Here is an 81,259-nt window from a genome sequence, read left to right on the forward strand (position 1 = left end):
TTAAACAAAACAAAATTCAGATAAATGCTGTTTTTTAAGGAAACAGGGGGTAAACGGTTTTAGTTCTCTATTTTATAGGACTAAGACCGTTTAATCGTTTGGCTTTGTTTAAAGGAATCTAACGTTCTACCGGTACTATACTGTAACAATCAAAAAAGTTCTTCTTTTTCATTGACTCTAACGTTGCGTGATACTTTTTTGTGAAAGTAGAAAGGAGGTAGCGTTGCATGAAGGTTAAAGAACTTGCGGATTTAGTTGGTATTAGTGTTCGTACGCTACACTACTATGATGAAATTGGATTATTATCACCAAAGGAAACAACTGAGTCAGGTTATCGTCTTTATTCAGATGAGGATCTTGAGTTGTTGCAACAAATTTTGTTTTTTAGAGAACTTGATTTTCCGTTGAAAGAAATAAAGCAAATTGTCAGGAGCTCTTCCTTTGACAGGCAAGAAGCGTTAATTCAACACCGAAAGATGCTTGAAAAAAAACGAAGTCAACTTGATACATTAATTAACACGGTCAATAAATCAATTCAGCAAATGAGAGGGGAAGTTAAGATGACAAATAAAGAAAGGTTTGAAGGATTTGACTTTAGTCATAATCCTTACGAACAAGAGGCTAGAAAACTTTGGGGAGATAAAGCTGTTGATGAATCAAAGGCTAAAATAGCAAGCATGTCTAAAGAAGCTCAAAATGCGGTATCGGAAATCTATTCAAAACTTTCCTTAATCCGAGATCGCTCACCTAAGTCCGAAGAAGCGCAGGCCACAATTAAAGAATGGTTTAACTGTTTGAATAACAACTTTGGACATTACACACTTGATGCTTTCAAAGGATTAGGACAATTATACGTTGCTGATGAACGGTTCACCAAAAACATTGATCAATACGGTGAAGGGTTAGCCAAGTTTATGTGTGAGGCGATGGAGTATTTTGCAGATCAGCAGAAACAACAAAAGTGTTAAAGATGGGCTGTTCAGCTACTGGACAGTCCTTTATTCATAAGCCGAGAATGCTATATTACCTCAAATATGGCTGTAACAATTAAACTTTGGACAAGAAGAATCCCAACAAAACCCCAACTGATGATCCTACCTTTTTTCTTTATGATTAAAGCTTGAGTTAAGTAATTAATAATGAACATTATGATGAATACGAAGGTCAATGAAAACCAAAAAGGAGAGGTGTACGTAATCGTCGTCATTTTTGTTTCCTCACTTTCATTCCAGTTTTTTGTTCATATGATGATAATTGTCTCTTAATACTCTACCATGAATATCCATTTGGTTTCTCGGAGAATTATTAAAAGTTAAAACTTTATTTTAATAAAAAAGAAGTGGACCACAAATTTATTGTGAGAGCTACTTCTTTTTACATGTAGGTCCAATCCGAACCGTTATAAGTTTTCAACTAATCAACCATCTTTGCGACATTTAAATCAATAGGCAATTTAATCGTAAAAGTAGAACCTTTTTTAAGCTCGCTTTGAATTTCTAGCGTTCCTTGGTGATTATGTTTAATGATGTTATTTGTAATCATCATCCCCAAGCCAGTCCCGCTATTTTTCGTTGAAAAAAATGGATTTCCGACTTTTTCTATTTGTTCCGCTGTCATCCCCATTCCATCGTCTCTCACTTGTAGAATGGCTTTACTGTCTTGTTTATTTAATTTAATCGAGATAGTCCCTTTATCCATAATCGCCTCTAAAGCATTCTTAACTAAGTTGATCAAAACTTGTTTAATCTGATGATCAATACAAGTAATGAAAATGGGTGTAGATGGTAGATTTGTTTTGATTTCAATGTTTTTTAAAGTTGCATGTGGTTCCATAAGCATAACAACTTGTAAAATGAGCTGATTCAGATCATGTTTCTGATAATTAGTTAGTTGAGGTTTGGAGAAGGAGAGTAATTCTTGAATGATAGATTCCATCCGGTTAAACTCTGAATCCATAATGTTAAAATATTCTTCTTTAAACTCGTTGTGGGATCTAATTAACTGAACAAAGCCTTTTAAGGATGTAATGGGATTACGGATTTCATGGGCAATGCCTGCAGACATTTGACCAACTAGCGATAACTTTTCCCACTCTTGCAGAATGGCTTCTGTTTTCTTTTTCTCTGTCATATCTCTAAATGTAATTACAGTGCCCACATGTTGGTTTTTTTCCAACATAGGATTAACTGTAAATTCAACAGGAAAAGAACTACCATCTTTTCTCCAGAAAAGATCATCTTCAATAAATAAGCTCTCGCCATCTTTGAGCGCATGGTAAACCGGACATTGGTGAATCGGGACGTGTTCGCCTTTATTGTTAGTATGGTGAATTAATTCGTGAAGGTTATTACTTTTAAAATCTGTAATGGAAAAGCCTGTTAACTGTTCAGCAGCTTTATTCCAGAAAATAACGTTAGCTTCTAAGTCAATGCCGTAAATTCCCTCTGCTACAGAGTCTAAGACAAGTTGATTGATATGATGGAGTTTTTCAATTTCATTTTGGAGATTGTCTACAGCTGATTGTTCATTAGGCATTTGTAATTTCCTTTTTTACATTATTATAACTGATTATACGTGAAGTCGAAATACTTTTGCTTATCCACTAGATAACAGGATGAGTGCTGTTAGGAATTGAATATTCACTTATGGGTGATAATATACTTAACAATTTTTGCAAATAAACATGGGTTGTCATTGTTGAGTAGGGGGAAGGACGATGAGGTCAGCTGAGAGCAAGTTTAATAACAGTTACTTATTATACACATTGATTAGAGGAATCAATTTCGAAATAGAACAAGACATTAGGAATACATTAAAAAAAAGCAATTTTAGTTTCCCGAGTTTCCGCATACTATGGATTCTTTATTTTCAAAATGAGACGACTATGACAAATTTAGCTCATATAGCTCAAACGAACATTTCAAACATATTTAGACAGTTAATCATTTTAAGAGATGATGGGTTTGTTTTGATTGAAAATGCTGCAGATGCGAGAATGAAGAAAGTTAACTTAACTGCAAGAGGAAAAGAAATGGTTAGTGATTTTATCCGAGAAAACCAGAGACAATCTGAACTAAAGATTGTTGAAACCATAGATAAAATATCGGAAGAGGAATTGAAAGTAGTCTTTAAAGTGGCGTCATTGCTCAGTTCTGAGCTTGTAGGAGACAAGTTCACGAGTTTTGTCATGAAGTCTCATAAAGATCTTTAAAGGTTAGATTTAAATTATTTGCAAACGCAAATAATTTTAGGGGAACTCCGCCATAATAAGACAGACATATCCAATAGGGCTAATTTGAAATATTGAAGTCTGGATGTCGGAGGTGTTAGTAGCTATGGCTAGTCATATTAAAGAAAAAGGAATTGTATATTCAGCGGTAGTCATGACAATGGTGTTATTACTAAGGTTTGTCCCAAGACAAAAAATAAGAGAAGCTCAGGTGTCATTTTTATTTCAACAGGCAATCACGTGGTTTTTTGGTTTATTAGTGGTTGAGAAGAAGTTAATTAAATATCCGTATAGGCGTTATTTTAAAAGGGCCGTTAAATCAAGTTTTGCCTTTGAATATTTCATTTGTCCTGCCATTTCCGCGCTCCATAACCTATACTATCCCGAGAAGAAAGGTATCTTACGTAGATTTCTTTATACGTGTTCGTATAGTGGAATGATTACGTTTTTAGAATTTTTCATTGAAAAATACACAGACCTAATTGAATATCGAAAGTGGAGTTGGTATTGGAGTTTTCTCTCACTTTCATCTGTTTTTTACCTTTCTTGGCTTTATTCGCGATGGTATTTTAAGAAAGAAGAATGAGCGATAGTTTCCTTTTTTTCTTAGGCTCTTTTTCATTATATTAGTGAAACGGATCAGTAGCTTACTTGAACGAACTTATCCTTACACAAACCCCATATAAGCACCTTCTCATAAGACTATTTACTTCTATCTGTCATTTGAGCGATAAAATGATAAAATAGTATAGATGAATAGAATGAGGAGATGTTACTTATAATGGAACAATTAAGTTTGTTTGGAGATATTGAGCCTAGAAAAGAAGAAAAAGTTGAAGTGAAACCACAGGAAATAACATCATCAGTTCCAACAATGGCTAAATCATTACTTCCTTATCATGAATTCATTTTAAACGAAGTGAAAGCTGGTTTATCGGTTAAACAAATATGCCAAAAACTAATCAATGAAAAAGGATTATCGAGTGAAACATATAGTCAAGGCACGCCTAAACTTTACCCGCAACTAATGATTTACTTGTCGCATCAAGAAAATGTTAAGTTAGATAAAATTGATCCAAATGGAAATGGAGATTTTATAGATTATCAAAAAGAAGAAAGTGGACGGAAGTTTGATGCGATATTTAAAGTATTGTAATGTCATTTAAAAGGGTGTACTAAAAGTCTGGTTAAGACTTATTAGAACACCCTTTTTGATTTATCCTTTTTTTTGTTCATAAGCACGAAGATAAGGTGATTGGTTCAAGCTTTCAGGTAGCTTTAAGATCGACTGGTTAACCAAATCTAGTTTTGTCTCTATTCTATTTAATAGGTAGAGCGTCACCATAACTGGAAATCCATACTCACTTAAGAGCGGAAGCCACATCTCCATTATTAATCCTCCTTAAAAAAAGAAGGAGGCACTTAGCACCTCCTCCTTTCAGATTAAATATCAATCACTTCAACAGTACGGTCTACGATACGAGCAGCTTTCTTTGCTTTGATTTCTCCACCTGTTGACGTAAACACATTCTGAGCGACAATTGAATCCATCGCAGAGCTGATCACAACAGGATTAGCAGGGTAAACGGGGTTATCTAGTGTAAGTGTGACATTACCACCCATTTCATTTTCAAAAATTAATTCTAAGCGTTTAGTCATTATTGATTCCTCCTTTCCCAAAAGGGTATTTTAGACATTAAGCTAAGCTGTGAATGTTGGTACGGTCGGCTTTGATAAGTGTCCACTCTTGAAGTGGAGCTAGGGCACTAACTACGGCTGTAAGCTGTAGGTCAGTGGCAGTTGGCTTGATGTTGTTAAAGCTTTTTGATTTTGAAATGTCTTTCCCATCCATATCCACACCATTTGTAAAAACTAAGACTAAGCGAGAATCAATTAGCATCGTAACACCTCCTTTCACTTTGTATATATAGAGCTCCTCTGAAATTGTCATAGTTCATTCACAAAAAAAATAGGTAGGTAAATAGCGCTAGATTAGGCTCGTACATAAGTTGTTTTTTTGTCTAAAAGTGTGGTATCTTACGAGATTGAATCGAAACTTAGCAGAAATGTTGTATAATAGTAGAAGTGAAAAAAATAATAGATTTACGTGAGGGAGGATCATAACATGATGGAATGGGCGCTATCCATTTTGTTTGGTGCAGCAGTGTTGTTATTGGTATGGTCATTTGTAAAAGCAAGGAAAGCAACTCAAATAGAAAAATCAGAAATTGAACAATTCTCTATTTCAGTGATGGAGGAAATGCAACAAGTTCAACAACAAATGCGAAATCTTGAGCTTGATCAAGAGATTATCGCTCAAGAAGCTGGACTAAAACCAGGTGCAGAGCAAAGAGAGTTATTGCGTGTAGTTATTGATTTATATAGACGCGGCTATTCTATAGAAGGAATTGCTGCCGAAACAAAAAGAACAGAATCAGAAACCAAGCTTATGCTAGCTCCTTATATGGAACGAAAGAGTGAAAGGAGAAAAGTAGCAAAATGAAAGTAAATACGATACGTAGCTTTGCTGGCGGGTTAATCGTCGCAGCAACGGTTTGTGGTGCCGTTTATTTCTTTGGATCAAGTGAGGCAACGACGACACAAGCACAAGAAAAACCAACCGTGGATGAGATGATCACATTGCTTGGTTCAGAAGGCTATGTCATTCAAACCGAAGAACAATGGCAAGAGGCACTTGCTGTCGTTGAGTCAGAGCCTGAAGAGGAAGAAATAGTAATAGAAGAAGAACCTGAAGAAGTTAAAGAAGAACCAGAAGAAAAAGAAGTAGAAGTGAAAGAAGTCATTATTTATCGCACAATGCTGACGGTTACTCCTGGAATGACGAGTATTGATGTAGGACAAGCACTTGTAAAAGCAAACGTTACAGATAGCGCAATGGACTTTTTTAAAGAAGTAGAAAAACGCGGGCTTGCGAATAAACTAAAGCCGGGAACATTTGAAGTAGATAGTGAGATGTCTTTAGATAAAGTGATTTCGATTATTTTTAAATAAAGATTTTTCCGTAATTTCCTTAATAGTTGTTGCTGTTAGTGAAATGGAGCGAAAGCCGTTACACCTCTAACCATTAAAAGCAACGAAATAGCCCTAAATAAAGATGAAGAATGTGAGGTGAGTGTTCAATAGAACGCTCACCTTTTTCATTTTCTGGGAAAAATAGTAAGAATAAGACGAGAAAAGCTGATCATAAATTGAACAGGTAAGCTACTTAACTTTTGGGGGTTAGCATAATGAATAGAGCGAATGGCACGAATGTACCAAGTGGTCCTGCGCAAGTAGTCGTCTTAGAACCTTATGTGTATACAGCCCTTTATAATCTGATTGGAGAACGAATTGTCATTGATACGTCACGTGGTCCCGTAAACGGAGTGGTCAAAGATGCGAAGCCTGATCATGTTGTCGTTCAAGAACACGATTCTACTTTTTATGTTCGTTTAAGTGAAGTGGTTTGGTTTATGCCGGTTTAATTGCTACCTATCAAAATACCAAAAGTTTTTCCTACTGGCTTCGTTCATTACGCTTCAGGCACTTGCTTTCCTCTTTTCCCGCAGGAGTCAAGTGCCTTCCGCTCCATTCCACTTTAATTGTTATTAACACATTGTAAAGGACATCCGATTTCCTGAAAATAATTCACTCAGGTGTGATGAATATGCTTATATAACAAAAATATCAAAAAAAGTTCGGCGCTTGGCACCGAACTTTTTCATATTTTCTTATCTAAGTATTCCTTGAAGTAAAAACATGGCTTGTTCTTTTTTGCGAAAGGATTCGAATGCAGATCTTTCTAGTTCGCTGATTCGAAGACGCGTAACAAAAGGTTGATTGGATAAGATTCTTGATGGATCGGCAACGATCAGGTCTGTTTTTGAAATACCGGTTTCTACTTGCTGTAGCTCATTGTATTCGAGGCCGAGAGTGACAAATCTTTGTTCGATGAAACCGTTATTGGCTACGAGCACGAAAGGCCTCTCAACTTCAAGCTCTTGGTCTACATCAAGCTCTTGGTCTACATCAAGCTCTTGGTCTACATTAAGCTCTTGGTCTACATTAAGCTCTTGGTCTACATCAAGCTCTTGGTCTACATTAAGCTCTTGGTCTACATCAAGCTCTTGGTCTACATCAAGCTCTTGGTCTACATCAAGCTCTTGGTCTACATCAAGCTCTTGGTCTACATCAAGCTCTTGCTCTACTTCAAGATCCTGCTCTATTTCAAGTTCCGACTCTAGAACTGATTCTACTTCTACTTCATCAAAAGAAATAGCCTCTGGAAACAGCACGAGTGCGTTTGGAATTTCATTTTGAATAATGTTTAACGTGACATGATACCCCAACTTGAGTTCCACTTCTGAGTCGATAATATCTACCTGAAAGGGATAAGTTGTTTCAACATCTAGGGCAGGGTCTTTCGCTGGAAGGTTGGAAATATGACTGAGTGATCCTTCTAGTGGCTCATTTTCATGAACCGTTACTTCAACGGGTAAGCCCTCGTATAATTTTAGTGATTCAAGTTCAGTTAATTCTCCTTTTGCAATAAAAGGAGAGGTGATTAATGTTATAAATGGTTGTCCTGGATTTTGATTTATTTCTTTTACGATCCCAGTAACTGGACTTTGAATCTCAAGCTCGTCCTCTTGGTTGTTAAGTGAAGTGAGAGATTGTTCATAGAGCTCTTTTTCTTTTTTCAGGGCGGTGACTTGATGATGTTTTTGGACAATTTGTAAGTCGTATTGACCGATAACAGCCTCTGATACAGGTGCTCATCTTCGTCTGTCGTTTTTAAACGATTCAGGATAGAAGTTATTGTTTTAATCTCAGAGAGTAGTTGGTCAGACCTTAAGTAACTTGTTCGATTTTTAATTCTAGTTCGTTTTTTGCAGAGTCAATTTGCAGGTTGGTGTAGTTGAAAAGAGCATCACCAGCTTGTATTTCTTGGCCGACTTCGACGAAAATAGAATCAATCGAGCCAAGGCTTTCGTTTACATAGATAAATTCTTCACTTGAGGTGGAGATTACCCCAGGCTTTTCAGTAGACTCAACAATGTCGACAACATTTGCAGATACAAACTGGTCAATGATTTGTAAACGGGAAATGTTGCTGTCTTTATGAACAATTATAATAATGTTTACTAGAAAAAGGAGTGTAGCAAATCCAAATAATGTGTATTTCACCCAAGGCTTGAACATAATTTCCCACCTTTAAAGAACTAAGTATATAGCAAGATACGTTTTTAATACAGAAAAGAAAAGGAAAACTAAATGAATCGTTAAGGCGAGTAAGATGATAAAGCGAACTTTGTTAAAAGCTAATTTCGAAAAGGCATACACTTGTATGATGAGAGCCCAAATATAAAAGACTGAAACGCCGCTAAATAAATGACTCACATATGTGTTAGATGTTAATGAACTAGCTATTACTCCTAGTGCAAAGGGAGAAGTGATGGCATCAATACCTAACCATAACTCAAAAGGAAGAAGAGCTATGTCCCCAAGTATAAAAATAAACAGACTTACGGTTGAGACGATAAATGATTGGCGGAAGCTGACGTCATCTAGAAAGATAGAAAAACAAAAGCTGGCAAACAGTAAGTAAATGATCGGTGAGAAAAGAGCTTCTAGTATACTGCCTATTCCAACAAGCAGTTTGATCAATTCAAGTTCACTAACAGAATAGAAAGTAAGTTGTTGTGAAAAAACGGCCGTATCAAGACCATGAAAAGACCTTATGATGGAAATGACCATCCCAATAGAAATAAGAATGGCAACATGTTTGATCGGAAAAGGGACTACCTCAGCTATATTAAGCTGGTAAAATTTTGTTTCAGGGTCTTTCAAGCTTCGTATTAATTCAAATTGATATTTCATTGGTGAGCCCCCAAGCGATAATGTAAACTCTATTCTCTTATTCTATCGAAAAACATGGAATTTTGAAAGAATTTCCATATAAATCGAGAAATAAAAACAGGAATGAAATCCAACATTGTTGAAGTAAGTAGAACCGTGATGGCTTTTAAGCAAGTTTCTATAAAAAACGAGCCAGAAATTATTTGCTCACTCGTTTGGTTAAAATAACAATGACTGATAGAATTGAAACCAGCTAACGGTTTTCACGTATATACTTTTGGGAGGTGTTAAAAACATGAAACCGAAAACGGATAAGTTACTGAAGGGATTACTAAGCTCAAGTGTGGCGTTGATGGGTCTAACTGCCTGCTCACCTGCGATGCAGGAAGAGTTATTCCAGACACCGGCTGAACCGGATCCGACTGTTCAACCAGATCCGGATCTTCTACCATCACCTGAAGAAGCTGATTGCGACACTTGGACGTGGGACGAGGAAGCAGAAGGCTATCAGTGTGTCGAACAAGGCAATCAAAATTACGGACATTATTATTATGGCGGAAGTTGGTTCCCGACGATCGCAGCCTTTATGGCAGGGCGTGCCATGGCTGGCGGTGGTGGTGGCACACGAACGAGGCAACCTGCGGTGACTCAACCAGGAAGAGACACAAATGTTAATCAGCCGAATCCGAATCAACAACAACCTAGATCACCTAATCAAGCTGGTAATCCGCGCTCAGGTATGGGTGGTGGAGGAACTTTTGGTGGTTAATCGCGATTTGTTTTACGCTACAATTCCTGATTTTTGGGATCGTTTATACGGAACGGAATATGCTCTTTATGATTGCATAACGATTGATCAACACACTGTTGAAGAAGTGAAGCAAGCAACGAACGTAGCCTACCATGTTTTTAATAAAATGAATGATTTACTCCGGGAAGCAGCAGATGAAACGTTGCTCGAACTTGGTTTTCCGTCTAAAGGCTTGCCGTTTTTACGAATGAATTCGATTCCTTATGAAACGGTGATCGGGCGCTTTGATTTTGTTCAAACAACAGATGGTCTGAAGCTACTAGAGTTCAACTCAGACACCCCAACCTTCATACGTGAGTTGTTTGAAGTGAACGGTTTGCTCGCTAAACAATTTCAATTGGAGAACCCGAACTCAGACGAGGAACTAGTTTTAGGGAAAGCGATTCGTAATAGCGTGTTTCACTGTGCCAAGCGTATTGGAGTAAGTGGTCATCCGTATGTTGTCTTTACTGCGCATGAAGAGGATATTGAAGACCGGGAAACGATGAAGTATTTAATGAGAGCAGCCTCAATTAAAGGAGCTGCATTTGTCCCGCTCGAGCACATTCAAATCTTAGCAGGAGAAGGAGTTTACGACCCAGCTGGCAATAAAATTGATGTTCTCTATCGTCATACATATCCGCTAGAAGCCCTTTTAGAAGATGTTTCAAGTGATCAGTTTCCAATTGGAATCGAGTGTATGAATCTTGTATTAGCTGGAAAAGTCGGGATGTTAAACCCAACGTCAGCTTTTTTAATGCAAAGCAAAGCCGTCATGGCGGCAATCTGGGGGATGCATGAACATCACCATCCTTTATTTACAGAAGAGGAACATGCGTGGATCGAACAAATTTTTCTACCGACCTATTTAGACGAAGAGCCTTTTTCTTTAAGTGGTGATCAATATGTAAAAAAACCTGCCTTTGGCCGTGAGGGCGATACGGTTGAAGTCAGGAAAAACGGCGAGATTCTTTTTTCACCGAAAGAAAACTCGTATCAGCAATATGTGCCGATTTATCAGAAGTACGTCGATTTGCCGGTTCAGACAATCCAAACAGAAAAAGGACCTGCAAAAGCTCATCTTTTAATCGGAAGTTTTGTGATCAATGGCAAGGCAAGTGCATTTGGCTTCCGTGCTGGGGCTCAAATTACCGATAACCTATCTTATTTCCTACCTTGTGGAGTGAAAGGAGCAACGAAATGGATGTAATGTATTATCTTCAAACGTTTGATCATTTTCTAATCTATCTAACGGTGTCTCTTTTGTTATTTGTGATTGGAACGTATATTTTCAAGTTACTGACTCCGTATTCGGAACGAGCTCAAATTAAAAATGGCAATACCGCTGTTGCGTTAAAATTATTAGGGAAAATGGCTGGTTTAGTCGTAGTTTTGCAATCTGCTGTTAGGCATTCTATCAATTTAGTCGACTTAATTGTTTGGGCGTTCATTGCGATTATCATTCAAATTGTTCTTCATTTAGTGATTGAATATGTCCTAACTCGCAACACGAGCTTAGCAAAAGAAGTAGAAGGTGGCAATGTTGCTGTCGGCTTATTTCTTGGTGGTGTGTCGGTGTTAGTCGGATTGATTGTTGCAGCGAACATAAGCTTCTAATAAGGGGGATGAATGATGCTTCCGTATAAATCATTAACGGAACCTTTTGAGCCAGACGCCTATTTAAAAAGGTGGGAACAGCTTGAGCGAAAGGTGGCAGCAAAAGGTTTTACATGGGCGACTCTCTATGAAAATTATGAGGATAATCAATATATGAGTGATTCCCTTTTAATGGTCCCATCCTCACTCGCACGCGAAGTCGAAAATGCTTCAAGAGCGGTTCATGATGTTTTTCAAAAAACATATGAGCAAATTTTAAAAGATCGTTCCATTGTTCATAAAACCGGAATCTCCGTTTTCTTATGGGACCTCCTGTTAGAAGGCGGAAAAACGGCTTTTTCTTATTTTACAAGATATGATTTCATTGCCTCAGCGAACGGTCTAAAGTTAATCGAAGGCAATACCGATACACCTGTTGGTTTAATAGAATCTGCGATTGCCCAGCCGCTGATTTGCGAAGAGCATGGGAGCAAAAATCCAAGTGACCGAATGACAACTCATGTCAAGAATGCTTGGAATCAAATCATCAGAGACTACAATATCGGAAGCACCGATACTCTCTATTTTACTTGTGCAGATTGGCATGAGGAGGACAAACAAACGGTTCAATTTTTAATGAACCTTTACCCTCAACGAGCTAAGTACATACCACTTGAGAAAATTGTTGTCGAAAAAGACGATGTTCGCACACCTGAAGGCGAGCGGATCGACTTTTTATATCGCTTGTACCCGCTTGAGTACTTCCTAGCTGAAGAAGGGCCAACTGGCGAAAAAATTGGCGAACAACTCGTCGTTCACATCATGAACAAAAAAATTAAAGTGATTAACCCACCATCTGCTTTGCTGATGCAGTCCAAAGCGATCCTTGCGTTGATTACGGAAAAAAAGACAGAATGGTTCACGCGCCAAGAACAAGCTGCAATAGAGAAATACTTTTTACCAACCTATGATACGGCCCATTCCTTGCAGTCGTATGTGAAAAAGCCCGTGCTTGGCCGTGAAGGTGGAGGCATACAAATTGTCGCAAACGGACAAGTGTTGGACGAAGACCGCGACTATTATCAAGATCAACCTGTTGTGTTCCAGCAATATTTCCCTATGCCAGATCAAACAATTGATACGTGGGACGGACCGTATACAGGAAAGCTTTTAATTGGTTCTCATGTCATTAACGGTGAGCCAAGCGGCTTGTTTTTTCGAGTCGGCGAACGAATTACCGGCAATTTGTCGATGTTTGTGGCTTATACGACGGGATGAGATGGGAGAGGCGACAGTCGGGGCCTAAATAGGATATCGCTAATTATTAGCGAAAACGCGATTTTATTAGTGATCTTCTCTATTTTAATAGCGAATTTTCCTTTTTAATTGCAATTTTATTTTTTAATAGCAAATTTAAAATGGTTAAAAGCAAACAAAGCAATTTAATCGCGAATTCTTACGTTTAATAGCAATACAAAACAGAGGCGGGGAACACCCCCTCCTCCCACGTTAGAAAGGAGGTAACTCACCTATGCATTTTTTTCTGAGAATTAGTCTCGGGTTGATCAAAATGAAAAATCTTACCTTGATCGTGACAACGGCCTTATTTATTTTTATGAGCACAGCCATTATGTATGGCTTGGAGCCTGAGACGTTTGAGAGTTTTGCTAATACGTTTTATTTTGTTATGACTACTTTTACGACAGTGGGATACGGCGATTATTCACCTGTTACCATCCCTGGCAAAATGTTTGCTGTTTTTATGTTTTTATTTGGAATTGGTTTACTTGGGGTTGTGATTGGCAAGATTGTGGACTCATTTACGATATTTAGAAAGATGAGAGAGGAAGGGAGGTTAAGTTACATGAAAGAAAAACATATCATCGTAATCGGATGGGGGAAAAAATCGGAGTCTGCCGTCAAAGAAATTCTGGATTCTGATCCTCACATCGAAGTTGTCATTATTGACACTCTGCCTAAGGCACCGATTGATGTTAGCGATAATCGTGTACACTACGTCCAAGGTGATCCAACAAATGAAGAGCCTTATCAAAAAGCAAATATTACATCAGCGAGCGCGGTTATTATTTTTGCTGATGATACGATTCAAGACCCGGCCTTAAAAGATGCCAAAACATTGCTTGTCTCGATTACGATTGAACGCCTTGCTCCTGACGTACATACAACAGTTGAAGTGATGACAGAAAAACAAATCGCAAACTTTGCTCACAGTAAAGTCGATGAGTTTATTTTGTCTCAAGAAACAATCTCGCGTCTTGCTGTTCGCTCAGCCCTATACAAAGGCGTCTCGCAGGTGTACTCACAATTAATTAGCCGTCAACATGGCGAAGATTTATATAAAATTGCGAAACATCCTAGTTGGAACACCTACAATGATGCGTTCCAAAGCTTGTTGAAACAGGGAGCTACATTAATTGCTGACCGAAATTTGCTAGATATTAACCGTCGGTTGGACGAAACAATTCCAGCAGAAGCTGAGTTGTACATTATTTGTAATAGAGAGACGTTTGATCAAATTAAAAGCAATTAAGGAGAAAAGGATATCTATAGCCTTTTCTCGAATCTGTCTCATAAGCCATTTATGAGGAGGAGTCAACTTGAACACTTTTGCTTTTCATCTCCCAACTAAAATCCACGCTGGAAACGGTAGTTTTATGAAAACGGGAGAATACATACAAGATATTGTTAAAGGAAAACGTCTTTTTATTGTGACCGATCCTGGAATTGTTGATTTAGGACTCGTCACTCAGTTGGAAGACATGTTAGCTAACCAAAGCTTTGAAACTCATGTTTTTACTGAAGTGAAACCGAATCCGCGGGACTACGACTGCATTATGGGAGACGAACTTGCTCGCGAGTTTCAAGCTGACTGCATCATCGCGCTTGGTGGTGGATCTGTCATTGATGCTGCGAAGGCGATTGCTATTTTGCAAGTGTTAGGAGGGAGACCGCAAGACTATGCTGGACGCGATCAAGTTCCTGCACCCGTCACGCCTATTGTAGCAATTCCAACGACAGCCGGTACGGGAGCTGAAGTCACGCGCTCCTCTGTTATCACGGATACAGAAAAAAAGATTAAGTTAACGATTAAGGACGTGAAGATTGCTCCTGCAGTAGCAATCGTGGATCCAGAGCTTACGTATCAGCTCCCTGCACATTTGACTGCATCAACAGGAATGGATGCACTCGTCCATGCAGTCGAAGCTTTTACATGTAAACGTAGCAACCCGGTTGCAGATGGACTCGCAATTGAGGCAATGAAACGAATTTACCCAGCACTCCGGCCAGCAGTGACAGAAGGTGGTTCTAATCAAGAAGCACGGTATGAGTTAATGATAGGAGCAACGATTGCCGGAATGGCTTTTTCCCATGCAGATGTTGCATCCGTGCACTGTATGGCTGAAGCAATCGGTGGTTTGTATGACACGCCTCACGGGGTAGCGAACTCGATGTTTTTACCATACATCATTGAATTTAATGCGGAAGCCGACATTAAAAAACATGCGACCATTGCTAGAACGTTAGGGTTGGTAGGCGAAGACGCATCAGAAACGGATGCAACAGCCGCACTCGTAGCGGAGATGAAACATCTAGCATTCGACCTCGCGATTCCAACTTTCTCCTCTCTTCCACAAGTGAAAGAAGAGGACTTCGAGTATTTAGCTGAATCTGCCTTTCAAAATGGATCAACACCGAGCAACGCGAGGAGATCCAGAAGCAGGACTATTTGATGTTGTTTGAAAAGGCATTTAGGGCTAAAAATGAGAGATAGAGCGTAGGATTAGTGGGGTGAGCGAGTAGGCGGAGTGTTTTATCAACTAATCGGGGTTACTTATCTACTATTTTTTGCGTATATCTACTAAATTTTGATTTTATCTACTAATTGAGGGTGTATATCGACTACTTTACGAATATATCTACTAATCTAAGGAAAACGTAACGAAACACCTACACTGTCATTGCCAATATCAAAAGCACTGGAGCAAGCAAAACTCCAGTGCTTTTTCGCATTTAACTAAAAAATGAATGAATTCCTATAATTTGTAAACGATAAACGAGAGCATAGTCGAACAATAAACGAGGGAATGCATGTGAACAACTTCAAGCCATCAAATAACGAAAGACGCTTTAAAGCACATGTTAGTACGTTAGGAACAACACAATTACATTTGCGCAATCCGTATATTATTGCTTGGTGGTCAGCGGCCTTTCCTGGTTTTGGCCATTTACTCTTATCGAAATATTTAAGAGGCTATACCTTGTTTCTTTGGGAAATCCTTATAAACGTTATGTCGAAACTTAATCTTGCAATGGTTTATTCTTTTACGGGTAACACGGAGATGGCAAAAGAAATTCTAGAGCCTAGATGGTTTCTTTTGTATATTCCTGTTTATTTGTTTTCCATTTGGGATAGTTACCGGACGGCTGTTGATATGAATAGATTGTGTTTATTAGCAGAAAGAGAAAATGCGGATTTTAATACATTTGCGATCGGATCTTTTGAAATCAATTACCTTGATAAGCGGAGCCCTCTAATGGCTGTTGTTTGGTCGCTTTTTATGCCAGGAATGGGCCAACTGTATATACATAGAATTGTTACGGGAACGTTTAATTTAATTTGGATTATTATTTTTGTCTACTATTCCAATTTATTATTAGCTGTACATTCTCTCTTTTTAGGGAATATAGCTCAAGCAACAGAAGTCGTAAATCCACAATGGTTGCTGTTTATTCCGTCTCTTTATGGGTTTTCTGTTTATGATGCTTATGTGAATACGGTGGAAAATAATAAATTATACGAAAATGAGCAAAGGAAGTTTCTTCAGAAACATTATCAACAATACCGAGTGAAAATTCCGAGTCAAATCGTGAGGTGAGCAAGTTGCAAGTTTTCTCCACCTATGAACATTCCTCCTATTTAGAACTAGCGATTAGTGCACTTGAGCAAACCGGAATTGATAAATCGAACATTCTCGCCGTGCCACTTAATAACCGAACAGAAGAAAGAAAGTTATTTGACACATTGCATCGTTCAGATGGAGTGAGTTTATTTGATAAAGGTGCTGCAATCGGAACGGCTTTTTCTGTCATTGGGGGAAGTGTTGGATTTGTCTTAGAATGGGGACCGATCTACTGGGGACTGATTGGAGCAGCAAGTGGGTTTATTTTAGGGATCCTCATTGATTATTTTTTATACAAAGTCAACCACAAAAGAAAAAGACTTATCAGAGGGAAAACGTCAGAGGTAGTTCTTGTAATTAATTGCCAAAAAGAACAAGTCGAAAAAGTAGAAAAAATCTTATGGGACAACCTAGCTCTCGGTGTAGCAAGGTTGGGAGGTAGTCCAGAGAAAGAAGGTGTACAACTTGAATAAGAATAGCCAGAGAATCTTCCTAAGAATCTTATTCATTGTCACTCTAGGTGTTTTACCTTTTTTACTAAAAAAAACTCCTAGACGAGACTGGATCATCGTCTTTGTTTATAATGCTGTGACGAACGGGATTCTTGACCGGATGATAGTAAAACGCAAAACGGTTCAATATCCAGTTCGCCCTTTACCAAAGCTCTTTAAAATTCATGTGTTGTTTGATTTTTTAGTTTATCCAACCATCACAATCATCATCAACCAACTGACATATAAGGATAAACCTCTAATGATCTTTTTTAAATTGTTTTACATTACAATTCCAATGTTATTCATCGAGCTCTGGGCGGAACGAAAAACAGATTTGGTCAAATGGAAGAAGGGCTGGGAGTGGTATCATACCCTTGCTAGTTTAACCGCTAAGTCACTTTTAACGAGATTGGTCATTGCGGTCATTAGGTATGTAAGAGAGAAAAAAGAGGGGGCACGAAACGAAAAAGAAAAGAATTCCACTAAAGAACTCTTTTCATGATGGAGCACCACTTATTGAACAGGAATCGCGAGCGTAAACGTCGTACCAGAATCTTTATCACTTTCAACAATTATTTGTCCACCGAGCTTGTCAATCGTGCTATAAACCATGACCATTCCGAGGCCAGTTCCTTCTTTTTTTGTAGAATAATAAGGTTTTCCAATTGAAGCCATTTCGACATGAGTCATACCGACTCCTGAATCTTTTATGGTTATTTCAATGCGGTCTGTTAAACCGAGAACATGAATTTGGAGGATTCCACCTTTTTCTTTCATGGCTTCTATTCCATTTTTATATAAGTTAATTAAACATTGCTGAATTTGTTGTTGGTCAAAATCGCGCTCGTGTTCGTTATCAAATTGGAATTCTAAATCAACTTGATGTAAGTTTGCATAAGCTTGCATGATATTGTTCACATATTCTGTTTCTTGTTTAGATTTGATCGCACCATGTTATGGGCTTGGGGCTTGGCCAAAGCGAGAAAGTCGCTAACGATTTGTTCAGCCCGGTTTAACTCTTTTAACGACAAATCAATGTAACGCTTTTCTTGTTCTTCTAATCGTTCAGATTTGCCTAACAACTGTAAAAATCCATTTGTAACGGTTAACGGATTCCTAATTTCATGGGAGACGCTTGCGGAAAGTTCGCTGATTACATGTAAGCGATCCGAATGGGCAAAAGCTTCTCGGTTTTTCGCGTTGGCAATAATTTTTTCAATGAACACCATTATAATGATAGCTCCAAGAACATGAATTGTGACAACATTTACAGCAATGAGCCAGTAATCACGGTTCAATGTAGGGAAAAACATCGATAGCGTTGTTAAAAATAAAAGCATGACTAAAAAGGATACAAAGCCCGCAAACACCACCCGCTTATTAGATGTTTGTTTGATAAAATATTTATGTCCGAGCGGGACTAAAATGAAAATAATGGTTGAAACCAAAAACGACATGAATACGCCATCACCACCGATGATAAATCGGTAAATATTTAACACTATGTAAAGGGGGAACGCAACTTTATATCCCGTAAACAAAGCTGCAATAATAAAAGGAACATAACGTAAATCAAACAAAAAGCCAAGGTGAGCAATTTGAATAGGGAATGTCATGCACAAAATCATAGACAAGGTAGATAAAAGAAAAACAACCAGTTTGCTCTCCGCTGCCGCTGCTCTACTTTCAAAAAATAGTAGGTAGATCAAAACAGGAAGTAATAGAAAAAGGAAATTAATTAATAACGTTTCAGTCAAGGGAGTCGACCTTCCCATCTTTGTGGTTTTTTTATATGTAGTTTAACATACTGTCTTATAAGAAACAGCAAACTAGTAAAGAGGAAAAGTTTACTAGTTTGCTGTTTAGATAGTTCTAGATTTAAACGCGTTCGATCACAATGCTATCGGCTTGACCAAGGTTTCGGCTGACTGCATTTAAAATATTTTGGTGCTCGCGGTAAGCTCCTTCCTGTGTGCCATCGACAATGACTCGGTAAACAGTATCATTGTCCTGATCTTGATCCTCATCCTGCTCGCTTCTTTGTAAGTTAAACGCTCTTGCTAAGCCATTAACATGTCCTTCTGCGACGGTTTGCAACCAGTTGGAATCTTGCATTTTCTCTGCGTCGTTGGTGTTGTCGATAAATCCGTTTTCTGTTAAGAGAGCGGGCATGCTCGTCTCACGTAAGACGTGAAAGTTGGCTTTCTGTTTACCACGGTTAGATAGCTCATTCACACTTGTAATTTCCTCGTGCATAATATCGCGGTACTGGGCCGTTTGCGAAGAATCAGATAAGCCGCTGTAAATATAATCCTCGTAGCCTTGGGCTGAGCCATCGAAACCGTTAATATGAATCGACAAAAAGTAATCAGCCCCCCAGTTATTCGCGTCACTTGAGCGATCACTTAAACTTCGGTCAACATCGTCGGTTCTACTCATACGAACATCAACATCTTGAAAATCACGCTCTAGCAAGTCACGAATTCGTAAAGCAATATCTAAAGTCAGATCTTTTTCTTGAAGCCCATTTCCAGTAGCTCCAGTATCAGAACCACCATGCCCAGGATCTAAATACAATTTAAACAATAAAATTCACCTCCAGGTTATAGAATATTCAAAAGTAGTATGCGAGGTATAGACAGGTCACTAGATCAAAGTAGAATAGGTAAAAGTTGTGCAAGTCCAAATGAAACTTTTGAAAAGAATAATTTCCAATTTATTTGAAATTAAGCTAATGAAACCCCCTTTTTTGCGCAAACTAGCGATGAAAGGAGGGAAGAAAATCATGCCAAATATAATTGAAGCGGTAAAAGCTGCTTTTAATGCAATCATTGATGATGAACCGAAACCACCTTTAAATATTATTGAAGCCTCTTACTCCTGGCTTTATTATAGTATTGTCAAAGAAGCAATTGCTTTTGAAGAAGTTGGATTAAACACAACTAGTGATGATGAACTTAAAGGGATTTTAACCGATGCGATTAAAATGTGTGCCGCTCATGCTGAGGAAATTGAAACACTATTACGCAATGAAGGAGTAACTCTTCCGCCTGTATCTGAGCCTAAGCCACATACAGATCACAATGATATTCCACCAGGTGTAAAGTTAACGGATGAAGAGATTACGAATGGATTAGCGATGAAAATCTTGGCGATGACGACCAAGTCCGCGTTAGCTGCAGCCGAGTGTGTGAGAATGGATGTTGGAGCTAGATACGTGCAATTTTTCAACGAAGCGGCGGTGTTCGGAGCAACGTTAAAATCGAAGATGAGAAAACGTGGTTGGGCGAAAATACCACCAGCTTATAATCCGCCAGGAACATAAAATAAAAACCGACTCAACACGTGAGAGTCGGTTTTCATGTTTAGATTTTAAATTTACCAATTAATAATTGAAGCTTCTCAGACATCTGTGCTAAGTTCTTAGACGAAGAAGAGATTTCTTCGATCGAAGCAAATTGTTCCTCAGAAGAAGCAGCGACGGTTTGGCTACTTGAAGCCGTTTCTCTTGAAATATGAGCTAATTCTTTAAAAGAACCGGAAACTTGCTCGGCCCCATTATGAATTTCTTCAGAAGAAGCAGAGATTTCATGAATTTGTTCACTTACGGCTTGAATCGCTTTTGATATTTCGGCAAAAGCTTGGCCAGCTCTGTTAACTGCGACAATGCCGTTTTCGACTTCTGTCGTTCCTTCAACCATAAACTCCACCGTTTCACTAGTATTGATCTGAATACGTTCAATCAGTTGAGTGATTTGCGAAGCTGATTTTCTTGATTCCTCCGCTAATTTTCTAACTTCATCAGCAACAACGGCAAAGCCTTTACCAGATTCACCAGCGCGGGCAGCTTCAATTGCTGCATTTAAAGCGAGTAAGTTTGTTTGATCCGCGATCCCTGTGATCACTATCGAAATCTGACCGATTTCATCTGTAAGTGAATCCAAAGCCTTTGTTTGTTCCTCAGCTTTTTTAACAACTTGCTGAATGGTATTCATTTGTTCAACAGAACTTTTAATGGCCGTGTTTCCGTTTAATGTTTCCGTAGTTGTTTCTTGAGCTGATTCTGAAACTCGTGCTGCTGAATGAGCAATACGTTGAATGCCACTTGCTAGTTCGTTCATTACAGTGGAATTTTCCTCTGTTAATTGCCCTTGTTTCTCCGACTTTGTTGAAATATCTAAAATAGATTCAGAGATTTGTTGGGTAGCTAAGCTATTTTGCTCTGAACTAGCAGACAGTTGTTCAGCCGAAGAAGCGACCTCATCAGAAGTTTGACTAACTTCTCGAATAAGACTTTGAATGGTTGAAATCATCTCATTAAACGCACCAGATAACTGGCCGATTTCATCTTGACTAGATACGTTTAAGCGAACGGTTAGATCGCCTTCGTTGCTAGATAATTCTTTAAGTTTTTCCGTGACTTCAATAATGGGCTTCGTTGTTTTGTTCGAAATGAAAATCGCAATAAAGACGCCGATGGCAATGGCTAGTACTAATGAGACAATCCCGGTAAGCGATCTTGTTTGAATCATTGAAACATCCTTTTCCACTTGAGTATTCATGATTCCCATCTGGATTTGTTTAAATTCCTCTAAACTCGAACTGAAAATCTCGCGAACCTCTGCATACTCCCCGTCATAAATAGCAATCGTTTGTTCTGGATCGCGACTAGATAATTGAATCATTTCAGTTTCTAATGAGACCAATTGGTCATTATAAAGAGTAAGGTTATCAAAAATTTCAATGGCACGTTCATTTTTTAACAAAGGAAGAACCTCGTCAATTTTGTTTTCAATTTGAATGGCAGCCTGATCATAGCGTTGTAATTCTTCCGTGTTAGAAGGATTGATAATGATTCCTCTTACGGAATTACTTAAAACTAAATCTTCAAATTGTATTTCTTGAGCTAATCGCAATTTTTTAACTTCCAACTCAGCTAGGTTTTTATAAGATTGAGTAACCGTTTGTAAGGCAATATAGTTACTAATGAAGGCAACAACTGTGACTATTAGAACAACACCAAAGCCGAGTAATAATTTTTTCTTTATGCTCACTTGCTTCACGCTCCTAAAGATTCATATATAAGAATTATCGGTAAAGCTAAAATAATAGTGAACTGGAAAATATAACAGACGAGATTTTTTAATAGAGAAAATTCATAATAATGTTATAATGGATTCTACTTGTTACTGGGAAAAAGGTGGATTTACGATGGCTGGAAAATGGAACACATTACGAAATCAAATTTTAATTTTCTTTGTTGCTGCAATGGCGGTTGTCTTACTTATTGTCGGGGTAGTAACGTTTAATACGGTTTCAAAAATGTTGAAAACAAATGCGGAGAAGCAGATTCAACAAACAGCTGTCCAAGCGAGTGGAAGAATGGAAGCGCTCTATCAACAGATTGATATGATCTCAACACAAGTGTCAACTAGTCTGAATGTGCAACAATTATTGTTAGATGAAAAGCTTGGACAACAAGCTAGTTTTGCCGAGAGACAATCTTTGATGTCTGTCATCAACTCGTTTCAAGCTTATACTGATGGGATCGACTCGTTTGAGTTGTATTTAACGGATGAGCGCAGGTTGTTTCCGCTTAATGAGAAAACACTAACAGAAAGAATAGATTCAAAATGGATCAGGCAAGCAGAACAAGAAAATGGAAGACTGGTTTGGATCGGGAGAGACCCGGCAGCTGAAGATTTCTTTCTTGCGTTAAAACAAGTAAATTTAATAGATCGTTGGTTTTCACCTGGAGGTTATCTGTTAATTCGGATTAGACCTGGTTATTTTCAATTTCAGGAATCTGCTTTTACGGATGATTTTATGGCATTATTGGATCAAAATGGTGAGATGGTAACGTCAACGTATGAAGGAGATATTGGAACGCTCGTTTCTGATTATCCGAATCGTCTTTTCATTGATGACACCGAATATATGATGAATCTTGAAACGTCACGTGTAACAGGCTGGCAGACATTTATTTTAATGCCTGTTCAAGCGGTAACACAAGATGTTTCCTATTTGAGAATGGCTCTAGTTATAGCTGCAGGCATAGGGTTTGCCATATTTCTAGCTTTTTCACTTGGTCTTTCCAATATGATCACTAGACCTATTTTTAAATTAACAAGCGCAATGCGCTACGGCAGATTAGGAGCGCTTAAAGCGAGCCCAGGCAGTTTCTCCACCATTGAAATAAATGAATTGAACGATACGTATAATCAGCTCGTTGAAACGATGAATCACCTGATGCAAGAAGTATATGAAAAAGAAATCATCCGAAGCCGAACGGAATTAAAAGCGTTGCAAGCACAAATTAATCCGCATTTTCTATTTAACACACTTGAAGCCCTGTATTGGTCTCTTGATGAAAAAGGAGAAGAAGAGCTGGCGGAGTATGTGTTTTCAATGCCTGAACTATTCCGTTATACGATTAGTCACCAAAAGCAGGATGACTGGGTCGAACTAGGAGAGGAAATGGAGCATATTGAACGTTATATGCACATTATGAAAGTACGTTTTGGTGAGCGGTTAATGTGGCAGATGGATGTTCCTAGTGAGTACGAGCCCGTTCAAATTCCAAGACTGTTAATACAACCAATCGTTGAAAACGCCATTTTGCATGGAGTCGGAAATAAAAATGGACAAGGCACGATTAAAGTAAATATCAAGCCAGTTGAGGAGTCGACTCGTCTTCGCATTGAGGTGATAGACGATGGACCAGGGATGAATGAAAGTCAGCTTGAAACGATAAAAGATCATTTAAAGCTCAACCAAGTCCCTGCTGGAAAACGAAATGGAATGGCAATTGTCAATGTTAATAAGCGATTACAGTTATACTATCCAAAAAATCAATCATCTGAATTAATAGTTGAAAGCAAGGCGGGCGAAGGAACAAAAGTGATGTTTGAGGTACCAATTTTCGGAGGTGACCATCATGGGGAAAACGATTCTAATCGTCGAGGATGAACCAAGAACGAGACAAGGATTGAAAAAAGCGATTGAGCTATGGGGAGAAGGAAAGATGGAGGTAATGACAGCCGAAAACGGAGAACAAGCGCTTTCGGCCTTTGACGAGCATCGAATCCACCTTCTCATTACAGATATTCGGATGCCAGAAATGACGGGGCTTGAGTTACTCGCAAAGTTAGAAGAAGCAGGACACAAGCCCGTTACGATTGTCGTCTCTGCTTACTCTGAATTTGACTATGCCCAAGAAGCGATTCGCTTTGGAGTTGTCAATTATCTTTTAAAACCGGTGCAAAAAAAGAAGCTAATAGATGCCTTTGAAAAAGCCCTGAAAGTAAATGAGTCGAGAGAGCATGAAGGGCTAATTAAAAAAGTGGTCGATTCGAGTTTAGTAGAACTTGAAAAAATGGAACGAGCAGAGGACTCACCAATCGAAAAAGCGATTGCTTATGTGTCCGAAAATTTAAAACAAAAATTAAGTATGAAAACAGTCGCAGAAACAGTCCATCTAAACCCGTCCTACTTTAGTGTTTTATTTAAAGAAAAAACCAACTTAACCTTTAGTGATTATGTGACAAGAAAACGAATTCAAGCCGCAAAAAATTTGCTAATTCAAACGAAGATACCGGTCTCTGATATCGCAGAAGAAGTGGGATATCAGACGTCTAAATACTTTATAAAAATGTTTAAAGACTATGAGGGAATCACGCCAAGTCAGTACCGAAAAGAGCATGAAGAATAAAAAAATGTGATGAAAACGTTTTATTTCGTCGCAATATGTTGTTATAATCTAGGGGCAAATATTTTTTTAGAAAAATCAAACAAAAAAGAGGAGAGTAAACCATGGCTAAACCAACACCAAACAAACCACTAGTTACGCACATCTTCACAGCAGATCCTTCTGCACATGTGTTTGAAGGGAAACTTTACATTTATCCTTCTCACGATCTTGATCACGATGAGCCTTCTAACGATAATGGTGACCAATATAAAATGGAAGATTACCATGTTTTGTCAATGGACAACTTCGATTCACCTGTTGTCGATCACGGCGAAGTACTTCACGTGAAAGACATTCCATGGGCATCGAAGCAACTATGGGCGCCAGATGCAGCATATAAAAACGATAAATACTATCTATTTTTCCCAGCAAGAGACCATGATAATATTTTCAGATTAGGGGTTGCAACAAGTGATTCTCCTGCAGGTCCTTTTAAGGCAGAAGAAAACTATATCCCTGGCAGCTTTAGTATCGACCCAGCTGTTCTTGTTGATGAAGACAACAAAGCATACGTTTACTTCGGCGGTTTATGGGGTGGCCAACTTGAAAAATGGCAAACTCGTGAATTCAAACCAGATGCTGAAGGTCCAGCACCAACAGATCCAGCACTTGGACCGATCGTTGCTGAATTAAGCGATGATATGCTAACTTTCAAAGCAGAACCAAAAGAAATCTCTATTGTCGATGAAAACGGCAATCCGATTTTAGCTGGTGACGAAGACAGAAGATTCTTCGAAGGACCATGGGTTCACAAGCATAACGGATACTACTACCTTTCTTATTCAACAGGAACAACTCACTACATTGTTTACGCAATGAGTAAAAATCCAGAAGGACCTTTTGAATATAAAGGAAGAATTCTTGAGCCAGTTGAAGGTTGGACAACTCACCACTCTATCGTCCAATTCGAAGACAAATGGTATTTATTCTATCATGATGCTTCCCTATCAGGCGGCGTTAACCATAAACGTAGCGTGAAGTATACGGAAATCACGTATAATGAAGACGGTACCATTCAAACGATTCACCCTTATGGAGATAAATAAGTTTAGTTGAAGGCGCATCGGGTTTCCGATGCGCTTTTTATTGTGTTGGTAGTGAGGTAGTAGAGGTTGGTAGAGAGCGTCGGAATCGCAATTAACCTGTTCTAGTTGCGATTGACGAATTCGCTAAAAAAACGGTCTCCGCTGAAATTTAAACACAATCACGGTTAATCTGCCCCCCTCACTAATACTAGGGCTCACCTCAAAAGTGTACCTGTTTTCCACTAATCGATCCAAAAATAGTGGTACTTCATCCAATCGTCGTTACCTTATTAATTTTTGAACTGGGTGCTAAGATATAAATGTAGTTAAAACAACCGAGGAGGTTTTCAAGATGTTGAAGAAAGCGTTTACAGCACTTTTCACAGTTTCTCTTGCATTAGTTATGACAGCTTGTGGCGGATCGAATGCTACTGAGTCAGATGGAGGAACGACAGGTGATACTTCTAATGGAAGCGTGACCATTGATTTTATGCACTTATGGCCTGCGGGAAGTTCAGCAGAGCAAAATAGAATTGTTAATGACATCATTACTCAGTTTGAAGAAGCTAATCCAGGTGTCAAAGTCGTACAAGAAGTATTAGACAATGAGCAATATAAAAATAAATTACAAGTTGTATCTTCTTCAAACCAACTTCCTGACGTAGGGATGACTTGGGCTGCTGGTTTCATGGAGCCTTATGTAAAAGGAAATCTTTTCGCGTCACTTAACGATACGTTAGATCAAGATGGTTTAAGAGAACGCTTTGTAGCTGGTACGCTTGAAGCGTATAGCACAGACGGTGAATTCTACGGTTTACCTTTAGAGTTAAACATCGCACCAATTTTCTATAACAAAGCGATTTTCGCTGAGCATGGTCTTGAAGTTCCTGAAACATACGAAGAGTTTTTAACAGTTGTTGAAACACTTGCGGGTAACGGTGTTGCTCCAATCGCGCTTGGTAACAGAGATCGTTGGACTGGTTCATTATGGTATATGTATTTAGCAGATCGCTTTGGCGGAGCAGAAGCTCTAAACTCTGCAATCGACCGTAGCGGATCTTTTGAAAATCCTGCACTAGTTGATGCAGCAGCTGAAATTACGAATCTTGTAAACATGAACGCATTTAACAGAGGTTTTAACGGATTATCAAATGAAGAAGCAAAAGCAGAGTTCTTAAACGAAGGTGCTGCTATGTATTTAATCGGTTCTTGGGAAGTTCCTAACTTCACAACAAACGAGCAAATTCCACAAGAATTCAGAGATAACGTTGGTTTCTTCAAGTTTCCAATGGTTGAAGGTGGAGCTGGAAACGTAGATAGCTGGGTTGGTGGTCCTGGAGTTGGACTATTCGTAGCTGAGAATTCTGATGTTAAAGAAGAAGCAAAAGCATTTGTTAAATTCTTTGCAGAGCAATGGGGAGAGCAAGCTGTTGAAAACGCTGGAGTTATTCCAGGTACACAAGTGGATACAGCAGCTGTTGACCTACCAGATTTATTCATCGAAGTATTAGATGAGTTAAATGGTGCTTCAAACATCACATTATTTGCTGATGTGCAAATGAGTTCAGGTGTTGCAGAAACTCACTTAAACATGATTCAGTCGTTATTCGGTAACGAAGTCACACCAGAAGATTTCGCGAAAAAGCATGAAGAAGCTTTAGCTTCAGAAGAGTAAGACAATAAAGTGAGGGTGGCTCAAACCAAGATAATTATAAAGGGAGCCATCCTCTCCTTATCATTAAAAGGTTGTTCAAGAAGGTCGTATCCTTTTGCGCACGTGCCTTTTTGAACAGTTTTTTAACACTAGAAAGGGGAGTTTATACAATGAATTCAGTTATGTCCGACAAGAAAGTAATTGCCCTTTATGTTATGCCAGCATTGATCTTAATTTTGGCGTTAGTATACGTTCCAATTGTTATGACAGGCTACTACGGCTTGATGAAGTGGGATGGAATAGGTGAAATGACATTTATTGGCCTGTCCAACTATACAAAACTACTGTCTGATTCACTATTTTGGCAAAGTGCGTTTCACTCATTTTTATTAGCCCTATTTTCTGTTATCAGTTTAGGTGGTTACCTTTTAGTTTCCGTTGTTCTATCTGGAAAAATTAAAGGAGCTGACTTCTTTAGAAAAATTTATTTAATTCCGATGCTTCTTTCTTCTGTTGCGATTGCGCAACTTTGGATGAGAATCTATCACCCTACTAATGGTGTGATGAACAGTTTTCTAACTTGGATTGGAATTTCAGAGCCGCCATTATGGTTAGCGGATTCTAACATCGTTTTATATGCCATCTTCATTCCAATTATTTGGCAGTATGCAGGATTTTACATCTTAATCTACTATGCAGCTTTAAAGAACATTCCTGAGTCATTAATGGAAGCAGCACGTATTGACGGTGCAACGCCTTGGCAAATTGCTTACAAAATTAAAATGCCATTAATTGCTGGTGTTATAAAGGTAACAATCGTCTTAGCAGTAGTTGGATCATTAAAATATTTCGATTTAATTTACGTTATGACAAACGGTGGACCAAATGGTGCGAGTGAGGTTATGGCTTCGTATATGTACAAATTAGCTTTCCGTTCCAATGATTTCGGTTACGGTTCAGCCATTGGTTTTGCTCTATTAATTATTTGTTTACTTGTCACATGGTTCATTCGTAAAGCAACAGAATCAAAAGAAGAAATTCAGTATTAGAGGAGGAGCTAGAGATGGAAAAAGCATTACAAACTAAAAAAGCTTCTTTACAGTCTAAACTGTCTTTGAAGTCTTCACAAAAAACACTGAAAGAACGCATTGCCTTGGCGCTATTGTACGTGATTTTGGGAGTAGTCGCAGTCGCTCAAGTTCTTCCTCTAATCTGGTTGTTTTTATTCTCATTAAAAGACAATCAAGAGGTGTTTAATTTAGCGCCTTTTGCTCTACCATCGCAACCTAGATGGGAGAACTATGCAAAGGTTTGGACAGAGGGTAACATTAGTCTTTATTTCTTTAATAGTGTCTGGATTACAGCAGCTGCTGTTATCTTAACGGTTTTACTTGCAAGTTTTGTTACATTCGCGATTACGCGTATGAATTGGAAATGGAAAAAGCCAGTACTCGGATTATTCATGGTTGGTTTAATGATCCCTGTTCACTCAACGCTTATTCCATTATTCAGCTTTTTTACAAACATTAATTTAATGGATCATCCGTTAGCGATTATCCTAACGTATACAGCTTTTAACTTACCAATTACGATGATGATTTTACTAGGATTCTATTACACGTTGCCACGTGAAGTCGAAGAAGCTGCCATCATGGACGGATGCTCAGTCCATAGAATGTTCTTCCAAATCATTTTACCGATGACGTCACCTGTTTTAGCAACAACAGCGATCATCAACATGATCTACAACTGGAACGAATTTATCTTTGTTAACACATTCATCAGCTCAGATAAATACAAAACACTAACAGTTGGAATCCAAAACTTTATCGGCCAATACGCAACAGATTGGGGCGCAATTGGTGCGACTCTAATGATCAGTATCATTCCAATTTTGCTTGCTTTCTTCGTTCTTAGCAACCGCATTGTAGAAGGAATTACGTCTGGATCAGTTAAAGGATAATGGAGGTAAAATGGCATGAAAAATCAATTTTTCAACGCACACCATTCACCAATTGGATCTTTCTCTAGTTTTACACTTGGTTTTCCACAGGAAGGCGGCGGGCTCGATCTAGAGCTTGGCCGTTCGCCTAAGAAAAACGTTTATATTGGAGTCGAATCAAGAACTGAGGCGGGCATGTATGATGCTCTTCCATTTTTTGCGTCACAAGATGATGAAGCTAAGCGCTATGACATTGAAAATCCAGATCCTAATCAAGACAAACCGAAGATCATTATCCCTTTTTCACAAGACGAGGTTACACGTACATTTCAATTAGGGACAGACAGCTGGAAGGCAGGCGATCTTGAGTTTACGATCTACTCACAAGTCGAATCTGTTCCAGACCCAGCAACCGCTTCGGCTGAAGAAATGAAACTGACGATTGTGCCATCTGTAGTGGCTGAATTAACGATCGATAATACTGAAGGCGAACATAGCCGTCGCGCTTTCTTCGGTTATCAAGGTGCTGATGTGTACAGCTCGATGCGTCGCTTAGATGATACATTAGAAGGAATTGCCGGTGTAGGTCAAGGCAGATTAACAGCGATTACATCTGATGATCCTGCCGTAAAATCAGCGATGCACTTTAGCATGGAAAACATCTTAACAACCGAACTAGAAGAAAACTGGACGTTCGGTCTTGGACCTTTAGGTGCCCTTGTCGTTGATGTTCCAGCAGGTGAGAAAAAAACGTATCGTTTTGCAATTAGCTTCTACCGCGGCGGAATTGTCACAGCTGGTATGGACACATCTTACTATTACACTCGGTATTTCAAAAATATCGAAGAGGTTGCCTCTTACACATTGGAAAACTTTGATGCTATTGCAAAGCGTGCAGTTGAAGCCAATAAGCTTGTTAACGATGCAAACCTTTCTGATGACCAAAAGTTCATGATGGCTCACTCGATCCGCAGTTACTATGGTTCAACGCAATTTCTTGAAACATCAGACGGAGAGCCATTCTGGGTCGTCAATGAAGGTGAGTACCGGATGATGAATACATTTGATCTAACGGTCGACCAGTTATTTTTCGAATTGAAAATGAACCCTTGGACGGTCAAAAACGAACTTGATATGTTCATTGAACGCTTCAGCTACGTCGATGCAGTCCGTTTCCCTGGCGATGAGATTGAATATCCTGGTGGAATCAGCTTCACACATGACATGGGTGTAGCTAATACGATTTCACGTCAACAATATTCTTCGTATGAGCTGTATGGTTTAGACGGCTGCTTCTCGCATATGACTCACGAGCAACTCGTAAACTGGGTGCTATGCGCGTCCGTCTACGTGGAGCAAACTGGAGATCAAAAGTGGTTAACCGACAACATGGACATTTTTGAAGAATGCCTAAAAAGCATGGTCAATCGTGACCACCCAGACCCAGCTGAACGCAATGGAATCATGAGTCTTGACTCAACACGCTGCATGGGTGGAGCGGAAATCACAACATATGACAGCCTTGACGTATCACTAGGTCAAGCAAGAAACAATATTTACATGGCTGGGAAGTCATGGGCCTCATATGTTGCACTTGAGAAAATCTTCTCTGAACAAGGGAAGGTGGAGCTTTCAAAAACAGCAGGCGAACAAGCTGAAAAATGTGCTAGCACAATTGTCAGTTTCGTAACCGAAGACGGCTACATTCCAGCTGTTGTTGGAGAAGGCAATGATTCAAAAATCATTCCTGCGATCGAAGGGCTAATCTTCCCGTACTATACGAATTGCAAGGAAGCATTAGAAGAGGATGGCCGCTTTGGTGAGTACATCCAAGTGCTTAAACGCCATTTAGAAACGGTCTTAACCGAAGGCGTCTGCTTGTTTGAAGATGGAGGCTGGAAAATTTCCTCCACAAGTAACAACTCATGGTTAAGTAAAATCTATCTCAACCAATTTATCGCACGCCAAATCCTCGGCTGGAAATGGGACGAAAAAGGCGCGAAAGCAGATGCCGCACACGTGGCATGGCTAACGCACCCAACTCTTTCTGTCTGGAGCTGGAGCGATCAAATTATCTCCGGGGAAATAGCCGGAAGCAAATACTATCCGCGTGGAGTGACAAGCATTTTGTGGTTAGAGGAAAACTAGTTTGAATATGAGAGAGGTGGAGATCAATTTTGATTTTCGCCTCTTTTTTTGTGGTGGTGAGGGGGGCTGGTACTAGGGTTGGATGCTAGGGGGACAGAGAGGCTCTTATATGCAGGAAAACTCGCTCATTTGGGGAGTGAGGGGACAGGAGGTTCGCTATTCGCTTGGAAAGAGGCTTTTTGACTGGCGAAATCGGTGAATAAGGAATCTGTTGTCCTTTCGGAGCTTCAAAACCTTGAATATTGATCAAATAAGGTCTCTGTTGTCCTCTTAAAACTGCAGGAACTTGGCTGGTGCTGGTAAGAGGACAGAGAGGACCTTATTTGAAGGAAATCGTGCTGATTTGGGGAGTGAGAGGACAGGAGGTTCGCTATTCGCTTGGAAAGAGGCTTTTTGACTGGCGAAATCGGTGAATAAGGAATCTGTTGTCCTTTCGGAGCTTCAAAACCTTGAATATTGCTTGAATAAGGTCTCTGGTGTCCTCGAAAAATTACAGGAGCTTGGCCGGTGCTGGTAAGAAGACACCAGTTTCGCCACGCGCTCAAAAAAACAGCAATCCCCAACAGCCAAAAGCAAGAAACCCAGAAACCCAGTGTCCCCCAAAAGTCTAACACCCCAACTCAACATCCAATAGAGTCTCTCATGTTCGCAAGATTGTTTAGAAATCCTTTTGGTCATACTATAATAAAAAGGAGGAAAAACAATGCCAAGAAAATCTGCGTCAACGGAAGAAGAAATCGAACAGGAAGCAACGGAGGTTACTGACTCAGAAACGGAAGATCTAAGTCGGTATCTAGCTGCTGTATTAAATTATTTATCCGACGATTCAGTCGAAGAAATAGACATTGAATATCTTTTCGATAATACAGCAGGATTACGAGAGTGGTGGGATCAGTACCGCGCTAGTAATAGAAAGTTGATTGAAGAGGAGATCAAAGAATCCCTCAGTGAGCTGTCCTTAGAAGATTTAGAAAGCATCCGTGCTAAAATTAAAGAAAAGTAAGATCGAATACATATTATACCAACCAAAAGCAATAAGCCTCTTCTAAATAGAGAGGCCAACTGCACTAATCATTCTACCATTCTATGAAACTAAGAAAAGGAGGTTAAACGTGAGAATCATATATGTCATTCTAGCTTGTCTTTTGTTAGGAGCTTGCCAAACATCAGCGGTTGAAAATGATCAAGTTATCGCTGTTTTAAACGAAGAAGAGATAAGAGCATCAGATATTTTAACTCTATATCAAGTGGAAAAACCATATATCGAAATGTATCTGAAAGAGGAAATCCTTATTCAAGAAGCTCACAAATTAGGTATTACAATTTCAGAGGATGAAATAGAAGAAGCTAAGCAAATGCTGTTTCCTGGTGCAACAATATCGGAACAACTTGAGTTCTTGTCAGAGGAAAGTCTTGAATTTTATCAGACTCAAGCAAATCAGTTAGGTTTAAACTTGAAGAGTATTATGAAACCTGGACCGATTCCTACTATAGAAGAGATTTATACACACAAAAATACCTAGCTCATTTATTTGATGAGCCAACGTCGATCGAAGAGGCAGAGGTATGGGGGTCAAAGATAGACGAGCACATCATGGAGTTATTTGAAACCTATCAGCGTGACAATAAGGTAGTTATTAATTAATAGGAAGGTGCTAAATAAAACGGAATTAGTAATTAATCTCATAGAAACTAGCTCATCTAAAGTAGGTTGTTGAATGCAATTCAACAAGAATTTATTGTAAAACAATAAATTCTGTGGTACATTCAAGTGACAATGGGTAAATGAGGTGTATTTATGAAACGAAGTTCAACACTTTTTCTGAAGATAGCTGTTATATTGATTGGGGTTCCGGTTCTGGCTTTGTGTTTATTTTTGTTGCCACAGATCGCAGGTGAAGCAAATGAGGCAACGAGAAGAGGTTCGGATTTGGCTTATGTGGTTTACGGTATATTACTGATTATGTATATAACGACGATTCCGTTTTACTTTGCTTTGTTTCAAGCTTTTAAGCTTTTAAGTTTTATTGACAAGAACGAAGCTTTTTCGGAGTTATCTGTCAGGGCTCTTAAAAAAATTAAAAACTGTGCCATTATCATTAGCGGCCTTTATGTGGTAGCGATCCCATTCGTTTATATGATAGCGGAGGTAGATGATGCGCCAGGTCTGATCATTATTGGTCTAGTCATGATTTTTGCTCCAATGGTGATTGCAGTCTTTGCGGCGGTTCTTCAAAGACTTTTACAAGAAGCCATCGATATAAAATCAGAAAACGATTTAGTAGTCTGAGGTGAATAAGTTATGGCAATCATAATAAATATTGATGTAATGCTGGCGAAAAGGAAAATGAGTGTGACCGAGCTTTCCGAACGGGTAGGAATAACGATGGCTAATCTGTCTATATTGAAAAACGGAAAGGCAAAAGCGGTTCGACTTTCGACGTTAGAAGCGATCTGTAAGGCTTTAGACTGTCAGCCAGGAGACCTTTTAGAATACAGAAGTGACGACGACGATTAAGGTTATTTCTTCTAGAATATGATAAATCAAATATGCGCTCCTATTATCAAATAGGGCGCATTTTTCCAAAACTACTGTTCTCTCTTTTCTGCAAATAACAAGATGAGTGTTGCGATTGGACCTAGTAAAAGAGAAAGTAAAAACCAATTTAATCCTGTTCTATTTTTCCCCTGTGCAAGTCCTGCATTGATCAACGCTAGTGTACCCCAACCAACAAAATAGTCGTTTTCCATCATTCGCCTCCCACTATTTGCGATTAGAAATTTCTATCCAAAAACAAAAGGATAATACTACCAGCACAAAGATATATGGCCACTTGGGTCATAGCATACATGGAGAATTCAAAGAAAGTTAGTTTTCTTTCTCTCTTCACTTTTTTGAAAAATCTATAATAATAAATCGAACATAGAAGTAGGATTATGGCTGAAAATTGAAAGATGATTTCCAATAAATGAATCAAAAAATCTTCTCCCTCACTATAGAGATTCTTTTATAATTCTCTTATCATTTCTACTCTGTTCCCAAAAGGGTCTCTGAATTCGAAGCGTTCATAGTTTGGAATGGGAACCGAGTTTAAGATTTCAATGTTGTTCTTTTCAAGTTTTTTTCTCCAGTAAGAAATGTCGTCAACATGATAAGCTAAATGCGCTTTTGTTGTTAACCGGTTAAAACCATCTTCTGTTCCAACATGCACCTCTTTGTTCCCAACTTGTAACCAGAAGCCGCCTCGCCCTTTAAGGGAATCAGGTTTTTCAATTTCTGCTAATCCTAATATATGGCAGTAGAAATGCTTACCTTGTTCTTCAGTACTCGGGTATCGTAATTTGAGCATGATGTAAGCCGATGATCATACAATGCCTCCTTTAAAAACCAATTTATTTCCATTATAAATCAGGGAGGTGGTTTTGTGGGGACTCCTTTTCATCTAATGAGGAAAACGATGCTTCTTTTCAAGACGAATAGCGCCTCCTCTAGGATACATCGTCCTTTTTTCTAATCACAATATAAGAAAAATTTTCTCCAACAGCTCCATTAATGTCTGTGACGTTGCCATCTTGATCTTGAATAAGACTAAAGCCTGTGATCACGTCCTTATAAAGCTGTTCATCTGCTTTCAATAACGCATGTTTTAATGTGGCCCCGTGAAATAGTTCAATAGGCATGTTGTTAATGAGAACCTTCACATGTCATTCCTCCTAAGTGATTGGATGATTATCTCCCATTAGTAATTACTTTACTCGTATTTTTACATAACTTTAATGTGGGATTTACATTAGTAGGTTACTATTTAATAGATAAAGGAAAAATAAGAGGAGGATCATCATGACTTTTACTAGTTTCAAGAATAATAGATATGTTTCTATTATTCTAGTAATAACGTTGGTTTTTTATTCATTATTTAGCTCATTTGTACCGGTTTTTGCTCAGGCAAGTGAGGAGGAGATCGTTGAACTTAAGATTTTACATACAAATGATATCCATGCGAGAGTGAATGATTTTGGTAAAATTGCAGCATACATACAGGCTGAAAGAGAAGCTGCAACGCACTCATTGTTTTTAGATGCGGGTGATATTTTTAGTGGGAATCCAGTTGTTGATTTACAATACGGAAAACCAATTGTCGATTTATTGAATCATATGGGTCTTGATGCAATGGCGATAGGAAACCATGATTTTGATTATGGGCAAGAGGAAATGGTGAAACGAATCAATGAATCTACTTTTCCGTGGTTAAGTGCTAACACGACTGTTGGTGACGGAGCAAATAAAGAGCTCGAGCAACCGGAGCCATACAAGATTTTTGATGTAGATGGCATTAAAGTTGGGGTGTTCTCGGTTATTCAAAGTCCACCGGCAACCGCACCAGCTAACACGGTGGGGATAACATTTGCTGATCCGATAAAGACAGCCAAAGAATATGAATATTTGACGGATGAAACAGATATTCTGATCGCCTTAACACATATCGGCTATTCGGACGATCGCAAGCTAGCTGAGGAAGTTGGTTTCTTCGACTTAATTATTGGTGGTCACTCTCATACAACGTTAAATCAACCGGCAGTAGTAAATGGTACACCGATTGTGCAAACGGGTGGGAATGCTCTAAACGTTGGAAATGTAACGATAAACTACAACCAAGACACAAAAGAAGTGGAATCGGTTACGGGTTTTTTACAGAATGTTAGCCAGCTAACGGCTGTTGATCAAGAGATTCAAGAAAAAGTTGATGCGTACAATGCTGAGATGGGCGATTTGCTTGATGAAGTTATTGGCAAAACAGAAACAGGCTTAAATCGAAGTGGAAATGGAGACACGCAACTAGGGAACTTTTGGACTGATTCGATTCGTTATTATACAAAATCAGATATTGCGTTGACGAACAACGGCGGAATCCGTGCCAATATCCCGGCTGGTGATATTAAGAAATTTGATATTTATACAATCGAGCCCTTTGCCAATGAAATTATGAAAATTGAAATGACTGGGGCGGCTGTGAAAGAGGTTATCAAATACTCATATGAACGTCGTAACTCGATTGACCTGCAAACGTCAGGATTAACGTATAAAATTATTACGAATAATACAGGTCGTTATATTGATTCTGAGTTAAAAGTGGATGGTCAATTAATTGAAGATGATAAAATGTATATCGTCGCAGTTGGTGATTATATCGGAACTGGTGGTAGTGGGTACAACTTTGCTGGAGAAATAATAGAAACAACCTCTGGGTTTATGACTGACTCTATGATTGCTTATGCAAAGCATTTAACTTCAGAAGGCAAAGCGATTAACTATCAAGCGGGTCAACGTATTACATTTGAAGTCTCTAACGATGCACCAATTGTTGGTAACCCAATTGGTGAAACGAAGAATGGCCTTTCTGCGGCAAATAACCGTACTGGTGACTCAGGACTAGGGAACCTTTATGCTGATTCAGTCCGTGCGAAAACAAATGCGGATTTCGGCATGCTTAACAGTTCATCTGTAACAGGAAGCATTGCACCTGGCGTAATTACAGATGGTCAAATTGAATTTTTAGATCAATTTGGCAATCAAGTCGTTGCTGTTAAAACAACGGTGAAACGTATGAAGGAAGTTTTACTTGAGCAATCCAAATATAATAACGGTGTCGATCTACAAGTATCTGGCTTGCATTATGAATTGATCAAAGAAAATGGCAAATTCGTCGATGTGAAGCTGACATTACCTGATGGAAATCCATTAGATGAAGGAAAACAGTATACAGTTGCCTATAACGATTATATGCATGGGGCTGGTTTTTACAATCTAGGCAGTGAGCTTGTTGGTAGCAACTATGGCAAGGTTTGGGAAGCGATTGTTGACTATGTAAAAGTGCAAGAGGGACCAATTGATTATGTTGAAGGGTCACGTATTACCATCATAGATGATTCTTCAAGTGAACCTGTACCACCACCGGCTGACCGCGATTATGTGACAGTAGCAGAAGCGATTGCTAACAACAGTGGGAAAGCTACGGTTCAAGGCTATATCGTAGGAACAATGACTTCAGCTACAAATGTCACTTTTGATGGTGAATTTACGACTACAACCAATTTAGTGATGGCAGATTCTCCGAATGAGAGAGATCTTAAGAAGCTAATTCCAGTTCAATTACCTAATAACGCGATTAGAACAGCATTGAATTTAAAGGATAACCCTGATAATTTAGGAAAACTCGTACAAGTATCAGGAACATTAGAAGCATACTTCACGGTACCTGGGGTAAAAACTTTAACATCATATGATTTTGTTACTGAAGCAGAACCAGTGATTGAACCAATTTCCATTAGTGAAGCTCGGACAGCTGAAGTTGGTAAGGTCGTTACGGTTGAAGCGACAGCCACAACAGATTCTGGTTTTTGGGGACAAAAAGGCTTCTACCTTCAAGATGATGAAGCAGGTATTTATGTATTCCAGTCCTTGCAAGATGTGAAAGCAGGCGATGTCATTCGTGTAACAGGTGAAAAAGGAATTTTTGCAGAAGAACTTCAAATCACCAATGTCTCAGCTATTGAAAAAGTAGGAGAGGCAGACATTCCGCAACCGTTGAAAGTATCTCCAAAGCAAATTACAGCTGAAAATGAAGGTCAGTTAGTCGTAATCGAGAGTGCGACTATTTCTAACCTTCAACGAATCAATAACTTTGGAACCTTTGAATTCGATGCTACTGTCAAAGAGGAAACAGTTCGAGTTCGTGTAGATAATCGGACAGGCTTAGTTTTTGACGATTTTGAATTTGCGAATGGTGATTCCGTGAATATTACAGGTATTTCAAGCCGCTTCAATAATACGATTCAGTTAAAGCCTAGAGGAAAAGCTGATATGGTTGAGGTACTCGATCCGTATGAAGTTGAAATTAGTCTGACTGATGGAAAGGACACTGTCTCAAAGCTTGAACGTAATCAACAAATCCTTGTTCAAACGAAAGTGAAAAACAATCAAACGGACAGGAAGGATGTAATCGTTGCTGTTACACTTGTTGACAAGCACGGTCGTAAGCAAGAAAACTCACTAGTAGGTCTTCAGGTAAGCCCAGCAAGTGAAAATACCGTTCAAACGTTTGTTGAGATTCCAACGAATCATCAAGGACAACAGTATGTTCTAGAAGTAACTGTATACGAAGGCAGTAATCTTTTAGAATTAAATAAAGAAGATGTTATTGAAAAGGTTACGATAAAGTAAGGGCAGAAGAAGGTTAAGGCTATTAAATGCATCGTTCATTTGATAGCCTTTTTCTTGACTAATTTATGGGATCTTCTGAGTAAATGGTCATTTTTTATCGTTTGCCTATTGTTATGATCATCTAATTAGATTATAGTCTAATTAGATATGAGTAAAGGAGGAATCATCTATGCAATTAAACCGACTCGTTAATTTTCATAAAACGATGGGCGATAAAACAAGAATTCGAATTATTTTTTTATTAAAGGAAGGACCATTACATGGGCAAGCGATAGCCGGAAAGTTAGGGTTAACGCCACCGACCATTTCTCATCACATTGCCAAGCTACGCGACATTGACGTGATCTATCAGCGTCGTGATAAAAATACGATTTATTATCATTTGGATGAAAAGAAGCTTCAGCTCATGGCCCAAGCGATTTTGAAATTGAATAATCAGGAGGAGGCAAGTGTTTTCCGAGTTGAAGATGAAGAAAAGCATAAAATCTTAAAAAACTTCATACAACCAAACGGAAAATTGAAGAGCGTGCCTGCGCAGCATAAGAAGAAGTTAATTATTTTGGAGCATCTAGTCCAAGGGTTAGAGATCGGAAAAACATATAGCGAGCAAGAGATAAACGAATATATTAAGCAATATTATGATGATTATGCCTGGATTCGCCGGGAGTTTATTATGAATCAATTTATGCACAGACAAGAAGGACAATATGAGTTGAACCCAAAAGAAATGTGGCCGGTTTAAACGGCTTTTCTTTTTTGTAACTAATTAGACGGGTGTTTAATTAGATTGTTATGAAAGGAGTTGCGAAAGTGAATTTGCTTATTGCGTGGAGACAGGAGCGAGATTACCGGAATTTTTTTTCAGCAGGATTCGTTAGTGGAATTGGCCATCGTTTTAGTCAAATAGCGATTTTCGCCTTAGTTTTTGAACTGACAGGAGCAGCGGTCACGACGGAATTATCTTAGCGATTCGGATGCTACCTTTTCTATTACTAGCACCAGTTGGAGGACTGCTTGCAGATAGATACTCGAAAAAAAAAGATGATGGTTCTAATCGACCTTTTGAGAATTCCTTTCGTCTTATCTTTATTATTGGTTCAAACACCGGATGATTTATGGATCATGTATGTGAGCACATTTTTACTAGCTTGCGGCGAAGCTTTGTACGCCCCGGCGCGAATGTCTATTATTCCGGCTTTAGTAAAACGAGAACGGCTAGCAGATATAAATGCGTTGGAGCAAATGTTGATGGGATTCGTTTTGGTGGTTGGAGCTAGTGCAGGGGGGATTTTTGCTTTTTATTTAGGATTGTCTCTTCCTTTTTGGATACATGCGCTAACGTTTTTACTGTCGGCTTTGTTTCTTTTAAGAATCAACGAAGCTCAATCAGAAGCACAGTCTTCTTCAAACAATTCGCCCCCAGCATCTTCTCGGACGATGCTTTTTCAATCATCCATTCTCTTAACCTTTCTTTTCATAGCCGTAACAATGCCACTAGCAAACGGGATTGATAACGTGTTAATGAATGTGTATGCGCTCGATGTTTTTCAAATGGGGGAGTTAGGGATTGGGTTTATGTATGCGGCGCTCGGGATTGGTTTTATCGTTAGCTCTTTTTTTTCTAAATATTTAAAGCGAGGGTTCCTTCTACTTACAGTTGTATTTGCCTTCTTTTTATTTAGCTTTACTCGTTGCGATGTTCATTACGTTTGCTGGTGGATTAAGTAATATTTGTATCGACACCGTTATGATGAAAGTGATTCCAAAAGCGAGGTTAGGTTCACTGTTTGGGATGATGCAAGCTATATCCAATACAGCACTAGGACTATCAATGGCTGCAGCAGGTTTTTTGCTAGAAGGAGTTAGTGCTCGTGATTTAAGCTTGTTGATTGGTGTTGTTTATATTTGTCTGACAGGTGTTTATGCATGGCTCTTTTTTAGGTTGAACCTTGTCAAAGAAAAGAAAAATTTGTTAAAAATGGTAGCAGGATAAATGAGTCTTTAGTAGAAGTATAATGTAACTAGAAATGAGGAGGAAGAATATGGGCGAAAAAATTGAGTATCCTAGTTACTATAATGGAAGCGGTGTTGATAAAATTAAGCTTACAGTAAAAAAAGAATGGCTAGCAAAGCCGAAAGACATAAACACAATTGTCGCTTATCCTTGCTTTCCATACCAGAAAAAATAGTTCAAGTGACACATAGAAACGAGGACTAAAGATGTACGAACTGAAAACAAAAGAAAATGATAATGATGTAATGGAGTTTATTGAACAGGTTGAAAGCGAGAGAAAGCGTGCAGATGCTTATCAACTTCTTGATCTTTTTACAGAAACAACAGGTTTCAAGGCGAAGATGTGGGGTTCAAGTATTATTGGGTTTGGTTCCTATCATTATAAATACGCATCAGGTCATGAAGGCGACGCGCCTTTAGTCGGTTTTTCCCCTCGTAAAGCGAAGATTAGTTTGTATTTTGCAACGGGTGACTCAGAACGCGAGCAACTGCTCAAAGACTTTGGTAAACATACAACTGGAAAAGCGTGTGTGTACATTAACAAGGTAGCAGATATTGATGTTAATGTGTTAAAGGCGTTAATTACACAATCAGTTCGCTTTTTGAAAAAGCATTATTCTGATCAATAATCAAGAACTCTAAATAGACCTAATGTGCTGACATTAGGAGCGACAAAAGTTTAGGTTAGGAGGGACTAATATGGAAGTCTTTTCAGAGTTTATAGCGGGGATTGATGACCCGACCCACAGAGAAAAAACAGAAGAAGTGCTTACTTGGATAAAAAATAAATATTCAAACTTAAACACAGAAATGAAATGGAATCAACCGATGTTTACTCATCATGGTACATTTATTATTGGCTTAAGCGTATCTAAAAAGCATATAGCGGTCGCACCTGAAAGTGTAACGATCACTCATGTAGAGGAAGATATTGTGAAGGCAGGATATGATTACACAAAAGAGCTGATACGTATCCCTTGGAATGCTCCAGTTGATTACCCACTTCTTGAGAAAATGATCGAGTTTAATATTTGGGACAAGGCAAACTGCACTACTTTTTGGAGAAAATAACGGTGTAGCAGGGGGAACTCTTTCCCTTTATGAATGAAGGGTTGTTTAGAATTAACTGTTAGAAGCACTGTTTAATAACTGAGCTATTCTTATATACAAAAAAGCACCGCGTGTATGCGGTGCTTTTTAATAGTTAAGGAGATACCACAGAGCTCTTTAGCTTGTTTTAGAACGTTTCAGCTACAGTCGCTGCTTTTTCTAACCCTTCTCCAATGATCGTTTCAGCTTGATCAGGGAATTGATTATGTCCTTCGATAATAACAGTTGAAATATCTTGAACGCCCCAGAAGTTTAACATTGTGTTCACGTAGTTAACGGCCATTTCAGCAGCTTGAGCAGGACCTTCAGAATAAACGCCACCTCTTGCATTTAGAAGAGCGATCTTCTTATCAGTTAATAACCCAACTGGGCCTTCAGCTGTGTATCTAAACGTTTTACCAGCTTGCGCTAAATAATCTAAATACGTGTGTAACACCGCTGGAACAGTGAAATTCCAAAGTGGGAACGCGATTACCACTTTATCAGCCTCAAGGAACTGATTTAAATACTTTTCAACTAAATCTGTCGCTTCTTTCTCAGACGCTGTTAATTCCATGCCTTTTGAAAGTTTAAACATCCCGTTAATTTTATCAGTATCATAGTATGGTAGATTTTCTTCAAACAAGTCAAGTTCTGTAATTTCGTCATTTGGGTTAGACTTTTGATATTGCTCAAGGAAAGTGTGGTAAAGCTTTACGCTCACCGCTTTGTTCAATTGGTCTTGAATTTGCTTTAATAAATAGTACTTTTGCCATCTTAAATTACCTCCATATAGTAAGGTTGTCATAGCAACCTTTAGTTTTAGTTATGTTGTCATAGCAACCATTTGAGTCAAATGTCCTACTTAAAAAGAAGTTTGGACATTTTCTTTCATTTTATTGAGCAATCTTTCTAGTTGTAAAAGTTCTTCCTCTGAAATTCCTTCACAAACAATCTCATTAAATTCCTCTGTAATCGGAAGAATCTCTTTGCCGAGCTTTTTGCCACACTCGGTTAAAAAAAGTTTAACGGAACGACGATCATTTGGACAGCTACTCCTCTTAATAAATCCTTTCTTCTCAAGACTAGAAGCCATTCTTGCAATATTCGTCTTATCCTTATCCAACTTTTCTACAAGTTGATTCTGACTAAGACCATCCTTTTCCCACAGTAACATCATAATTAAATTTTGTTCTGGAGCGAGGTTAAAAGGCTCTAATTTAGATTTAATCATGCTAGTCAGGAATAGATCAGTCTTATGAATCTTAATACTGATATAGTCTTGAAAAGATAATTTCAAAGTCATCCCTCTTTTTAGTTGCTATACATACTAATTACAAACGTAAGTATAAAATAGTTGGCGAGGAAAAGTCAAATATGAGTTTTGCCTTTTCTTATCGGCTTGAAGGTTAGTCTAAGTTTAATATGAGGAAAGAACTAGTTATTTTTTTAATTAAGATTGAAATAGGTAAAAATAAATACTTTTTTAGTGAAAATAATGTTTGATTAGTAAAAAACGTGGGTATAAGTAACTATTATATTACATCATTGAGGAGTATGGACATGAAAAGGTTATTAAATTTTAAAAGCATTAGAATGAAGGTTTTATTTGGTTTTTCGCAATTAATTGTTTTAGTTCTTATATTAACCGTGTTTAATGTTGGATCAATTATGAAAGTAAATGAGCAAACAAAGGATATTATTGAATATCAATTGCCTTTGTTAATTGCTGACGAAAGACTTGCGTTTAATATGGCGCAGCAAACCGCTTTAGCACGAGGTTATGTTATCTATGGTGACCAAGAGTATAAGGACTTATTCAACGAGTACACGGATAGAAGTTTAGCACTGCAAGAGGAGCTTCTGGCTACAACAAATTCGGAGAAGGTAGTCGAACTCGTTGAGAAAAGTAATACATGGAGAGGAATTATTATAAATGAAGTGTTTCCTATTTACGACCAGGGCGATAGTCAAGGTGCAGTTGATATATTAAGCAGTCAAGCTCAAACGCTTGGCCGTGAAGTCATGAACGGATTTGAGGAAATGGCTTATACAAGAGAAACGCTAGCAATCGAGCAAGGGCATGAGATTATAAATAGTGGTCAAAACACTTTGTTGGTTACAATGATACTAAGTGGCTTGGTCTTCATCATCGGAGTAACCGTTGCACTTATTACAGCGCAGGTGATTACAAACCCAATTAAAGTAGTTATGAACCGTATGAATGCCATTTCAACATTTGATCTTAGTGAAAAACCATTAGATACAAGCTCAAGAGACGAAATAGGTCAATTGGTGATGGCTACAAATAGAATGAGTGAAAATACGCGAAATTTAATAGATGAAATAACAGGTGTCTCTAAGACGGTTACAAACCAGAGCGAGGAGTTAACGCAAGCTGCTAATGAAGTAAAAGCAGGTTCGCAGCAGACTGCCGTGACGATGCAGGAATTAGCAGCAGGAGCAGAAACACAAGCAAGCGCAGCACTTGGTTTGGCAAACGTAATGGAGTCCTTTTCAACTAAAATTCAAGAAGCAAATGAAGATGGTGAGAAAGTGAAAACCACTTCCATGGAAGTCAAGGCGTTAACGACAGAAGGAAGTCAGTTAATGGATTCTTCAATCAAACAAATGAAGCAAATTGATGAAATTGTCCAAGACTCGGTGCAAAAAGTTAAAGGGTTAGATGCTCAGTCTCAGCAGATTTCTACATTAGTATCAGTGATTAAAGACATTGCTGCGCAGACGAACCTATTAGCTTTAAATGCAGCGATTGAGGCTGCCCGAGCAGGAGATCATGGTCGCGGTTTTGCCGTTGTCGCTGATGAAGTTCGTAAACTAGCAGAGCAAGTTACAGAATCTGTTACCGAAATTACAACAATTGTAGGTGGCATACAAAGTGAGTCAACGGCTGTAGCGAATTCACTAGAATCGGGCTATGAAGAAGTGAAACAAGGCATAATTCAAATCAAGACAACAGGAGAAACATTTACTCGGATCAATCAAGCAGTAACAGACATGGCGATAAGTATGGAAACAGTCTCCAATAATTTAAAAACGATTTCTACAAACAATGAAAAAATGAACGCTTCTATACAGGAAATGGCCTCAGTATCAGAGGAGTCAGCAGCAGGAATTGAACAAACGTCAGCATCAGCGGAACAAGTTAGTAGTTCAATGGAAGAAGTAGCAAACAATTCTGATGAATTGGCTCAACTAGCAGAAAAATTAAATGTGTTAGTTCAAAAGTTTAAACTGTAATAGTTGTGGGAACGGTCCGTGTCGAAAACGATAGGGGCTGTTCTTTTTTGTTTGTGTAGAGCATAATAAAATGGGTAAAAAAGGAAGGGGTGTTGTGAGATGTCACTTAGTTTAGTAAAACCAACCGTTCAGTTAAAGAAGGAATATCTCTCATTTTATGAGGAATGGAAAGAGACCGGAGAAAAGATGATTCCGTGGGTCATCAAAAAAGACCCGACTCATTTTGAAGAGATGGTTCAGAGTTTACTAGATAGCGATGTTCCTGAAGGCTGGGTTCCGGACTCAACGTATTGGTTAGTCAATGAAGACAATAGAATCCTTGGCGTTGTTAACATCAGGCACCGTCTAACCGAACTTTTACATAACAGTGGCGGGCATATTGCTATGGAATTCGCCCTTCTGAGAGAAGAAAGGGGTACGCGACTAAGCTACTTTCACTAGCTCTTGAAAAAACGAGGCAGTTAGAGATTAACAGTGTTTTAGTCGTTTGCAATGAAGACAATACCGGGTCCTATCGAACGATTGTTAATAATGGAGGGGTTATGGATACCGATTTTATAGAAGAGGATGGGAATGTGATTAAGAGGTTTTGGGTGGAGTGTTGAGGAGATGTTAACATGAAGTTGTATTAGACAAGAGCATAAGAAGGTGTTTCAGGATCGGTGATAACTATTTTGAAACACCTTTTTTGCATGTTATAAAACTAAAGTAGGATAATTAGTAATCCTTTTGGACTAATAATACTTAATTTGATATGATTAAAATAGGTTTATGATAAAAAAGTATGGGTATATAATACCTATATTGATAATTTTGAAACGAGGGGTATTTGTGCTTGATAATGTACCATCTTTTTATGTGTTTAATATTTTCTCTGTTGCTCTGACGGTCTTAATCGCAATCATTACTTGTTTTTTTGCGGTTCATTTTAGTCGTCAAATTAAGCAAGGGGAAAATTCTATTGTAAAAAAAGGTTCTTATTCTTTTATTCTCGCTTTTTGTTTTTGGTTGAAAAACATCGTGATCGTGCTAACGGTGAACCTTCCTTTTCAAATGGTGGATCTGATTATTTATGCGACGTTAAGTTTTATCTTTACGTTTATCGGCTCTTTTTTCACACTGCAAATAGCGCAGAATATGTTTCTGAAACCTTTGCATTTTATTAGAATTAGCATCGTTATAGCGATTTCAATTTTATGTGCGGACTCATTAGGGTTTCTCTATCTTTTTGCTGAGTTTATTGAATTTAAAGCAATCTTGTTTATTATGGCGAATGTATTAATTTTAGGTACGGCTTTTTCGTTGATTCGCTTTTTGACACAAATGACGAATGAAGAAGGGTATAACATGTTTTCAGGCTGGCAATTATTTGGCTGTGTCACAGTAGGTTTTTCGTTAGCGGGAATTCCTTATGTTGTGCTTGTTTCGCTATTTACTTTTGATAGCATTATGCCTGCCTCTACGGAGCAACTTCTTTTCTTGGTGCCATTTATCTTCTTGTTAAATGCAAATCTAGTGTTAGGACTTGTCCCAGATTTAATAGGACAGAAGTTGGCTGTGAAAAATGTACAGTCTTATTTATCTTTGTTTCATCATAATCCAGATACGGTTTTCTCCGTTTCAAGTGAAGGGATTATCACGGATGTTAATAAGGAAGTAACAAGACTGTTAGGGTATAAGCCTCAACAGTTAATAGGTTTGCATATTAACCACTTTTTACGTGATGAGAACCAATTAGTCAACATGAATGAAGCTTTAACCGGTGCTTCCAAATTAGTTGAAACGAAGTTGACAAATAAAAAAGGTGAGACTTTAGATGTGAAAATTACCATTGTTCGCATAGTAATTGATGGCAAAATTACGGGTCTCTACGGCATTGTAAAAGATATTACAGAACAAAAGAGAGCAGAAAAGAAAAATCACTTTTTAGCTTATCATGATGAGTTAACGCAATTACCGAATCGACGTTATTTTGAACAAACGATCGCCCAACTAATTGTTGAGAGTCAAACGTTTTCGCTCTTGTATATTGATTTTGATCGTTTTAAACGAATTAATGATACGTTTGGACATTTATTTGGAGACCGTATTCTTGAGAAGATTGGGGAGAAGCTAACGGCTGTTTTACAAGAAGATTGTGTTGTTGCAAGGTTAGCGGGTGATGAGTTTGCGGTCATGGTACCGTCTCATTTTGACAGCAAGGAAATTGCCGAAAACATCTTAGCTGAATTTAATCTTCCAATCAAAATTGATGGATCGGAATTCACACTAACTGCGAGTATCGGCATTTCAGAGTTTCCGAAAGACGCAAAAACGGCAGAAGAGATGCTTAAATATGCAGATATTGCGATGTATGCGGTGAAGGAATATGGATCTAATCATTATAAAATCTTTGATAAAAGTATGATTCAACAAACAAAAAACAAAATGTACTTAGAAAACGATCTGCGAAAAGCAATCGAGCAAGAAAGTTTAACTGTTTATTTTCAACCGAAATACAACTTAAGAACGAAAGAAGTGATCGGTTCAGAAGCCTTAGTGCGCTGGGATCATCCAAAACACGGATTTCTCTCACCGCTCGAGTTTATTTCTTTAGCAGAAGAGACGAATTTAATCGTTGGATTAGAGAGAGTTGTCATGAAAAAAGTGTTTCAATCGCTTCAAGCCTGGAAAACAAGCGGCCTAAAGCCACCAAGAACGTCAATTAATGTTTCGTTCATTCACTTTTATCAAGAGGATTTTGTTCCATATCTGATCGATAAGCTAGCAGACTTTGGCTTAAAAGGATCTGATATTGAAGTGGAAATAACGGAGAGAATGATTGTAAAAGGACAAGCCGATGTGAATAAAAAGTTAAAGGCACTAAGAGAAGTCGGCGTCGAAATCAGTGTCGACGATTTCGGCACAGGCTATAGTTCTCTAAGCTATTTAGTTAACTTATCGGTCGATCGCTTGAAAATCGATAAATCGTTTATCTCGAATTTCAACGATAATAAAGAAATCATCTCAACGATAATCTCAATGAGTAAGAATTTGAATTTGAGTGTCATAGCCGAAGGGGTCGAAACCGAGGAGCAGATTCGATTGTTAGAAGACTTACAATGTGTTGAGGTGCAAGGGTTTTATTACTCACGGCCGATAGCGGGAGAGGATTTTCAGCTGCTGCTGGAGAGGGGTCTGACCCCCAGTGCTGTACAGCGTTAAAGTGGTGGGGGTCAGACCCCCCATTAAAAAAAGCGGCGCCCGCAGGCGCCGTTTTTATTTTCCTCTTTGTAAAGTTGCAAGCTCACTGAAGTGCGGCTTTAACGCAAAGTACAGTTGGCTATATGTTTGGTATAGCTCGTTGTAGAAGTCGTGGTTTACACTGTTTGGGGTATACGTTTCTTTCATTGGGATTGATTCCTTAATGGCCGATAAAGAAGAGACCTCACCTAATGCATATAACCCAAACCAGGCTGCTCCCCAAGCGGAGCTTTGGTGACTGACAGGTACTTGTACTTCGTGTCCAAATATATCGGTTAATATTTGAAGCCATAGAGGTGACCGCGCAAATCCACCACTTGCAAAGATGTTGGCGGGTGAGCCTGCTAATCGTTCGAGTGCTTCTCCAATACTGTACATACTGAAGATCACTCCCTCAAGACCAGCTCGAATCATATGGGGTTTCTGATGCGATAAGGTTAAGCCGATGAAGCTTCCGCGCGCATTGGCATCCCAGTATGGTGCGCGTTCTCCGTTTAAGAACGGCAAGAATAAAAGGCCGTCGGCACCTGGTTTTACTCCTTGTGCTAATTGTGTGAGTAAATCATAAGGACTGCCACCCGATGCCAGTGCTTGCTGAACCTCTTTTTCCCCTAACACCTCTTTTAGCCATTGAAACACAATTCCCCCGTTGTTTGTTGGGCCACCCATGATCCATAAGTCTTTCGTTACGCCGTAACAAAAAATCTCCTGAAGTTCATCGGTTTGTGCTTCGCCGACATTTGACGGATTGCACCACTTGTCCCAATCGTAATCGCAACATCCCCCGGATTAATCGCACCAATTCCTAAATTAGCAAGAGGACCATCACTTGATCCAATCACAAATGGAATATCTTTTGGCAGACGGAATTGCTCGGCAAGTTCAGGTGTGAGCCCTTGGCAAATAGCTGTTGATGGCACAGGCTCTGACAACTGTTCCTTTGAAATTCCAGCAGCTTGAAGCGCTTCTTTCTCCCATTCGAATGTATGGATATTAAATAATCCACTTGCTGAGGCAATCGCATAATCAACGATAAATTGACCGAACCACTTTTGCAGCAAAAACTCTTTAATAGAAACGAACTTTGCCGCTTGGTGGTAAGCTCATAGTTCGTTTCCTTCATCCAGATTAATTTCGTTAAAGGCGACATCGGATGAATCGGTGTTCCGGTTTTTAAATAGAGATCATTGCCAAACGAGGCTTTAAGTCGGTTCGCTTGCTCGACACTGCGACCGTCTGCCCAGGTAATCGAAGGTGAGATTGGTTCATGCTGATCGTTTAAGCAAATTAACGAGTGCATCGCAGAGGATATTCCTACGCAAAGAATATCTGTTTCACTAACGCCACTTTTTTCGACCGCTCCGGCAATGGCCTTAATCGCCGCTTGTTCAATTTCAACAGGATCTTGTTCTACCATGATGGTCGGGGGTGAGAAACAGGGTATGCGTTTTCATTTTCAGAAACAACGATCCCATCCTTTTGAAATAAAACGGCTTTGGCACTAGTCGTTCCTATATCTAATCCTAATACATATTGCTTCTTTGACATGATAACAGTCCTTTCAAAAATGAAAGCTAAATTCGCTTTACGGCAATCGCATTTCGCATTTTATGAAGTGCATCTTTTACTTCGTCTTGTCGTCTCATACTAACATTTACAAATAGAGCGTCGACAATACTTAATTGCGCAATACGAGAAGCTAGAGCCTCGGAACGATACTCCGTTTCCGTAGAAGCTGTGAAGAGAACGATATCACTCACTTGACTTAGTGGTGATTTTGCCAAATTGGTAATCCCGATCACCGTGGCTCCTGTACTTTTCACAAGCTCTGCCACCTCAATACTATCCTTTGACGCACCCGAATGCGAAAAGATCACGACTAAATCATTGGGTGTTAGTTGGGAAGCTGACATAATTTGTAAATGAGTATCGCTATAATACAAGGTTTTCATTCCGATTCGTAAAAATTTATGATGGGCATCGTTTGCAATCGTTCCTGAACCGCCCGATCCATAAAATTCAATGCGTTCAGCAGCTAGAAAAGCATCAACTGCTTTTTTAAAAGAAGGCTGATCAATAATCTGTTTGGTTTGTTCTAATGTTCTAATGTTTGATCTGAACACCTTTTCTGCCACAGTGCTTTCATCATCATGTACGCTAATTGCCTCATGGATATTCTCGATTGGGGTGACAATCTCAGAAGCAAGGGCAATCTTCATCGCTTGATAGCCTTTGTACCCAATTCTTTTACAAAAGCGAAACACCGTTGCTTCCGCAATGTCTAAATCTTCGGCAATTTGACTAATCGTTGAATGTATAATTTTCTTGGGATTTTCTAATATATAGTCGGCAATGATTTGTTCTTTACTACTGAAGGAAGAATAGGAAGAAGAAATTCTCGTAATCGTTGGATGAGACTCAGTAAATGGCATAATTTTCTCCCCCTTATATAGGATAATTCTTTCTCTAGCATAAACGAAAACGCTTAAAAAAAAAATATTTTTTTACATACAATCAAGTTAGAAAGAAATTTTTTTTCATAGAAAGAGATATTAGTGCCATTCGTTTTCGAGGTAGTTATGAAGAGAAGTTAGGTAAGCGATTCATCAAATGAAAAAAATTTCGAATAGATAAGATAAACGTTATTTGGAGGGATTTTTATGTCTATTGAAACAAAAGCTGTGAATGCCATACGTACATTGTCGATTGATATGATCAACGAAGCCAACTCAGGACACCCAGGTCTGCCGATGGGAGCGGCTCCAATGGCGTATGCACTATGGGCAAAGCACTTAGCACATACACCGAGCAATGCCAATTGGTTTAACCGTGACCGCTTTGTTTTATCAGCTGGGCATGGATCAAGTATGTTGTATAGCTTGCTTCACCTCGCTGGCTATGATGTCACGACTGAAGACTTGAAAAACTTTCGTAAATTAAATAGCAAAACACCTGGACACCCTGAAGCTGGGCACACGCATGGGGTCGAAGCAACAACAGGCCCGCTCGGTCAAGGAATTGCCAATGCAGTAGGAATGGCTATGGCTGAAGCGCATTTAGCGGCAAAGTTTAATAGAGAAAATCACTCTGTTATTGATCATTTTACATATGGTCTTGTTGGTGATGGGGACTTAATGGAGGGCATTGCTTATGAGGCGATGTCGATGGCAGGTCATATGAGGTTAGGGAAGTTAGTCGTTTTATATGATTCAAATGAGATTTCTCTAGATGGAACGCTGAACCTCTCTTTCTCAGAAGATATCAAAAAACGTGCTGAATCCGTACATTGGCAATACATTCGAGTGGAAGACGGAAATGATGTTGAAGCCATTTCAAAGGCGCTTGAATTAGCGAAGCAAACGCTTGATCAACCGACGTTAATTGAAGTCCGAACGATTATCGGATACGGAAGTCCGAATTTAGCAGGCACGAACAAAGTACACGGAGCTCCGCTTGGACTAGAGGAAGCAAAAGCAACAAAAGCAAGCTACGGCTGGGATTATGAAGAATCTTTCCATGTACCAGAAGAAGTGAAGCAGCATTTTCTAAAGTTAAAAGAAAAGGGTGACGCGAGCGAGAAAAAGTGGCAACAATTGTTTGCAGCTTACAAACAAGCCTATCCTGAACTAGGAATGGAACTAGAACAAGCGATTTCTGGTGAAGTGAAACTTGATGTTCAAGACATCTTGACTTTTGATTCGAGTAAGTCCGTATCGACGCGAGTGGCTAGTGGTGAGGCTATGAATCACTTTGTTAAAAAGGTGCCCGCATTGTTTGGCGGGAGCGCGGATCTGTCTCATTCGACGATGACCGATTTAAAGGGCGAAGATAAATTTGCTGTTGAATCTTTTGCTGGGCGAAATGTCTACTTTGGTGTCAGGGAGCATGCGATGGGAGCCGCTGGAAACGGTATGGCTCTGCATGGCGGAGTGAAGCCATTTGTTAGTACGTTCTTTGTGTTTAATGATTATTTGCGTCCAGCTATTCGCTTGGCTGCTCTGCAAAAATTGCCAGTTACGTATGTGTTCACTCATGATTCGATTGCCGTTGGCGAAGACGGTCCAACGCATGAGCCGATTGAGCAATTAGCTGCTCTACGTTCAATTCCAGGATTAACGGTGATTCGTCCATCTGATGCCAATGAAACCGCTAGTGCATGGGCGTACAGCCTACAGCAAAACAATGGACCTGTTGCGCTCGTTCTTAGCCGTCAAAATTTACCGGTTTATGAGCAAACGCGCGGAAACATCACTGACTTATCAAAAGGAGCGTATGTTTTAACAGAAACGAACGAGCAACCAGATTTGATCATGCTTGCAACAGGTTCTGAAGTTTCATTAGCGGTAGGTGCTAAAGAGGAACTAGAAAATGAAGGACATTCGGTTCGAGTGGTCGCTGTACCAAGTTGGGAATTATTCGCAGCACAAAGCGCAAGCTATAAAGAGGAAATTTTACCGGCAGCTGTTAGAAATCGAATTTCAATAGAAGCTGGAATTGGTCTAGGTTGGGAACGTTTTACTGGATTTGACGGCAAAATCATCTCAATTGAGACTTTTGGAGCATCAGGGTCTGGCAGTGCGTCATGGAGTGGTTCGGCTTTACAACCCATCATATCGTTCATGAGGCGAAACATTTAATACAAATAACAGTCTAAGGAGCTAGGAACATGAAAATTGGTTTAGTCGGTTTAGGGAAAATGGGGTTTAACATCGGTCGTAATTTTCTTGACCACCAAAATGATGTTGTCGCCTTTGATGTTAATTTAGAAGCAGTAAAGGAATTAGAGCAACACGGAGCAAAAGGAGCCTTCTCTTATAAGGAGCTCGTTGATTCTTTAGAAACACCACGGGTAATTTGGATTATGATCCCTCATCACGTTGTGGATCAAGCATTAAGTGAAATTACACCTCTTCTATCAGAGGGTGACATTGTCATTGAAGCAGGAAATTCACACTATAAAGAATCAATTCGCCGCTACAATGAGTTAAAAGAAAGTGGCATCCACTTTATGGACTGCGGAACGTCTGGCGGCATGGAAGGCGCGCGGAATGGAGCTTGTTACATGATTGGTGGAGACGAGCAGGCATGGGCAGTTGTAGAGCCTATTTTTAAGCACACGTCTGTTGAGAAAGGCTATTTGTATACAGGGAAAGCCGGAAGTGGTCACTATCTAAAGATGATTCATAACGGAATTGAATATGGGATGATGGCTGCGATTGGTGAAGGCTTTGAAGTATTAGAGAAAAGTGAATTTGATTTTGACTATGAACAGGTGGCAAGAGTGTGGAACAATGGTTCGGTTATTCGCTCTTGGCTAATGGAGCTAACAGAGAACGCATTTTCTAAAGATGCGAGATTAGATGAAATCAAAGGCACTATGCAGTCTTCTGGTGAAGGAAAGTGGACAGTCGAGGAAGCATTAAACTTGCAAACCGCAACACCAGTCATAGCGATGTCTTTACTGATGCGCTATCGTTCATTAGAACAAGATACTTTCACAGGAAAAGTAGTCGCCGCTTTACGCAATGAATTTGGTGGTCATGCTGTCGAGAAAAAATAAGGACAAGAGGTTGCTCGGTTCAAAATTGCCGAGCAACTTTATTGTTATAGTAGAATTGTGAAATAAAATGTGAAAATCAAAAATATCAAAAAAAATTTCTTTCTAAAGTGCTTGAAAAATAATTTTTTTAATATATACTAAAGGAGAAATTAATTTTCAGTTTTTGAAAGGGGATACATGTTTCTGGTTATTAAGATGCTTTTAGGATTTTTTTAACCTATTAGTAGTAACCGCTTTCTAGGTGATTTATGTTTCTATTTAACATATTGGAGTTGTCGTTGCGTTGGATTGAGAGCGCTTCAATAAGGAGAATTGAAACCGTTTCACAAAGTTTGGGAATAATTAATTGTTTTTAACAAACCCTTCTAAAGAGAAAAGATCTTATTAAGGGAAATATAAACTAACAGGGGGATTATCAAGATGAAAAAGAAAAAATTAGGCTTTTTCTTAGTACCAGCACTAGCATTAATGTTAACTGCATGTGGAGGTGGCGGTACGACTGAGGAAGCTCCAGAAGCAGGCGGAGAAGCAGCAGCTCCAGCTGGTGAAACAAAAGTCATTCGTGCAGGGATTGGTCTTAATGATCAACATCCACAATACTTAGGTCTTTTACGTTTTAAAGAGCTTGTTGAAGAAAGAACAGAGGGTGCCATCGAAGTTCAGACGTATCACAGTGGTCAGCTTGGTGATGACCGTACGATGACAGAAGGCCTTCAGTTAGGTTCTCAAGAGGTAACGATTCCTTCAACAGCACCAATTGCTAACTTTGTACCTGAATACAGCTTGTTTGACTTCCCGTTCTTATTCCCAAGTGAAGAAGTAGCAGATACAGTACTTGACGGTGAAATGGGTCAAAGATTCCTTGATATGCTACCAGCTCAAAACCTAGTTGGGTTAGCGTATTGGGAAAATGGTTTCCGTAACTTAACAAATGATGTTCGTCCAGTAGCTTCAGCTGAAGACATGAAGGGTCTTAAAATCCGTACAATGGAAAATGAGTTACACCTAGAAGCATTCCGTGCATTAGGTGCAAACCCAACACCAATGGCTTTCACTGAGTTATTCGCAGCCCTACAACAAGGTACAGTTGATGGACAAGAAAATCCTTACGCAACAATTTATCTACAAAAGTATCAAGAAGTTCAAGATCATGTATCAAACACGCAACACATTTACAGCCCGTTCGTATTCTTAATGAGTAAAACATTCTTTGATGGATTAACTCCTGAGCAACAAGAAATCGTTCAAGTGGCAGCGGTAGAAGCTGGTCAATACCAACGTGAACTAAACCGTGAAGCAAACAACCAATACCTTGCTGATTTACAAGAAGAAGGTATGACGTTTACGGAGATTTCTGAGGAAGCTCGTCAAGAAATGGTTGATCTAATTGCTCCAGTACTTGAGAAGTATGCAGAGAGAATCGGTGAAGATTTAGTACAAGAAATGTACGATGCAATCGAGGCAGCACAACAATAATAGCTAAACGGAAGAAGGCTTGATATCGAGCCTTTTTCCCTCTTTTTTATAACAATATCAAAGGGAAAACAAAAGTATATTCAAAACTTATCAGGTGAGGATAGTTTTGTTTTTCCTTTAGTTTTTGACTGTATTTAAAAGATGGTTGCTTTTGAGAATGCTGTGAGCAGACAGGCAATCTATTCGGTCTGCAGACTAACACCAACAAATATCACCAAAAGAGTCGTGGCAACAACAGCCATTAAAAAAAGAAAGAGAGGCATAAACCATGAAATTAGTTAAATGGATTGATGATCATATAGAAGAAGTCTTTTTAGTTATCTTATCTGTCATCATGGTTACCGTAATTTTTGCGCAGGTCATTATGAGGTATGTGTTTGGTAGCTCCCTTGCTTGGTCAGAAGAGCTAGCTCGCTATAGCTTTATTTGGATCGTTTATATCGGAATCAGTTATGGTGTGAAAAAACAACGTCATATTAAAGTAGATATTTTCTTACTTGCATTGAAGGATAAAGGAAGAATTGTTTTAAATATTATTGCCAACTTACTATTCTTAAGCTTTGCCATTTTTGTTATTCGTTATGGTTATGATATTGCCTCGCAGTTGCTTGCTTTTGGACAAAAGTCGCCTGCTAACCAAATTCCAATGGGATTCGTTTACCTGGCAACACCAGTCGGAATGGGGTTAACCGCGATTCGTTTAATACAAAACTTAATTGGACTCTTTAAAGCCTTGCTTGGCAAAGGAGAAATCGAAGTTAAAACGGAGCTTGAGAAGGCTCAAGAAGAAGCACAACCTGGAGTAAAGGAGTGAATTAGATGACGACAGCAGTATTATTTGGATCATTTGCGATTCTTTTGTTTTTAAGTGTACCAATTGGGATATCAATTGGGCTTTCAACCTTAATAGCGATTATGTATTCAGGTTCCCTACCATTAGAGTTCTTAGCCAAAGAGTTAGTCACATCTGTAGACTCCTTTCCTCTAATGGCCGTACCGTTTTTTATCCTTGCTGGTGAAATTATGGGCAAGGGTGGAATATCCGACCGTCTATTTCGAGTCGCCAACTCGTTAGTCGGGAATAAAACAGGTGGATTTGCGATTGCGACGATCATAACTTGTATGTTTTTTGCAGCGATTTCTGGTTCAGCTCCAGCTACCGTAGCCGCGATTGGTGGGATCATGATTCCAGCAATGGTTAGACAAGGCTATGATAAAAAGTTTGCTACAGCTGTTGTGGCAGCGGCTGGTTCATTAGGGGTTATTATTCCTCCGAGTATTCCAATGGTTATCTACGGAGTCGTAGGTAGTGTTTCAATTGGAAATATGTTTATCGCAGGGATCATTCCTGGGATCTTAGTCGGTCTTGCTTTAATGGCATACACGTATTACTACTCTCGTAAGCAAGGGTATAAAGGAACAGGTGACAAAACGTCACTTGCAAATATTGCTAAAGCGGTATGGGATGCCAAGTGGGCATTACTAATACCAGTTATTATTTTAGGTGGGATTTACGGAGGGGTATTCACTCCAACGGAAGCAGCTGTTATTGCGGTTGTCTATGGATTAGTCGCTGGGCTTTTCTTATATAGAGAATTAAAGTGGAGAGATTTACCTAAAGTCATCACAGATGCAGCGTTAACAACGGCAACAATTTTGATTATCGTAGGAGCAGCGACGGCGTTTGGACGATAATTAACAATTGAACAAATTCCGTATCAAGTAGCAAATGCGATGATGTCGGTATCGGAAAATCCGATTGTGATCATCTTATTAATTACGCTTTTGCTGTTAATTGTAGGGTGTTTCATGGATACGCTTGCGGCAATTATCATTTTAACACCTATTTTATTACCGATTGCTGTAAACATCGGTTATGATCCTGTACACTTTGGGATCATCATGATTCTAAACTTGGCGATCGGTTTCATTACACCACCGCTTGGAGTTAACTTATTCGTAGGGTCAGGAATTTCTGGTTTATCGATTGAAACGTTATCGAGAGCGATTATTCCATTTTTCTTTGCGATGCTCCTTACGCTGATCATTGTCATTTTCATTCCGCAATTATCTTTATTTTTCTTAGGATAATTACACTATCTCAAAGGGAGATGAACAAATGCCAGTACAAACAATGGACATTACCGTTAACATTTCTGAAGATCAAACGATTACCGGTTTGAGCCAATTGATTCAGCCATATAAATCTGAGATTTATCTGAAAAAATTAGTACGTGGTTCAGTGATTGAAGTGAATTTAAAAAGCTTTTTAGGTCTCATCACCCTACAACTTTCCAATGGGGACCGCCTTACCGTTCGAGCGGTTGGCGAAGACAGTGAAGCAGCGATTAAGGAAGTTGTAGAATTTTTATCATAAAGTAGAGGAACCAAAGTTGCTTCTTGCTGCAAAGTGAACACAGGATCTGGTTCTCATTTGTAGGTAAGTAGCCGCTTTGGTTCTTTTCTTATGGCTTTGTTCAGCGTATTTTTAGTGTTTATCGGCTAGAGGGTAGAAGTGTGTTCGTTCCATTGCGCTCCAGCCACTCGCTTTCCGCGGGGAGGTGTCAAGCCTCCACGGCTACGCCTGTGGGGTCTTGACCCTACCTCTTTTTCCCGCAGGAGTCGAGTGGCTTCCGCTCCATTCTACTAAGAGAAAAAGACATAATTATAGCAATAATCTTTAAGAAAGCAGATGGGAAATAACAAGTGTTTAAACGAGCATAAGAACGCTGCAGTAACCTTAGCGCATTGTATTTCCGGAGCGATTGCTACGCTGTAACCTATGTTCTCTTATTTAAAACGCTTTTGTCCCATTCTTAAGAATTAATTTGCTTTATTAACATACGGTAGGCTAGTTACATTTGAGCTATAGAGTCAAGATATCTTAATAGAAAGAGGTTAACGTTATGGATGTAGTAACAATAGGAGAAACGATGGTGTTGTTTACACCTGAAACGGGTCAGTTGCGGTATGCGTCTCAATTTTCGAAAACCTATGGTGGGGCTGAATCAAACTTTGCCATTGGGCTTGCCCGTCTAGGTCATCAAGTCGGTTGGATTAGTGCTATTGGCGACGATGAACTAGGAAAGGGAATGCTCTCTTTTATCCGTGGTGAAGGAGTCGACGTAAGCCAAGTGAAAGTCGACGAAACGGCGCCAACGGGGGTGTTCTTTAAAGAAGTGAGGAATTCTTCCGATATTCGGATTCAGTATTATCGCAAAGGCTCTGCTGCTAGTCAAATGACCAAAGCCGACTTAAACGAAGACTATCTCGCACAGGCAAAATATTTACATATTTCAGGCATCACTCCAGCCTTAAGTGAGAATTGCTCAGAGCTCATTTTTGAAGCGATTGCTCTTGCGAAAAAGAACGGATTAACCGTGATTTTTGATCCGAACCTTCGTAGAAAACTATGGAGCGAAGAAAAAGCACGAGAAGTTTTATTGAAAATTGCAAGTCAGGTTGATATTGTGCTACCAGGAGTGGCTGAGGGTGAATTTTTATTCGGTGAAAGTGATCCTGAAACATTAGGAAAGCTTTTCTTGGAGCACGGAGCATCTACGGTCATTTTAAAAGTAGGGGCAGAAGGAGCTTATTATTTTACAAACGAAGAGAGTGCGCTCGTACCAGGCTTTAAAGTGGAGCAAGTGCTTGACCCGGTTGGAGCTGGAGATGGTTTCGCAGCTGGATTTATCTCAGGAAGATTAGAGGGGTTATCTCTTTATGAGTCCGTTCAACGTGGAAATGCTGTAGGCGCAATCGTAACAACGGTGAAAGGCGATGTTGAAGGACTTCCGGAGAAAAGGGAAATTGATCGGTTCATCACCAAGCCAGCCGATGACGTTAGTAGATAACAAAAAAAACAATATTAGGGGGACATTATGAATCATTTATTACAAGAAATTCAAGACAACGGAATTGTTGCGATTATTAGAGGAGCAAAACCAGAAAATATTCTATCAATTGCTAAGGCCCTTCGTGAAGGTGGAGTAAAAACGCTAGAGATTACGGTAGAAACGCCGCAAGTATTAAAGCTAATTGAACAAGTATCACAGGAATTAGACGATGTGATCGTAGGTGCGGGGACGGTGTTAGATCCTGAAACTGCTCGTGCAGCGATTATGGCAGGAGCGAAATTCATTTTCTCGCCAACGGTTAACGTTGAGACAATTCGGTTGACGAAGCGTTACGGAGTAATCAGCATTGCCGGTGCTCTAACACCAACTGAAATTTTAACGGCGTATGAAAATGGCTCAGATATTATTAAAGTTTTTCCAGCTAACGTCTTTGGACCAGGCTACTTAAAGGATGTGCACGGACCACTTCCGCACATTCCACTAATGCCAACAGGAGGCATTAGCTTAGCGAACATTAAAGAGTATATTCAAGCTGGAGGTGTCGCGGCAGGTCTTGGAAGTGCGCTAGTCGATACGAAAAAGGAAATCAATGATACGTATTTAGCAGAATTAACAGCAAAATCAAAGGAGTATGTCGAAGCAGTTCAAGCTGCGCGCGCATAACAAGGGAGGATTTTCACGTGAAAATTACTAAATTAGAATGCTTCATCGTGCCACCGAGATGGTGTTTTCTCAAAATAGAAACAGATGAGGGAATTACCGGTTGGGGAGAGCCTGTCATTGAGGGAAGAGCAAGTACGGTTAAAGCGGCAGTTGAGGAACTAAGCGATTATTTAATTGGGAAGGATCCGCTTCGTATCGAAGACCATTGGAATGTTCTTTATCGTTCAGGCTTTTACCGTGGCGGTCCAATCTTAATGAGTGCGATTGCTGGGATCGACCAAGCGTTATGGGATATTAAAGGGAAATTCTATAATGCTCCTGTTTATGAACTGATGGGTGGTGCTTGTCGCGAGTCGATCCGCGTGTATTCGTGGATTGGTGGAGATCGTCCTAGTGATGTCGGAGCCGCTGCCAAAGCAGTCGTAGATGCAGGCTTCACCGCGGTAAAGATGAACGGGACAGAAGAACTTCAATATGTCGATTCGTATGAAAAAATTGATGCAGTCGTAGAACGAATTGCAGCGGTTAGAGAAGCTGTTGGCCAATATGTGGGCATCGGCATTGATTTTCATGGTCGTGTTCATAAGCCAATGGCTAAAGTTCTGGCTAAAGAGCTTGAGCCATACCGTCCGATGTTTATTGAAGAACCTGTGCTAGCAGAGAACAATGAAGCTTTACGTGAGATTGCCAACCATACGCACATCCCAATTGCCACAGGAGAAAGAATGTATTCGAGATGGGATTTCAAACAGCTGTTATCAGATGGCTATGTGGATATTATTCAACCTGACCTTTCGCATGCTGGTGGGATTACCGAATGTAAAAAAATTGCCTCCATGGCCGAAGCCTATGATGTGGCAGTAGCGTTTCATTGTCCATTAGGTCCCATCGCGCTTGCTTCTTGTTTACAAGTCGATGCAACTTCACATAATGCGTTCATTCAAGAGCAAAGCTTAGGGATTCACTACAACCAAGGCAGTGATTTACTCGATTATATTACCGATAAATCTGTTTTCAAATATGAAGATGGTCACGTGAAAATTCCTCAAGGCCCTGGCCTTGGCATTTCGGTTAATGAAGAGCATGTTCGCAAAATGGCCGAAGCGGGTCACAACTGGAAAAACCCAGTATGGCGTCATAAAGACGGCACTGTTGCTGAGTGGTAAGTAGGTAGATTCAAAAAAAGAAAAGTGGTCCTGTAAGATGATGATTTTTATCGAGGTTGTTTTACCTGTTTTACTCGTTTTTCTAATCGGCTTTGGGGTCCAAAAATGGAAGCAGATCGACATTAAGGCCGTATCAACGGTCGCCATTTACATTATGACCCCATGCCTTGTGTTTCGGACGTTTTATACGGCAGAGTTAGACATGCAATATTTATATATCATTTTCTTCTCTGCTATTCTTTTAGTTGTTTTAATTATCATTAATAAAATCTATTGCAAGCTAAAAAACTACCCACAATCGATTGAAAGTGGCATGATTTTATCTACTGCTTTTATGAATACAGGGAATTACGGCGCACCGATCATTTTATTTGCTTATGGCGAGGTCGGTTTTGCCTATTCCATTATCATTCTCGTTCTCCATGCGATTATGATGAATTTTTTTGGCGTCTATTATGCAGCAAGGGGAAAGGCTGGTATTCGTGTTGCGTTAAAGTCTGTGTTGGAAATGCCGGCAACATGGGCGGTGGTGGTGGCCATTATCATGAAAGGATTAAACTGGGAAATTCCTAACAATCTATTTTTGACGATTGATATTGTAGCAGAAGCAGCAGTCCCGACCGTTATGGTTATTTTAGGTCTGCAACTTGCGCAGATTAAATGGGAAAACTTCAATTGGGGTCATATTACATATGGGGTGATTGTCCGTTTATTGATTTCGCCATTATTAGCTGTTGGAATTGTGATGCTGTTCCCGTTTGATCCGTTACTTGCAAAGGTATTAATCGTGTCTTCAGCGATGCCGTCAGCAGCGACCATTGTCATTTATGCCATTCAATTTAACTCAGAACCAAAACTAGTCTCAAGCATTACATTAGTATCGACGTTAGTCAGTATTTTTACGATTACATTGCTATTAGCGATTTTAGGATAAAGAAAACAAGGAGTGGAACAGATGAGTACGTTTAAAGTAGTAGTAACCGATTATGAATTTGCAACACTTGCACCAGAGCAAGAAGTATTAAGCCAGGTGGAAGGAGTCGAGTTTGTCGCTGTTCAGTGCCGCACCGAAGACGAAGTCATTGCCGCAGCTAAGGATGCAGACGGACTGATCAATCAATATGCTCCGATTACTCGGAAAGTGATTGAAAGCTTACCCAATCTAAAAGTGGTATCTCGCTACGGAGTTGGAGTCAACACGATTGATATCGACGCAGCTACCGAGCATGGGGTGATGGTTGGAAACGTTACTGATTATTGTATGGATGAAGTATCTGACCATGCCTTTGCGCTAATTATGGCATGCGCTCGTAAAGTAGTGTTATTAAATGAAGCGGTAAAAGCGGGGAACTGGGACTTTAAAGTTAGTGTACCGATTTTTAGACTGCGCGGCCGTGTGCTAGGTCTAATCGGCCTTGGACGAATTCCACAATCACTCGCTCAAAAAGCGCAAGCCTTCGGAATGAAAGTAGTTGCTTATGATCCATTCGTACCAGCAGATGTAGCAGCTGGATTAAATGTGGAATTACTTGAGTTAAATGACTTATGTGCTCAAGCTGACTTTGTATCCGTTCACGCTCCGTTAATTGACGCAACAAAAGGCATGATCGGCGAAGAGCAATTCAAAGCAATGAAGAAAGAAGCCTTTATCGTCAATACAGCGCGCGGTCCTGTGATTGATGAAAAAGCACTGATTGCAGCGCTTCAACAAGGTGAAATTGCCGGCGCGGGTCTTGACGTTGTCGAAGAAGAGCCCATTCAAGCCGATAATCCGTTGCTAAAAATGGATAATGTGATCTTAAACCCACACGTTGCTTGGTACTCTGAAGAAGCACAACTAGAGCTAAAGCGCAAAACGGCGCAAAATGTGGCTGATGTTTTAAGTGGTTATTATCCAACGTATCTTTTTAACACGAAAGTAAAAGAAAAAGTCGAATTAAAACAAAAGGGATAAGGAGGATTAATATGTCTAACCAAGAACCAATGTTTAAAGGCGTTATACCACCCGTTTCAACCTTATTTACAAGCGAAGGAAAGCTTGACGAATCAGGAATGAAGAGATTAATTGACTTTTTGATTGATTCAGGTGTCGACGGGTTATTTTTCTTAGGTAGTGGTGGAGAATTCAGCCAAATGTCGGTCGAAGAAAGAAAACAAGTAGCGGCTTTTGCGACGAACTATGTGGATAAGCGAGTTCCTGTTCTGATTGGAACAGGTGGTGTTCATACGAGAGAAGTGATTGAGTTATCAGAGCATAGCAAGTCGATCGGGGCTGATGGTGTAGTGATCATCAATCCTTATTACTGGGGTCTTTCTGATGATAATTTATATGAGCATTATAGTGAAATTGCTCGAACAGTTGATCTTCCTATCTTGTTGTATAATTTCCCAGGGTTAACCGGCCAAGAACTCATCCCTGAGATGATCTTAAAATTAGTCGAAACTCATTCCAACATCGTTGGTATTAAAGACACAGTCGATACAGCCGGACATATTCGTGAAATTATTCTAAAAGTAAAATCAAAGCACCCTCATTTTGCTGTTTTTGCCGGATTTGATGACCACCTTTGGAACACGCTCTCCCTCGGTGGAGACGGGGTCATCTCAGCAAGCGGGAACTTTGCTCCTGAATTAACGATCGGAATTTATCAATCGTTTGTTAACAAAGACTATGGTAAAGCAATCGAACTGCACCAACGACTCGCATACTTACCATTGATGTACAAACTCGACTCGCCATTCGTCAACGTCATCAAAGAAGCGATGAAACTACGCGGACTCATCGATTCCACTTACGTCTTGCCACCAGCAAGACCGCTCAGCGAAAAGAAAATCGCAGAGCTCAAAACCTACTTGGCCAAAGCCGGAGTAGAGGAGGAAGTGCAGGTGGGGGTCTGACCCCCAGCACTGTACAGCGTTAAAGCGGTGGGGGTCAGACCCCTAAAAAAAGAGAGAGAACAAAGCCTTATTATCAGCTTGTTCTCTCTATTTTTATGGATTTTCTCGATAAATCTTATAATGCATACCAACGTTAGTGCAAGAAATCTACCTTCTGGTAACATGGCTTCCTACCAGCTATTCCGTTGTCGCTGCCACTTCAAAATAGATGCTTTCTTCAATCATCTCAATAAAGGCAGGTACGTATTTCGCATCGAATTGTTGACCGGCACATCTTCGTAGTTCTTCAATCGCTTGTTCAAATGTTTTGGTCGCTTGATACGGTCGCTCCGTCGTCATCGCATCAAATGAGTCAATAATACAGAGGATTCGAGCGAGTTTAGGAATTTCCTCTCCTTTTAACCCATGAGGATATCCTTTCCCATCATAGCGCTCATGATGTAACTCAACTAAAGGAAGTAAATGAGTAAGCCCCTTGTTCGTCGAGACTATTTCCTTGCCCCACGTCACATGCTTCTTCATCATTTCCCATTCGTGCGGCTCTAACTTCCCTTTTTTATTAATAATATCTCGTGGAATCTCAAGCTTGCCAATATCATGAATCAAAGCGCCCATTATCAGAACCTTAGACTCGTGCTCATTTAACTCTAACTTCTTCGCGAAATTAACCGCATATTTAAAAACTCGCTTACTATGCTTGTACGTATAAACATCCTTCGAAAGAAAAATACGAACTTGCTGTTCAAGCAATTCAATCTCTTTTTCTTCATCCAAGTTCTTCTGAACAACATCTTCCTCATCATAAAGGTGGACATTGTTCTTCCCTTGAGCCTTCGCATAATACATCGCCTGATCAGCCTGATCGAGCAGCTGAGACGTATTATAAACAGACCCTTCATGCGAGACAACCCCTCCGGAAAAAGAAAGACATCCTTGAGGAAGAATCTCCACCCCTTTAAAATACGTATCATTCATTGTCTTCCTAAGACCATTTAAAAACTCAAAAGCCTGCTGCCCTTTCGTATCCGGCATCAGAATCACAAACTCTTCCCCACCATAACGAGCATAGGTATAGTTGTAAGGGCTACACCCCTCTTGCAACAAGGAACCAAAAAACTTCAATAGCTCATCCCCTTGGAGATGGCCGTGAAAATCATTGTATTTCTTAAAATCATCTATATCAATTACCGCTAAACTAAACGGCTGACTATTTTTCATTTTTACAAAATCAATGAACACTTCTTTGAAGTACCCATGATTATACAAGCCTGTTAGATCATCCCTGTTTGCTTTTTTAGCAGCTTGTTCGTAGAGAGTGAAATGATGCTTGAAGGCTAGTGAAAGCATGAGAATGACGGTTGTGAAGAGGACAATTCCTATTACTGGTTGGTGGATTAGTAGGATACCAAGTATGAGTGATAGGACTAGGATGCTTAGATAAGTAAATATTGATTCAGCCACAAATCCTTTTATTATCTTGAAAAGGGGATCGGTACTGAGCAACCAAAAAAAGACACCAATCGTAAAAATATTTAAAAGCATGTAAGTAATCATAGTCAACAGATAAGAAAGTGTATCCCCAAAACTTATTAAACCAATTTCTCCTCCTGTAATAGTAAACATAAAATATGAAATTACAATCATTAGGGTGAAAGAAGAAAAATTAAATACATGCTTCCACCATGCAGTTTTAGATTGATAAAAAGCAACGATAATATTATTTAATAATAGAATAGTTAATGTAAGTTCTAGCCCAAAGATAAAAATGGAAGCAAGATAAATCGTAGAATCCATAGTCAGAGCGTTACCTTGAGGAGGGATCAAAATTGAAAAACGCCTAGACATAACATTTACACCAATCAAGCTAATAATTAAAACCCACTCAATAGATGAATATGAGAATGTTAGATTCCCTAAGAGTAAAAACAAACTACAACCTAAAAAAGAGATAAAGAAAACATAGAGGTTAGCTTGTTGATTAGATAGCCCATGATTATTCATAATTTCTCACTCTCTTAAAATAAATTAAAGGAGAAGTTTAACAAGCACTTCTCCTCTTACACTTACACTAAAATATAACCGGAAGTTAAGGAAACAACTAAAGATGCAATAATTGCTAGATTAATAAATAATTTTTTCTTACTCAAGGAATTCACCTCCTTTAACTAACGGCTTTAGAAATAGCTGGTTTTACTCGCTTATGTTTTAACATCAGATGTTGGATAAAAATAAAAACTCCAATATTCATAATGACATCGCCAATACTAATGACTTGACTCTTCGGATAAGGTGATGTGATGGGAATAATGTCACCAAGAAACCCTAACTTAGTTGCTTCTGTTAGCATTTCATGTTTTCCGTATATGCCATTTAGTAGAATGTCTGTATAATATGGATCTAGTGCGAAGGCAGCAGCTTCATAGGAAACAGGCATTCTCCCACCATTTAAAGCCATAACAATAAAATTTAAGAATACCCCAACAAACAATAAAACAAATCCCTTATTCTCACGGTTAACCCACAAGAAAAATAAACCTAATACATAGATGAGAATAAACAAAAAGCCACTAATTTGTTCAAGCCAAACTACCATTCCTTGCAATGAAAAAACAAGAATTTGTATTCCAAGTAAAATTGGGAATACCCATCCATATTTCAAGTTTAAATCAGCCAAGCCCCGTAATGTACCTCGTCTTAAAAATCCAACGATGAGTGATAGTAAAATTCCATCAAATACCATAATTCAACACCTGACTGTTCTTATTGTTGTGATTTTTTTGTAAATATAAGCCATAATAAGTCTAATAATGCCTTAATTTGTAATATTATTTTATATTTTAGCAATAATTGGTTGAGACATCAATCTAATTATAATAGAGTTTGCTAGTTCAAAAGTAGTGATTAATATAGTTGGACTTTTTATAATAGATTTTTGTCTAATTAAATATAAGAATAGAGGAAACTTTCTCGTGATGAGTTTCGTATAAAAGGTAGGTTGCTTTAATTAATATCAAGTCAAAAACCTACCAATACTTTTATTTTCTGATTTGTTCTAATTGATTCGTTGTGTATTTCTCCTTGTATGGAAAAATAAGTAAAAAATATCATTTTTATGATATAATTAATATTGAGATAATTTTCTTTTACATAAATTAGGGAGGACTAAGGGAATGATCTATTTTTTAGCGATCACACTTACTATTCTTTTTGTGGGTATGGCCATTTTTCAAGTGCTTCTCTCATGTGGTTTTCCTTACGGCGAAGTTGCTATGGGAGGTAATCATCGAATTTTACCAACATCTTTGCGTATTGTGAGTGCAGTTTCTGCTTGTGTTTTACTATTCATGGGGCTAGTTTTCCTCCTACACGTTAATATCTTAACCTTATTTCCATTTCTACCAACACACGGTCTTATCTGGGTTGTAACCATCTATTTAGCCTTAAATACAATTGCCAACATAGCTTCACAAAGTAAGAAAGAACGACTTATTATGACGCCGCTTTCAGGTGTTGCGTTTTTGTTGTGTTTTATGATTGCAATTGCTTGAAGTGTCAGCTCTTAAAATTTTGCTGCAGATGGGGGTGTCGATCTAGGAAGGATTGACGCTCTTTTTTGATCTAATAACAAGCTCAAAGAATGTTAGTAAAGGTGGGGTGTAATGATGCGGTTAAAAACTAAAATAATTATATGGCTTTGTAGCTTAATCACATTTCTAGCAGTAGGGTTTGTATTAGAGATTGCTACGATTGGAGCCGAGGAATATGCACTATTTGAATATAGTCAGACAGCAAAAGAGGAGGCTCAAGCTTTACGGACTCTAAATTCCTTTTATTTTCCTGTCGCATTAACAATTCATTTGTTGGGACTTGTGATGATTTTAGGGGGTCTGCCCCCCACCGCTTTTAAGCGTTAAAGCACTGGGGGTCAGACCCCCTAAAAAAAAGCACCCTATTTCATGAAAAATAAGCTAAAATAAAATCAACCATCGACTGCTTATCAAACAAGATCCTAATAAAAGGGGGCAACTTATGTCTAGAAAACACAGAGTGTGGTTTCCTGGTGCGATGTATCATATTACAGCTCGAGGAAATCGAAGAACGGCTTTATTTGAAAGAGAACTAGATTATCAGACGTACATAATGATTCTTGAAGATGTTAGAAAGCAGTATCCCTTTGAGTTACACTCCTATTGTCTAATGACCAATCACATTCATCTCCTACTTGAAACAACGAACGTCCACATTAGTGACATTATGAAAGCTTTCCATTCTAGGTATGCCATTTGGTTTAATAAGGAATATGACTACATAGGGCACTTATTTCAAGGCCGATATGGAGCCAAGTTAATTACCGATGCTCCCTATTTCTTAGAAGTAAGTCGTTATATTCACTTAAACCCCCTTGATGCCAACATGGTAGACAGGCCAGAGCAATATCGCTGGAGCAGCTATCGCACCTATTTATCTCACCACCACGACCAACACCATCAACCCATCTCCCCATGTAACAACCTCAAAAATCTTATCTTTTTTCCCTGAACCGAAAGATGTGTCTTATAAAAAGTACGTAGAAGATAGAATAGAGCGATCGTAAAAAAAAGTTCCAACCTTCTCTAGCCCCCGTTAATAAGTTTGTAAAACCCCATTCTAATCATAACGGTATGAATACACTTCCATTGACAAACAAATCCCTCTCTATCTATACTTTTACCAACTAAACTAACTCCTCTTTAGAAGTCTGAAAGCTGGCTTGATTAGCTATTTGAGCTTGTTCTTCTATACGAGGAGTTATTTTTGAGTGATAACATCATCAGCTTTAATAAAAGACCAATAACACTCACACTGTGATGCTTTAAAGTACTGGGGGTCAGACCCCTTAAAAGGGGTGTTTGTTTTGTATAATAGAAAACTGAGATACACCTATACCACAAACGAGGATTCGCTGCCTTTGTTTGTTGAGAGTGTTGGCTTTAATCCGCAGGAGCAGGACTTCTCGCGACCTGAGGGGTATCCTTATTATCATTGGCTTCAGACGGTTGAGGGCGAAGGGGTTTTTTCCTTTAATGGACAAGAGTACAGCTTGCCGAAGGGGAGAGGGGTTTTGCTGAAACCGTATACGCCGCATTCTTACTCAACAGCGGGGAGGAAGTGGTCGACGATTTATGTGACGTTTGGTGGGACTTCGATCGTTTCGATTTTGGATGCGCTTAAATTGAACTCATCGACTTTCTACACCGATTTAGAGAAGCTTTCGTTTGCTTCCATTATCGAAGAAATGTTAATTAAAATTGAAGCAGACACGGAATTTTCAAGGCTTGATTTATCTAGCTATTTATATAATCTGCTCATTAATTTGAGAAAATACGGGAAAGTCAATAACCAGCCGTCACTATCACATTTCTTCGATAAAGTCCGTCCGATTGTAGAGTGGTTGGAAACGGTTTATGCAGAAGATATCGGGTTAGAAGATATGGCCAAACAGTCAAACGTGAGCTCGCAGTACCTGAACCGCTTGTTTCAAGATGCCTTTAATGTCAGCCCTTATTCTTTTCTCATTCAACTTAGAATCCGAAAAGCAAAAGAAATGATCTTGCAAAATCCAGAGATTCCACTGAAAAATGTTGCTTTTTTCGTCGGGTTCAATGACGCAAGTAACTTTGTGGCGACTTTTAAAAAGAAAGAAGGCATTACACCTAAGAAATTTCGTGATCTAAACGTGAAGAAAAAGGATTAGGACTAAAAGTACATTGACCTCAAATATAATCTAAAAAGGGCGCGCAAATTGAAAAGATTTGCTCGTCCTTTTTTGTGTATTTCTAAAAAGATAAGGAATGCTAGTAATAGTAGATTAAGGAATAATTTCTCATCGTAAAAAATCAAAAAAAGGGGTCAACTTAAAAAAATCTCGATGATAAGGGAGGTTTCTTTTTTGCAAACGGTGGTGATAAATGTCTAAAAAAATAAGGGCTTTAGCCAATTATTTTGAATCGTTGGCTTAAAATTCAGGTCTCTTGATGACAAATTTCAGAACTGTTTCAACACTAAACTAAGTTTCATTTTTTTATATAACTAGAGAATATATTCATACAATAAGCCAATGGAATCGGTTACAATTATGTTGTATTCTTATACTAAACCAAGGGGGATTTACTTATGAAAAAGTTAGTAATGATGTTTTTGTTCATGTTTATTTTTTCAGCAGTATTGATTGGTTGCGGACCTCAAGATGATGCTGCGCCTGCAGAAGATCCGACAGATGATACAGTAGTGGACGATGCAGCTGGAGAAGATGCAAATGTCCCAGCTAAACCAGATACATTAGAAATTTGGGCAAATGATGATGAATATCAATTTGCTGCAGTTGAGCATTTAGTTCAACAATTCGTTGAGGAACACGGAATTGAAGTAGTCGTTACTCCTCGTTTAATGGCTGACCAAGATGAGGCATTTGCACTAGATGCACCAGGTGGAATTGGGCCAGACCTTATTTTCCAACCACATGATCGTTTAGGTAACTTAACGACTCAAAACTTAATCGCTCCATTAGAAGCGGATGAAGCAACTTTAGCTCAATACACTGAAGATGCAGTAGGTGCTTTCACAATGGATGGTGAAGTATACGGCGCGCCTTTAGTAATGGAAAACACAGCTTTATACTATAACAAAAATTTAGTACCTGAATTACCAGAAACGATGGAAGAACTTTATGAAATGGCTGAAGGGCTAACAAACGCTGGAAACGATGAGTACGGTTTCCTTTTTGAAGCATTAAACTTCTACCATGTATTTCCGTGGATTGGTGGATACGGTGGTTATGTATTCGGTCAAGATGCTGACGGTAACTATGATCCTGAAGATATTGGTTTAAACAATGAAGGTTCTGTTCAAGCTTACGCTGAAGTTCAATCGTTATTCGATAGAGGAATTATTCCGCGTAGTGTGAACGAAGATGTATTAAATGGTTTATTCACAAGTGGAAAAGTTGGAATGGTTGTGTCAGGTCCTTGGGCTTTGGCAAACTTCTCTGACGCACTAGGTGATGACCTTGGTGTTGCACCTCTTCCTGTACTTGAAAACGGCGAGCGTCCGACTCCATTTGCAGGTGTGAAAGGTTGGTTAGTTTCAAATTACACAGATCACAAGTACTGGGCTTCTCAATTAGCTCTTCACTTAACATCTGCTGAATCTCAAGCTTACTACTATGCTGAAACAGGTGAAATTCCAGCTCGTCCTGATGCTGAAATTGACAACCCTTTTGCTGAAGGTTTCTTAGAGCAATCTCAAACAGCGATTCCAATGCCTAACATTCCTGAAATGGGACAAGTTTGGGGTCCAATGGAAGATTCCCTACAATTTAACGCTGCTGGTGATGATCCACAAGAAATTCTTGATGAAGCTGTCGAGGAAATCGAAGAATATATTCAAATGATGCAGTAAAGTACAAGGATAGGGAGGCGATTCGCCTTCCTATCGTTATTCTAAGTGTGTAGGAGGTTAATGGTTGTGAAACAGGAAGAAAAAGAAACCCATAAATTCTCCAGTCATAATCCAAAACTAGCGCTTGTTTTGTCGATCATTCCTGGACTTGGCCAATTTTATAATCGTCGCTTTATGAAAGGATCGATCTTTCTCGTTTTAGCTGCTTCGTTTCTCATTGCATTTGTTGATTTTTTAAACATCGGATTGTGGGGCATCTTTACCCTTGGAACCCAAGTGGGAAGAGATCATTCCCTTGAATTAATTATCCAAGGGCTTGTTTCCATCATTCTACTTTTATTCGGATTAGTTTTCTACTATATCAATTTGCGTGATGCATATAAGGATGCGGCGAAACTAAGAGAAGGATTTAGCATCCCGTCTTTAAGGGAATCATTTCATAACACGTACGACAAGACATTTCCTTACTTTTTAGTAGGACCAGGTTTATTTCTAGTCATTTTTTCCATTATTTTACCGTTAGGATTTATGCTTTCACTCGCATTTGTAAACTATCATTTGCGTAACTCACCACCGGCTAATTTACTGGACTGGGTTGGCTTTGACAACTTTGTTTCACTAGCAACGACGCCAATGTGGCAAAACACCTTTATCAGTGTATTTAGCTGGACGGTTGTTTGGACATTAGTGGCAACGACTCTGCAAATTGCACTTGGTTTATTCCTTGCGATTTTAGTCAATGACAAGCGAATTAAGTATAAAAAAGCAATTCGCACGATGCTGATTTTGCCGTGGGCCGTTCCTGGCTTTGTATCGATTTTGATTTTTGCGGCGATGTTTAATGATGGCTTTGGTGCGATTAACAGACAAATCATGGAGCCGCTGTTTAGCATGAGTATTCCTTGGTTAACAGATGTGTTCTGGACAAGGGTTGCGATTATTTCAATTCAAGTATGGCTTGGATTCCCGTTTGTGTTTGCTTTATTCACAGGTGTCCTTCAAAGTATATCCGACGACTGGTATGAAGCAGCAACGGTGGATGGAGCCAATCGTTGGCAAAAATTCAAAGCGATTACGTTCCCACACGTTATGTTTGCAACGGCACCACTTATGATCATGCAGTACACTCACAATTTTAATAACTTTAATATTATTTACTTATTTAACGAAGGTGGCCCAGCGATTAGGGGGCAAAATGCCGGTGGAACCGACATCTTGATTTCCTGGGTATACAGCTTAACCTTCCAGCAGCAAAACTACAGCATTGCTGCCGCCATTTCGATGATTATCGGTTTAATTATCGCAATCTTTGCCTTTTTCCAATTCCGCAGAACCCGTACATTTAAAGAGGAGGGGAAAATCTATTGAAGCTGAAAATGAAAACCCAGAGCAGATTAGAAGTACTTGGGATCTATCTCATATTTGCGATTATGTTTGTCGTGATAGCCTACCCTCTTCTATGGGCGGTCGGCATGTCGTTAAATCCTGGTCGCAGCATGTTCTCTGCGAGCATGATTCCTGATAATTGGAGCTTAGAGCATTACAAGTGGCTGTTTTTTGATGACCCTCGTGGCCGCTATGTGCAGTGGTACAAAAATAGCTTAATTGTGGCAGGTTTTACATCGCTGTTTTCCGTAATTGTCGCGATGCTAACCGCATATGCGTTTTCGCGCTATAACTTTGTTGGGAAAAAGAACGGAATTTTTCTATTGCTTGTACTGCAAATGTTCCCGATTTTAATGGCGATGGTTGCTCTTTACTTGCTGTTAAGCTTAGTTGGTCTTTTAAACACGTTAACAGGTTTGATCATCATTTACGTCGGAGCAAGTGTGCCGATGATGACGTTCTTAGTAAAAGGCTACTTTGACACGATTCCGAGAGAGCTGGATGAAGCAGCGAAGATTGACGGTGCAGGGCACATGCGCATCTTCTTCCAAGTCATCCTGCCATTAACGAAACCAATTCTAGCCGTAGTTGCGTTGTTCCAATTCATGACACCATTTATGGACTTCTTGCTACCACGAATTGTGCTACGAAATGAAGATAAGTTCACTTTAGCTTTAGGACTGTTTAACTTTGTAAGTAACGAATTTGACAACAACTTTACCCGCTTCGCCGCAGGAGCCATCCTAGTAGCAATCCCAATTGCACTAGTGTTTCTGTTCCTACAACGTTACCTCATTGCTGGGCTAACCGCAGGCGGAACGAAAGGATGATGAGTGCTGGGTGCCTCTTTTGGGGGGCCTGACCCCCAGTGCACTAACGCATTAACGCGTTGGGGGTCAGACCCCTCTATTATCCTCAATACATTAACGCATTAACGCAGTGGGGGTCAGACCCCCAGAAAGGTGATTTGATGAGTAAAAAATATCCTCCTATTAGCAGCAAGGTTCCGAAAATGCTACATGGGGCTGATTATAATCCGGAGCAGTGGCTTGATTATCCGGGCGTGTTTGAAGAAGACATTCGCTTAATGAAGCTGTCTGATAGCAACGTCATATCTGTCGGAATCTTCTCGTGGGTGTCGCTTGAGCCGGAAGAAGGCAAGTTCCAGTTTGAATGGCTTGATCATGTTCTAGACACTTTTGCTGAAAATGGCATTTACGCTTTTCTTGCCACGCCAAGTGGCGCACGACCTGCTTGGATGTCGCAGAAGTATCCTGAGGTGCTTCGTACAAATGAAAACCGTGTTCAAAATTTGCACGGTGAGCGCCACAACCACTGTTACTCGTCTCCTATTTACAGAGAGAAAGTAACGATCATTAATACGAAACTAGCGGAGCGTTACGGTAACCATCCTGCGGTGATCGGCTGGCATATTTCGAACGAATTAAACGGCGGACACTGTCATTGTGATTTTTGCCAAGACAATTTCAGAGAGTGGTTAAAAAAACGTTATGGAACGTTAAAGAAATTAAACCATGCTTGGTGGACGACATTTTGGAGTCATACACTGACAGATTGGTCTCAAGTTGAATCACCATCCCGCGTGGTGAAAAATCAGTGCATGGCATGAATCTAGATTGGAAACGATTCATCACGGATCTCACGATTGATTTTGTCAGACACGAGGTGGATCCTCTTCGTCAAGTGAATCCAGAACTTCCAATCACAACGAATTTTATGGAGACATTCGAAGGCTTAAACTACTTTAAATTTGCTGATGAGCTTGATGTTGTTTCCTGGGACGCTACCCAACTTGGCATGACGCAGACGACTCAACCGAGCAAGCTGTTCTGTTCGCGTTCAACCATGACATTATGCGTTCGATCAAAGGTGGTAAGCCGTTCATGCTGATGGAAAGCACACCAAGTTTAACGAACTGGCAAGATGTGAGCAAGCTGAAGAAGCCAGGAATGCATGTCCTGTCATCTTTACAAGCGGTGGCGCACGGTTCAGATACGGTTCAATATTTTCAATGGAGAAAAAGTCGAGGCTCAAGTGAAAAGTTCCACGGAGCAGTCGTCGATCATGTCGGTCATGAGCATACAAGAGTGTTCCGTGATGTCCAAGATGTCGGAAAAGCACTTGTTGATCTTGAGGAAGTGGTCGGAACAAGTGTCGAGCCAGAAGTAGCAATCATTTTTGACTGGGAAAATCGTTGGGCTGTTAAAGATGCGCAAGGACCTCGCAACATGGGCATCCATTATGAAAAAACGGTCATCAGTTTCTATCGTCCTTTCTGGGAAAACGGTGTTCCTGTTGACATTATCGACATGGATTTTGACATTTCAAAATATAAAGTAGTCGTAGCTCCGATGTTATACATGGTCAGACCAGGTGTCGGAGAGAAAATTGAGAAGTTCGTAGAAGCAGGCGGAATTTTCATCACAACCTATTGGTCTGGAATTGTAAACGAAAGTGACCTCACGTTCCTAGGTGGTTTTCCAGGTCCATTACGGAAAACACTTGGCATCTGGTCAGAGGAATTAGACGGATTGCATGACGGCCAAACCAATACAGTGGTCGGTTTGGAAAAAAACTATGTCGCTCATGAGCTTTGTGACTTAATTCATACAGAAGGTGCCGAGGTACTAGCGACATACGGTGAAGATTTTTATGCAGGTCGTCCGGCTCTCACTGTGAACAAGCTTGGAAAAGGAAAAGCCTATTACGTGGCATCGCGCAACGTTGAACCATTTAATCTTGACCTCATCTCGAAGATCATTAAAGAAGAAAACATAACGCCAGCGGTTCAAACCGAGCTACCAGCTGGTGTTACAGCGCAGCTTCGTACAGACGGTGACAATGATTTTATCTTCTTAATGAATTTCAGTGCAACGGAACAAACGGTTGAGCTAGATGGTGATGAGTATACAAACATGATTGAGAAAACAACCGTATCAGAACATGTAACACTACCTCTTAACGGAATAGCTGTTCTCAAACGAGCAAGTAAGTAAAAAAGAAAATGGTAGCCCGCTTCCCGCCTAATAAGGAGGGAAGCGTGGCTTCTCATATAAAAAAACAGAAAGTAGGAGGGAAAAACAATGTCTAAAAGATTAAAATCAAGGATTTCAATGTTGTTAGCCGTTATTTTAGTTTTTAGTATGCTTCCTTTTTCAAGTTTTGGTAGCGTTTTCGCGCAAGCTTCACTTATTGCTAATCACAGTTTTGAACAAGATTTAGATTCATGGCAAACGAATGGGAGTGAGGCTATCTCAACTCCAGAAAGTTCCTGGTTACCAGAAAACGGGGGCAAAAAACTATTAAACTACTGGGCTAATCAAGCGTATAAAGCAGATACTTTTCAAACGGTTACAGGGGTAGAAAATGGATCGTATCTGTTAAAAGTATGGGTTGCGAACACTGGTAGTTTTAATGATTCTCATATTTACGCAAAGCAAGTGGAGGGTGCAGAAGTGAAAAAAACCATCCCAGCAACATCTGGCAACTGGACGCAAATGGAGTTACCTGTTGAAGTGGTAGATGAACAAGTAACAGTCGGAATTTATACAGATGCGAATGCAGATGCTTGGCTAGGAGCAGATCTGGTTACTTTAGTAAAAACAGGTGGTGAGTCAACGCCAGAGAGCGAAGATTTCATCTATGGTGTGGATGTTTCTACATTAAGTAAAGTAGAAGACTTTGGCGGTACATTTTATGATCAAGGTGTTGAAAAAGGCGCTCTTGATATTTTGACAAGCTACGGATCGAACTATGCACGCTTAAAACTATGGGAAGACGCGGTTGATGTCTATTCAAACGGAATTGCCTACAATGATTTGGACGACACGATCAGAAAAGCGAAGCAAATTAAAGACGCTGACATGAAGTTTCTATTAAACTTTCATTACTCTGGCTTCTGGGCAGATCCAGGCAGACAAGATAAACCAGAATCATGGAAGGGCATGACTTTTGAAGAGTTAACTCAAGCGGTATATGACCATACGAAAGAGTCGATTGAAGCGTTAGTAGCGGCTGGAGCTGCCCCGGATATGGTTCAAATCGGAAATGAAATTCGCCCTGGGATGTTGTTTCCTGATGGAAGAATCAGCAGTGAAAACGGTGGCTATGGCAATTTAGCTATCTTATTAAATTCAGGGATTCAAGCAGTTCGAGATACGCTTGGCCAAGACGTTGATATTATGCTTCACCTTGATCAAGGCGGAAAGAATGGAATTTTTAGAACGTGGTTTGATGGGATTATCGCTGCAGGAGTGACGGATTTTCAAATTATCGGAGCATCATATTATCCGTATTGGCACGGAACGTTAGCCGAGCTTCAGCACAACTTAAATGATGTCAGTCAGCGTTACAACCGTGATGTGGTTGTCGTTGAAACAGCATATGCCTTCACATTAGACGATCATGATGGACATGCCAATATTTTTAACCGAACTCATGAAGGGATTTCTGGTTACCCGGCAACGGTAGAAGGACAAGCTAAGTTTCTGTACGATGTAATGGAAGTGGTCCGAAATGTTCCAAACAACCGTGGACTTGGGATTTTCTACTGGGAGCCAGCTTGGTTAGGGGTTGAAGGAGCAGGTTGGACAGCAGGAGAAGGAAACGCCTGGGAAAACCAAGCGATGTTTGATTTCGAAGGAAATGCATTACAATCATTAAACGTGTTCACAAAAGGCTATGTACCACCAGAGCCAACGCCTCGTGATGAAGCAGGAGAAGATGAAACATTAAGAGGATTAACATTGCTTTCATTGAATAAGCCGGCTACAGCATCAAGCAGTGCAGGCTTAGGTGGCGGAATTCCGAATGCACCTGAAAACGCAGTCGACAACAATGATCTAACATCATGGGGAACAGACCAAGGCACAGGTTCATGGTGGCAAGTAGACTTAGAAGAAGTGGTAGCGATTGACCGAATTCTAATGGAATTCTGGGACGGTGTCAGAGAAATTACTATTGAGCTTTCAGATGAAGGTGAAACGTACACAATGCTCGCAACACACACCGTAACTTCAGGTCAAATGAACCTTGAGTTACCAGAGGATACAAAAGCAAGATATGTGCGTGTGACGATTACAGAGGCAACAAGTGCCTGGGTTGGCTTTATGTACTTCAAAGCATATGGCAATGATAACCTTGTGCAAAATCATAGTTTTGAACAAGATTTAGAACATTGGGAAACCAATGGACATGCAGCGATCCGCGTTGAAGAGGACTCTTGGTTACCTGAAAATGGCGGAACGAAGCGCTTGAACTACTGGGCAGAAGGTGCTTATATAGCCGACACATTCCAGACGTTAACAGGATTAAGAGACGGCTCATATACGTTAAAGGCATGGGTCGCTAATACAGGTAACTTCAATGAAAGCGAAACTTACATGTACGCGAAGCTTTCAGATGGAGAGACAGTGAAAACAGGAATCCCAATGACAGGTGGCGGCTGGTCGCAAATTGAGTTATTGGTTGAGGTAACAGGCGGCGAATTGAAAGTTGGGTTCCACGCAGATGCCCAAGGAGGCGCATGGCTCGGGACGGATCTTGTTACGTTGGTGAGAGTTGGCGGTGGAGAGGAGAATGGTGAAACGCCAGGAACGCCGGAACCGTTGGAACCATCGGAACCGGAAGCACCGTTGAAAGATAAGAAGGAGAAAGAAGATAAAGAACAGAAGAAGGCTGAGAAAGAAGAGAGAAAGGCTGATAAAAAAGCTGAGAAAGAAGAGAGAAAATCACATAAAGGGTGCCTGACCCCCACTGCGTTAATGCGTTAACGTGCTGGGGGTCAGACCCCTTATAGTGTTTTTGGGTGTTGTGGACTCAGATGCTCTTATCTTATAAAAACTAACTGCATTTTTGTTGGGAGCGGACACCAGGTTCTCTATTTGGATGAATCTACAGCAAAATACACTCAGTTTATGCTGATAAGGGCTCCTGAGTCCTCTCAACCTCAAAAATAGGAAATTTTTAACCGTATAAGGTCTTATGTGTCCGCTAAAACCCCTTTCCCTCCCCCGCAACAAATAAAGCCATTACAAAAACTACTCTATCAACAACTGACTTTTCACATCCCTACCAGAAATAGCTAAAAGCCCAAGATTATTATCAGTTTCAATAAGAGAGTTACCACTTACGGCCTGATATCTCAATTGATCTTTCCATACATACACTTGGGTAACTCCTTCAAACTCCTCTTTGTCATCAAAGGTTTTCACCTCATACGACTCATCGCAATAACGATAAATCTTTCGCTGTTCGTGATTCTGACTACTTGCGTCAATCACATTTTTTAATAAAATCCCCCAAATACTTGTAAAGCTCTTATTCTTTAATGGACTACTAGTGAATTGTTTCATAGAGATTTTTTGTCCGTCTGGAAACGAAACATCAGAAGAGACGGATGAGGCATAATGAGCATCTCCTGAAAGAATAATACAAGGGTCAGGATCCCAATAAGCTACCTGTTGAAGAAAATGAGTAAAGCCTTGGTTATTAAACTTCCAAGCCTCAAGGTCAAACCTTGTATCAACAGCTAAGCCTATCGCCTTTAGTGGCAACACATAGTTTTTCAGAAAAGATTCGACCAGACCTAGGCCGTAAAAAGGCACAGCTGATACGATCATTAACGGAGTTTCTTGCTTCCAACCGCTTTGAAAAAGTTGTTTGCTGAGATCATCCCACTGCGAACTGTCTACGAGTTGAGGGGTGATAGGAGTGTTTTCTAACAGATTTGCCAATTTCCTTGATCTTATTTTGTCATGCAATTTTCTTTGCGTGCGTGTGTCGAGAAAAACAGCTCTGGGCATGGTGGGCGCGATAAAGTGCCATTTCTGAAAATTCCACATCACCTCAGTCCAGTCGTTATGATCCTTCATCATTGATCCGTTCATCAAAGAGTGACAATAGGCTTGAAGTGTGGAGATAAAATCACCTTCAAACTGCTTTGGCTGATTTCCCCATCCTTGAAAAGCCCAGTAAGCGGTTAAACCATTGGCTACCACATGTTTCCCTAAGGGAGCGTTTTTTACGTTCGATTGCCACGCGGAAGACAGGTTCCAATCGTCTGTGATTTCATGATCATCGAACATCATATAAGTAGGAGTGTTGGCTAAAACCCTTCGAACTTTAGGTAATTGTTTTATAAATGTGAAGAGAGAATGGAGCTGCTTATTAAAGCGTTTCTTCATCTTTTTTTCTGTTAGCTTTGGTAGAGCTCCCTCGTCTAGAAAAATATGCTTGTTTTCTAGAGCTTCATCAAATGATTCAAAGAGTTTGAGGTCACGAGCCACGTCCCAAAGTTCAGGGCTCCAAGATAAAAGATACATAGCTACGAATTCGCCTAACTGAATTAGGTGATTGTCGGCATGGGAAGAGGTGAACTGACATAAGTCCTTCGCGATTGCTTGTCTGCCCTTGATTTGGTTCAAAGCAGATTGATAGGGCTTGTGTTGAACCCGTTCATCGACTTCTCTTAAACTTTCTTTTCTACCGATTAATTGTTCACCTATCGCTGAAATCACTCGGATCACCGGATCAGCTACGTCATCTGCATAAATTTGGTCTCCCATTAAAAACAAAGACTGTGGCCGTTTCTTTAAATTGGTCGAATGTTCAGCTGTCCAATCATCAGCACGGGCAAGTCTGTCTTCACCTTCACCATGAAGCTTACGACAAGATCCATATAGAATGTGAGTATGATCGACGAAGTCATTAATGTAAAAACTTGGGTATTTCAAGTCACCGTAAACGATAGAGTGAGGGTTTTGTTGATTTAATAAATCCAGATCGCCCAAGTCAAAAGCGCTTCGGTCATTTGTAAATTGGAGATTATATCCGAGTAGTTGATTGATAGGAAATGAATGAGTTAGTGGGGATGCTGTAATCATATGAATAAACAGATTCTCTCCCATCTGAACGGTGTTTGTTTCACTTTCTGTCGTGAGTAACTGGTACTCTGTTTGGTTTTCCTTCTCGCTATTTATGATGTGGTAAATCCTTTCTTTAATAGAAAAGTTCTTACTCGTCGCAACCCAAATAGAAACAGAGGTCGGTTCAACTCTACGAATAATGGGTCCAGCTAGAATAGGTGGAAACTGAAATGAGTTCATGATTACACCTCATTATGGAGTCTTGAATTGAAAGGCAATTTAAACGAAGGGTGCCCATTGTCGGACACCCTTCTATAGATTAATTAGCAAACGAACGCAGAACCTACAATGACAAGTAGGATAAACAATACAACGATTAACGCAAAACTGTTATGCATGAAAATTCCCCCCCTTTTTTGAGGTGCCTGACCCCCACCACGTTTAAGCGTTAAAGCACTGGGGGTCAGACCCCGCTTTAAATGTTTATCTCAATTAAAACGTAAATGCAGAACCTACAATAACTAGTAGGATAAATAAAACAACAATTAACGCAAAGCTATTTCCAGTAACGTGACTCATGAAGACGTCCTCCTTTTAAGGGATTCACCATATACCTATGTGATTATGAGAATTGTGGGTGGGCGGATGTCTTGTTATTTGTGAAAATGGGCAGGTGCCTTAGGGGGGTCTGA

Annotated in this window: 79 protein-coding genes and 7 pseudogenes (1 of these 86 only partly in view); 61 read left to right on the forward strand and 25 right to left on the reverse strand. The window is 39.5% G+C overall.

The window, feature by feature from the left end; genetic code table 11:
* Nucleotides 1-38 carry the final stretch of a hypothetical protein gene (locus JCM9157_RS03210; RefSeq protein WP_035662071.1) on the forward strand. 253 nt of this gene lie to the left of the window's left edge, so the window shows 38 of its 291 coding nt (coding positions 254-291); its start codon lies off the left edge, out of view; it ends in the stop codon at nucleotides 36-38.
* A gap of 189 nt (nucleotides 39-227) precedes the next feature.
* Nucleotides 228-968: a MerR family transcriptional regulator gene (locus JCM9157_RS03215; RefSeq protein WP_035662073.1), complete on the forward strand. Its 741-nt coding sequence runs from the start codon at nucleotides 228-230 to the stop codon at nucleotides 966-968.
* Between the two features lie 445 nt (nucleotides 969-1,413).
* On the opposite strand, the gene JCM9157_RS23215 is transcribed toward JCM9157_RS03215, so the two are convergent.
* Nucleotides 1,414-2,535, reverse strand: a complete 1,122-nt coding sequence (locus tag JCM9157_RS23215) for an ATP-binding protein (RefSeq protein ID WP_052012913.1) — start codon at nucleotides 2,533-2,535, stop codon at nucleotides 1,414-1,416.
* A 181-nt stretch (nucleotides 2,536-2,716) separates the two neighbouring features.
* On the opposite strand from JCM9157_RS23215, the gene JCM9157_RS03230 reads away from it, so the two are divergent.
* The 3 genes from JCM9157_RS03230 to JCM9157_RS03240 all read left to right on the forward strand — a co-directional run bounded on the left by JCM9157_RS03230 (nucleotide 2,717) and on the right by JCM9157_RS03240 (nucleotide 4,385).
* Nucleotides 2,717-3,211, forward strand: coding sequence for a MarR family winged helix-turn-helix transcriptional regulator (locus JCM9157_RS03230; protein ID WP_035662077.1), 495 nt, complete (start codon nucleotides 2,717-2,719; stop codon nucleotides 3,209-3,211).
* Between the two features lie 124 nt (nucleotides 3,212-3,335).
* Nucleotides 3,336-3,815 (forward strand): CBO0543 family protein, encoded by a 480-nt coding sequence (locus tag JCM9157_RS03235; RefSeq protein ID WP_052012914.1) that lies wholly within the window; start codon nucleotides 3,336-3,338, stop codon nucleotides 3,813-3,815.
* Between the two features lie 195 nt (nucleotides 3,816-4,010).
* On the forward strand, nucleotides 4,011-4,385 hold the full coding sequence (locus tag JCM9157_RS03240) for a hypothetical protein (RefSeq protein WP_035662079.1): 375 nt from the start codon (nucleotides 4,011-4,013) through the stop codon (nucleotides 4,383-4,385).
* A gap of 60 nt (nucleotides 4,386-4,445) precedes the next feature.
* On the opposite strand, the gene JCM9157_RS03245 is transcribed toward JCM9157_RS03240, so the two are convergent.
* Genes JCM9157_RS03245 through JCM9157_RS03255 form a run of 3 tightly spaced genes read right to left on the reverse strand, consistent with a single transcriptional unit; the run spans nucleotide 4,446 to nucleotide 5,129 of the window.
* Entirely contained in the window at nucleotides 4,446-4,619 is a 174-nt protein-coding gene (locus tag JCM9157_RS03245) for a YvrJ family protein (protein WP_035662081.1), read from the reverse strand.
* Nucleotides 4,620-4,672: 53 nt separating this feature from the next.
* A complete protein-coding gene (locus tag JCM9157_RS03250) occupies nucleotides 4,673-4,888 on the reverse strand; it encodes a DUF2922 domain-containing protein (RefSeq protein ID WP_035662084.1) in 216 nt (71 codons plus the stop codon).
* A gap of 37 nt (nucleotides 4,889-4,925) precedes the next feature.
* On the reverse strand, nucleotides 4,926-5,129 hold the full coding sequence (locus JCM9157_RS03255) for a DUF1659 domain-containing protein (protein WP_035662087.1): 204 nt from the start codon (nucleotides 5,127-5,129) through the stop codon (nucleotides 4,926-4,928).
* 225 nt (nucleotides 5,130-5,354) lie between these two features.
* Between JCM9157_RS03255 and JCM9157_RS03260 the strand changes: the two genes are divergently transcribed.
* From JCM9157_RS03260 to JCM9157_RS03270, 3 genes are all read left to right on the forward strand, one after another.
* Complete coding sequence (locus JCM9157_RS03260) at nucleotides 5,355-5,732, forward strand: hypothetical protein (RefSeq protein WP_235714779.1); 378 nt, start codon at nucleotides 5,355-5,357, stop codon at nucleotides 5,730-5,732.
* Nucleotides 5,729-6,241 (forward strand): hypothetical protein, encoded by a 513-nt coding sequence (locus JCM9157_RS03265; RefSeq protein ID WP_035662089.1) that lies wholly within the window; start codon nucleotides 5,729-5,731, stop codon nucleotides 6,239-6,241. The genes JCM9157_RS03260 and JCM9157_RS03265 overlap by 4 nt, the downstream gene beginning before the upstream one ends.
* 236 nt (nucleotides 6,242-6,477) lie before the next feature.
* On the forward strand, nucleotides 6,478-6,714 hold the full coding sequence (locus JCM9157_RS03270; RefSeq protein WP_035662092.1) for a DUF2642 domain-containing protein: 237 nt from the start codon (nucleotides 6,478-6,480) through the stop codon (nucleotides 6,712-6,714).
* Between the two features lie 246 nt (nucleotides 6,715-6,960).
* Here the strand turns inward: JCM9157_RS03270 and JCM9157_RS26260 are convergent, their stop codons facing one another.
* From JCM9157_RS26260 to JCM9157_RS03285, 3 genes are all read right to left on the reverse strand, one after another.
* Nucleotides 6,961-7,983 (reverse strand): biotin/lipoyl attachment domain-containing protein, encoded by a 1,023-nt coding sequence (locus tag JCM9157_RS26260; protein ID WP_201768891.1) that lies wholly within the window; start codon nucleotides 7,981-7,983, stop codon nucleotides 6,961-6,963.
* A gap of 97 nt (nucleotides 7,984-8,080) precedes the next feature.
* On the reverse strand, nucleotides 8,081-8,431 hold the full coding sequence (locus JCM9157_RS03280) for a hypothetical protein (RefSeq protein ID WP_035662094.1): 351 nt from the start codon (nucleotides 8,429-8,431) through the stop codon (nucleotides 8,081-8,083).
* 12 nt (nucleotides 8,432-8,443) lie between these two features.
* Nucleotides 8,444-9,109 carry a hypothetical protein gene (locus JCM9157_RS03285; protein ID WP_035662096.1) on the reverse strand — a complete coding sequence of 222 codons (666 nt, stop codon included), beginning with the start codon at nucleotides 9,107-9,109 and terminating at the stop codon, nucleotides 8,444-8,446.
* Nucleotides 9,110-9,383: 274 nt separating this feature from the next.
* On the opposite strand from JCM9157_RS03285, the gene JCM9157_RS24315 reads away from it, so the two are divergent.
* From JCM9157_RS24315 to JCM9157_RS03330, 9 genes are all read left to right on the forward strand, one after another.
* Nucleotides 9,384-9,857, forward strand: coding sequence for a hypothetical protein (locus JCM9157_RS24315; RefSeq protein ID WP_035662098.1), 474 nt, complete (start codon nucleotides 9,384-9,386; stop codon nucleotides 9,855-9,857).
* A complete protein-coding gene (locus JCM9157_RS03295) occupies nucleotides 9,850-11,088 on the forward strand; it encodes a glutathionylspermidine synthase family protein (RefSeq protein WP_052012915.1) in 1,239 nt (412 codons plus the stop codon). Before JCM9157_RS24315 ends, JCM9157_RS03295 begins: the two co-directional genes overlap by 8 nt.
* Nucleotides 11,079-11,495: a DUF350 domain-containing protein gene (locus tag JCM9157_RS03300; RefSeq protein ID WP_052012916.1), complete on the forward strand. Its 417-nt coding sequence runs from the start codon at nucleotides 11,079-11,081 to the stop codon at nucleotides 11,493-11,495. The genes JCM9157_RS03295 and JCM9157_RS03300 overlap by 10 nt, the downstream gene beginning before the upstream one ends.
* 15 nt (nucleotides 11,496-11,510) lie before the next feature.
* Entirely contained in the window at nucleotides 11,511-12,752 is a 1,242-nt protein-coding gene (locus JCM9157_RS03305) for a glutathionylspermidine synthase family protein (RefSeq protein WP_035662103.1), read from the forward strand.
* 253 nt (nucleotides 12,753-13,005) lie between these two features.
* The gene (locus JCM9157_RS03310) at nucleotides 13,006-14,025 is read left to right on the forward strand and encodes a potassium channel family protein (RefSeq protein ID WP_035662106.1); all 1,020 of its coding nucleotides are present in this window, start codon (nucleotides 13,006-13,008) and stop codon (nucleotides 14,023-14,025) included.
* A 67-nt stretch (nucleotides 14,026-14,092) separates the two neighbouring features.
* The gene (locus JCM9157_RS03315; protein WP_052012917.1) at nucleotides 14,093-15,226 is read left to right on the forward strand and encodes an iron-containing alcohol dehydrogenase; all 1,134 of its coding nucleotides are present in this window, start codon (nucleotides 14,093-14,095) and stop codon (nucleotides 15,224-15,226) included.
* Nucleotides 15,227-15,586: 360 nt separating this feature from the next.
* Nucleotides 15,587-16,372, forward strand: a complete 786-nt coding sequence (locus JCM9157_RS03320) for a hypothetical protein (protein ID WP_035662108.1) — start codon at nucleotides 15,587-15,589, stop codon at nucleotides 16,370-16,372.
* Between the two features lie 5 nt (nucleotides 16,373-16,377).
* On the forward strand, nucleotides 16,378-16,869 hold the full coding sequence (locus tag JCM9157_RS03325; protein WP_052012918.1) for a hypothetical protein: 492 nt from the start codon (nucleotides 16,378-16,380) through the stop codon (nucleotides 16,867-16,869).
* Nucleotides 16,862-17,392: a CBO0543 family protein gene (locus JCM9157_RS03330; RefSeq protein WP_052012919.1), complete on the forward strand. Its 531-nt coding sequence runs from the start codon at nucleotides 16,862-16,864 to the stop codon at nucleotides 17,390-17,392. Before JCM9157_RS03325 ends, JCM9157_RS03330 begins: the two co-directional genes overlap by 8 nt.
* Nucleotides 17,393-17,403: 11 nt before the next feature.
* Here the strand turns inward: JCM9157_RS03330 and JCM9157_RS25140 are convergent, their stop codons facing one another.
* From JCM9157_RS25140 to JCM9157_RS03340, 3 genes are all read right to left on the reverse strand, one after another.
* On the reverse strand, nucleotides 17,404-17,808 hold the full coding sequence (locus JCM9157_RS25140) for an ATP-binding protein (protein ID WP_235714780.1): 405 nt from the start codon (nucleotides 17,806-17,808) through the stop codon (nucleotides 17,404-17,406).
* The gene (locus JCM9157_RS03335; protein ID WP_235714781.1) at nucleotides 17,805-18,647 is read right to left on the reverse strand and encodes a histidine kinase dimerization/phospho-acceptor domain-containing protein; all 843 of its coding nucleotides are present in this window, start codon (nucleotides 18,645-18,647) and stop codon (nucleotides 17,805-17,807) included. The genes JCM9157_RS25140 and JCM9157_RS03335 overlap by 4 nt, the downstream gene beginning before the upstream one ends.
* A 121-nt stretch (nucleotides 18,648-18,768) precedes the next feature.
* On the reverse strand, nucleotides 18,769-19,476 hold the full coding sequence (locus tag JCM9157_RS03340) for an N-acetylmuramoyl-L-alanine amidase family protein (protein WP_035662111.1): 708 nt from the start codon (nucleotides 19,474-19,476) through the stop codon (nucleotides 18,769-18,771).
* Nucleotides 19,477-19,675: 199 nt separating this feature from the next.
* Here JCM9157_RS03340 and JCM9157_RS03345 point away from each other — a divergent pair, with 199 nt between their 5' ends.
* Nucleotides 19,676-20,215, forward strand: a complete 540-nt coding sequence (locus tag JCM9157_RS03345; protein ID WP_035662114.1) for a DUF3231 family protein — start codon at nucleotides 19,676-19,678, stop codon at nucleotides 20,213-20,215.
* Between the two features lie 40 nt (nucleotides 20,216-20,255).
* On the opposite strand, the gene JCM9157_RS24545 is transcribed toward JCM9157_RS03345, so the two are convergent.
* Nucleotides 20,256-21,944: a methyl-accepting chemotaxis protein gene (locus tag JCM9157_RS24545; RefSeq protein ID WP_052012920.1), complete on the reverse strand. Its 1,689-nt coding sequence runs from the start codon at nucleotides 21,942-21,944 to the stop codon at nucleotides 20,256-20,258.
* Between the two features lie 157 nt (nucleotides 21,945-22,101).
* Here JCM9157_RS24545 and JCM9157_RS03355 point away from each other — a divergent pair, with 157 nt between their 5' ends.
* From JCM9157_RS03355 to JCM9157_RS03405, 11 genes are all read left to right on the forward strand, one after another.
* Nucleotides 22,102-23,859, forward strand: coding sequence for a cache domain-containing sensor histidine kinase (locus tag JCM9157_RS03355; RefSeq protein WP_035662117.1), 1,758 nt, complete (start codon nucleotides 22,102-22,104; stop codon nucleotides 23,857-23,859).
* Entirely contained in the window at nucleotides 23,828-24,601 is a 774-nt protein-coding gene (locus JCM9157_RS03360) for a response regulator transcription factor (protein WP_035662118.1), read from the forward strand. The genes JCM9157_RS03355 and JCM9157_RS03360 overlap by 32 nt, the downstream gene beginning before the upstream one ends.
* Before the next feature lie 101 nt (nucleotides 24,602-24,702).
* Nucleotides 24,703-25,686: a glycoside hydrolase family 43 protein gene (locus JCM9157_RS03365; protein ID WP_035662121.1), complete on the forward strand. Its 984-nt coding sequence runs from the start codon at nucleotides 24,703-24,705 to the stop codon at nucleotides 25,684-25,686.
* Nucleotides 25,687-26,017: 331 nt separating this feature from the next.
* Nucleotides 26,018-27,340 (forward strand): extracellular solute-binding protein, encoded by a 1,323-nt coding sequence (locus JCM9157_RS03370; protein ID WP_035662124.1) that lies wholly within the window; start codon nucleotides 26,018-26,020, stop codon nucleotides 27,338-27,340.
* 149 nt (nucleotides 27,341-27,489) lie between these two features.
* The gene (locus tag JCM9157_RS03375; RefSeq protein ID WP_035662126.1) at nucleotides 27,490-28,368 is read left to right on the forward strand and encodes a carbohydrate ABC transporter permease; all 879 of its coding nucleotides are present in this window, start codon (nucleotides 27,490-27,492) and stop codon (nucleotides 28,366-28,368) included.
* Nucleotides 28,369-28,382: 14 nt separating this feature from the next.
* On the forward strand, nucleotides 28,383-29,282 hold the full coding sequence (locus tag JCM9157_RS03380; protein ID WP_035662129.1) for a carbohydrate ABC transporter permease: 900 nt from the start codon (nucleotides 28,383-28,385) through the stop codon (nucleotides 29,280-29,282).
* A 15-nt stretch (nucleotides 29,283-29,297) separates the two neighbouring features.
* Nucleotides 29,298-31,409 (forward strand): glycoside hydrolase family 52 protein, encoded by a 2,112-nt coding sequence (locus JCM9157_RS03385; protein WP_035662132.1) that lies wholly within the window; start codon nucleotides 29,298-29,300, stop codon nucleotides 31,407-31,409.
* A 703-nt stretch (nucleotides 31,410-32,112) separates the two neighbouring features.
* Nucleotides 32,113-32,412 (forward strand): hypothetical protein, encoded by a 300-nt coding sequence (locus JCM9157_RS03390; protein ID WP_035662135.1) that lies wholly within the window; start codon nucleotides 32,113-32,115, stop codon nucleotides 32,410-32,412.
* A gap of 109 nt (nucleotides 32,413-32,521) precedes the next feature.
* Entirely contained in the window at nucleotides 32,522-32,932 is a 411-nt protein-coding gene (locus JCM9157_RS03395; RefSeq protein WP_035662137.1) for a SurA N-terminal domain-containing protein, read from the forward strand.
* Nucleotides 32,933-33,207: 275 nt separating this feature from the next.
* Nucleotides 33,208-33,699: a DUF2975 domain-containing protein gene (locus JCM9157_RS03400; protein WP_035662139.1), complete on the forward strand. Its 492-nt coding sequence runs from the start codon at nucleotides 33,208-33,210 to the stop codon at nucleotides 33,697-33,699.
* A gap of 12 nt (nucleotides 33,700-33,711) precedes the next feature.
* Nucleotides 33,712-33,927 (forward strand): helix-turn-helix domain-containing protein, encoded by a 216-nt coding sequence (locus JCM9157_RS03405; protein ID WP_035662142.1) that lies wholly within the window; start codon nucleotides 33,712-33,714, stop codon nucleotides 33,925-33,927.
* A 71-nt stretch (nucleotides 33,928-33,998) separates the two neighbouring features.
* Here the strand turns inward: JCM9157_RS03405 and JCM9157_RS24855 are convergent, their stop codons facing one another.
* From JCM9157_RS24855 to JCM9157_RS03415, 4 genes and pseudogenes are all read right to left on the reverse strand, one after another.
* A complete protein-coding gene (locus JCM9157_RS24855; protein ID WP_162831748.1) occupies nucleotides 33,999-34,160 on the reverse strand; it encodes a hypothetical protein in 162 nt (53 codons plus the stop codon).
* 23 nt (nucleotides 34,161-34,183) lie between these two features.
* Entirely contained in the window at nucleotides 34,184-34,387 is a 204-nt protein-coding gene (locus tag JCM9157_RS25145) for a hypothetical protein (RefSeq protein ID WP_081734021.1), read from the reverse strand.
* Between the two features lie 30 nt (nucleotides 34,388-34,417).
* Nucleotides 34,418-34,778 (reverse strand): annotated as a pseudogene (locus JCM9157_RS03410) (VOC family protein).
* 120 nt (nucleotides 34,779-34,898) lie between these two features.
* The gene (locus tag JCM9157_RS03415; RefSeq protein ID WP_035662144.1) at nucleotides 34,899-35,111 is read right to left on the reverse strand and encodes a hypothetical protein; all 213 of its coding nucleotides are present in this window, start codon (nucleotides 35,109-35,111) and stop codon (nucleotides 34,899-34,901) included.
* Nucleotides 35,112-35,250: 139 nt separating this feature from the next.
* Here JCM9157_RS03415 and JCM9157_RS03420 point away from each other — a divergent pair, with 139 nt between their 5' ends.
* The 8 genes from JCM9157_RS03420 (at nucleotide 35,251) to JCM9157_RS03440 (ending at nucleotide 41,716) form a co-directional block, all read left to right on the forward strand.
* Nucleotides 35,251-38,631 (forward strand): 5'-nucleotidase C-terminal domain-containing protein, encoded by a 3,381-nt coding sequence (locus JCM9157_RS03420; protein ID WP_052012921.1) that lies wholly within the window; start codon nucleotides 35,251-35,253, stop codon nucleotides 38,629-38,631.
* A gap of 169 nt (nucleotides 38,632-38,800) precedes the next feature.
* Nucleotides 38,801-39,373 (forward strand): DUF2087 domain-containing protein, encoded by a 573-nt coding sequence (locus tag JCM9157_RS03425; RefSeq protein ID WP_035662147.1) that lies wholly within the window; start codon nucleotides 38,801-38,803, stop codon nucleotides 39,371-39,373.
* Nucleotides 39,374-39,441: 68 nt separating this feature from the next.
* Nucleotides 39,442-39,597 (forward strand): hypothetical protein, encoded by a 156-nt coding sequence (locus tag JCM9157_RS25150; protein ID WP_235714782.1) that lies wholly within the window; start codon nucleotides 39,442-39,444, stop codon nucleotides 39,595-39,597.
* A 48-nt stretch (nucleotides 39,598-39,645) separates the two neighbouring features.
* Entirely contained in the window at nucleotides 39,646-40,359 is a 714-nt protein-coding gene (locus JCM9157_RS25155) for an MFS transporter (RefSeq protein ID WP_235714783.1), read from the forward strand.
* A complete protein-coding gene (locus JCM9157_RS25160) occupies nucleotides 40,328-40,624 on the forward strand; it encodes an MFS transporter (protein ID WP_235714784.1) in 297 nt (98 codons plus the stop codon). The genes JCM9157_RS25155 and JCM9157_RS25160 overlap by 32 nt, the downstream gene beginning before the upstream one ends.
* Nucleotides 40,625-40,673: 49 nt before the next feature.
* A complete protein-coding gene (locus tag JCM9157_RS24550) occupies nucleotides 40,674-40,820 on the forward strand; it encodes a hypothetical protein (RefSeq protein WP_156321469.1) in 147 nt (48 codons plus the stop codon).
* A 31-nt stretch (nucleotides 40,821-40,851) separates the two neighbouring features.
* Nucleotides 40,852-41,274 (forward strand): DUF1801 domain-containing protein, encoded by a 423-nt coding sequence (locus JCM9157_RS03435; RefSeq protein ID WP_035662148.1) that lies wholly within the window; start codon nucleotides 40,852-40,854, stop codon nucleotides 41,272-41,274.
* Nucleotides 41,275-41,344: 70 nt separating this feature from the next.
* A complete protein-coding gene (locus JCM9157_RS03440) occupies nucleotides 41,345-41,716 on the forward strand; it encodes an iron chaperone (RefSeq protein WP_035662151.1) in 372 nt (123 codons plus the stop codon).
* A gap of 166 nt (nucleotides 41,717-41,882) precedes the next feature.
* Here the strand turns inward: JCM9157_RS03440 and JCM9157_RS03445 are convergent.
* Nucleotides 41,883-42,510: pseudogene (locus JCM9157_RS03445) on the reverse strand (FMN-dependent NADH-azoreductase).
* An 89-nt stretch (nucleotides 42,511-42,599) separates the two neighbouring features.
* Nucleotides 42,600-43,040: a MarR family winged helix-turn-helix transcriptional regulator gene (locus JCM9157_RS03450; RefSeq protein WP_369384686.1), complete on the reverse strand. Its 441-nt coding sequence runs from the start codon at nucleotides 43,038-43,040 to the stop codon at nucleotides 42,600-42,602.
* Nucleotides 43,041-43,297: 257 nt separating this feature from the next.
* Between JCM9157_RS03450 and JCM9157_RS03455 the strand changes: the two genes are divergently transcribed.
* The 3 genes and pseudogenes from JCM9157_RS03455 (at nucleotide 43,298) to JCM9157_RS03465 (ending at nucleotide 48,199) form a co-directional block, all read left to right on the forward strand.
* Nucleotides 43,298-44,995, forward strand: coding sequence for a methyl-accepting chemotaxis protein (locus JCM9157_RS03455; RefSeq protein ID WP_035662156.1), 1,698 nt, complete (start codon nucleotides 43,298-43,300; stop codon nucleotides 44,993-44,995).
* 99 nt (nucleotides 44,996-45,094) lie between these two features.
* A pseudogene (locus JCM9157_RS03460) lies at nucleotides 45,095-45,600 on the forward strand (GNAT family N-acetyltransferase).
* A gap of 226 nt (nucleotides 45,601-45,826) precedes the next feature.
* Nucleotides 45,827-48,199 (forward strand): putative bifunctional diguanylate cyclase/phosphodiesterase, encoded by a 2,373-nt coding sequence (locus JCM9157_RS03465; RefSeq protein WP_035662158.1) that lies wholly within the window; start codon nucleotides 45,827-45,829, stop codon nucleotides 48,197-48,199.
* A 54-nt stretch (nucleotides 48,200-48,253) separates the two neighbouring features.
* On the opposite strand, the gene JCM9157_RS25960 is transcribed toward JCM9157_RS03465, so the two are convergent.
* The 3 genes and pseudogenes from JCM9157_RS25960 to JCM9157_RS03475 all read right to left on the reverse strand — a co-directional run bounded on the left by JCM9157_RS25960 (nucleotide 48,254) and on the right by JCM9157_RS03475 (nucleotide 50,670).
* Entirely contained in the window at nucleotides 48,254-48,877 is a 624-nt protein-coding gene (locus JCM9157_RS25960) for a xylulokinase (RefSeq protein ID WP_369384687.1), read from the reverse strand.
* Nucleotides 48,878-48,924: 47 nt separating this feature from the next.
* Nucleotides 48,925-49,786 (reverse strand): annotated as a pseudogene (locus JCM9157_RS25965) (FGGY family carbohydrate kinase).
* Between the two features lie 26 nt (nucleotides 49,787-49,812).
* A complete protein-coding gene (locus JCM9157_RS03475; RefSeq protein WP_035662161.1) occupies nucleotides 49,813-50,670 on the reverse strand; it encodes a MurR/RpiR family transcriptional regulator in 858 nt (285 codons plus the stop codon).
* Between the two features lie 228 nt (nucleotides 50,671-50,898).
* Between JCM9157_RS03475 and tkt the strand changes: the two are divergent.
* The 12 genes and pseudogenes from tkt to JCM9157_RS03535 all read left to right on the forward strand — a co-directional run bounded on the left by tkt (nucleotide 50,899) and on the right by JCM9157_RS03535 (nucleotide 63,858).
* A pseudogene (tkt, locus tag JCM9157_RS03480) lies at nucleotides 50,899-52,892 on the forward strand (transketolase).
* A 12-nt stretch (nucleotides 52,893-52,904) separates the two neighbouring features.
* Nucleotides 52,905-53,798, forward strand: coding sequence for a phosphogluconate dehydrogenase (NAD(+)-dependent, decarboxylating) (gene gnd, locus JCM9157_RS03485; protein WP_035662164.1), 894 nt, complete (start codon nucleotides 52,905-52,907; stop codon nucleotides 53,796-53,798).
* A gap of 420 nt (nucleotides 53,799-54,218) precedes the next feature.
* Entirely contained in the window at nucleotides 54,219-55,274 is a 1,056-nt protein-coding gene (locus JCM9157_RS03490) for a TRAP transporter substrate-binding protein (RefSeq protein ID WP_035662165.1), read from the forward strand.
* 268 nt (nucleotides 55,275-55,542) lie between these two features.
* Nucleotides 55,543-56,088, forward strand: a complete 546-nt coding sequence (locus JCM9157_RS03495; protein WP_035662168.1) for a TRAP transporter small permease — start codon at nucleotides 55,543-55,545, stop codon at nucleotides 56,086-56,088.
* Nucleotides 56,089-56,093: 5 nt separating this feature from the next.
* Nucleotides 56,094-57,365: pseudogene (locus JCM9157_RS03500) on the forward strand (TRAP transporter large permease).
* A gap of 28 nt (nucleotides 57,366-57,393) precedes the next feature.
* Complete coding sequence (locus JCM9157_RS03505) at nucleotides 57,394-57,651, forward strand: HPr family phosphocarrier protein (RefSeq protein ID WP_035662171.1); 258 nt, start codon at nucleotides 57,394-57,396, stop codon at nucleotides 57,649-57,651.
* 529 nt (nucleotides 57,652-58,180) lie between these two features.
* A complete protein-coding gene (locus JCM9157_RS03510; protein WP_035662172.1) occupies nucleotides 58,181-59,128 on the forward strand; it encodes a sugar kinase in 948 nt (315 codons plus the stop codon).
* Nucleotides 59,129-59,155: 27 nt separating this feature from the next.
* The gene (locus tag JCM9157_RS03515) at nucleotides 59,156-59,794 is read left to right on the forward strand and encodes a bifunctional 4-hydroxy-2-oxoglutarate aldolase/2-dehydro-3-deoxy-phosphogluconate aldolase (protein ID WP_035662175.1); all 639 of its coding nucleotides are present in this window, start codon (nucleotides 59,156-59,158) and stop codon (nucleotides 59,792-59,794) included.
* Between the two features lie 17 nt (nucleotides 59,795-59,811).
* On the forward strand, nucleotides 59,812-60,960 hold the full coding sequence (dgoD, locus tag JCM9157_RS03520) for a galactonate dehydratase (protein WP_035662177.1): 1,149 nt from the start codon (nucleotides 59,812-59,814) through the stop codon (nucleotides 60,958-60,960).
* A 37-nt stretch (nucleotides 60,961-60,997) separates the two neighbouring features.
* The gene (locus JCM9157_RS03525; protein WP_035662180.1) at nucleotides 60,998-61,894 is read left to right on the forward strand and encodes an AEC family transporter; all 897 of its coding nucleotides are present in this window, start codon (nucleotides 60,998-61,000) and stop codon (nucleotides 61,892-61,894) included.
* Nucleotides 61,895-61,915: 21 nt separating this feature from the next.
* Entirely contained in the window at nucleotides 61,916-62,914 is a 999-nt protein-coding gene (locus JCM9157_RS03530) for a C-terminal binding protein (protein ID WP_035662183.1), read from the forward strand.
* Nucleotides 62,915-62,925: 11 nt separating this feature from the next.
* Nucleotides 62,926-63,858 carry a dihydrodipicolinate synthase family protein gene (locus tag JCM9157_RS03535; RefSeq protein ID WP_035662184.1) on the forward strand — a complete coding sequence of 311 codons (933 nt, stop codon included), beginning with the start codon at nucleotides 62,926-62,928 and terminating at the stop codon, nucleotides 63,856-63,858.
* A 177-nt stretch (nucleotides 63,859-64,035) separates the two neighbouring features.
* On the opposite strand, the gene JCM9157_RS03540 is transcribed toward JCM9157_RS03535, so the two are convergent.
* Together JCM9157_RS03540 and JCM9157_RS03545 are read right to left on the reverse strand one after the other, a co-directional pair.
* On the reverse strand, nucleotides 64,036-65,859 hold the full coding sequence (locus JCM9157_RS03540) for a bifunctional diguanylate cyclase/phosphohydrolase (RefSeq protein ID WP_035662186.1): 1,824 nt from the start codon (nucleotides 65,857-65,859) through the stop codon (nucleotides 64,036-64,038).
* Between the two features lie 160 nt (nucleotides 65,860-66,019).
* The gene (locus JCM9157_RS03545; RefSeq protein ID WP_035662188.1) at nucleotides 66,020-66,598 is read right to left on the reverse strand and encodes a DUF5317 domain-containing protein; all 579 of its coding nucleotides are present in this window, start codon (nucleotides 66,596-66,598) and stop codon (nucleotides 66,020-66,022) included.
* Nucleotides 66,599-67,028: 430 nt separating this feature from the next.
* Between JCM9157_RS03545 and JCM9157_RS03550 the strand changes: the two genes are divergently transcribed.
* The 9 genes and pseudogenes from JCM9157_RS03550 to JCM9157_RS24555 all read left to right on the forward strand — a co-directional run bounded on the left by JCM9157_RS03550 (nucleotide 67,029) and on the right by JCM9157_RS24555 (nucleotide 78,473).
* Nucleotides 67,029-67,406: a hypothetical protein gene (locus JCM9157_RS03550; protein WP_035662190.1), complete on the forward strand. Its 378-nt coding sequence runs from the start codon at nucleotides 67,029-67,031 to the stop codon at nucleotides 67,404-67,406.
* A gap of 111 nt (nucleotides 67,407-67,517) precedes the next feature.
* Nucleotides 67,518-67,772 carry a hypothetical protein gene (locus tag JCM9157_RS03555; protein WP_148296795.1) on the forward strand — a complete coding sequence of 85 codons (255 nt, stop codon included), beginning with the start codon at nucleotides 67,518-67,520 and terminating at the stop codon, nucleotides 67,770-67,772.
* A gap of 115 nt (nucleotides 67,773-67,887) precedes the next feature.
* Complete coding sequence (locus tag JCM9157_RS03560; RefSeq protein WP_235714785.1) at nucleotides 67,888-68,397, forward strand: transposase; 510 nt, start codon at nucleotides 67,888-67,890, stop codon at nucleotides 68,395-68,397.
* Between the two features lie 409 nt (nucleotides 68,398-68,806).
* Entirely contained in the window at nucleotides 68,807-69,592 is a 786-nt protein-coding gene (locus tag JCM9157_RS03565; protein ID WP_235714786.1) for an AraC family transcriptional regulator, read from the forward strand.
* Between the two features lie 419 nt (nucleotides 69,593-70,011).
* Nucleotides 70,012-71,295, forward strand: coding sequence for a sugar ABC transporter substrate-binding protein (locus JCM9157_RS03570; RefSeq protein WP_035662194.1), 1,284 nt, complete (start codon nucleotides 70,012-70,014; stop codon nucleotides 71,293-71,295).
* A 60-nt stretch (nucleotides 71,296-71,355) separates the two neighbouring features.
* Nucleotides 71,356-72,663: a sugar ABC transporter permease gene (locus JCM9157_RS03575; RefSeq protein WP_035662195.1), complete on the forward strand. Its 1,308-nt coding sequence runs from the start codon at nucleotides 71,356-71,358 to the stop codon at nucleotides 72,661-72,663.
* A 2-nt stretch (nucleotides 72,664-72,665) separates the two neighbouring features.
* Nucleotides 72,666-73,511, forward strand: coding sequence for a sugar ABC transporter permease (locus tag JCM9157_RS03580; RefSeq protein ID WP_148296800.1), 846 nt, complete (start codon nucleotides 72,666-72,668; stop codon nucleotides 73,509-73,511).
* Between the two features lie 140 nt (nucleotides 73,512-73,651).
* Nucleotides 73,652-75,698 (forward strand): annotated as a pseudogene (locus JCM9157_RS03585) (beta-galactosidase).
* Nucleotides 75,699-75,785: 87 nt separating this feature from the next.
* Nucleotides 75,786-78,473 (forward strand): glycosyl hydrolase 53 family protein, encoded by a 2,688-nt coding sequence (locus JCM9157_RS24555; protein WP_060475449.1) that lies wholly within the window; start codon nucleotides 75,786-75,788, stop codon nucleotides 78,471-78,473.
* A 267-nt stretch (nucleotides 78,474-78,740) separates the two neighbouring features.
* On the opposite strand, the gene JCM9157_RS03595 is transcribed toward JCM9157_RS24555, so the two are convergent.
* The 3 genes from JCM9157_RS03595 to JCM9157_RS23825 all read right to left on the reverse strand — a co-directional run bounded on the left by JCM9157_RS03595 (nucleotide 78,741) and on the right by JCM9157_RS23825 (nucleotide 81,146).
* Nucleotides 78,741-80,807, reverse strand: coding sequence for a metallophosphoesterase family protein (locus JCM9157_RS03595; protein ID WP_052012923.1), 2,067 nt, complete (start codon nucleotides 80,805-80,807; stop codon nucleotides 78,741-78,743).
* Between the two features lie 83 nt (nucleotides 80,808-80,890).
* Nucleotides 80,891-80,965, reverse strand: coding sequence for a YjcZ family sporulation protein (locus tag JCM9157_RS23820; protein WP_081734029.1), 75 nt, complete (start codon nucleotides 80,963-80,965; stop codon nucleotides 80,891-80,893).
* A gap of 94 nt (nucleotides 80,966-81,059) precedes the next feature.
* Nucleotides 81,060-81,146 (reverse strand): YjcZ family sporulation protein, encoded by an 87-nt coding sequence (locus JCM9157_RS23825; protein ID WP_081734023.1) that lies wholly within the window; start codon nucleotides 81,144-81,146, stop codon nucleotides 81,060-81,062.
* Nucleotides 81,147-81,259 lie beyond the last annotated feature (113 nt).

The organism is Halalkalibacter akibai JCM 9157 (assembly GCF_000513135.1).
Lineage (GTDB): Bacteria > Bacillota > Bacilli > Bacillales > Bacillaceae_D > Halalkalibacter > Halalkalibacter akibai.

Coding starts and splice junctions, on each gene's coding strand:
- JCM9157_RS03215 (WP_035662073.1), top strand. CDS start 228: ATGAAGGTTAAAGAACTTGCGGATTTAGTTGGTATTAGTGTTCGTACG.
- JCM9157_RS23215 (WP_052012913.1), bottom strand. CDS start 2,535: ATGCCTAATGAACAATCAGCTGTAGACAATCTCCAAAATGAAATTGAA.
- JCM9157_RS03230 (WP_035662077.1), top strand. CDS start 2,717: ATGAGGTCAGCTGAGAGCAAGTTTAATAACAGTTACTTATTATACACA.
- JCM9157_RS03235 (WP_052012914.1), top strand. CDS start 3,336: ATGGCTAGTCATATTAAAGAAAAAGGAATTGTATATTCAGCGGTAGTC.
- JCM9157_RS03240 (WP_035662079.1), top strand. CDS start 4,011: ATGGAACAATTAAGTTTGTTTGGAGATATTGAGCCTAGAAAAGAAGAA.
- JCM9157_RS03245 (WP_035662081.1), bottom strand. CDS start 4,619: ATGGAGATGTGGCTTCCGCTCTTAAGTGAGTATGGATTTCCAGTTATG.
- JCM9157_RS03250 (WP_035662084.1), bottom strand. CDS start 4,888: ATGACTAAACGCTTAGAATTAATTTTTGAAAATGAAATGGGTGGTAAT.
- JCM9157_RS03255 (WP_035662087.1), bottom strand. CDS start 5,129: ATGCTAATTGATTCTCGCTTAGTCTTAGTTTTTACAAATGGTGTGGAT.
- JCM9157_RS03260 (WP_235714779.1), top strand. CDS start 5,355: ATGATGGAATGGGCGCTATCCATTTTGTTTGGTGCAGCAGTGTTGTTA.
- JCM9157_RS03265 (WP_035662089.1), top strand. CDS start 5,729: ATGAAAGTAAATACGATACGTAGCTTTGCTGGCGGGTTAATCGTCGCA.
- JCM9157_RS03270 (WP_035662092.1), top strand. CDS start 6,478: ATGAATAGAGCGAATGGCACGAATGTACCAAGTGGTCCTGCGCAAGTA.
- JCM9157_RS03280 (WP_035662094.1), bottom strand. CDS start 8,431: ATGTTCAAGCCTTGGGTGAAATACACATTATTTGGATTTGCTACACTC.
- JCM9157_RS03285 (WP_035662096.1), bottom strand. CDS start 9,109: ATGAAATATCAATTTGAATTAATACGAAGCTTGAAAGACCCTGAAACA.
- JCM9157_RS24315 (WP_035662098.1), top strand. CDS start 9,384: ATGAAACCGAAAACGGATAAGTTACTGAAGGGATTACTAAGCTCAAGT.
- JCM9157_RS03300 (WP_052012916.1), top strand. CDS start 11,079: ATGGATGTAATGTATTATCTTCAAACGTTTGATCATTTTCTAATCTAT.
- JCM9157_RS03305 (WP_035662103.1), top strand. CDS start 11,511: ATGCTTCCGTATAAATCATTAACGGAACCTTTTGAGCCAGACGCCTAT.
- JCM9157_RS03310 (WP_035662106.1), top strand. CDS start 13,006: ATGCATTTTTTTCTGAGAATTAGTCTCGGGTTGATCAAAATGAAAAAT.
- JCM9157_RS03345 (WP_035662114.1), top strand. CDS start 19,676: ATGCCAAATATAATTGAAGCGGTAAAAGCTGCTTTTAATGCAATCATT.
- JCM9157_RS03355 (WP_035662117.1), top strand. CDS start 22,102: ATGGCTGGAAAATGGAACACATTACGAAATCAAATTTTAATTTTCTTT.
- JCM9157_RS03360 (WP_035662118.1), top strand. CDS start 23,828: ATGGGGAAAACGATTCTAATCGTCGAGGATGAACCAAGAACGAGACAA.
- JCM9157_RS03365 (WP_035662121.1), top strand. CDS start 24,703: ATGGCTAAACCAACACCAAACAAACCACTAGTTACGCACATCTTCACA.
- JCM9157_RS03370 (WP_035662124.1), top strand. CDS start 26,018: ATGTTGAAGAAAGCGTTTACAGCACTTTTCACAGTTTCTCTTGCATTA.
- JCM9157_RS03375 (WP_035662126.1), top strand. CDS start 27,490: ATGAATTCAGTTATGTCCGACAAGAAAGTAATTGCCCTTTATGTTATG.
- JCM9157_RS03380 (WP_035662129.1), top strand. CDS start 28,383: ATGGAAAAAGCATTACAAACTAAAAAAGCTTCTTTACAGTCTAAACTG.
- JCM9157_RS03385 (WP_035662132.1), top strand. CDS start 29,298: ATGAAAAATCAATTTTTCAACGCACACCATTCACCAATTGGATCTTTC.
- JCM9157_RS03390 (WP_035662135.1), top strand. CDS start 32,113: ATGCCAAGAAAATCTGCGTCAACGGAAGAAGAAATCGAACAGGAAGCA.
- JCM9157_RS03400 (WP_035662139.1), top strand. CDS start 33,208: ATGAAACGAAGTTCAACACTTTTTCTGAAGATAGCTGTTATATTGATT.
- JCM9157_RS03405 (WP_035662142.1), top strand. CDS start 33,712: ATGGCAATCATAATAAATATTGATGTAATGCTGGCGAAAAGGAAAATG.
- JCM9157_RS24855 (WP_162831748.1), bottom strand. CDS start 34,160: ATGGAAAACGACTATTTTGTTGGTTGGGGTACACTAGCGTTGATCAAT.
- JCM9157_RS03420 (WP_052012921.1), top strand. CDS start 35,251: ATGACTTTTACTAGTTTCAAGAATAATAGATATGTTTCTATTATTCTA.
- JCM9157_RS03425 (WP_035662147.1), top strand. CDS start 38,801: ATGCAATTAAACCGACTCGTTAATTTTCATAAAACGATGGGCGATAAA.
- JCM9157_RS25160 (WP_235714784.1), top strand. CDS start 40,328: ATGTTCATTACGTTTGCTGGTGGATTAAGTAATATTTGTATCGACACC.
- JCM9157_RS24550 (WP_156321469.1), top strand. CDS start 40,674: ATGGGCGAAAAAATTGAGTATCCTAGTTACTATAATGGAAGCGGTGTT.
- JCM9157_RS03435 (WP_035662148.1), top strand. CDS start 40,852: ATGTACGAACTGAAAACAAAAGAAAATGATAATGATGTAATGGAGTTT.
- JCM9157_RS03440 (WP_035662151.1), top strand. CDS start 41,345: ATGGAAGTCTTTTCAGAGTTTATAGCGGGGATTGATGACCCGACCCAC.
- JCM9157_RS03450 (WP_369384686.1), bottom strand. CDS start 43,040: ATGACTTTGAAATTATCTTTTCAAGACTATATCAGTATTAAGATTCAT.
- JCM9157_RS03455 (WP_035662156.1), top strand. CDS start 43,298: ATGAAAAGGTTATTAAATTTTAAAAGCATTAGAATGAAGGTTTTATTT.
- JCM9157_RS03475 (WP_035662161.1), bottom strand. CDS start 50,670: ATGCCATTTACTGAGTCTCATCCAACGATTACGAGAATTTCTTCTTCC.
- gnd (WP_035662164.1), top strand. CDS start 52,905: ATGAAAATTGGTTTAGTCGGTTTAGGGAAAATGGGGTTTAACATCGGT.
- JCM9157_RS03490 (WP_035662165.1), top strand. CDS start 54,219: ATGAAAAAGAAAAAATTAGGCTTTTTCTTAGTACCAGCACTAGCATTA.
- JCM9157_RS03495 (WP_035662168.1), top strand. CDS start 55,543: ATGAAATTAGTTAAATGGATTGATGATCATATAGAAGAAGTCTTTTTA.
- JCM9157_RS03505 (WP_035662171.1), top strand. CDS start 57,394: ATGCCAGTACAAACAATGGACATTACCGTTAACATTTCTGAAGATCAA.
- JCM9157_RS03510 (WP_035662172.1), top strand. CDS start 58,181: ATGGATGTAGTAACAATAGGAGAAACGATGGTGTTGTTTACACCTGAA.
- JCM9157_RS03515 (WP_035662175.1), top strand. CDS start 59,156: ATGAATCATTTATTACAAGAAATTCAAGACAACGGAATTGTTGCGATT.
- JCM9157_RS03525 (WP_035662180.1), top strand. CDS start 60,998: ATGATGATTTTTATCGAGGTTGTTTTACCTGTTTTACTCGTTTTTCTA.
- JCM9157_RS03530 (WP_035662183.1), top strand. CDS start 61,916: ATGAGTACGTTTAAAGTAGTAGTAACCGATTATGAATTTGCAACACTT.
- JCM9157_RS03535 (WP_035662184.1), top strand. CDS start 62,926: ATGTCTAACCAAGAACCAATGTTTAAAGGCGTTATACCACCCGTTTCA.
- JCM9157_RS03540 (WP_035662186.1), bottom strand. CDS start 65,859: ATGAATAATCATGGGCTATCTAATCAACAAGCTAACCTCTATGTTTTC.
- JCM9157_RS03545 (WP_035662188.1), bottom strand. CDS start 66,598: ATGGTATTTGATGGAATTTTACTATCACTCATCGTTGGATTTTTAAGA.
- JCM9157_RS03550 (WP_035662190.1), top strand. CDS start 67,029: ATGATCTATTTTTTAGCGATCACACTTACTATTCTTTTTGTGGGTATG.
- JCM9157_RS03555 (WP_148296795.1), top strand. CDS start 67,518: ATGATGCGGTTAAAAACTAAAATAATTATATGGCTTTGTAGCTTAATC.
- JCM9157_RS03560 (WP_235714785.1), top strand. CDS start 67,888: ATGTCTAGAAAACACAGAGTGTGGTTTCCTGGTGCGATGTATCATATT.
- JCM9157_RS03570 (WP_035662194.1), top strand. CDS start 70,012: ATGAAAAAGTTAGTAATGATGTTTTTGTTCATGTTTATTTTTTCAGCA.
- JCM9157_RS03575 (WP_035662195.1), top strand. CDS start 71,356: ATGGTTGTGAAACAGGAAGAAAAAGAAACCCATAAATTCTCCAGTCAT.
- JCM9157_RS24555 (WP_060475449.1), top strand. CDS start 75,786: ATGTCTAAAAGATTAAAATCAAGGATTTCAATGTTGTTAGCCGTTATT.
- JCM9157_RS03595 (WP_052012923.1), bottom strand. CDS start 80,807: ATGAACTCATTTCAGTTTCCACCTATTCTAGCTGGACCCATTATTCGT.
- JCM9157_RS23825 (WP_081734023.1), bottom strand. CDS start 81,146: ATGAGTCACGTTACTGGAAATAGCTTTGCGTTAATTGTTGTTTTATTT.